At 67.6% G+C, this 113,539-nt stretch carries 102 protein-coding genes and 1 pseudogene (2 of these 103 cut by a window edge); 37 read left to right on the forward strand and 66 right to left on the reverse strand.

Annotation, left to right across the window (positions count from 1 at the left end; all coding sequences use genetic code 11):
- Both DIE08_RS09290 and DIE08_RS09295 read right to left on the reverse strand, forming a co-directional pair.
- Positions 1-476, reverse strand: partial view of a glutathione S-transferase family protein gene (locus DIE08_RS09290; RefSeq protein WP_059608119.1) — the 5' portion only. The gene continues 184 nt to the left of window position 1, outside the view; only the first 476 of its 660 coding nucleotides appear in the window; the start codon lies at positions 474-476; its stop codon lies off the left edge, out of view.
- Positions 477-600: 124 nt separating this feature from the next.
- Positions 601-1,671, reverse strand: coding sequence for a rhodanese-like domain-containing protein (locus DIE08_RS09295; RefSeq protein WP_124901705.1), 1,071 nt, complete (start codon positions 1,669-1,671; stop codon positions 601-603).
- 226 nt (positions 1,672-1,897) lie between these two features.
- Between DIE08_RS09295 and DIE08_RS09300 the strand changes: the two genes are divergently transcribed.
- Both DIE08_RS09300 and DIE08_RS09305 read left to right on the forward strand, forming a co-directional pair.
- Positions 1,898-2,803, forward strand: coding sequence for an HTH-type transcriptional regulator ArgP (locus tag DIE08_RS09300; RefSeq protein WP_059598957.1), 906 nt, complete (start codon positions 1,898-1,900; stop codon positions 2,801-2,803).
- Positions 2,804-2,909: 106 nt separating this feature from the next.
- Entirely contained in the window at positions 2,910-3,122 is a 213-nt protein-coding gene (locus DIE08_RS09305; protein WP_059598956.1) for a DUF1059 domain-containing protein, read from the forward strand.
- Positions 3,123-3,232: 110 nt separating this feature from the next.
- Here the strand turns inward: DIE08_RS09305 and ltaE are convergent, their stop codons facing one another.
- The 3 genes from ltaE to DIE08_RS09320 all read right to left on the reverse strand — a co-directional run bounded on the left by ltaE (position 3,233) and on the right by DIE08_RS09320 (position 5,329).
- On the reverse strand, positions 3,233-4,246 hold the full coding sequence (gene ltaE, locus DIE08_RS09310) for a low-specificity L-threonine aldolase (protein ID WP_124901706.1): 1,014 nt from the start codon (positions 4,244-4,246) through the stop codon (positions 3,233-3,235).
- A gap of 218 nt (positions 4,247-4,464) precedes the next feature.
- On the reverse strand, positions 4,465-4,992 hold the full coding sequence (locus DIE08_RS09315) for a YMGG-like glycine zipper-containing protein (RefSeq protein ID WP_124624412.1): 528 nt from the start codon (positions 4,990-4,992) through the stop codon (positions 4,465-4,467).
- A 13-nt stretch (positions 4,993-5,005) separates the two neighbouring features.
- Positions 5,006-5,329, reverse strand: a complete 324-nt coding sequence (locus DIE08_RS09320) for a hypothetical protein (protein ID WP_124901707.1) — start codon at positions 5,327-5,329, stop codon at positions 5,006-5,008.
- Between the two features lie 491 nt (positions 5,330-5,820).
- Here DIE08_RS09320 and DIE08_RS09325 point away from each other — a divergent pair, with 491 nt between their 5' ends.
- Genes DIE08_RS09325 through DIE08_RS09335 form a run of 3 tightly spaced genes read left to right on the forward strand, consistent with a single transcriptional unit; the run spans position 5,821 to position 8,430 of the window.
- Positions 5,821-7,242, forward strand: coding sequence for a cytochrome ubiquinol oxidase subunit I (locus tag DIE08_RS09325; RefSeq protein ID WP_124901708.1), 1,422 nt, complete (start codon positions 5,821-5,823; stop codon positions 7,240-7,242).
- Positions 7,243-7,271: 29 nt separating this feature from the next.
- Entirely contained in the window at positions 7,272-8,279 is a 1,008-nt protein-coding gene (cydB, locus tag DIE08_RS09330) for a cytochrome d ubiquinol oxidase subunit II (RefSeq protein ID WP_059598951.1), read from the forward strand.
- Complete coding sequence (locus DIE08_RS09335) at positions 8,251-8,430, forward strand: hypothetical protein (RefSeq protein ID WP_059598950.1); 180 nt, start codon at positions 8,251-8,253, stop codon at positions 8,428-8,430. Before cydB ends, DIE08_RS09335 begins: the two co-directional genes overlap by 29 nt.
- A 103-nt stretch (positions 8,431-8,533) precedes the next feature.
- Here DIE08_RS09335 and DIE08_RS09340 read toward each other — a convergent pair whose 3' ends face one another.
- From DIE08_RS09340 to DIE08_RS09365, 6 genes are all read right to left on the reverse strand, one after another.
- Positions 8,534-8,728, reverse strand: a complete 195-nt coding sequence (locus DIE08_RS09340) for a YqaE/Pmp3 family membrane protein (protein WP_044848494.1) — start codon at positions 8,726-8,728, stop codon at positions 8,534-8,536.
- A gap of 63 nt (positions 8,729-8,791) precedes the next feature.
- Positions 8,792-9,262 carry a TIGR00725 family protein gene (locus DIE08_RS09345; protein ID WP_409360394.1) on the reverse strand — a complete coding sequence of 157 codons (471 nt, stop codon included), beginning with the start codon at positions 9,260-9,262 and terminating at the stop codon, positions 8,792-8,794.
- A 70-nt stretch (positions 9,263-9,332) separates the two neighbouring features.
- The gene (locus DIE08_RS09350) at positions 9,333-10,163 is read right to left on the reverse strand and encodes an ABC transporter permease (protein WP_124901710.1); all 831 of its coding nucleotides are present in this window, start codon (positions 10,161-10,163) and stop codon (positions 9,333-9,335) included.
- A 10-nt stretch (positions 10,164-10,173) separates the two neighbouring features.
- Positions 10,174-11,262: an extracellular solute-binding protein gene (locus DIE08_RS09355; protein WP_124901711.1), complete on the reverse strand. Its 1,089-nt coding sequence runs from the start codon at positions 11,260-11,262 to the stop codon at positions 10,174-10,176.
- Between the two features lie 35 nt (positions 11,263-11,297).
- Positions 11,298-12,329, reverse strand: coding sequence for an ABC transporter ATP-binding protein (locus tag DIE08_RS09360; protein WP_124901712.1), 1,032 nt, complete (start codon positions 12,327-12,329; stop codon positions 11,298-11,300).
- A gap of 7 nt (positions 12,330-12,336) precedes the next feature.
- Entirely contained in the window at positions 12,337-13,188 is an 852-nt protein-coding gene (locus DIE08_RS09365; RefSeq protein ID WP_124901713.1) for an ABC transporter permease, read from the reverse strand.
- Positions 13,189-13,350: 162 nt separating this feature from the next.
- Between DIE08_RS09365 and DIE08_RS09370 the strand changes: the two genes are divergently transcribed.
- Positions 13,351-14,247, forward strand: a complete 897-nt coding sequence (locus DIE08_RS09370) for a LysR substrate-binding domain-containing protein (protein ID WP_124901714.1) — start codon at positions 13,351-13,353, stop codon at positions 14,245-14,247.
- A gap of 79 nt (positions 14,248-14,326) precedes the next feature.
- On the opposite strand, the gene DIE08_RS09375 is transcribed toward DIE08_RS09370, so the two are convergent.
- Entirely contained in the window at positions 14,327-16,003 is a 1,677-nt protein-coding gene (locus DIE08_RS09375; protein WP_124901715.1) for an alkaline phosphatase family protein, read from the reverse strand.
- 289 nt (positions 16,004-16,292) lie between these two features.
- Here DIE08_RS09375 and DIE08_RS09380 point away from each other — a divergent pair, with 289 nt between their 5' ends.
- Positions 16,293-16,514: a hypothetical protein gene (locus DIE08_RS09380; RefSeq protein ID WP_059448952.1), complete on the forward strand. Its 222-nt coding sequence runs from the start codon at positions 16,293-16,295 to the stop codon at positions 16,512-16,514.
- A 69-nt stretch (positions 16,515-16,583) separates the two neighbouring features.
- Here the strand turns inward: DIE08_RS09380 and DIE08_RS09385 are convergent, their stop codons facing one another.
- Both DIE08_RS09385 and DIE08_RS09390 read right to left on the reverse strand, forming a co-directional pair.
- On the reverse strand, positions 16,584-20,372 hold the full coding sequence (locus tag DIE08_RS09385; RefSeq protein ID WP_124901716.1) for a DUF748 domain-containing protein: 3,789 nt from the start codon (positions 20,370-20,372) through the stop codon (positions 16,584-16,586).
- A 152-nt stretch (positions 20,373-20,524) separates the two neighbouring features.
- Positions 20,525-21,964 carry a DUF1254 domain-containing protein gene (locus DIE08_RS09390; protein ID WP_059598940.1) on the reverse strand — a complete coding sequence of 480 codons (1,440 nt, stop codon included), beginning with the start codon at positions 21,962-21,964 and terminating at the stop codon, positions 20,525-20,527.
- Positions 21,965-22,343: 379 nt separating this feature from the next.
- Here DIE08_RS09390 and DIE08_RS09395 point away from each other — a divergent pair, with 379 nt between their 5' ends.
- Entirely contained in the window at positions 22,344-25,163 is a 2,820-nt protein-coding gene (locus DIE08_RS09395; RefSeq protein ID WP_124901717.1) for a heavy metal translocating P-type ATPase, read from the forward strand.
- A gap of 168 nt (positions 25,164-25,331) precedes the next feature.
- Here DIE08_RS09395 and DIE08_RS09400 read toward each other — a convergent pair whose 3' ends face one another.
- The 4 genes from DIE08_RS09400 to DIE08_RS09410 all read right to left on the reverse strand — a co-directional run bounded on the left by DIE08_RS09400 (position 25,332) and on the right by DIE08_RS09410 (position 28,520).
- Entirely contained in the window at positions 25,332-25,811 is a 480-nt protein-coding gene (locus DIE08_RS09400; RefSeq protein ID WP_059598939.1) for an N-acetyltransferase, read from the reverse strand.
- Positions 25,812-25,946: 135 nt separating this feature from the next.
- Positions 25,947-26,102 carry a hypothetical protein gene (locus DIE08_RS35580; RefSeq protein WP_170296432.1) on the reverse strand — a complete coding sequence of 52 codons (156 nt, stop codon included), beginning with the start codon at positions 26,100-26,102 and terminating at the stop codon, positions 25,947-25,949.
- Between the two features lie 175 nt (positions 26,103-26,277).
- Positions 26,278-27,717 carry a flagellar hook-length control protein FliK gene (locus DIE08_RS09405; protein WP_124901718.1) on the reverse strand — a complete coding sequence of 480 codons (1,440 nt, stop codon included), beginning with the start codon at positions 27,715-27,717 and terminating at the stop codon, positions 26,278-26,280.
- Between the two features lie 104 nt (positions 27,718-27,821).
- The gene (locus tag DIE08_RS09410) at positions 27,822-28,520 is read right to left on the reverse strand and encodes an MgtC/SapB family protein (RefSeq protein WP_124624448.1); all 699 of its coding nucleotides are present in this window, start codon (positions 28,518-28,520) and stop codon (positions 27,822-27,824) included.
- Between the two features lie 105 nt (positions 28,521-28,625).
- On the opposite strand from DIE08_RS09410, the gene DIE08_RS09415 reads away from it, so the two are divergent.
- The gene (locus DIE08_RS09415; protein ID WP_124901719.1) at positions 28,626-29,735 is read left to right on the forward strand and encodes an AGE family epimerase/isomerase; all 1,110 of its coding nucleotides are present in this window, start codon (positions 28,626-28,628) and stop codon (positions 29,733-29,735) included.
- Here the strand turns inward: DIE08_RS09415 and DIE08_RS09420 are convergent.
- On the reverse strand, positions 29,708-31,336 hold the full coding sequence (locus DIE08_RS09420; protein ID WP_124901720.1) for a methyl-accepting chemotaxis protein: 1,629 nt from the start codon (positions 31,334-31,336) through the stop codon (positions 29,708-29,710). The genes DIE08_RS09415 and DIE08_RS09420 overlap by 28 nt on opposite strands.
- A 271-nt stretch (positions 31,337-31,607) precedes the next feature.
- Here DIE08_RS09420 and DIE08_RS09425 point away from each other — a divergent pair, with 271 nt between their 5' ends.
- Positions 31,608-32,051 (forward strand): PaaI family thioesterase, encoded by a 444-nt coding sequence (locus tag DIE08_RS09425; RefSeq protein ID WP_124901721.1) that lies wholly within the window; start codon positions 31,608-31,610, stop codon positions 32,049-32,051.
- 274 nt (positions 32,052-32,325) lie between these two features.
- Here DIE08_RS09425 and DIE08_RS09430 read toward each other — a convergent pair whose 3' ends face one another.
- The 5 genes from DIE08_RS09430 to prpB all read right to left on the reverse strand — a co-directional run bounded on the left by DIE08_RS09430 (position 32,326) and on the right by prpB (position 39,923).
- Complete coding sequence (locus tag DIE08_RS09430; RefSeq protein WP_124901722.1) at positions 32,326-33,378, reverse strand: CaiB/BaiF CoA-transferase family protein; 1,053 nt, start codon at positions 33,376-33,378, stop codon at positions 32,326-32,328.
- A gap of 470 nt (positions 33,379-33,848) precedes the next feature.
- Positions 33,849-35,039 (reverse strand): 2-methylaconitate cis-trans isomerase PrpF, encoded by a 1,191-nt coding sequence (prpF, locus tag DIE08_RS09435; protein WP_124624462.1) that lies wholly within the window; start codon positions 35,037-35,039, stop codon positions 33,849-33,851.
- Positions 35,040-35,065: 26 nt separating this feature from the next.
- On the reverse strand, positions 35,066-37,660 hold the full coding sequence (acnD, locus tag DIE08_RS09440; RefSeq protein ID WP_124624464.1) for a Fe/S-dependent 2-methylisocitrate dehydratase AcnD: 2,595 nt from the start codon (positions 37,658-37,660) through the stop codon (positions 35,066-35,068).
- Positions 37,661-37,741: 81 nt separating this feature from the next.
- On the reverse strand, positions 37,742-38,914 hold the full coding sequence (gene prpC, locus DIE08_RS35585; RefSeq protein ID WP_185715842.1) for a 2-methylcitrate synthase: 1,173 nt from the start codon (positions 38,912-38,914) through the stop codon (positions 37,742-37,744).
- A gap of 115 nt (positions 38,915-39,029) precedes the next feature.
- Positions 39,030-39,923, reverse strand: coding sequence for a methylisocitrate lyase (prpB, locus tag DIE08_RS09445; protein WP_059598930.1), 894 nt, complete (start codon positions 39,921-39,923; stop codon positions 39,030-39,032).
- A gap of 171 nt (positions 39,924-40,094) precedes the next feature.
- Here prpB and prpR point away from each other — a divergent pair, with 171 nt between their 5' ends.
- Positions 40,095-42,074, forward strand: coding sequence for a propionate catabolism operon regulatory protein PrpR (gene prpR / locus DIE08_RS09450; protein WP_059598929.1), 1,980 nt, complete (start codon positions 40,095-40,097; stop codon positions 42,072-42,074).
- Positions 42,075-42,126: 52 nt separating this feature from the next.
- Here the strand turns inward: prpR and DIE08_RS09455 are convergent, their stop codons facing one another.
- A complete protein-coding gene (locus DIE08_RS09455) occupies positions 42,127-42,774 on the reverse strand; it encodes an ABATE domain-containing protein (RefSeq protein ID WP_124901723.1) in 648 nt (215 codons plus the stop codon).
- Between the two features lie 99 nt (positions 42,775-42,873).
- On the opposite strand from DIE08_RS09455, the gene DIE08_RS09460 reads away from it, so the two are divergent.
- The gene (locus DIE08_RS09460; RefSeq protein ID WP_059508454.1) at positions 42,874-43,257 is read left to right on the forward strand and encodes a VOC family protein; all 384 of its coding nucleotides are present in this window, start codon (positions 42,874-42,876) and stop codon (positions 43,255-43,257) included.
- Positions 43,258-43,456: 199 nt separating this feature from the next.
- Here DIE08_RS09460 and DIE08_RS09465 read toward each other — a convergent pair whose 3' ends face one another.
- The gene (locus DIE08_RS09465) at positions 43,457-44,305 is read right to left on the reverse strand and encodes an ureidoglycolate lyase (protein ID WP_124901724.1); all 849 of its coding nucleotides are present in this window, start codon (positions 44,303-44,305) and stop codon (positions 43,457-43,459) included.
- Positions 44,306-44,971: 666 nt separating this feature from the next.
- Here DIE08_RS09465 and DIE08_RS09475 point away from each other — a divergent pair.
- Both DIE08_RS09475 and DIE08_RS09480 read left to right on the forward strand, forming a co-directional pair.
- A complete protein-coding gene (locus tag DIE08_RS09475) occupies positions 44,972-45,793 on the forward strand; it encodes an IclR family transcriptional regulator (RefSeq protein WP_124901805.1) in 822 nt (273 codons plus the stop codon).
- 251 nt (positions 45,794-46,044) lie between these two features.
- Positions 46,045-46,596 carry a hypothetical protein gene (locus DIE08_RS09480; RefSeq protein WP_059598926.1) on the forward strand — a complete coding sequence of 184 codons (552 nt, stop codon included), beginning with the start codon at positions 46,045-46,047 and terminating at the stop codon, positions 46,594-46,596.
- Positions 46,597-47,279: 683 nt separating this feature from the next.
- Here DIE08_RS09480 and DIE08_RS09485 read toward each other — a convergent pair.
- The 5 genes from DIE08_RS09485 to DIE08_RS09505 form a co-directional block, all read right to left on the reverse strand.
- Positions 47,280-49,637: a GNAT family N-acetyltransferase gene (locus DIE08_RS09485; protein WP_124901725.1), complete on the reverse strand. Its 2,358-nt coding sequence runs from the start codon at positions 49,635-49,637 to the stop codon at positions 47,280-47,282.
- A gap of 572 nt (positions 49,638-50,209) precedes the next feature.
- Positions 50,210-50,506, reverse strand: a complete 297-nt coding sequence (locus tag DIE08_RS09490; protein WP_059467298.1) for an H-NS family nucleoid-associated regulatory protein — start codon at positions 50,504-50,506, stop codon at positions 50,210-50,212.
- A 103-nt stretch (positions 50,507-50,609) separates the two neighbouring features.
- A complete protein-coding gene (locus DIE08_RS36135) occupies positions 50,610-50,894 on the reverse strand; it encodes a hypothetical protein (RefSeq protein ID WP_226115234.1) in 285 nt (94 codons plus the stop codon).
- A gap of 61 nt (positions 50,895-50,955) precedes the next feature.
- Positions 50,956-51,483, reverse strand: a complete 528-nt coding sequence (locus DIE08_RS09500; RefSeq protein ID WP_124901726.1) for a BON domain-containing protein — start codon at positions 51,481-51,483, stop codon at positions 50,956-50,958.
- A 66-nt stretch (positions 51,484-51,549) separates the two neighbouring features.
- Complete coding sequence (locus DIE08_RS09505; RefSeq protein WP_124901727.1) at positions 51,550-53,037, reverse strand: sigma-54-dependent Fis family transcriptional regulator; 1,488 nt, start codon at positions 53,035-53,037, stop codon at positions 51,550-51,552.
- A gap of 326 nt (positions 53,038-53,363) precedes the next feature.
- Here DIE08_RS09505 and DIE08_RS09510 point away from each other — a divergent pair, with 326 nt between their 5' ends.
- Both DIE08_RS09510 and DIE08_RS09515 read left to right on the forward strand, forming a co-directional pair.
- The gene (locus tag DIE08_RS09510; protein WP_059598922.1) at positions 53,364-54,767 is read left to right on the forward strand and encodes a GntP family permease; all 1,404 of its coding nucleotides are present in this window, start codon (positions 53,364-53,366) and stop codon (positions 54,765-54,767) included.
- Between the two features lie 473 nt (positions 54,768-55,240).
- Complete coding sequence (locus tag DIE08_RS09515; protein ID WP_059598962.1) at positions 55,241-55,492, forward strand: DUF4148 domain-containing protein; 252 nt, start codon at positions 55,241-55,243, stop codon at positions 55,490-55,492.
- Between the two features lie 48 nt (positions 55,493-55,540).
- Here DIE08_RS09515 and DIE08_RS09520 read toward each other — a convergent pair whose 3' ends face one another.
- Together DIE08_RS09520 and DIE08_RS09525 are read right to left on the reverse strand one after the other, a co-directional pair.
- Entirely contained in the window at positions 55,541-57,136 is a 1,596-nt protein-coding gene (locus tag DIE08_RS09520; RefSeq protein ID WP_124901728.1) for a thioredoxin family protein, read from the reverse strand.
- 257 nt (positions 57,137-57,393) lie between these two features.
- Entirely contained in the window at positions 57,394-57,894 is a 501-nt protein-coding gene (locus tag DIE08_RS09525; protein WP_124901729.1) for a GNAT family N-acetyltransferase, read from the reverse strand.
- A 585-nt stretch (positions 57,895-58,479) separates the two neighbouring features.
- Between DIE08_RS09525 and DIE08_RS09535 the strand changes: the two genes are divergently transcribed.
- From DIE08_RS09535 to DIE08_RS09550, 3 genes are all read left to right on the forward strand, one after another.
- Positions 58,480-60,789: a phosphocholine-specific phospholipase C gene (locus DIE08_RS09535; protein ID WP_124901731.1), complete on the forward strand. Its 2,310-nt coding sequence runs from the start codon at positions 58,480-58,482 to the stop codon at positions 60,787-60,789.
- Positions 60,790-61,025: 236 nt separating this feature from the next.
- The gene (locus DIE08_RS09540; RefSeq protein ID WP_059598918.1) at positions 61,026-61,295 is read left to right on the forward strand and encodes a hypothetical protein; all 270 of its coding nucleotides are present in this window, start codon (positions 61,026-61,028) and stop codon (positions 61,293-61,295) included.
- 163 nt (positions 61,296-61,458) lie between these two features.
- The gene (locus tag DIE08_RS09550; RefSeq protein ID WP_124624490.1) at positions 61,459-62,451 is read left to right on the forward strand and encodes a DedA family protein/thiosulfate sulfurtransferase GlpE; all 993 of its coding nucleotides are present in this window, start codon (positions 61,459-61,461) and stop codon (positions 62,449-62,451) included.
- Between the two features lie 67 nt (positions 62,452-62,518).
- Here the strand turns inward: DIE08_RS09550 and DIE08_RS09555 are convergent, their stop codons facing one another.
- The 7 genes from DIE08_RS09555 to DIE08_RS09585 all read right to left on the reverse strand — a co-directional run bounded on the left by DIE08_RS09555 (position 62,519) and on the right by DIE08_RS09585 (position 70,403).
- Positions 62,519-63,991 (reverse strand): OprD family porin, encoded by a 1,473-nt coding sequence (locus DIE08_RS09555; RefSeq protein WP_124624493.1) that lies wholly within the window; start codon positions 63,989-63,991, stop codon positions 62,519-62,521.
- Positions 63,992-64,151: 160 nt separating this feature from the next.
- Positions 64,152-65,174 carry an ABC transporter ATP-binding protein gene (locus DIE08_RS09560; protein ID WP_059528798.1) on the reverse strand — a complete coding sequence of 341 codons (1,023 nt, stop codon included), beginning with the start codon at positions 65,172-65,174 and terminating at the stop codon, positions 64,152-64,154.
- A complete protein-coding gene (locus DIE08_RS09565; RefSeq protein WP_124901733.1) occupies positions 65,171-66,163 on the reverse strand; it encodes an ABC transporter ATP-binding protein in 993 nt (330 codons plus the stop codon). Before DIE08_RS09565 ends, DIE08_RS09560 begins: the two co-directional genes overlap by 4 nt.
- Before the next feature lies 1 nt (position 66,164).
- Positions 66,165-67,067, reverse strand: coding sequence for an ABC transporter permease (locus DIE08_RS09570; RefSeq protein WP_059598914.1), 903 nt, complete (start codon positions 67,065-67,067; stop codon positions 66,165-66,167).
- Between the two features lie 13 nt (positions 67,068-67,080).
- On the reverse strand, positions 67,081-68,019 hold the full coding sequence (locus tag DIE08_RS09575) for an ABC transporter permease subunit (RefSeq protein WP_059598913.1): 939 nt from the start codon (positions 68,017-68,019) through the stop codon (positions 67,081-67,083).
- A gap of 11 nt (positions 68,020-68,030) precedes the next feature.
- Complete coding sequence (locus tag DIE08_RS09580) at positions 68,031-69,644, reverse strand: peptide ABC transporter substrate-binding protein (protein WP_124624504.1); 1,614 nt, start codon at positions 69,642-69,644, stop codon at positions 68,031-68,033.
- Between the two features lie 177 nt (positions 69,645-69,821).
- Complete coding sequence (locus DIE08_RS09585) at positions 69,822-70,403, reverse strand: cupin domain-containing protein (RefSeq protein ID WP_059448921.1); 582 nt, start codon at positions 70,401-70,403, stop codon at positions 69,822-69,824.
- 497 nt (positions 70,404-70,900) lie between these two features.
- Between DIE08_RS09585 and DIE08_RS09595 the strand changes: the two genes are divergently transcribed.
- A complete protein-coding gene (locus tag DIE08_RS09595) occupies positions 70,901-72,424 on the forward strand; it encodes a peptide MFS transporter (protein ID WP_059680248.1) in 1,524 nt (507 codons plus the stop codon).
- Between the two features lie 120 nt (positions 72,425-72,544).
- Complete coding sequence (locus tag DIE08_RS09600) at positions 72,545-72,751, forward strand: hypothetical protein (protein ID WP_124901734.1); 207 nt, start codon at positions 72,545-72,547, stop codon at positions 72,749-72,751.
- 70 nt (positions 72,752-72,821) lie between these two features.
- On the opposite strand, the gene DIE08_RS09605 is transcribed toward DIE08_RS09600, so the two are convergent.
- From DIE08_RS09605 to DIE08_RS09615, 3 genes are all read right to left on the reverse strand, one after another.
- Positions 72,822-73,946 (reverse strand): OpgC domain-containing protein, encoded by a 1,125-nt coding sequence (locus DIE08_RS09605; RefSeq protein WP_124624510.1) that lies wholly within the window; start codon positions 73,944-73,946, stop codon positions 72,822-72,824.
- A 387-nt stretch (positions 73,947-74,333) separates the two neighbouring features.
- Positions 74,334-75,233: an EamA family transporter RarD gene (gene rarD, locus DIE08_RS09610; RefSeq protein ID WP_124901735.1), complete on the reverse strand. Its 900-nt coding sequence runs from the start codon at positions 75,231-75,233 to the stop codon at positions 74,334-74,336.
- 12 nt (positions 75,234-75,245) lie between these two features.
- Positions 75,246-75,542 carry an acylphosphatase gene (locus DIE08_RS09615; protein ID WP_012367074.1) on the reverse strand — a complete coding sequence of 99 codons (297 nt, stop codon included), beginning with the start codon at positions 75,540-75,542 and terminating at the stop codon, positions 75,246-75,248.
- A gap of 204 nt (positions 75,543-75,746) precedes the next feature.
- Between DIE08_RS09615 and hpnA the strand changes: the two genes are divergently transcribed.
- Entirely contained in the window at positions 75,747-76,754 is a 1,008-nt protein-coding gene (hpnA, locus tag DIE08_RS09625; RefSeq protein ID WP_124901736.1) for a hopanoid-associated sugar epimerase, read from the forward strand.
- A gap of 108 nt (positions 76,755-76,862) precedes the next feature.
- Positions 76,863-78,248 (forward strand): phage tail protein, encoded by a 1,386-nt coding sequence (locus DIE08_RS09630; protein WP_124901737.1) that lies wholly within the window; start codon positions 76,863-76,865, stop codon positions 78,246-78,248.
- 105 nt (positions 78,249-78,353) lie between these two features.
- On the opposite strand, the gene DIE08_RS09635 is transcribed toward DIE08_RS09630, so the two are convergent.
- On the reverse strand, positions 78,354-79,541 hold the full coding sequence (locus DIE08_RS09635; protein ID WP_059680243.1) for a glycosyltransferase: 1,188 nt from the start codon (positions 79,539-79,541) through the stop codon (positions 78,354-78,356).
- Between the two features lie 418 nt (positions 79,542-79,959).
- Here DIE08_RS09635 and ispH point away from each other — a divergent pair, with 418 nt between their 5' ends.
- Positions 79,960-80,901, forward strand: coding sequence for a 4-hydroxy-3-methylbut-2-enyl diphosphate reductase (gene ispH / locus DIE08_RS09645; protein ID WP_059598904.1), 942 nt, complete (start codon positions 79,960-79,962; stop codon positions 80,899-80,901).
- Positions 80,902-80,913: 12 nt separating this feature from the next.
- Positions 80,914-82,074 carry an adenosyl-hopene transferase HpnH gene (gene hpnH, locus DIE08_RS09650; protein WP_044844979.1) on the forward strand — a complete coding sequence of 387 codons (1,161 nt, stop codon included), beginning with the start codon at positions 80,914-80,916 and terminating at the stop codon, positions 82,072-82,074.
- A 150-nt stretch (positions 82,075-82,224) separates the two neighbouring features.
- On the opposite strand, the gene DIE08_RS09655 is transcribed toward hpnH, so the two are convergent.
- The 4 genes from DIE08_RS09655 to DIE08_RS09670 all read right to left on the reverse strand — a co-directional run bounded on the left by DIE08_RS09655 (position 82,225) and on the right by DIE08_RS09670 (position 83,750).
- The gene (locus DIE08_RS09655) at positions 82,225-82,485 is read right to left on the reverse strand and encodes a hypothetical protein (protein WP_124901738.1); all 261 of its coding nucleotides are present in this window, start codon (positions 82,483-82,485) and stop codon (positions 82,225-82,227) included.
- A gap of 181 nt (positions 82,486-82,666) precedes the next feature.
- A complete protein-coding gene (locus DIE08_RS09660) occupies positions 82,667-83,146 on the reverse strand; it encodes a hypothetical protein (protein ID WP_124901739.1) in 480 nt (159 codons plus the stop codon).
- A complete protein-coding gene (locus DIE08_RS09665; protein ID WP_124901740.1) occupies positions 83,143-83,358 on the reverse strand; it encodes a hypothetical protein in 216 nt (71 codons plus the stop codon). The genes DIE08_RS09660 and DIE08_RS09665 overlap by 4 nt, the downstream gene beginning before the upstream one ends.
- A 14-nt stretch (positions 83,359-83,372) precedes the next feature.
- On the reverse strand, positions 83,373-83,750 hold the full coding sequence (locus DIE08_RS09670; RefSeq protein WP_124624537.1) for a hypothetical protein: 378 nt from the start codon (positions 83,748-83,750) through the stop codon (positions 83,373-83,375).
- A 492-nt stretch (positions 83,751-84,242) separates the two neighbouring features.
- On the opposite strand from DIE08_RS09670, the gene DIE08_RS09675 reads away from it, so the two are divergent.
- Together DIE08_RS09675 and DIE08_RS09680 are read left to right on the forward strand one after the other, a co-directional pair.
- The gene (locus DIE08_RS09675) at positions 84,243-84,596 is read left to right on the forward strand and encodes a DOPA 4,5-dioxygenase family protein (protein ID WP_059680239.1); all 354 of its coding nucleotides are present in this window, start codon (positions 84,243-84,245) and stop codon (positions 84,594-84,596) included.
- A 118-nt stretch (positions 84,597-84,714) separates the two neighbouring features.
- Complete coding sequence (locus tag DIE08_RS09680; protein ID WP_124901741.1) at positions 84,715-85,146, forward strand: nuclear transport factor 2 family protein; 432 nt, start codon at positions 84,715-84,717, stop codon at positions 85,144-85,146.
- A 45-nt stretch (positions 85,147-85,191) separates the two neighbouring features.
- Here the strand turns inward: DIE08_RS09680 and trhA are convergent, their stop codons facing one another.
- The 5 genes from trhA to DIE08_RS09705 all read right to left on the reverse strand — a co-directional run bounded on the left by trhA (position 85,192) and on the right by DIE08_RS09705 (position 90,007).
- A complete protein-coding gene (trhA, locus tag DIE08_RS09685) occupies positions 85,192-85,812 on the reverse strand; it encodes a PAQR family membrane homeostasis protein TrhA (protein WP_059448906.1) in 621 nt (206 codons plus the stop codon).
- Positions 85,813-86,028: 216 nt separating this feature from the next.
- Positions 86,029-86,235: a YbdD/YjiX family protein gene (locus DIE08_RS09690; RefSeq protein WP_059598899.1), complete on the reverse strand. Its 207-nt coding sequence runs from the start codon at positions 86,233-86,235 to the stop codon at positions 86,029-86,031.
- Between the two features lie 12 nt (positions 86,236-86,247).
- On the reverse strand, positions 86,248-88,326 hold the full coding sequence (locus tag DIE08_RS09695; protein WP_124901742.1) for a carbon starvation CstA family protein: 2,079 nt from the start codon (positions 88,324-88,326) through the stop codon (positions 86,248-86,250).
- Between the two features lie 282 nt (positions 88,327-88,608).
- Entirely contained in the window at positions 88,609-89,037 is a 429-nt protein-coding gene (locus DIE08_RS09700; RefSeq protein WP_059598897.1) for a PRC-barrel domain-containing protein, read from the reverse strand.
- Positions 89,038-89,329: 292 nt separating this feature from the next.
- Complete coding sequence (locus tag DIE08_RS09705) at positions 89,330-90,007, reverse strand: response regulator transcription factor (protein WP_311768934.1); 678 nt, start codon at positions 90,005-90,007, stop codon at positions 89,330-89,332.
- Positions 90,008-90,233: 226 nt separating this feature from the next.
- Here DIE08_RS09705 and DIE08_RS36540 point away from each other — a divergent pair, with 226 nt between their 5' ends.
- Both DIE08_RS36540 and DIE08_RS36545 read left to right on the forward strand, forming a co-directional pair.
- Positions 90,234-90,944, forward strand: a complete 711-nt coding sequence (locus DIE08_RS36540) for a hypothetical protein (RefSeq protein WP_148096081.1) — start codon at positions 90,234-90,236, stop codon at positions 90,942-90,944.
- Between the two features lie 109 nt (positions 90,945-91,053).
- Entirely contained in the window at positions 91,054-91,257 is a 204-nt protein-coding gene (locus DIE08_RS36545; protein WP_174906892.1) for a hypothetical protein, read from the forward strand.
- Here DIE08_RS36545 and DIE08_RS09720 read toward each other — a convergent pair.
- The 3 genes from DIE08_RS09720 to DIE08_RS09730 form a co-directional block, all read right to left on the reverse strand.
- A complete protein-coding gene (locus tag DIE08_RS09720; protein WP_124901744.1) occupies positions 91,232-93,610 on the reverse strand; it encodes an ATP-binding protein in 2,379 nt (792 codons plus the stop codon). The two genes, DIE08_RS36545 and DIE08_RS09720, sit on opposite strands and share 26 nt — an antisense overlap.
- 493 nt (positions 93,611-94,103) lie before the next feature.
- Entirely contained in the window at positions 94,104-95,234 is a 1,131-nt protein-coding gene (locus DIE08_RS09725; RefSeq protein ID WP_124901745.1) for a 3-deoxy-7-phosphoheptulonate synthase, read from the reverse strand.
- 165 nt (positions 95,235-95,399) lie between these two features.
- Positions 95,400-96,707, reverse strand: coding sequence for a lipase family protein (locus DIE08_RS09730; RefSeq protein ID WP_124901746.1), 1,308 nt, complete (start codon positions 96,705-96,707; stop codon positions 95,400-95,402).
- 237 nt (positions 96,708-96,944) lie between these two features.
- On the opposite strand from DIE08_RS09730, the pseudogene DIE08_RS09735 reads away from it, so the two are divergent.
- Both DIE08_RS09735 and DIE08_RS09740 read left to right on the forward strand, forming a co-directional pair.
- Positions 96,945-97,208 (forward strand): annotated as a pseudogene (locus tag DIE08_RS09735) (hypothetical protein); the annotation flags it as partial.
- 32 nt (positions 97,209-97,240) lie between these two features.
- A complete protein-coding gene (locus DIE08_RS09740; RefSeq protein WP_124901747.1) occupies positions 97,241-97,663 on the forward strand; it encodes a hypothetical protein in 423 nt (140 codons plus the stop codon).
- An 85-nt stretch (positions 97,664-97,748) separates the two neighbouring features.
- Here DIE08_RS09740 and DIE08_RS09745 read toward each other — a convergent pair whose 3' ends face one another.
- Positions 97,749-98,459 carry a YceH family protein gene (locus tag DIE08_RS09745; protein ID WP_124901748.1) on the reverse strand — a complete coding sequence of 237 codons (711 nt, stop codon included), beginning with the start codon at positions 98,457-98,459 and terminating at the stop codon, positions 97,749-97,751.
- Positions 98,460-98,869: 410 nt separating this feature from the next.
- Here DIE08_RS09745 and DIE08_RS09750 point away from each other — a divergent pair, with 410 nt between their 5' ends.
- Both DIE08_RS09750 and hutC read left to right on the forward strand, forming a co-directional pair.
- Entirely contained in the window at positions 98,870-99,634 is a 765-nt protein-coding gene (locus DIE08_RS09750) for an SDR family oxidoreductase (RefSeq protein ID WP_124901749.1), read from the forward strand.
- 44 nt (positions 99,635-99,678) lie between these two features.
- Positions 99,679-100,416 (forward strand): histidine utilization repressor, encoded by a 738-nt coding sequence (gene hutC, locus DIE08_RS09755; RefSeq protein ID WP_124901750.1) that lies wholly within the window; start codon positions 99,679-99,681, stop codon positions 100,414-100,416.
- A gap of 106 nt (positions 100,417-100,522) precedes the next feature.
- On the opposite strand, the gene DIE08_RS09760 is transcribed toward hutC, so the two are convergent.
- Positions 100,523-101,371 (reverse strand): phytanoyl-CoA dioxygenase family protein, encoded by an 849-nt coding sequence (locus DIE08_RS09760; protein WP_124901751.1) that lies wholly within the window; start codon positions 101,369-101,371, stop codon positions 100,523-100,525.
- Positions 101,372-101,416: 45 nt separating this feature from the next.
- Positions 101,417-102,202 carry an ABC transporter substrate-binding protein gene (locus DIE08_RS09765; protein ID WP_124901752.1) on the reverse strand — a complete coding sequence of 262 codons (786 nt, stop codon included), beginning with the start codon at positions 102,200-102,202 and terminating at the stop codon, positions 101,417-101,419.
- 592 nt (positions 102,203-102,794) lie between these two features.
- On the opposite strand from DIE08_RS09765, the gene DIE08_RS09770 reads away from it, so the two are divergent.
- Positions 102,795-103,661, forward strand: a complete 867-nt coding sequence (locus tag DIE08_RS09770; protein ID WP_124901753.1) for a LysR family transcriptional regulator — start codon at positions 102,795-102,797, stop codon at positions 103,659-103,661.
- A gap of 59 nt (positions 103,662-103,720) precedes the next feature.
- On the opposite strand, the gene DIE08_RS09775 is transcribed toward DIE08_RS09770, so the two are convergent.
- The 3 genes from DIE08_RS09775 to DIE08_RS09785 all read right to left on the reverse strand — a co-directional run bounded on the left by DIE08_RS09775 (position 103,721) and on the right by DIE08_RS09785 (position 106,714).
- Complete coding sequence (locus DIE08_RS09775) at positions 103,721-104,194, reverse strand: nuclear transport factor 2 family protein (protein ID WP_124901754.1); 474 nt, start codon at positions 104,192-104,194, stop codon at positions 103,721-103,723.
- A 67-nt stretch (positions 104,195-104,261) separates the two neighbouring features.
- On the reverse strand, positions 104,262-105,446 hold the full coding sequence (locus tag DIE08_RS09780) for an amidohydrolase family protein (protein ID WP_124901755.1): 1,185 nt from the start codon (positions 105,444-105,446) through the stop codon (positions 104,262-104,264).
- Positions 105,447-105,514: 68 nt separating this feature from the next.
- Positions 105,515-106,714 (reverse strand): amidohydrolase family protein, encoded by a 1,200-nt coding sequence (locus tag DIE08_RS09785; protein ID WP_124901756.1) that lies wholly within the window; start codon positions 106,712-106,714, stop codon positions 105,515-105,517.
- 430 nt (positions 106,715-107,144) lie between these two features.
- Between DIE08_RS09785 and DIE08_RS09790 the strand changes: the two genes are divergently transcribed.
- Both DIE08_RS09790 and DIE08_RS09795 read left to right on the forward strand, forming a co-directional pair.
- Entirely contained in the window at positions 107,145-107,759 is a 615-nt protein-coding gene (locus DIE08_RS09790; protein WP_124901757.1) for a glycine zipper 2TM domain-containing protein, read from the forward strand.
- Positions 107,760-108,238: 479 nt separating this feature from the next.
- On the forward strand, positions 108,239-108,745 hold the full coding sequence (locus DIE08_RS09795) for a GNAT family N-acetyltransferase (RefSeq protein ID WP_124901758.1): 507 nt from the start codon (positions 108,239-108,241) through the stop codon (positions 108,743-108,745).
- Between the two features lie 59 nt (positions 108,746-108,804).
- On the opposite strand, the gene DIE08_RS09800 is transcribed toward DIE08_RS09795, so the two are convergent.
- Entirely contained in the window at positions 108,805-108,984 is a 180-nt protein-coding gene (locus DIE08_RS09800) for a hypothetical protein (RefSeq protein WP_124901759.1), read from the reverse strand.
- Positions 108,985-109,366: 382 nt separating this feature from the next.
- Here DIE08_RS09800 and DIE08_RS09805 point away from each other — a divergent pair, with 382 nt between their 5' ends.
- Positions 109,367-110,725: an aspartate aminotransferase family protein gene (locus DIE08_RS09805; RefSeq protein WP_124901760.1), complete on the forward strand. Its 1,359-nt coding sequence runs from the start codon at positions 109,367-109,369 to the stop codon at positions 110,723-110,725.
- A gap of 57 nt (positions 110,726-110,782) precedes the next feature.
- Here DIE08_RS09805 and DIE08_RS09810 read toward each other — a convergent pair whose 3' ends face one another.
- From DIE08_RS09810 to hydA, 3 genes are all read right to left on the reverse strand, one after another.
- Positions 110,783-112,000, reverse strand: a complete 1,218-nt coding sequence (locus DIE08_RS09810; RefSeq protein WP_260436499.1) for a serine hydrolase — start codon at positions 111,998-112,000, stop codon at positions 110,783-110,785.
- A 71-nt stretch (positions 112,001-112,071) separates the two neighbouring features.
- The gene (locus tag DIE08_RS09815) at positions 112,072-113,268 is read right to left on the reverse strand and encodes a serine hydrolase (RefSeq protein WP_124901762.1); all 1,197 of its coding nucleotides are present in this window, start codon (positions 113,266-113,268) and stop codon (positions 112,072-112,074) included.
- Positions 113,269-113,333: 65 nt separating this feature from the next.
- On the reverse strand, positions 113,334-113,539 hold the 3' portion of the coding sequence (gene hydA, locus DIE08_RS09820) for a dihydropyrimidinase (protein ID WP_124901763.1). The gene runs 1,210 nt beyond the window's last position; the window shows 206 of its 1,416 coding nt (coding positions 1,211-1,416); its start codon lies off the right edge, out of view; it ends in the stop codon at positions 113,334-113,336.

Below are 113,539 nucleotides of genomic sequence, written 5' to 3' on the forward strand. Positions count from 1 at the left end.
AGGCTGAAGCGGTCGCCGGCCGCCCACTCGCGATCGGCCATCGTGCGATCCAGCCACGCATACGACGTTTCGAGCATCGCGCGCGCGTCGGCGACACCCCGCGCATCGCGCTCGTGCGCCGGACGCAGCGCATCGAACACGACCTTCTGCTGCGGCGTCGATACATAGTTGTCGAAGAAGCGATCCATCGTCCGCACTTCCAGCGCCGCGCGCCGGTCGTCGGGCACGAGTCGCACGGGGCCCGGATGGTAGAGGTCGAGGTATTCGACGATGATCGTCGCCTCGATCACGGTGCGGCCCGCGTCGACGAGCACCGGGAAACGCTTCATCGGCCATAGCGCGGCCAGTTCCTGCATCGGCTTCGGATCGTCGTGCGCGAGCACGCGATACGCGAACGGCGTGCCGTTCTCGTACAGCGCGGTCAGCACCTTCTGGCAGTAGGACGAAAAGGGATGGGCGTATAGCGTCGGCGTCATCGCGGGGCTCTCGGGTTTCGGCGCCGCGTCATGCGGCGCCATGTGATCGGATACCTTGACGACGAACGGCGCCTCGCCGATTCGACAGCGGCCCGAACATTTTTTTGTATGCGGTATCGCGCCGTTACGACCGGCCGTCCATCACGACGCGACCTTCGCCGCGCCAGCGCAGCATCCCGCCGCCGAGGTTCGCGACCGCATCGAAACCGGCCTTCAGGAGGATCACCGTCGCCTGCGCGGAGCGGCCGCCGGCACGACACACGGTCACGATCGGCCGGTCGCGCGCGAGCTCGTCGGTGCGCGAGGCCAGTTCGCCGAGCGGAATCGGCGTCGCGCCGGGCAGATGGCCGAGCGGGCCCGAGAATTCGTCCGGCTCGCGCACGTCGACGACCTGCACCTCCGGCAGGTGATCTTCGAGCCACTGCGGATCGATTTCCCAGAACCCGGCGAACGTGTAGACGAGCGGCGCCCAGTCGGCCACCGCGTGCGCGTCGGGTGCGTTCGCAGCCACGCCGCACTGCAGGTTCGCCGGCACCGCGACGTCGATCTGGCGCGGATGCGCGAGCCCGAGATTGCGCATGTAGCCCGCGAAATCGTCCTCGCTGAGATCGCCGCCGAGGCGCGGGTTGAAGCGCCGCTCCTCGCCGACGCTCGTCACCGTCAGCCCGCGATAGTCGTGCGCGGGATACAGCAGGCAGGCGGCCGGCAGCGTGAACAGCCGGCCGTGCACCGCGCGATACAGCGCGCGCGGGTCGCCCTGCTGGAAATCCGTGCGGCCGGTGCCGCGTATCAGCAGGCAGTCGCCGGTGAACGCCATCGATTCGTCGTCGAGCACGAGGCTGATGCAGCCGCTCGTGTGGCCCGGTGTCGCGCGAACGGTGAGGTAGCGCGTGCCGAATGCGCAGCGATCGCCGTCGTTCAGGTAACGGTCGGCGCCCTGCGCGCCGCTCGCGGCCGAAATCGCGATCGCACTGCCGGTGCGCTGCTTCAGCAGCCACGCACCCGTCACGTGATCGGCGTGCACGTGCGTGTCGACGGTCGCGACGAGCCTTAGCCCGAGTTCGTCGAGCAGTGCCGCGTCGCGTCGCACCTGCTCGAACACGGGATCGATCAGCAGCGCTTCGCGCGATGCGCCGTCGGCAAGGAGGTACGTATAGGTCGACGATTGCGGGTCGAAGAGTTGCCGGAAGATCATGGCGAAGTCGCTCCGTCGGCTGGGCGTGCGGGTTGTGCGGATAGTGCGAAGGGTGCCGGTTGCGACACCCGCCGCGCGGGGCGCGCGTTCATACAGGGTAGTGCAAAACGCGCACGCCACCCGCATCGTTGCATGATGTGAGGTGTCATGCCGCGCCCGTAGCGTCGCGCGCGCTGCCTTACACTACCGCCTGTTCTCGTCTTACGTTCACAGGAATTGCGTCGACATGTCGATGACGATCGATCCGAAGCAGGCCGCCGCGCTGCTGGCCGTCGCCGACACCGGCAGCTTCGAGCAGGCCGCCGTGCGCCTGCACGTGACCGCATCCGCCGTCACGCAGCGGGTGCGCGCGCTGGAGGCGAGCCTCGGCACGCCGCTCGTGCTGCGCACGCGTCCGTGCCGGCCGACGGTGGCCGGACAGCGCGTGCTGCAGCACCTGCGCCGCGTCGCGCTGCTGCAGGCCGACCTGCAAAGCACGCTCGCGGCCGAGCGCGAATCGCCGATCTCGGTCACGATCGCGCTGAACTCCGACAGCCTCGGCACCTGGTTCCTGCCCGCACTGACGTCGGTGCTCGCGGGCGAGCGCATCCTGTTCGAGCTGATCGTCGAGGATCAGGATCACACGTTCGCGCTGCTCGAAAGCGGGATGGCCGTCGGTTGCGTGACGACCGAGCCGAAGCCGATGCGCGGCTGCGTCGCGACGCCGCTGGGCACGATGCGCTACCGGCTGCTCGCGGCCGCCGCGTTCGCCGGGCGCTGGTTCCCGCGCGGCCTGAGTCGCACGAGCGCGCGCGTCGCACCGGTCGTCGCGTATTCGCGGCGCGACACGCTGCAGTCCACGTTCCTCAAGGAGAAATTCGGGTTGCCCGAAGGCGCGTATCCGTGCCATTACGTGCCGGGCACGCACGCGCATTTCGCGGCGGTGCGGCACGGGCTCGGCTACGCGATGGTGCCGGAGCCGCTGATCGGCGGCGCGCCGCTCGACGCGCAGGGACTCGTCGATCTCGCGCCCATGCATCCGACCGATATCGCGCTCTACTGGCACGCATGGACCGTGCAGTCGCCGACGATGGCATCGCTGTCCACGCGGGTGGTCGAAGCGGCGCGCCGACTGCTCGCGCCGCTGTCGTGACGAGCGTCGCCGGCACGTCGCCTATACTTTTTTCATCGGCCTCGCGAACGCGCCGCGCGGCCGATCACGCACATCCAGCCGTTCCCTTTCCCGTGAGGAGAACATCATGTCCCGCCGCTATATCGATTGCCGCGAGTTTCCCAGCGCGATGCATTGCTCGGTCGCGATTTCCGCCGACTCCGACAACGAACTCCTGGAGGCCGCCGTGCAGCATGCGGTCTCGGTGCACCAGCACACCGACAGCGCAGAACTTCGCACGCAGCTGAAAGCACTGTTCCGCGACGGCACGCCGCCCGCCGACATGCCCCGGCACGCGTAGTCCACCGGCACGCCAGATATCGACAGACGGGCCACAGCACCGCCCCGTCGCCTCCCCACTCCCGCTTCGCGCCGCGCCTGCGCCCCCGGCGCCGGCCGGCGCATTCCACCTTACGCGCGCCGCTGCGCGAAATACGCGCCAACCGCGTCGATGAAGGTATCGATATCCGCGCGCGACACGTCGCAGTGCGTGACGAAGCGCGACGCGTACAGCATCTGCGTGAGGATCCCGCGTTCCTTCAGCCACGCCTCGAGCGGCGCGCAATCGGCTTCGGGGAATTGCGCGAACACCATGTTCGTCGCATGCGACAGCACCTTCACCGGCTCGATGCGCGCGAGGCCGGCGGCGAGATGCGCGGCGTTCGCGTGATCGTCGGCGAGCCGCTCGACGTTGTGGTCGAGCGCATACAGGCAGGCCGCCGCGAGTATGCCGGACTGCCGCATCCCGCCGCCGAGCACCTTGCGCCAGCGCTGCGCGCGCTCGACCAGCGCGCGATTGCCGACCAGTACCGAACCGACCGGTGCGCCGAGCCCTTTCGAGAAGCAGATCGACACGGTATCGAACGGCGCGCATAGTTCGGCGATCGGGCGGCCCGACGCGACGGCCGCATTGCACACGCGCGCGCCGTCGAGGTGCGTCGCCAGCCCGCGGCTGCGCGCGAACGCGACGACTTCCTGCACATAGCCGTCCGGCAATACCTGGCCGCCGATCGTATTTTCGAGCGCGAGCAGGCGCGTGCGGGCGAAGTGGTTGTCGAGCGGCTTGATCGCCGCGGCGATCTTCGCGAGCGGCAGCGTGCCGTCCGGCGCATTCTCGATCGGCTGCGGCTGGATGCTGCCGAGCACGGCCGCGCCGCCGCCTTCGTACTTGTAGGTGTGGGCGAGCTGGCCGACGATGTATTCGTCGCCGCGTTCGCAATGCGCCATCAGCGCAGCCAGGTTGCTTTGCGTGCCGCTCGGGAAGAACAGGCCGGCCTCCTTGCCGGCCCGCTCGGCCGCGACCGCCTGCAGGCGCAGCACGGTCGGGTCGTCGCCCCATACGTCGTCGCCGACTTCGGCGGCAGTCATTGCGGCCAGCATCGCCTGGCTCGGACGTGTAACGGTATCGCTGCGTAAATCGATCATCTTCGTGCCCTGAGTGAACGCGGACCGGAACCGATGCGCCCGGCCCTGCCGAAACGAGACTCAGAGTGTACGCAATTCGCGCAGCGCCTGCCGATGCATCGCGCCGCCCAAGGAAGCGGCGCTCGATCGCGCGCCACCGCCGCACGATCCCCCCGCGACCGGCACGAAGCGACGCGCCCCGCGCCGGGGCGGGGAGTCCGGCATTCGGGGCGGCATCGTCAATAGCGCGGCGGCGGTGGCTGGACACCCGGCGGCGGCATCGGCGGTGCCGCGCGCTGCGCGCCTCCGACATATCCGCCGCTCATCCCTCCCGGCACCGGCACGCGGTTGCCGGTTGCGTACATGCATTGCAGATACGCGTAGTCGTAGCGGCGCTGGACGTCGTAGGCCGAGCCCTGCGCGGCGCCCGCGCCCACGACGCTGCCCGCGAGCAGCCCGGCACCCGCGCCGACGGCCGCACCGGAGCCGCCGTTGAACGCGGCGCCCGCAGCCGCGCCGAGCGCGGTGCCGACGGCCGCGCTGCCGACCGCGCTCGCGGTGGACGCCTGCCCGGCGCTCACGCCGCCCGATTGCTGGAACGCGTACTGGCGGCAGTTCGCATCGTCGACGCGGAACTGGTCGAACGACTTGCCGGTGCCCGGCAGCGCCATCACGCTGGGCCCGGTCGGCATGTACGCGCACGCGCCGAGCAGGCCGGCCAGCGCCAGCACGGCCGGCACACGCAGCGATCGAATCATGGGGTTCATCGTCGGGCCTCCCTCATTGCGGCCGCGCCGGCACCGATCGCCAGCCCGACTTGCAGGTCTTCACATACGGGTAGTAATGCTTCGACGCGTCGCAGTAGTACCAGACGTCCGCGCCGCCTTGCTGCGGCTGGTCCTTCTCGACGTACTCCGGCGGCGGACCGGGATCGACGGGCACCACGACGACGGGCGGCGGGTAGTAGTACGGCGCCGGAACGACCGGGTAGTAATACGGGTAACCGGGGCCGACGTACACGCCGACCCGGGCGGCATGCGCGACGCCGCCCGTCGCGACGGCCACCGCGGCGACCGCGCCCAGTGCGAGCTTCAATCCATTCACGTCACGTTCTCCGGCAGGACGGTTCGTCGATACGAACCGGACATATCGAACGCTACGCCGTGCGCGATTCGCCAGCCATTACAGGCGCGGGCGCCAATGTTGCGCGACATTACCCATGTAACCGGCCCCGTCAGCCAGGGCCCGCCAGCGGGACTGCACGCGTTACGCGTCAACGCGCCGAAACGGACTGGCCACAGGCGGCGGCGCCACGCAGCACGCCGGTTCGCAACGCGCCGTTCCGATGACGCGACGCGCCATATTGACGCACGTGCGACAGACCGCCACGTCACGATCGCGCACGCGACGACCGGTGTTGTTGATACGAATCAACGATTTATCCCGAAAACGCGCGCGGCGGACTGGACATCTGCGACGAGTTGGCGCATTTCGCGGCGCAATATCGCGGCACATACTCCAGCCAACCCCGATGCCCCGTCGGCCGGGGTCCGCCGGCACCCGCCGGCGGGTATCGTCAGCCTCGGTCAACTGGTATGGACACCGCTTTTTCGGCCCTCGATCTGGCCCGCCTGCAATTCGCGTTCACCGTCTCCTTTCACATCGTCTTCCCGGCGCTGAGCATCGGCCTCGCCAGCTTCATCGCCGTGCTCGAATATCGCTGGCTGAAGACCGGCAAGCAGTACTACAAAACCCTCTGCCTGTTCTGGTCGAAGATCTTCGCGGTCGCGTTCGGGATGGGCGTCGTCTCCGGCGTGGTGATGAGCTATCAGTTCGGCACCAACTGGTCGGGCTTCTCGAGCTTCGCCGGCGCCGTCACCGGCCCGCTGCTGATGTACGAGGTGATGACCGCGTTCTTCCTCGAAGCCGGCTTCCTCGGCATCATGCTGTTCGGCTGGAATCGCGTGAGCCCGCGCGCGCACTTCGGCGCGACGCTGATGGTCGCGATCGGCACGCTGATCTCGACGTTCTGGATCCTCGCGTCGAACAGCTGGATGCAGACGCCGCAAGGCTTCGAGATCGTCGACGGCCGCATCGTGCCGACCAACTGGTTCGCGATCATCTTCAACCCGTCGTTCCCGTACCGCCTGTTCCACATGGCGATCGCCGCGTTCATCGTCGCCGCGCTCGTCGTGGCCGCGACGGGCGCCTGGCACCTGTTGAAGGGGCGCCGCGACAAGGGCGTGAAGAAGATGTTCTCGATGGCGCTGTGGCTGCTGCTGGTGCTCGCGCCGCTGCAGGCCGTGATCGGCGACCAGCACGGCATCAACACGCTGAAGCACCAGCCCGCGAAGATCGCCGCGATCGAAGGGCTGTGGGAAACCGAAAAGGGCGGCACTGCGCTCAACCTGTTCGGCATTCCGGACATGCAGGCGGAGACCACCCGCTACGCGGTGAAGGTGCCGCATCTCGGCAGCCTGATCCTCACGCACAGCTGGGACGGCGAGATCCGCGGGCTCAAGGACTTCCCGCCCGAGGACCGCCCGAACTCGACGGTCGTGTTCTGGAGCTTCCGGATCATGGTCGGCCTCGGCTTCGCGATGATCGGCCTCGCCGCGCTCGCATGGCTGCTGCGCCGCCGCGGCACGCTGTATGAATCGAAGTGGTTCCAGCGCTTCGCGCTCGTGATGGGTCCGACCGGCTTCGTGTCGTTGCTCGCGGGCTGGGTGACGACCGAAGCGGGCCGCCAGCCGTGGGTCGTGTATGGCGTGATGCGCACCGCGCAGGCCGTGTCGCCGCTTTCGGTGCAGCAGGTCAGCCTGTCGATGATGACGTTCGTGATCGTGTACTTCCTCGTGTTCGGCACCGGTGTGTACTACATGCTGAAGCTGATGAAGGCCGGCCCCGCGCTGCCCGACGTCAAGCACGACCCGAAACACGACATGCCCGACACGCGCCCCGATCACACCGCGCGCCGCCCGATGTCGGCCGTCGACGAGCTGATCGAGACCGTCTGAGCCCACCCCATTCGCAAACGAGAAAACCTATGGACGTCACCGTAATCTGGGCCGCGATCATCGCATTGGGGCTCTTCATGTACGTCGTGCTCGACGGCTTCGACCTCGGCATCGGCATCGTCTTCCCGTTCTTCCCGGACGAGAAGGAACGCGACCTGATGATGAACACCGTCGCGCCCGTGTGGGACGGCAACGAGACGTGGCTCGTGCTCGGCGGCGCCGGGCTGTTCGCGGTGTTCCCGGTCGTCTATTCGACGGTGCTGTCGGCGCTGTACCTGCCGCTGATCTTCATGCTGGTGTGCCTCATCTTCCGCGGCGTGTCGTTCGAGATCCGCGCGAAGGCGCGGCGCACGAAGCAGCTGTGGGATCTCGCGTTCATCGGCGGCTCGGCCGGCGCGACGCTGTTCCAGGGGATCGCGCTCGGCGCGTTCCTGCAGGGCATCGACGTGAAGGATGGCGTGTACGCCGGCGGGGCGTTCGACTGGCTCACGCCGTTCAGCCTGCTGACGGGCCTCGGCCTGATCGTCACGTATGCGCTGCTGGGCTGCTGCTGGCTCGTCGCGAAGACGGAAGGCGACCTGCAGCGGCGCCTGCATCGCGTCGTGTGGCCGCTGACCGTCGTGCTGCTCGGCTTCATCGCGGTCGTCAGCCTGTGGACACCGCTACAGGATCCGGCCATCGCGCAGCGCTGGTTCGATTCGGGGCTGTTCTGGCGCCTGCTGCCGGTGCCGTTCCTGGTCGCCGGGTGCGCGGTGTGGATGCGTCGCGCGGTGCGCGACCGGCACGACATGACGCCGTTCGTGCTCGCGCTGGCGCTCGTGCTGCTCGGCTACGTCGGCCTGCTCGTCACGCTGTTCCCGTATGCGATTCCCCAGACGATGACGATCTGGGAAGCGGCGGCACCGCGTTCGAGCCAGACCTTCACGCTGGTCGGCGCAGCGGTTATCCTCCCGATCATCATCGCCTACACGACGATGGGTTACTGGGTATTCCGAGGCAAGGTGCGCCATGAAGACCAGCATTACTACCACCACTGATTCCGCCGCTCGCCAGCCCGACGCGCCGCGGCCACGGATGCGCGGCTGGATGTGGTTCGTCGTGCTGTGGGCGGGCGGCGTGCTCGGCGCCGTCACGCTCGGCTATGCGTTCAAGATCTTCATGAACCTGACGCTGTTCGCGGTGAAGTAAGCTGCGCGGCCGCGTCGATCGAACGACGATCGGAGCGGCCGTTTTCATATCGCCGGCCGATGTTTCCGATTCGCCGGCCTCGCCGGCGCCGCGCGCCTCTCCCCTACCGCCGCTCGCGCAGCGCCGCCTCGATCTTGCGATCGGTCTTGTACTGGCTCAGCGCATACACCGACCAGATCGCGGCCGGCAGCCAGCCGATGATCGTGAGCTGCAGGATCAGGCAGATCACACCGGCGATCGGGCGGCCGATCGTGAAGAACTGGAACCACGGCAGCAAGAGGGCAAGCAGCAGACGCATCGGATTTCCTTTTTCTCATCAATGAGGAACAACGTGCGCGGCCAATATGGCGCGTCATGCCCCTCATTTCAAGCCGACCTGCTCCGAACCGGACAGCCATCGCGCAACGCGCGCGACGAGCAGGCCCGCTTCGTCGAAACGCTCGACGCCCGCCACCTGCGGCGCGTCGCAGATGCCGAACACCGGCTTGCCCCATTGCAGCCCCAGCGCGATTTCCGACAACGTGCCGAGACCGCCGCCGACCGCGATCAGGCACACTGACGCGCGCGCGATCAGCGCGTTGCGCGTAATGCCGAGCCCGGTCGGCAGCGCAACGGTCAGATACGGATTCGCGTCCCGCGCATCATCCTCGGGCAGCAGCCCGATCGCGCATCCACCCGCGGCCCGCGCGCCGCGCGCGGCGGCCTCCATCACGCCCTGCTTGCCGCCGCCGACGATCGCGATGCCCGTCGCCGCGATCCCGTGCGCGATCCGCTCGGCGACGGCGAGCTGCGTGTCCGTCGCGTCGCGCGGCCCGATCACGCCGACCGGCATCCGGTGCGGTTGCGCGCCGCGCTGTCGCTGCGCGAGTTGCGCCAGCGCGGCGCGCGTGTCGTTCGACCATTCAATGACGTCGTTGCCGTGCAAGTCCTTCCCCCAGTGCAAGAACGCAGGTGCAAAGCGCCGTCAGCACGATCGACAGCACGGCGGCCTGCGAGAAATCGGTCTGTCCGTCGGACAGCTTCAGATACATCAGCAGCGGCAGGATGTTGACCTGCGTGCCGGCCAGCGCGAGCGCCGTGCCGTACGTGCCGAGCGCGATCGCACCCACGAGGCACCACGCGGACGCGATCGACGGCCACAGCTCCCGCCACGCGACGTCGAACCACGCGCGCCACGGCCGTGCGCCGAGCGTGAGCGCCGCCTCGAGCGGCCGCCGGTCGAGATTCGCGAGCGCCGGGTAGAGCATCAGCGCGACGCGCGGGATCAGGTAATACGCATAGGCGAACGCGAGCCCCGGCATCGAGTAGATCGCGCCGCCGACCACGGTCGGGTCCGCGCCGAGCGACGCCAGCAGCATCGTCACGAAACCGGCGCGGCCGAACACGAGGATGAAGCCGTACGCAATCACGAGGCCGGAGAAGGCGAGCGGCACGCCGAGCAGCGCGAGCGACCAGCGGCGGCGCGCCGGCGACTGCCCGGCCAGCACGAACGCGACCGGCACGCCAACGGCGACGGACAGCGTGCCGGCGCCGATCGCGAGCGCCAGCGAACGCACGATCGCGTCGGCGACGAGCGGATCGCCGAACACCGCGGCGAAGGCGCGACCGCCGCCTTCGAATGCGGCGCCGACGAGCGCGGCGAGCGGCAGCGCGAAGCACACCGCGAACAGCGCGGCCGCCGGCGCCGCGCCGTAGCGGCGCAGGACGCCATGCCGCATGGACGAAACCCGCATCGCGCGCCCCTTACTTGCCGAGCGTGGCCTGCGACCAGAGCTGGTCGACTTCGGCCTTGTGCGTCGCGGCCTTCGCGACGTCGAGCGGACGCACCTGCGGCGCGTTCGGCAGCTTCGCGGCAACCTCCTGCACGACCGGCGTGCCGGGCACGGCCGGGCGCACGTAGCCCTGCGCGAACAGCGCCTGGCCGACGTCGCTCATCACGAGGTTGAGCCACAATTGCGCGGCGGCCGGATTCGGTCCGTTCTTCACGAGACTCATGGCATACGGCGCCGATACACTGCCGTCCTGCGGGATCACGACTTCGGCCGCATCGCCCATGCCGTCCGTGTACTTGGCCTTGAGCCCGTCGTTCTCGTAGCCGATCAGGATCGGAATCTCGCCCTTGACGAATTTCGCGTAGGGCGTCGTCCCCTCGACGCGCAGCACGTTGCCCGCCTGCTTCAGCTTGCCGAAGAACTCCGCGCCAGGCTTCGGGTTGTCGACGCTGCCGCCGTTCGCATAGGCGGCGGCGAACACGGCGACCTGCCCCTGCCCGGTCGAGCGCGGGTCGAGATAGACGACCGCATTGCGATATTCGGGCTTCAGCAGGTCGGACCAGCGCTGCGGCACGTTCTTCACGAGCTTCTTGTTGACGAGCAACGCGATGTTCAGCGAGTGCACCGCGAACCAGCGGCCGTCGGCCGCGCGAAACACCGTGGGCAGCTTGTCGAAATTGACCGGCTTGAACGGCGCGACGACGTCCTTGGCCGTCGCATCGAGCGCCGACGCCGCGAAGTAGTACGCCGTGTCGGCCTGCGGGCGGCGTCGCGACTTGTCGAGCGCGACGACCGTGGCCGCCGAGCCGATGTCGTTGTACGTGATCTCGACCTTCGGGTAACGCTTGCGGAATTCGGCGAACAGCGACTTCCAGTTCGCCCATTCCGGGCCCGTGTCGAACGACACGACGAGCCCTTCGTCGGCGGCCTTCTCGTACAGCGCATCCTCGCCGGGATACAGCGACGCGGCATGGGCGAGCGCCGGCGCGAAGGTCGCGAACGCGCAGAGCGCCAGCAGGCGGCGGCGCGTCGCATGAAGAAAGTGGCGGCGTGCAGACATCGTGATTCTCCGTTGAATGAATAGGTCGCCCGCGCTCACGCGGCGGGCAGCACGAGCAGGTGGCGCGGCTCGATCGACACGCAGCGCGCGGGCAGTTCGCGCCCTTCGCCGAGCAGTGCGTCGGTCGCGCCGGCCGGCACGAAGTCGAAGCGCTGTGTCGCGCCGAAGTAGCGCACCTCGCCGACGCGGCCATCGATGCGGTTCGCGATGTCCCCGGGTGGATCGGGTTGCAGGTGTTCCGGTCGGATCAGCACGTCGACCGTGTCGCCCGGCCGGTGCGCCCCCGTCTCCGCGCACAGCGTCGTGAACCGCACGTCGACCGCGCCATGTGCGAGCACACGGCCGCGCAGCAGCGTCGAATGGCCGACGAAACGCGCGACCTGTGCGGTCGCAGGACGCTCGTACAGGTCGCGCGGGGTGCCGGCCTGCAGCATGCGTCCGCCGTCGACGATCGCCACGCGATCGGCCATGCTGAGCGCTTCGTCCTGGTCGTGCGTGACGAGCAGCGTCGTCGCGCCGCAGGCGCGCTGCAGCGCGCGGATCTCGTCGCGCAACTGGTGGCGAATGCCGGCGTCGAGCGCCGCGAGCGGCTCGTCGAGCAGCAGCAGCTTCGGTTCGATCACGAGCGCGCGGGCCAGCGCGACGCGCTGCTGCTGCCCCCCGGACAGCAGCGCCGTGCCGCGATCGGCCTGCGCGGCGAGGCCGACACGTTCGAGCATCTCGAGCGCGCGGCGGCGGCGCGGCGCCGCGGCGATGCCGCGCATCTTCAGGCCGTAGGCGACGTTGTCGACGACCGACAGGTTCGGAAACAGCGCGTAGTGCTGAAACACCATCCCGACCTCGCGCTGCCACACCGGCACGCCGGCCATGTCGCGGCCGCCGATCGCGATGCGGCCGCGGTAGCCGTCGAGCAGGCCGGCGGCGAGGCGCAGCAGCGTCGATTTGCCGGAGCCGCTGCGGCCCATCACGGCGAGCAGCTCGCCCTGGGCCGCGGACAGCGTGACCGCGTCGACGCCTTGACGGGCGCCCGGATACTGGAAGCTGACGTTTTCGAAATCGAGACTCATGACGGTTTCACTTCAGGCGTTGCACGGTGAAGACGGAGGCGAGTGTCGCGAGCACGGCGAGGACGAGCAGCACGACGGTCGCCGCGCAGGCCATCCCGGACGCGCCGTAGAACGCCTGCAGCAGCACGATCGGATAGTTGCGGTAACGGAAGCCCGCGATGAGGTTCGAGATCTGGAATTCGCCGATCGACAGCGCCGCGACCATCACCAGGCCGGAGAACAGGCTGTGCCGCAGGTTCGGCAGCACGATCGTGAAGAACTGGCGCAGCGGCGTCGCGCCGAGCGTCGCCGCGCATGCCTCGAGATGCGCGAGGCCAAGGTGGCGCAGGTCGCTCAGCAGCGTCTGCAGCAGGTACGGCAGCGTCAGCACGGCGTGCGCGGCGATCATCAGCGGCAGCGTGCCGAGCCACGGCAGCGCATCGCCGCTGAAGATCGCGATGTAGCCGAACCCGAGCGTCAGCGCCGGAACCGCGATCGGCATCAGCATCACGATGCGCGCCGCGAAGCCACGGCCGGCCAGTGCGCGGTGATGCAGCGCATAGGCGAGCGGCACCGCCAGCACGGCATTGATCGCGCAGCAGGCGAGCGCGACCACGAGGCTCGTGCCGAATGCGCGGGTAAAGCTGCGATTCGCGGCCAGATCGACGAACCAGTGCGACGTGATACCGGTCGGCAGCAGCGTGTTCGTCCACGACTGGCCGACCGAGCCGATCAGCAGCAGCACGATCGGCAGCGCGAGATACAGCCCGAACACCGCGACGAACGCCCGCAGCAGCAGGCGTCCCGCCATCGCGCGCGGCCGTTTGTTACGACGAATCGGAATAGCTTCGGCAAGGGCCGGAGCGGATGGCGGATGCATGGCGAATCTCGCTGACGGACACGGAACGGGTCACGCAACGCCCGCCGGGCCGGGCCGGAACGCGTTGTCATGACGGACGCAGTGTGCGGATCCGACATGGCATCGTCATGAAAAAAACGTACAACGCCCGCATCGATCTGTGCGCGCAAGGAATAGTTCGCCGTGAAGCACCTGTTTCCCAACGTCGCGGAGCTGCACGCGTTCGCGAGTTCCGTGAAGTACCTGAACTTCTCGTATGCGGCGCGCGAGCTCGGCCTGACGCCGAGCGCGGTCAGCCGGCAGATCGCAAATCTCGAGACGCTGTTCGGCGTGAAGCTGTTCGTGCGCGAGGGGCGCAATCTCGCGCTCACGCGCGCCGGGCAGCTTTATCACGCGCGCGTGATCGGCCCGCTGCGCGAGATCGGCAACGCATCGATCGAATTGCTGAGCGCGCGCGAGGACAGCGACCTGCTGACGATCGCAAGCGTGCCGACCTTCACGACGAAGTGGCTGGTGCCGCGCCTCGCGCGCTTTCTGGCCGGCGCGCCGGAGGTCACGCTGAGTTTTCGCCGCCATCTCGCGCACGGCGACGTGTTTCCGTTCGGACTCGACGCAGCAATACGCTATGGCGACGGCGCATGGGAAGGCGTCCGATGCGATTACCTGGACGGCCGCACCTTCGTGCCGGTCTGTTCCGGCGAATTCGCGGCGCGACATGCGCTGCGCACGCCCGCCGACACGGCCGCCGCGCCGCGGCTCGTGCACGAGCAGGCGGAGATCGCGTGGTCCCTCTGGGCGGAGCGCCACCGCGTCGCCGGGATGAACGCGCTCGCGGGGCCGCGCTTCGAACAGTATTCGGTGCTGATCCAGGCCGCGCAGGCCGGGCTCGGGCTCGCGCTCGTGCCGCGCTTCCTGATCGCCGACACGCTCGCGAGCGGCGCGCTCGTCGAACCGTTCGACGCGCCCGTCGACGTCGACGCGCAGGGGCACTACCTGTGCTACGCGCCGGAGCGCCTGGAGACGAGCGCCGCGTTGCGGCGCTTCAGGGAATGGATGCTCGACGAATGCGCGGACCGATGAGCGCGCCCGACATGGCCGGGCACGCCTGGACGGCACGGCGGCGCCCGTAGCACGTCGCCGTACCGCCCCTCACGTTGCGTCAGTGGTCGATGCCGAGCCCCGGCAGCACGTGCGTGTTCTCGGCCACGACCGCGTGCAGCAGCTTCGGATCGGCGCCGAGCAGCCCGAGGATCGTCGGCGCGACCTGCTTCGTGCCGACGAGATCGCTCACGATGCGCGCGCGGTGAAGCCCCGGATACGACACGAGCAGGCCGAGGTGGCTGTCGTCCGGCGCATTGCCGCCGTGCTCCTCGTCCTTCTTCGTGCTCGACGTGTAGATCACGCCCGGATTCGGCTGCACGATGATGTCCGGCGTGCGGCCGTTGGCCGGATCGCCGAATCGTTCGGCCAGCGCCGCGCCGTACAGGATGTACGCCTGCGAGCCGTCCGCGCATATCCCGGGCGCGTTGCAGCCGAGGTTCGCCTTCAGCGTCTGCACCACGGCCGTGCGCTGGCCGCGGTCGCGCAGCCAGATCAGGCCGACGTCGTCGGTCTGCACGAAGCCCGTGCCGACCAGGCCCGAGCCGTCGTTCAGGTTGCCCGTCGTCGTGTTGTTCTGGCCGAAGTTGCCGTTCGGGTCGAGATAGTTGTTTGCTTCGAGCAGCTTCGTCAGCGTGTCGCCATTCTTCACGAGCTTGGTGTGATCAGTCGGCGACTGGCCGTGCTTCGCCGTGACGATCACCGCCGTCGACGTGTACAGGTTGCGCTGCTTCAACTCGTTGACGATGCGGCCGATCGAGTTGTCGACGTACGTGATCGCGTTCGCGACCTGGCCGTTCGGCGTGAAGTTCGCGTCGAGATAGCCGCCGCCCTTCGCGACCGGCGCCTTCTGCGCGACGCTGAGCGTCTGGAAGTTGGCGCCGAACAGCGTCGGCACCGGCGCGTTCTTCGTGCCGGTCGAGTCGCGGCCGTCGATCTGGTTGACCAGCGCCTGCACGTGCAGGTTGTCGAAGCGCGCGGTGTGTGAATAGACGTCGGTGTATGCGGTGTTCGTCGCCGGGTCGATCGAGTTGATCTCGGTGCGCATCAGATCGTCGACGCCCGTGCCCGACGGGCCGTTCAGCCAGTCGTAGCCCCACGCGTGCTTGTCGGCCCACGCGGTGTACGCGTTCGGCACGCCGGCCTTGACGGCCTCGAACACCGTGTTGGTCTTCACGTAGTTGTGCGGATAGACCGGCACGCACTGGCCATTGACCTTCGCATGCGGGATCGCCTGCGGGTTGAACGCGCCGCCGCCGTCGAGGTGCACGAGCGCGCCGCCATTGAACGCATCGATGCCGGTCGTCTCGTCGAACACGACGTTCCAGCCCTGCTTGCCCGAGCAGGTCGTGTCGCTCGGCGCATACAGGTTGCGGTCATACGACACGTCGTAGAACAGGCCGGCCGTCTTCGGCGAGCCGCCCGTCACGAGCGCCGCGAGGCCCGGGAACGAATCCGACAGGCCCGGTGTATAGGCGTTCGCGTACGTGACGCCGTTTTGCGCGAGCACCGCAATGTTCGGACACGTGTTCGCGCCGATGCAGCGCGCGAGGTCCTGTTCGTGCAGGCCGTCGACGCTGATCAGCAGCACGTGCTTCACGACGCGCCGGCCGCGGCCGGCGTCATTACCCTGACCGTTGCCGTCCTGCTGCGCCGCGTAGACACCCGCGCTTGCGAGCGCCAGCGCGCCCGCCAGCATCGCCGCCACCTTCCGCTGCTTACCAAGAAAAGACATCATCACCCCACCTCATCGATTGACGTTGAACTGCGTGACCTGCCAACAGGCGAGCAGAATATGGCCGGATCGTGCGGCGGTCCGATGAAGCGGGGCTTTCTGTTTTCTGTCAAACGTAACCAATCGCAAATGACACGACGCCGTCGCAAAGCAAGGCGACCCGGCGCGCGCCGCGACGTGCGCACCGGGCCGGTGCATCGTGCGCGCCATCGCCCGCCGCGGCATTTTTTTCGCACTTGGCGCATGACTATTGGCGTGTGATAAAGGGTTTTCCCTGACCCGGAGCACGAGTATGTCGACCCTGGAAGCTCTCCGGTTCGTGCTGGACGATGCACGTACCCCCGAAATCATTCGCCACCACGTCGTCGACGCGCTGCAATACGCGCTGCGCAACTACGGACAAGTGTTTACCGCGAAGGAGGTCGAGTGGCTGACGCAGTGGGACGATGCCCGCCTGCCGCTGGCCGCGAGGAAGGAACTGGACAAGCGCGAACCGGCGATCGCCGAGCGCTGAAAGGAAGGCGCGCCGCCGCGCCCGATTGCCGGTCGGGCGCGGCGGCGGCGGATGATGGCGTGACGCGGCTTACTGGAGGCCGAAGTCGACGCGGGTCGTCGCGCCCTTGTCCTCGATGCCCTTCGCATCGAGCTTCGGCGCCACGACGAACATGCGGCTCGAATCGATCTTGCCGTCGAGGTACTGGCGCACGGCCTGCGCGCGCTGCTGCGCGAGCGCGCGCAGCGCGTTGTCATCGGCCGGCGCGTGATCGGCGAGCGCCTTCTTCATGTCCGCATCGGGCAGCGTCTTCTGCAGGCCGATCAGGTTGCGCGGCTTCTTGAAGTCGGCGGCCTTGTATGCACGCGTCAGGTACTTGGTGTACTCGGCCGGTTCGACCTTCACCGACATCGGATCGATGCTCTCGCCCTGGCCGACCACGTCCTTCAGCTTCTGCTGACGCACCAGCCGCTCGACGTACGCGTCGCGCAGCCCCGGCGTGTCCTTCGCCGGATCGACGCGGCCGATCAGGTCCAGCCGGATCGACGGCTTCTCGGTCAGCATCTTCACGACGGTGTCGAGCTTCTTCTGCTGCGCGTCGGTCAGCGCGTACGAGCCCGGCGCGAACTCGACGTACCCGAGATCCTCGCCGCCGCTGCCGCCGAAAGCGTTCGCGAGCAGCGTGAACGGCGACGTCACGGCCTTCGCGATCAGGTTCAGCACCGCGCGCCAGATCAGCCCGCCGACGCTGAACTCCGGATTCGACAGCGAGCCCGACACCGGCAGGTTCACGTCAATCTCGCCGCGCGTGTTCTTCAGGAGCGAGATCGCGAGCTTCACGGGCAGCTTCGTCGCCGTGTCGTTCTCGACGTGATCGCCGAACGTGAGCTGGTCGATGAAGATGTGGTTGTTCGCCTTCAACTGGTCGTTCGCGAGCTCGTAATGCAGGTCGACGTTGAGCTTGCCCTTCGTGATCGGGTAGCCGGCGTACTTCGCCGAGTACGGCGTCAGGTTGGTCAGCTCGATGTCATGCGCGGTCGCGGTGAGGTCGAGCGCCGGCTTGTCGATCAGCGGGTTCACCGAGCCCTTGATCGAGATCGGCCCGTTGCCCGCGAGATTCGCGGCGACGTCGACCGGCGCGGACGTCGTCGAGTCCGTGCCGAACGCGCCGACCGTCCCCTTGATCGCGACCAGGTTCGCCGTGTAGTTCGGCTTGATGAAGTTGTCGGTGTAGGTCACGCGGCCGTTCTGCAGCACGAGCTGGCCGAAATGCATGCGCACCGGATTCTGCGGCGGCGGCGGGGCCTTCACGGCGACCGTCGCCGATGCGGCGGCCGGCGCGGACGCCTGCTGCACGGCCGCGGCCGGCGGCGTCATGCCCGGCGACAGCGGCACAGGTTCGTTCTTGCTCGCGTCGCGCGTGAGCGACTGCGCGGGGCCCGTCTCCTTCGCGACGACGTCCTTCAGGTTCAGCCGCCCCTGCGCATCGAGCAGCACACGGCCGTAGAAGTTCGAGAAGGTCACGCGCGCGGCGTCGACGTCGGTGCCCTTCTCGTCGTAGTTCACCTTCAGGTTCGACAGCGCGAGCGAGCGCCAGCCCGCGAACGGGTCGGACGTCGCCTTGTCGAGCATCCGCACGTCGACCAGCGCGACATCGCCGCGATAGGTCGCGCGCGGCACGTCCTTCACCTGCGCGAACGTCAGGTTGCCCTGCGCGTTGAGCAGCGCGCTCGCGATGGTCGCGTTCAGCGCGCTGCCGAAGTACGGCTCGAACGCAGCCGCGTCGAGGCGGTTGCCGTTGATCTTCAGGCCGAGCTTCAGCGGCTGCGCGGTCACGTCGCCCGACACGTTCACCGAGCCCTTGCGGTTCAGCGTCGCCTTCAGCTGAACCGGCAGCGGCTTCGTCATGTCATCGCTGATCTTCTGCACCGACAGGTCGAGCGGCTTGATCGCGAGCTTCACCGGGCGCGGCGTCGACAGGTCCGTGAAGTTCGCGGACGACTCCTTCACGTTCAGCGCGTCGATCCGGTAATGCCACGACGGCGCGGCCGCCTCGGCCTTGCGCGCGACCGTGCGCTTGGGCACCGCCTTCTGCGCGGGTTCGGCCAGCGCAGCCAGGTCGATCTTGCCGTCCTTCAGGCGCTTCACGTCGAGCGCGAGCCCGGTCGCATCGACGCTCGCGATTTCCGCCGTGCGCGCGGCGACGTCGACCTTCGCGATCTTCGCGCTCGCGTCGGGCAGCACGATCGCGGGCGCCTTCGCGTCCGGCGTCGCGAGCTTGAGCGACTTCAGGCTCACCGTGCTGTCGGCGACCTGCGCGTCGAGCGGCGTCTTGCCCCAGTCGGCCTTCGCGTTGACGCTCGCGCCGAGCGTGCCGTCGAGCACGCGCGCACGGGTCGCCTCGCCGAGATACGGCTGCAGCGCCGGCAACGCGAGCGCGTCGACCGTCAGCTTCGTGTCGGCCTGCTTCGCCGCCAGGCTGAACGCACCTTCGGCCTTCACGTCGCCGCCGCGCGACAGCGACGTCGACAGCGTGTATTTCGCGGGCGTCTTGCCCTGCAGCGTGAAGCCGTCGAGCGTCGCGGCGAGCTTCGTCAGCGACATCGCGGTCGGCGTCGCGGGCACGCGGTCGTCGACGTTGATCGTGCCGCCGTCGATCGCGAAATGACGGATCGTCAGGTCGAGCGGCTGCGCTTCCTTGGCGGCGGCTTCGACCTTCGCGTCGCTCGCGGCGTTGGCGGCAGCGACGGCGGCAGTCGATGCGGCGGCGCCCGATGCGGCCGGCTTGCCCGCGTCGGCCTTCGGCGCGGCGGCCGGCGGGCCGGCCAGCTTCTCGACGTTCAGCACGCCCTGCTTGTCGCGCGCCAGGTCGACGACCGGCTGGTCGAGCCGGATCTCGTCGAAATGCAGCACGTTGCGCAGCGGCTCGAGGCCGGCGGCCGCGACGTGCACGCCGCGCGCGGCGAACAGCGGCGCCGACGCGCGGTCGGTCACCTTCGCGTCGTTGAGATCCACGGTACCCGACACGCGCAGCGACGGCGTGTCGCCGCTCATCACGAAATTCAGCGTGAGGTCGCTGCTCAGCAGGCCGCTCGTGACGATCACCGGCAGCTTCGCCGGCGCGTACGAAATCAGCTTCGGCACGTCGAGCCGGTCGAACTTCAGCGCGACTTCCGACTCACGCGACAGCGCGAACGGCTTCGTCTTGCCGTCGATCGCGATCGGGCTGCCGTCGAATCGCGCGCGCAGCTTCGGCTGCACGAAGATGTCGGTCTTCGACGGCAGCGTCGCGATGAACGGAATGCCGAGCGTCCAGTTGTCGACCACGTGCTTTTCGTTCAGCAGGCGGTCGTCGAAGTCGATCCGCCCGTCGTTGACCTGAATGTTCGATACCGAGAAATGGGTCGGCTTGCTTTCGGGTTTGGACGGCGTCGAGAACTTCTCGATCAGATCGGTGAAGTTGAAGCGCTGCGCGTCGTATCGGACGACATGGAAGCGCGGCGAGTCGACGCGCACTTCGTTGACGATCGGCGCGCCGCGGAACAGCGACGACCACGACGGCCGCACGACGAGCTTGCCGATGTCGATGAAGTCGCCCTGGCCGCCGCGCTCGCCGACGTGCACGCCGTCGGCTTCGAGGTTCAGCGTGTAAGGGTTCAGCGCGATGCGCCGGATGGTGGACGGCCGGCCGAGCTGCTGGCTCAGTTGCTGTTCAGCAATGTGACGAATCAGCGGCGGCGCCGCGAAGAATCCGAGCAGTCCGAATAAAACGAGGAAGATCAGTACGCCGAGGCCGATGCGCCGGGTCCGGCGCGAGCGTGCCACGCCGCCGAGGGCATGAAGGGTCGAGGATTTGGTTTCTTTGTCTGCGCTTGACATGCTTGGATGCCTCGGGAATGGATGCCGGGCCGCGCCGGAAAACCGGCACGGCCGCGCACGCTATCCCGAAAGTATAGGCTCAGGTGGTGACGGAACGACGTTCGGGCGAGGCCGCCGCGCCCGCGCATCGGACAGTGGCGGCGCCCATCGGTTCATTTTCGGACGACGACGGGCGGCATCCACGAGCCGTCGCTCGCCTGCGGCTTCGGTGCGTAGAGTCGCAGCGCGAGCGCGAAATCGGCGCGCGGCGCCGGCAGCCAGTTGGCCGCATGCGTGCCGCCCGGCGACGCCGACACGACCACGTCGATCGAGCCGTCGTGGTTGCGGCGCAAGCGGTCGCGGTCGCCGAGCGAGCGGCGCGCCGAGCCGACGTCGGGCAGCGCGCCATTCGTCGCGTACGGCGTGAGCGTCCAGAACCCGCGCACCGGCGGCAGCGCGCCCGGCGCGAAATGCAGCACGTAGCGGTTTGCGCCGTTCAACGAGTGGCCGTCGCTGTCGACGCGCACGAGCGCGAGCGTCTCGTCGTCGCGCGTCGCGGTGCCGAACTGCGTGTAGGCCGCGTACGCGCGCAGCGCGTAGTCCTGGCCGTACTTGCCGGCCGTGTCGCCGATCCAGCTCCAGCCGTTCGCGCTCAGCAGGTTCGACGGCGGCGTCGCGAGCCGCGCGCGCGCCTCGGCGACGCCGGCCGTCGCGGCGCTCAGGCGATCACCCGTCCACAGCACCGGATAGCCGGCCGTCACGCCGATGTCGCCGAGCAATTCGTTCGCGTGCGCGTCGTCGGCCGGTGCCGGGTTGTCTTGCAGCGCCTGCGCGAAGCGCGTGAAGAACGCCTTCGGGTCGAGCGCGGCCACCTGCTCGGCCGGCGTGCCGCCGCTCGCCGCTTCCAACGGCGCGCTGCCCGCATGGACCGCGACCGACGCGCCACGCGTGCTGCCCGTATAGACGGACAGCGGCACCACGCGGATCGCCCGCTGCAGTTTCTTCACATTCGTGAGGTCGCGCCCGCCGCTCGTCTGCAGCCGCACTTCGAGCCACGCGTTGGCCGACGGCACGTCGATACGCAATGCGCCCTTCGGCAGGGTGCCCTGCCAGTCCTTCGCGGCGAAGGCAATCGTTTGCGATCGCGCGGCGCCGCGAGCGCCACGCGCCGCCACGCTCGACGACGACCACAGCACGTTCGTCCACATGTCGAGCGCGCGGGCATCCCAGTAGCGGCCGCGGGTATCCGGCAGCGTCACGATCACCGGCTCGGCACCGACGTCGAGCCAGCCGGTCGAGTCAAGCGTGTCGACGCCCGGCAGCGGCGGGTTGAGCGCGCCGACGGGCGGCAGCGCCTGCGCGTGACGCAGCGTGTTGAGCGGCGCCTGGCCCGGCTGCGCGCTGTCGCCGCCCGTCGCGGCTTCCTTCGCGACGTCCATCAGCACGAGCGGATACGCGTATATGTAGGAGTCGGCCACTTCGGCGCGCATCCAGCCGGTTTTCCGCTGGATCGCGTCCGGTTGCGACGCGCATCCGGACAGCAGCGCCGCCAGGGCCAGCGACGCGCCTGCAGCGCGACGCAGAGAAATTGATTCTCGTAGGTTTTCAATCATTGATTACTGGCCGAATATCGTTCTTGTCAGTCAACGCCTTGTTCGACTCACGATCGGCGAAAGCAAGGCACCCCAGCGTGCCCGGTCGCCGCTTCGCCGGGCGGGCGCTGATGTCAGGCCGGTATCATAGCGCCTAAGGGCATCCCCCAATATGCCGAATATCGGGTGCAGCGGTAGCCGGGCTGTCGTCAGCCAGGACTTCCATTGATCCGGCCCTTGTCCGGAGCCGCCCGACGCCTGCGCGCGGCAGCATGACGGGCGAGAATGGGTCGCCGTCGGCACGATCCCGTATTGCATCGCCACCCCTTGACCTTCCCATCATGGGAATGTTGATACTGGAGTCAGTCGCGGCACGAACCGCGCTTTTGGGGAATCCAACATGACTGAATCACTCGCCTCCGCCGACATGCAAACGATCGAACTGACCATCGACGGCATGCATTGCGGCGGCTGCACGGGCCGCGTGCAGCGTGCGCTGGCCACCGTGCCGGGCGTCGTCGATGCCGCGGTCGATCTCGACGCGCATGCGGCGACGGTGACCGCGCAGGACACGGTCGAGCCTGCGCAGCTCATCGCCGCGGTCGATGCCGCCGGCTATCGCGCGGCCGTGCGCGAAGCGGCGGTCGAAGCCGTTGCGTCCGCGCACGTCGAGCACGCGACGCACGCGAACGCCCGGCCCGCAACGGCGGCGACGGCACTGCCCGCGCCCGCCGCCAGCATCGAACTCGACATCGACGGCATGACCTGCGCGTCGTGCGTGTCGCGCGTAGAAAAGGCGCTGGCGAAGGTGCCCGGCGTCACGCGCGCGTCCGTCAACCTCGCCACCGAGCGCGCGACCATCGACGCGGCACCGGACGTTTCCGCGTCGCAACTGGCCGAAGCCGTGCGGCAAGCCGGCTACGACGCGACATGGGTCGCCGCGCCGCCGCCGACCGCTTCCCGCGATCTCGAACTCGACATCGGCGGCATGACGTGCGCATCCTGCGCCGGCCGCGTCGAAAAGGCACTGGCCGCCGTGCCTGGCGTCACGCGCGCGTCGGTCAATCTCGCGACCGAACGCGCGTCGGTGCATGGCACCGGTGCGCTCGACGCCACCACGCTGATCGCGGCGGTCACGACGGCCGGTTATCGGGCGTCGCTCGCCGTTGCGCCGGACCCGAGCGCCTCGACCGACGCCGACGCCGACGCCCGCACCGGCGAACCCGCACAAGCCCCCGATGCCCGCAAGCGCCGCGAAGCGATCCGCGAACGCAATCTCGTGATCGGCTCGGCCGTGCTGAGCGTGCCGCTCGTCGTGCCGATGCTCGTCGCGCCGTTCGGCATCGACGCGATGCTGCCCGGCTGGCTGCAGCTCGTGCTCGCGTCGATCGTCCAGTTCGGCTTCGGCGCACGCTTCTACCGCGCCGCCTGGCATGCGGTGAAGGCACGCACCGGCAACATGGACCTGCTCGTCGCGCTCGGCACGTCGGCCGCGTTCGGCCTGAGCCTGTGGATGCTGCTGCGCGACTCCGCGCACCCCGGCCATCTGTATTTCGAGGCATCGGCCGTCATCATCACGCTGGTGCGCTTCGGCAAATGGCTCGAAGCGCGCGCGAAACGCCAGACGACCGAGGCGATCCGCGCGCTGAACGCGCTGCGTCCCGACCGCGCGCGCGTCGTCGAGCACGGCGTCGAACGCGACGTGCCGCTGGCGCAGGTGCGCGTCGGCACGACCGTCAGCATCCGTCCGGGCGAGCGTGTGCCCGTCGACGGCCGGATCGTGTCGGGCCGCTCGCACGTCGACGAATCGCTGATCACCGGCGAAAGCCTGCCGGTGCCGAAGGACGACGGCGATCCGGTCACGGCCGGCTCGATCAACGGCGAAGGCGCGCTCGTCGTGGAAACCACCGCGATCGGCGCGGAGACGACGCTCGCGCGCATCATCCGCCTCGTCGAATCCGCGCAGGCGGAAAAGGCGCCGATCCAGCGGCTCGTCGATCGTGTCAGCGAAGTGTTCGTGCCGGCGATCCTCGGCATCGCCGTGCTGACGCTGGTCGGCTGGCTGATCGCCGGCGCCGGCATCGAAACAGCGATCCTCAACGCGGTCGCGGTGCTCGTTATCGCGTGCCCGTGCGCGCTCGGCCTCGCGACGCCCGCCGCGATCATGGCGGGCACCGGCGTCGCGGCCCGCCATGGCGTCCTGATCAAGGACGCCGAGGCGCTCGAACTCGCGCAGCGCACCACGGTGATCGCGTTCGACAAGACCGGCACGCTGACCGAAGGCAAACCGTCCGTGACGGCATTCGAGGCCGTCGACATCCCACGTGAGCAAGCGCTCGCTCTCGCGGCCGCGGTCCAGCGGCAAAGCGACCACCCGCTCGCTCGCGCCGTCGTCGCCGCGCACGATGCGGACGTCGTGGCCCGCGGCGGCGGCGCGGGTTCGGCCGAGGTCGTCGCGGCCGATGCGCGCGCGGTGGCCGGACGCGGCGTCGAGGCGCGCGTCGGCGGTCAGCTTCTCGCACTCGGCAGCACCCGCTGGCGCGACGAACTCGGCATCGTCGTGCCGCCCGCACTCGACGCGCGTGCCGCGGAACTCGAGCGCGCGGGCAATACGATTTCGTGGCTGATGCGTGCCGACGCGCCGCGCGCGCTGCTCGCGCTGATCGCATTCGGCGACACCGTGAAGCCGGGCGCGCGCGAGGCGGTCGCGGCACTGTCGGCGCGTGGCGTCGCGAGCGTACTCGTCACGGGCGACAACCGCGGCAGCGCGGCTGCCGTCGCGGCGGCACTCGGGATCGGCGAAGTGCATGCGCAGGTGCTGCCCGACGACAAGGCGCGCGTGGTGGCCGAACTGAAGCGCACGCACGGCGGAATCGTCGCGATGGTCGGCGACGGGATCAACGACGCGCCCGCGCTCGCCGCGGCCGACGTCGGCATCGCGATGGCGACCGGCGCCGACGTCGCAATGCATACGGCCGGCGTCACGCTGATGCGCGGCGACCCGGCGCTCGTCGCCGATGCGATCGACATCTCGAAGCGGACGTATCGGAAGATCCAGCAGAACCTGTTCTGGGCCTTCGTCTACAACCTGATCGGCGTGCCGCTCGCGGCGCTCGGCTGGCTGAATCCGGTGATCGCGGGTGCGGCGATGGCGTTCTCCAGCGTCAGCGTCGTGACGAACGCGCTACTGCTGAGGAGATGGAAAGGCCGCGCACGCTGATGCGGGCCACGACGAGCGCCGGGTCATCCGACGGAGGTCCGGCGCTTGTCGTATTGGAAATGGCTTGCCGACCGGCGGGGCGCACATTGCATGCGCTGCGTCGGGACAGATCACCCGAAGAAGGCCGGGAAAACGGCAACGCGCGTCACCGACGCGTGCGTACTGGCCTCAGCTCTGGACGACCGGCTTGATCAGCGTCGTCGTGATCGGCACGAAGCCGCACGCCCGATACAGCGCACGGGCAGCCGTGTTGTGATTGAACACCGACAGCCCGATTTCGGTGACGCCATGACGGCGCGCCTCGGCCTCCAGTGCGTCGAGCGCGCGCATGGCCCAGCCCTGGCGGCGCCGGGTCGGGACGATGTCGAGATCGTAGATGAACAGCGTACGGTTCGGCCCTTCGGGCACGATCGCGTACCAGAGGTCGCCGACCGTGTCGCCGCTGGCGGCGTCGATCAGCTGGACGAGCGTCTGGCCGGAGGTGAGCAGGCCGTCGGGCAGCAGCGTATCGAAGCAGGCGCGGGCGCGGTTCGCCGCGTCGTCGGTCGCGTTCTGCCCGGATGACACGAGATCGCGCGCGTAGCCGTCGATGGCGCGCGTGCGGTATGCGTGGAATTCACCGGCCGTCATCGGCCGCATCTGCAGCATGGCCCGGGGGTCGCGAGGGAAGTCGGACTTCCAGTGTAGCGGGACGGTCGCACCGGCGCGCGATGCGGCGGTGGAAAACGGGCAGGCAGTGGCGGCGAGCGCCGCGCTGAATCAGCGAATCAGCGAATCAGCGAATCAGCGACGGTACAGGACGATCGGCACGAGGCTCGCACGACGCACGCGCTCGGCTTCGGCGTGACGCGCAGCGTACGAATATTCCGCGTCGAGCGGCAGGTGCGGGGAGACGAACAGGTCGTCGATCTTTTGCAGCAGGGCAAGAATGAAGCTCATGTGAGACTCCTGACAGATGGCTCTAGGGTTTTCCCGTAGATGGATGCCATTCTAAGGGTTTTCCCTGAACTCTGCCAGCTCACCGCATCAGTTTGCCGCACCCGCGCCACCGCCGATAGACGGTCCGCCCCGACGCGCCTTGCCGTGCCAGGGTTTGCAGGTAGGGTCGGACGATTTAATGCGCTCGACGCACACGCTTCGCGGCCGCCGCCTCGCGGTTCGCATTGCGCTGCAGCCGGTCGACCTGCGACAGCATCGCTTCGTGGTGTTCCGCGAGCGTCATCAGCGTTGCCTGCTGCGTCGACAGGTCGGCAGCCAGCCGGTCGATCCGCTGCTGCCGGGCGTCAACTTCCTGTTTCAGGTGCGCGATCTGCCGCGTTTGCAGCATCAGCGCGACGAGCCCCGCGAACACGACGACCGTCAGCGCCAGCAGCAGCCGGTTGACGCGCCGCATCTCGCGATCGGCCGCCTGCTTCATGCCGGCCGTCTCGACCTGCAGCGCGGCGAGCCGATCCGACAGCGGGCGCAGTTGCGTGTCGGGGTCGATAGCCGACGCGCTCGACGTGGCAGGTTGCGCACGATCCGCCGACGGCTTCGTCACGAACGACGCCGCGGATGCAACGGGCTGCACGAATGGCGAGACCGGCGCTGCGGCTGCCCGCGCGGCGTCGCGGGCACTCGCGGCAACTGCGGTAATCGTGGGCTGCGCCGGTTCGGCGGTCGCCGACGGCTCGCTTGATGGCGCAGGATGCTGCGCCGAGGTCACTTCCGACTGCGCGTCGACGGCCACCGCTTCCGGCGCGCCGCGCGCCGCTGCCGCTTCGCGTGCGCCTGTGGCCACACGGCGCTTGCCACCGGAAGCTGCGCGACGCCCCTTCGTGGGCTCGCCGGGCGTCCGCGCTACTTCGTCGCGTGTGGCCGGCACGGCGGCGCCTTCGGGCTCACCGCCCGCTTTCACGGGTCGGTCGCCGATGACCGCATCGGCCGCACCTTCCGCCGCCCCTGCATTCGCCGTCGAACGATCGGCGCGCGTTCCGGCCGTGTCGCCGGCTTCCGCCACACTGCCCGTCTTTATCTGGCTGCCGTCGGTTGCCGGCTCGCCGGCTGCAGTCGCGGCGATACCGTCGGACAGCCGCGCCGCGCCGAGCTTCGTTGCATCGGCATCGGCATCGGCAGCGGCAGCGGCAGCGGACGCGCGCACGACATCGGCATCGGCCACATCGCCGTTTGCACGCGTCGGCGCAGACTCCGTCGTTTTCGCAACGTCAGGCGCCGGCTCGACCGCCCCGCCGTCGGCGCCCGACGTACCGAACCCATCCAGCGTCGCCTGCCGGCCGGCGTCATCGCCGTCCGCGACGGCGGCCACCGTGTCGGCACCCGCCGCCCCGTCATCGTGCGAGGCCACCGGCCCGCGCGCGGCTGGCTCGAGCACCGGATCGCCGAACAGGTCGAGCGTGCGTTCGTCCCGCGGCGCATCGCCGCCCGTCGCGTTGCCGGAGCGCGCGGTTGCCCTGGCGGCGGTGTCTGCCGCGGCCGCGATGGAACGCGGACGCGAACGGGCCGACGAGCGGTCGGAGCGGGAACGGGAGCGAGGCAGGGAAACGGATTCGGTCATGGAGTCGGATTACAGGCCCGCGAACGCGGAACCGGATGTCGAACGGAATCAGTGACCGGCCATTGTCGCATGACCGATCGCCGATCCGGCCGATCGGATGCCGTCTATTCGTCGCCCGACAACCCGTTGCCTTCCTCGAATCGCGTGACGCACGACAGCCCGCGCAGCTTGTCGCAGATCGCGCGGTATTCGAGATCCGACACGCGCCCGAGCGCGATGCGCACCTCGTCGTGCTCGCCCGTGTCGTCGGCGCGCTGCACGATGAATTGCTTCACGCGCGCGCTGTCGGGGCCGAGGGCCGCGTGCAGCGAATCGAACGTCAGCGCGCCGCCCACCACCGTCAGCGCGAGCTGACGCCGTTGCCGCACCGTGAAGTAGCGCCGCTCGAGCGGCTTGATGCCGGCCAGGATGATCAGGATGATGATCGTCGCGGAAATCGACGCGACGTACAGTCCGCCGCCCACCGCGAGGCCGATCGCGGCGACCGACCACAGGCTCGCGGCGGTCGTCAGCCCGCGCACGATCTCGCCGCGCAGCAGGATCGAGCCCGCGCCGAGGAAACCGATGCCCGACACCACCTGCGCGGCGATCCGCGACGGATCGAGCACGATGTGGTCGCTGCTGCCCAGCACATCGGCGAAACCGAACGCCGACACGATCATGATGAGCGTCGAGCCGACACAGACCAGCATGTGCGTGCGCAGGCCGGCCGCCCACGAAAGGCGCTCCCGCTCGAAGCCGATGACACTGCCGAGCGCAGCCGCGAGAACCAGCCGCATCACGAGTTCCAGGTTGCCGAGCATCCGATTTCTCTCCTGTTTTGAGGACGGCCGCGCGGAATGGTTTATCCTTGGCCCCGGCCGCGCCGCTCCGCGCCGACTCAATTCGATCCAAGCGCTCAACCCGCCATGTCCGTTCCCGATTCCGCTTCCGCCCAGGCCGCCCGATTGCGCGACCATTTTGCGCACGTCATCCTGCCGATCTGGCAGGGTTCAGGGTTCGACCAGACGCTGCGGCTTCCGTTCGAGGCCGTCGATCCGGCCACCCATGCACCGCTGCCCGTCACCCGTTATCGCGCAATGGCATGCGCGCGACAACTGTTCGTGTTCGCGCAGGCCGGCCACACCGCGCACGCGGCCACGCTGTTCGACTCGCTGTGCAGCCGCTTCCGCGACCCGCGCCACGGCGGCTGGTTCTACAGCGTCGATGCACAAGGCGCGCCGCTCGACACGACCAAGGACCTTTATACGCATGCGTTCGTCGTGTTCGCGTGCGCCGCATGGCATGCCGCGTCGGGCGACACCGCAGCGCGCACGGTCGCCGAGGACACTGCCGCGCTGATCCAGGACCGCTTCGCGCCGCAGTCGGGCGACGCGCTGCTCGACGCCGCGCGTCACGCCGATTTCTCGTCATCGGGCAGCGGCGCGCTGCAGAACCCGCTGATGCACTTGACCGAAGCATGGCTTGCGGCCGCCGATGCATTCGGCGATGCGGCGTTCGACGATGCGCTCCTGCGCACCGCGCAGGCCGTCGAGCGCACGTTCGTCGATACGGCGACCGGCTGCATCGCCGAACTGCCGCTCGGGGCAACCGACAACCGCTTCGAGCCCGGCCATCAGTTCGAATGGTTCTATCTGGTCGATGCGGCCGGCGCGCGTCTCGCGCAAACCGGGCTCCCCGACGCACTCGCGCGCGCGTTCGCGTTCGCCGAGCAGCACGGGATCGATCCGCGCACGGGCGCCGTGTGTGCGGCAGTCGACGCGCAAGGCGCATGCATCGACGGCACGCAACGGATCTGGGCGCAGACCGAATACCTGCGCGCGCTCGCCATGCACGGCGGCACGCCGGCCTCCGCGCCGCTCGCGCAGCAGATCGAGCGCTTCGCCGCGCGCTTCCTGCATCCGCGCGGCTGGTTCGAGTGCAAGACGGCCGACGGGCAGGTGTCGCGCGCCGACATGCCGTCGACGACGCCCTACCACCTTGCGACAGCTTACGCGGCGCTGCCCGCCGTTTCGTAACCGGCGTCGGCAAACGACGACGACGCGCGCTCGTCGCGAAGACCGCGAGCCGCGCGCGCGTCGCCCAGTTCGAACACCGACACCGCCTGCATCAGGTGCGCGGTCTGGTCGTTCAGCGACGCGGCCGCCGCCGCGACTTCCTCCACCAGCGCCGCGTTCTGCTGCGTCAACTGGTCCATCTGCGTGACTGCCTGATTGACCTGCTCGATGCCGACGCTCTGCTCGACCGACGCGGCCGTGATCTCCGACATGGTCTGCACGACCCGCGTGATCGACGCCGATACCGTCCGCATCGCGTCGCCCGCCCGTTCGACGAGTTCCGAGCCGCCGTCGATCTGCGTGACCGACTCCTCGATCAGCGCCTTGATCTCCTTCGCCGATTGCGCGCTGCGCTGCGCGAGCGAGCGCACTTCGCCCGCGACCACCGCGAAGCCGCGCCCCTGCTCGCCGGCCCGCGCGGCCTCGACCGCCGCGTTCAGCGCGAGGATGTTGGTCTGGAACGCGATGCCGTCGATCACCGAGATGATCTCCGCGATGCGCCCGGAGCTTTGGGCGATGGCCCGCATCCGGTCGATCACGCTGTCGACCACGCCGCCGCCGTGACGCGTCGCGTCGAGCGCCGCGTCGGCCAGCGCGCTGGCCGCACGCGCGCTGTCGGTGTTCTGGCGAACGGTCGCGGTCAGTTCCTCCATGCTCGCGGCGGTTTCCTCGAGCGACGCGGCCTGGGTGCCCGTGCGCGCGGACAGGTCCGCGTTGCCGCCGGCGATCTCGCCCGCGCCGAGGTGGATCGCATCGGACGCGTGACGCACGGTGCGCACGGTGTCAGCGATGCTCGCCTGCATCGCGGCAAGGCCGCGCAACATCCGGTCGATCTCGAACACGCCGCCTGCCCGCACGGCTTCGTCGAGCCGGCCCTGCGCGATGCGCTCGAAATGGCGGCCGGCTTCGTCCAGCGGCGCGACCACCGCGCGCCGCGCGGCAGCGTAAATCGCCGCGCTCGCCGCGAGCATCGCCGCCAGCAGCACGATGCCGACCCACTTGAACCACTGAATCCCGCTATCGATCGTGGCGAGCGCGTCGCGGCTCGACGCGGCGCCGTAGTCGGCGAAGCGGTGCAGCTCGGCGAGGTACGCGTCCTGGAAACCCTGTGTCGGCTGGTCGAGGAACGCCTGGATGTTGTCGGCGTCGAGGAACTGCACGAGTTCGCCCAGCGCGCCGCGCAGCGCGCGATAGCGCTCGGCGAGCGCCGCTACGCGCGCACGGTTCGTCGCGTCGACGGCCTGCGCGGCCGTCAGCGCGGAGAACGCCTTGTCCGCTTCGGCAAGCGACGCGCTGGCATGGCGGATGATCTCGTCGGGCTTCGGGCCGCCGCGTACCATCCGCGTGCCCGCGCGCGACAGGTTCACGCGTGCGTCGAGCAGGCGCTCGGTCGCCTGGCTGGCCGCGTCGACCTGCCCGATCGCGACGTTCGACAGATCGTCGACGCCGCTGCGCGTCGATGCGAGCGCCCAGAAGCCGAGTGCCTCGATCGCGAACAGAAAGAGGCAAAACACGGTCAACACGCCGAGCAGACCCGACGCGAGCTTGATTTTTCCGAACATGGGGGAGATTCCTGGAAAGGCGACGATGGAGCAATGCCCCGGCATTAGCGGCATTTCTTCGTCGGACTTTAGGAATGCGGGTGAGAAGCGGCCGGCCGAGACCCGCCAGTCCCGTCGAATCGCCAGCTAACGAGAACAATGTGCGCGTTCGACGCAATAATCGCGTCGCATCGCGCCGGCCATTGTGCGAAATGCGGACGAATTTCCTTGCTTATCCGCAGCCCCCTTCCTAGAGTTCAGCGCAAGCGGACACGCATTGCGAGGGCAGTCGATGACGGACATCACGGACCACGCGCGCGGCGCATTGCGCGCGCAACCGTTCAGCATGCTGCTGGGCACGGAGCTGATGCATATCGGCGACAACGAGGTGTCGCTGTGCCTGCCCGTGCGGGAAGAGCTGCGGCAGCAGCACGGCTTCGTGCACGGCGGCGTGATCGGCTACCTCGCCGACAACGCGCTGACGTTCGCAGGTGCGCTCGTGCTCGGCCCGCGCGTCATCACCGCCGAATACAAAATCAACTACCTCCGGCCCGCCGTGAACGGCACGCTCGTCGCGCGCGCGAAGGTCGTCTACGCGGGACGGCACCAGGCGACCTGCCAGTGTCATGTGTTCGTCATCGACGGCGATCACGAGCGGCTCGTCGCGATCGCGCAAGGCACGATCAATCGCGTCGGCGACGGCAAGATGCCGGATGCGCCGGCGGAAACGGCGTGAATTGTCGCGGACGCAAAGGCCATCGGATTACCTGCCGGCGTCGTCCTGACGATCGCGCCCCGTGCCTGTGATGCGACATCGCAACCACCAGCCGCAGCACGCGCGAAGCGCACCGTCCGGTTCCATCGCTTCATCGCGGCAGCGATAGACGGCGTCGCGATCACGGCGACCGACTGCGACGTCCAGCACGATCACTTCCGCTCGATCCGCCCGGCAAGCCGGGATTCGAACGGGTCGTGTCGAACCGAATCCGCGGATCGACGCTTCGGCCGACCTATTCCGCGGTGTCCGCTTTCAACGGCAGAAACCGCGGCGCCACGCGCACCCGAACGTTACCGCTCGCGTCGGTGCGGTAAATCCCGCGCGCCGCATTGTGCGGATGCTCAACCGCGTCGGCCACGCTCAGCACCGGCGCGAAACACACGTCGGTGCCTTCGAGCAGCGCGCGCCAGTGCGCTGACGGCTGCTGCGCGAACACGTCGGCAAAACGCGCCTTCAGCGCCGGCCAGCGTGCGCGATCGTACTGCGACGCCGGATCGACGTCGGTCAACCCGAGCCGCTCGACCAGCAGCGCGTAGAACGGCGGCTCCAGCGCACCGATCGTCACGCATTCGCCGTCCGCGCAGCGATACACGTCGTAAAACGGCGCATCGTGGAAGAGGCTCGGCTGCGTGCCATCGAGCTGCCCGTTCGCGCGCGCCCACAGCGCGAGCGAGCCGAGCATTGACACGATGTCGACGATCGCGCCGTCGACCACGCGCCCCGGGCCGCCGCCGCGCACGTCGAACAGCGCGCAGATGATCCCGAATGCGAGCCCGAGCGCGCCGCCAGCATCGCCGACGACGGTCGGCGGCACGCCCGGCCGGCCGTCGCGCGGCGCGGACAGCGACAGCAGCCCCGTCAGCGCGACGTAGTTCAGGTCGTGCCCGGCGGCCGTCGCGAGCGGTCCGTCCTGGCCCCAGCCCGTCATCCGTCCGTACACGAGCTTCGGATTGTCGCGTGCGCAATCGTCCGGGCCGAGACCGAGGCGCTCCATCACACCGGGCCGCAGCCCCTCGATCAGCGCGTCGGCCTGCGCGATCAGCGCGAGCGCCGCGTCGCGGCCGGCCGGCGTCTTCAGATCGAGTTCGACGATCGTCTTGCCTTCGCGCAGCAGGTCGCCGTCGCGGCCCTGCAGCGCGTCCGGCGCGCTGGTGCGGCCCGCGGGACGCGCGATCAGCGTGACGCGCGCCCCCATCCCGGCGAGCATCCAGCCCGCGAGCGGGCCGGGGCCGAGGCCTTCGAATTCGACGATGTGGACGCCGGAAAGCGGGACACCAAGCGACATACGATTCTCCTGTCGACCAGCGTTAGCGCTTTAGCGCTTACGCTGGTCCCATGCTTCGCGGTCGACCCGCGTTAGTGCTTTAGCACTTACGCTGGTCCCATGCTTCGCGGTCGACCAGCGTTCGTGCTTTAACACTTACGCTGGTCCCATGCTTCGCGGTCGACCAGCGTTCGTGCTTTGACACTTACGCTGGTCCCATGCTTCGCGGTCGACCAGCGTTAGTGCTTTAGCGCCTACGCCGGCCCCATCCGTTGCGGTCGATCCGCGATGACTCAAGCCAGCGCGCCCCCCCGTGCATCATGACCGCAATGCGCTTCAACGCACCGGCACGGTCACCGATGCGACGCGTTGCGTCGCGAATTGCCGTCATCACACGCGCGCCAAACGAAAAATCCCTGCGCAGCAGGTCCGCTTCGCAGGGATCGGTCCGTTTCAGCACTGCAGGGTTGCACGCGCGAACCGCGACACGCTCAGAACGCATCCCCCGGCACCCGCACCCAGCCTTCCATCAGCACGCGCGCGCTGCGGCTCATGATCGCCTTCGTGACGGTCCATTCGCCATTTTCGAGCCGGGCTTCCGCGCCGACGCGCAGCGTGCCCGATGGATGGCCGAAGCGCACCGCGTTGCGTTCACCGCCGCCCGCCGCCAGGTTGACGAGCGTGCCGGGAATCGCCGCGGCCGTGCCGATCGCGACCGCCGCCGTGCCCATCATCGCGTGGTGCAGCTTGCCCATCGACATCGCCCGCACCAGCAGGTCGACGTCGCCCGCATTCACGCGCTTGCCGCTCGACGCGACGTAATCGGCCGGCTTCGCGACGAACGCGACCTTGGGCGTGTGCTGACGCGTCGCGATCTCGTCGAGCGTGTCGATCAGGCCCATGCGCAGCGCGCCATGCGCGCGGATCGTCTCGAACTTCTCGAGCGCCTTCGCGTCGCCGTTGATCGCGTCCTGCAACTCCGTGCCCGTATAGCCGATCGCCTCGGCCTCGACGAAGATGGTCGGAATCCCCGCGTTGATCATGGTCGCCTTCAGCGTGCCGATGCCCGGCACGACGAGGTCGTCGACGAGGTTGCCGGTCGGGAACATCGAGCCGCCCGAGCCTTCTTCCTCGGCGGCCGGGTCCATGAACTCGAGCTGCACTTCGGCGGCCGGAAACGTGACGCCGTCCAGCTCGAAATCGCCCGTCTCCTGCACCGCGCCGTTCGTGATCGGTACGTGCGCGACGATCGTCTTGCCGATGTTCGCCTGCCAGATACGCACGGTCGCGATGCCGTCGCGCGGCACGCGCGACGCATCGACGAGGCCACCGCTGATCGCGAACGGGCCGACGGCCGCCGACAGGTTGCCGCAGTTGCCGGTCCAGTCGACGAACGCGCGGTCGATCGAGACCTGCCCGAACAGGTAGTCGACGTCGTGACCGGGCCGCGTGCTCTTCGACACGATCACCGTCTTGCTGGTCGACGACGTCGCGCCACCCATCCCGTCGATCTGCTTGCCGTACGGATCGGGGCTGCCGATCACGCGCAGCAGCAGCGCGTCGCGTGCGGCGCCCGGCGCCTGCGCGGCGTCCGGCAGATCCTGAAGCCGGAAGAACACGCCCTTGCTGGTGCCGCCGCGGATGTACGTCGCCGGAATCCTGATTTGAGGAATGTGAGCCATGTTTGCGTTGTCCCTGTGTGACCCGGTCAGGCAGCCTGCGACGATTCGAGGAAGTCCTGCGCGAAACGCTGCAGCACGCCGCCCGCGTCGTAGATCGACACTTCCTCGGCCGTATCGAGCCGGCACGTCACCGGCACCGCGATGCGCTCGCCGTTCTTGCGGTGAATCACGAGCGTGAGATCGGCGCGCGGCGTGCGCTCGCCGATCACGTCGAAGGTCTCGGTGCCGTCGATGCCGAGCGTCGCGCGGTTCGTGCCCGGCTTGAACTCGAGCGGCAACACGCCCATCCCGATCAGGTTCGTGCGGTGGATCCGCTCGAACCCTTCGGCGACGATCGCCTCGACGCCCGCGAGCCGCACACCCTTCGCGGCCCAGTCGCGCGACGAGCCCTGGCCGTAGTCGGCGCCGGCGACGACGATCAGCGGCTGCTTGCGATTCATGTACGTCTCGATCGCTTCCCACATCCGCATGACCTTGCCCTCGGGCTCGACGCGCGCGAGCGAGCCCTTCTTCACCACGCCGTCGACGACCGCCATCTCGTTGACGAGCGTCGGATTCGCGAAGGTCGCGCGCTGTGCGGTCAGGTGGTCTCCCCGGTGCGTCGCGTACGAGTTGAAGTCTTCTTCCGGCAGGCCCATCTTCGCGAGGTATTCGCCGGCCGCGCTGTTCGCCATGATCGCGTTCGACGGCGACAGGTGGTCGGTCGTGATGTTGTCGCCGAGCACCGCGAGCGGGCGCATGCCCTTGAGCGTGCGCTCGCCGGCCAGCGCGCCTTCCCAGTACGGCGGACGGCGGATGTACGTGCTTTGCGGACGCCAGTCGTACAGCGGCGCCGCACGCTCGCCCGCATCCGCGCTGCGCGCGAACATCGGTTCGTAGACCTTGCGGAACTGCTCGGGCTTCACGCTCGATGCGACGATCGCGTCGATCTCCTCGTCGGTCGGCCAGATGTCCTTCAGCGTGACGGGCTTGCCGTCCTGATCGTGGCCGAGCGCGTCCTTCTCGATGTCGAAGCGAATCGTGCCGGCGATGGCATACGCGACGACGAGCGGCGGCGACGCGAGAAACGCCTGCTTCGCATACGGATGGATGCGGCCGTCGAAGTTGCGGTTGCCGGACAGCACGGCCGTCGCGTACAGGTCGCGATCGACGATCTCCTGCTGGATCTTCGGATCGAGCGCGCCCGACATCCCGTTGCAGGTCGTGCACGCGAACGCGACGATGCCGAAGCCGAGCTTCTCGAGTTCCGGCAGCAGGTTCGCTTCTTCCAGATACAGCTCGACCGCCTTCGAGCCCGGCGCGAGCGAGCTCTTCACCCACGGCTTGCGCGTGAGGCCCTTCGCGTTCGCGTTGCGTGCGAGCAGGGCCGCGGCGATCACGTTGCGCGGGTTGCTGGTGTTCGTGCAGCTCGTGATCGCGGCGATGATCACCGCGCCGTCGGGCATCTCGCCCGGCTTCTCTTCCCACTGGCCGGCGATGCCGCGCGCGGCGAGGTCGGATGTCGGCAGCCGCTTGTGCGGGTTCGACGGGCCGGCCATGTTGCGCACCACGCTCGACAGGTCGAACGTCAGCGTGCGCTCGTACTGCGCGCCGTTCAGCGTGTCGGCCCACAGGCCCGCTGCCTTCGCGTAGGTCTCGACGAGCTTGACCTGCTCGTCGCTGCGGCCGGTAAGGCGCAGATAGTCGGTCGTCTGGCCGTCGATGAAGAACATCGCGGCCGTCGCGCCGTATTCGGGCGCCATGTTCGAGATCGTCGCGCGGTCGCCGAGCGTGAGGCTCGCCGCGCCCGCACCGCGGAATTCCAGGTACGCGCCGACCACCTTTTCCTTGCGCAGGAATTCGGTCAGCGCGAGCACGATGTCGGTCGCGGTGATGCCGGGCTGGCGCTTGCCGGTCAGTTCGACGCCGACGATGTCGGGCAGGCGCATCCACGATGCGCGGCCGAGCATCACGTTCTCTGCCTCCAGCCCGCCCACGCCGATCGCGATCACGCCGAGCGCGTCGACGTGCGGCGTGTGGCTGTCGGTGCCGACGCAGGTGTCCGGATACGCCACGCCATCCTGCGCCTGGATCACCGGCGACATCTTCTCCAGGTTGATCTGGTGCATGATGCCGTTGCCCGGCGGGATCACGTCGACGTTCTCGAACGACTGCTTGGTCCATTCGATGAAGTGGAAACGATCCTCGTTGCGGCGATCCTCGATCGCGCGGTTCTTCGCGAACGCGTCCGGATCGAAGCCGCCGCACTCGACGGCGAGCGAGTGGTCGACGATCAGCTGCACGGGCACGACCGGGTTCACCTTCGCCGGGTCGCCGCCGCGCTCGGCGATCGCGTCGCGCAGGCCCGCGAGGTCGACGAGGGCCGTCTGGCCGAGGATGTCGTGGCACACCACGCGCGCCGGGAACCACGGGAAGTCGCGTTCGCGCTTGCGCTCGATGATCTGCTTCAGCGAATCGGCGAGGATTGCCGGATCGCAGCGGCGCACGAGGTTCTCGGCGAGCACGCGCGACGTGTACGGCAGCGTATCGTACGCGCCGGGGGCGATCGCTTCGACCGCGGCACGCGCGTCGAAGAAGTCCAGCGACGTGCCGGGCAGGGGTTTGCGGTAGGCGGTATTCATGATGTGGGGGGATACCTGGGTAGAGCGTTCAGCGCGCGCCGGCCGGCCGCGCTGCGGAGGCCGGCGCGCGCTGCGGGAGTGTCAGCGCTTCTCGATCGGCACGAACTGCAGGTCTTCCGGGCCCGTGTAGTTCGCGCTCGGGCGGATGATCTTATTGTCGATGCGCTGCTCGATGATGTGCGCGCTCCAGCCGGACGTGCGCGAGATCACGAACAGCGGCGTGAACATCGCGGTCGGCACGCCCATCATGTGATACGACACGGCGCTGAACCAGTCGAGGTTCGGGAACATCTTCTTCGCTTCCCACATCACCGACTCGAGGCGCTCGGCGATGCCGTACAGCTTCAGGTCGCCCGCTTCCTTCGACAGCTTGTGCGCGACGCCCTTGATCACCTTGTTGCGCGGATCGGAGATCGTGTAGACCGGATGGCCGAAGCCGATCACGACTTCCTTGTTCTCGACGCGGCGGCGGATATCGGCTTCGGCGTCGTCCGGCGAGCTGTAGCGGCTCTGGATTTCATACGCGACTTCGTTCGCGCCGCCATGCTTCGGCCCGCGCAGCGCACCGATCGCGCCGGTGATCGCCGAATAGATGTCCGAGCCCGTGCCCGCGATCACGCGGCCGGTGAACGTCGATGCGTTGAACTCGTGCTCCGCGTACAGGATCAGCGACGTGTGCATCGCTTCGACCCACGACTTCGACGGCGTCTTGCCGTGCAGCAGGTGCAGGAAGTGGCCGCCGATCGAGTCGTCGTCGGTTTCCGTCTCGATGCGCTTGCCGTTGTGCGAGAAGTGATACCAGTACAGCAGCATCGAGCCGAGCGACGCCATCAGGCGGTCGGCGATGTCGCGCGCGCCCGGCAGGTTGTGATCGTCCTTCTCGGGCAGCACGGTGCCGAGCACCGACACGCCGGTGCGCATCACGTCCATCGGGTGGGCCGATGCCGGGATCTGCTCGAGCGCGGCCTTCAGCGCGTTCGGCAGGCCGCGCAGCGCGCGCAGCTTGGTCTTGTACGCGGCCAGTTCGGTCAGGTTCGGCAGCGTGCCGTGCACGAGCAGGTGCGCGATTTCCTCGAACTCGCACGATTCGGCGACGTCGAGAATGTCGTAGCCGCGGTAGTGAAGGTCGTTGCCGGTCTTGCCGACCGTGCACAGCGCCGTGTTGCCGGCCGTCACGCCCGACAGCGCCACCGACTTCTTCGGCTTGAATGCGCCTGCGGCGGCCGGTGCTGCTGCGTCTTTCGTCTCGCTCATGTTTCGATTCTCCAATGGGTATCGGGGTGTCATGTCGGCCGGGCGCGGCGCGGGTGCGCGCGTTCCGGCTTCATGCAAAGCATTCCGGGAACCGTGTCCCGGCGCGCGGGCCGCGTTACTTCTTGCCCTGCGCGAACAGTTCGTCGAGCTTGCGCTCGTATTCGTGATAGCCGAGGAAGTCGTACAGCTCGGCGCGGGTCTGCATGGTCGGCACCGCAGCCTTCTGCGTGCCGTCGCGACGCAACGTCTCGTAGAAATTCAGCGCGGCCTTGTTCATCGCGCGATAGGCGCCGCAGCAGTACAGCGCGATGTCGACGTTCGCCTCGCGCAACTCGTCGAGCGTGAACAGCGGCGTCGAGCCGAATTCGGTCAGGTTCGCGAGGATCGGCACCTTCACGGCGGCCTTGAAGCGGCGGTAGTCGTCGAGCGTCTTCATCGCTTCCGGGAAGATCATGTCGGCGCCGGCTTCCACGTATGCGATCGCGCGCTCGATCGCGGCGTCGATCCCTTCGGCGGCGGCCGCGTCGGTGCGGGCCATGATCACGAACTGGTCGTCGGTGCGCGCATCGACCGCGGCCTTCACGCGATCGACCATTTCGTCGGTCGGCACGACTTCCTTGCCCGGACGGTGGCCGCAGCGCTTCTGGCCGACCTGGTCCTCGAGGTGGACGGCCGCGACGCCGGCCTTGATGAACGAACGGACCGTGCGCGCGATGTTGAACGCGCCGCCCCAGCCCGTGTCGATGTCGACCAGCAGCGGCAGGTCGGTCGCGTTGGTGATCCGGTTCGCGTCGATCAGCACGTCTTCCATCGTGCTGATGCCGAGATCGGGGATGCCGAGCGAATTCGCGGCGACGCCGCCACCCGACAGGTAGACGGCCTTGAAGCCGACGGCCTGCGCCATCTTGGCTGCATACGCGGTAATCGCGCCGACCACCTGCAGCGGCTGCTCGGCCGCGACTGCCGCGCGGAATTTCGCGCCGGCGCTCTGAAGATGCGTGTTGCTCATGAACGGCCTCCTGAAGGAATGCCCATCAAACAGCAAGGACCGGGCCAGCTCGCGAAACACCGCTAACCCACTGATTCTTAAGCAACCGGAACGTGCGATGAATCGTCCGGTGATTTCAATTCGGCAATTTCATGTTTCAGAAATGAAATCCCGCGCGCATAATCGGTCGCCATGGACCTCTCCTCGACCAAGCCCGTCGGCCCGGCCGACCGCACCGTTCGCCCGCGCATCTGGGCGATGGGCATCAGCCGCCTGCGCGACCTGTTTCGCGAGATCGCCGGCGAATTCGACGAACGTGCCGACGTGCGCATCGTCACGCGCGCGTACGAAGATGCATTGAGCGCGATCGCGGAGGCCGGCACCGCGCGGCCCGACGTGATCGTCGCGGCCGGCTCGAACGGCGGCTTCCTGAAAACGCGTGCGCAGGTGCCGGTCGTGGTCGTGTCGCCGACCGGCTTCGACGTGATGCAGGCGCTCGCGCGCGCACGGCGCGATGCCACGCGGATCGCGCTCGTCAGCGCCGGCGAGACGCCGCCCGAAGTGCGTCGCTTCGTCGCCGCTTACGGCCTCGACGTGCAGTTTGCGTCATATCAGTCCGCGCAGGAAGCGGAAGCCTGCGTGCACGACCTGCACGACCGCGGCATCGAGACGATCGTCGGCCCCGGCCTCGTCACCGATCTCGCGGCGAGCGCCGGCATGGGCGCCGTGTTCCTGTATTCGCACGCGTCGGTGCGCCAGGCGGTCGAGACGGCGCTCGAAGTCGCGTACGCGACGCACGCCGAGGCGTTTCGCCGCCAGCGGCTCGACAACCTGTTGCAGCATCTGCGCGATGGCGTGGTCGCGCTCGATGCGCGCGGTCGCGTCGAAGCCATCAACGAACGGCTCGCGTCGGCGCTCGGGGTCGAACCCGCGGCGGCCGTCGGCCGCGCGCTGGTCGACCTGCGCCCGGAGTTGCGCACACTGCGCGGCGAGGACGGCGACGCGCTTGCGACCGTGCGCGGCGTGCGCTACGTCGTGCATCGCGGGCCGCTCGTCGATCGCGGCGTGACGTCGGGCAGCGTGCTGACGTTCCAGGAATCGCGCGCGGTCGAACGGCTCGACCGCGCGCTGCGTTCGCAGCCGAACACGCAGCAGTTCGCGGCGCGCTACACGCTCGACGACGTGATCGGCGCGTCCGCGCCGATGGCGCGCGTGCGCGATCTCGTGCGGCGATACGCGAAATCCGACGCGACCGTCCTCGTGCTCGGCGAAAGCGGCACCGGCAAGGAGATGATCGCGCAGAGCCTGCACGCGCTGTCCGTGCGGCACAGCTATCCGTTCGTCGCGATCAACTGCGGCGCGTTTCCGGAGGCGCTGCTCGAGAGCGAGCTGTTCGGTTACGAGGAAGGCGCGTTCACCGGCGCGCGGCGCGGCGGCAAGACCGGCCTGTTCGAAGCCGCGCACCGCGGCACGCTGTTTCTCGACGAGATCGGCGAAATGCCGCCGTCGCTGCAGAGCCGGCTGCTGCGCGTGCTGCAGGAGCGCGAGGTGATCCGCCTCGGCTCGACCGAGCCGATCCGCATCGACGTGCGCGTGATCGCCGCGACGCACCGCCCGCTGCTCGCGGCCGTCGAGGACGGCACGTTCCGCGCGGACCTGTATTACCGGCTCAACATCCTGAACATTGGCCTGCCGCCGCTGCGCGAGCGCGCCACCGACATTCCGGCGCTCGCGGCCACGCTGCTCGTGCAGGCCGCGCGGCGCGAGCCGCGGCTGGCCGAACGCGTGCGCGAGGTCGGCGATGCGGTGCGCGTGCTCGACGCGACGCAGGCGACGCTCGCTCGCTACCGATGGCCCGGCAACGTGCGGGAACTGCAGAACGTGGTCGAGCGGATCGCGGTGGAACTGGCCGAGGAAGTCGACGCGCATCCGGGCGCCTCATGCGCGGCGCTCACCCCCGATGCGCTGCAGGCGATCGCGCCCGAGTTGTTCGCCGCGCCGCCGGACTCGACCGACACCGACGACGCGCAGACACTCCACGCGCGCCGCCGCCGCGCCGAAGCCGACGAGATCCGCGCGGTGCTCGACGCGTGCGGCGGCGATCGCGATCGCGCGTGCGCGATGCTCGGCATCAGCAAGACGACGCTGTGGCGGAAGTTGTCGGCGAAATAGGTTCGGGCGAGACAGGTGCGGCAGGTAATGACGCGCCGGACGCGCGCCGCCGTCAATCGGCCTTGTGATAGTGGCGGTAAGCCTTCGCGCGATTCCCGCACGAAGACATCGAGCACCAGCGACGGCTGCCGTTCTTGCTGTCGTCGATGAACAGCCACTGGCATGCGTCGTTCGCGCAGCGCTTGACCTTCGCGAGCCGCGCGCCGCCCAGCAGGTCCGTCGCCGACCACAGCACCGGGCTCAGCAACCTCGCGAGCGTCGCGTCCGCTGCCCCGATCCGCCACGCGTAGCCGCCGTCGATTCGCGCGAGCGCGACGCGCGGCGCCGCTTCCGCCAGAAAACCGCCCAGCAGCGCGAGATCGTCGGCTTGCGGCTCGCGCCGCTCGGCCTGCGCGTGAAAGAGCCGATACAGCGCCTCGCGTAACGCGAGCGCGCTCGCCAGCATCGCCGGCTCGCTCTCCTTCTCCTTCACTTGTCCACGACACACGTCGGCCAGGCCGGCCGGCATGCCCGCCTGCTCGCGGCACCATGTGAACAGGTCATCCAGCGTGCCGAAGGTTTCGGTCGGCGCGTCCGCGCCGCGCCAGTACAGCGTGTTCGCGAAATCGATGCTCAGCGTTTCGGACGGTGCCGGAACCAGGCAGTCCGTCGCGACGGAAGGTTGCGTTTTGCTCATGACGCGATCGTATCTAACCACCATGCCGGTTGACAAGCGGCCGGACGCTTTCTAACATAACCAGCATGGTGGTTAAAGAAGGTTTGCTGCACTGACGTCCCCCTTCAGTTCAAGGAGCCACAGATGATCGATCACCTTTCGTTCGGCGTTGCCCACATCGACCGCAGCCGCGCGTTCTACGACAACACGCTCGGCGCGCTCGGCTACAAGCGGCTGTACAGCGACGACGGATCCCTCGGCTACGGCACCAGCGAACCGGTGCTGTGGTTGCAGCACGCGGCGCGTCCGGTCGTCGCCGATCCCGACTCAGGGTTGCACGTGTCGTTTCGCGCCTCGTCGCCCGTGGAAGTCGACGCGTTCTATCGCGCCGCGCTGCAGCACGGCGGACAGGACAATGGCGGGCCGGGCAAGCGCGAGCACTACGGCCCCGGCTATTACGCGGCGTTCGTCGTCGATCCCGACGGGTATCGGCTCGAAGCCCATTGCGAGCTGGACAACGTCGTCTGATCCGGTTCGCACCGACACGGGTGAACGACAAGGGCCCGATTCCGCAACGCGCGGAATCGGGCCCTTGTCTTTGCTGCATCGATGTCCGGTTCGCGACGGCCACCGCGAGCAATCACGCCAGTGGCCGAGCGGCCGGACGGACGGCGCGGCCGGGTTGCCGTCGATTGCGCCCGCGATCCGGCCCGCGCCGCACACTGGCCTACTGCGCGTCGCGCGTGACCTGCCGTTGCTCGCCCAGCCCCTCGACCCCGAGGCGCACGGTCTGGCCGGCCTTCAGGAACACCGACGATGGCTTGATGCCCATCCCGACGCCCGGCGGCGTACCGGTCGTGATCACGTCGCCCGGTTGCAGCGTCATGCAGGTCGACAGGTAGGCGATCAGTTGCGCGACGGTGAACACCATCGTGCGCGTGTTGCCGTTCTGGTAGCGGTGGCCGTCGATCTCGAGCCACAGGTCGAGGCGCTGCGGATCGGGCACCTCGTCGCGCGTCACGAGCCACGGGCCGATCGGGCCGAACGTATCGAAGCCCTTGCCCTTGTCCCACTGGCCGCCGCGTTCGATCTGCCACTCGCGCTCGGAGACGTCGTTGACGACGCAATAGCCGGCGACGTAATCCAGCGCGCGCGCCTCGTCGACGTCCTTGCACGTCGCGCCGATCACGACGCCCAGCTCGACTTCCCAGTCCGTCTTCACCGAGCCCTTCGGGATGTCGATGCCGTCGTTCGGGCCGCAGATCGAACTCGTCCATTTGCCGAATACCACCGGCTCCTTCGGTACCGGCATGCCGGCTTCGGCCGCGTGATCGGCATAATTCAGACCAATGCCGATGAACTTGCCGACGCGCCCGACGCACGGGCCAATGCGCGGCTCGCCAGGGACGAGCGGCAGCGTGGCCGGATCGATCGCGCGCAGGCGCGCGAGCGCGGCGTCGGACAGCGCGTCGCCAGCAAGATCCGGCACGTGCGCGGACAGGTCGCGAATCCGGCCGTCCGCGTCCAGAATACCGGGCTTTTCCTGGCCCGGCGGGCCATAGCGAAGCAGTTTCATCGTGCTCAACCTCTGTTGTCGAATGTGACAGGATACCGGCCGACGCAGCCGTTGACGGCCACTCGCCGGACTGAATGTCGATCGTCGATGACGCGCGTCGGCGCCGCATCCGGCAGGCCAATCGACACGCGAGGCTCGCGCAGGCGCAGCGATCGCGGCGCCGCACCGGAGTGCGACGCGCATCGAACGGGCGGCCGCCGGTCTGCGCATCGGCGACGACGGCCCGGCATTCGCGACACGTGCCGGCCTGTGCTGTGCCGGCCGGCTTCACGCGCGGCCGCGCCGTCGCTGGCCCGCCGCTCTTTGTACCATCGGCGGCCCGCCGTGAAATGGCGCGCGACGGATACCGACTATTGGTGCGCCCATGGAGGTTGCACCGCAGCATCGGGCCTGCCGAACCGTTCGGCTTTACGCCGAAAGCCGCCGTCCGTCGACACGAAAAGATGAATTGCGAATATTTCTTATGAACCTGTCATCGGGAACGATATGTAATCCGTTCTTGCTGGGTAACGATCGGTAAAAAGACGCTGCATTGCACACTGAACGTTTGTTGTTAAGCTCGCGCGGATGGCAGTCACATCCGCATGCGGCTTCACGAATTCGCGTGCAAAACCGGCCGGCGTGCGTCGCCACCCGATTGGCAATCCCCGGACTTCCTACCCCATGATGCAAACGACCAATAACCCGCTCCCCGGCAGCGACGCACGGGAGTCGATGGGCACAGCCGACCGCTATCGCGCGCCCGCGCTCGACAAGGGTCTCGACATTCTCGAACTCCTGTCGGAACAGAAGGAAGGACTCACCCGCACCGAAATCACGAAGGAACTCGGCCGCAACGCGAGCGAGATCTACCGGATGCTCGAGCGTCTCGTCGCACGCCGCTACGTGATGCGCTCGAGTGGCGGCGACCGTTACACGCTCAGCCTGAAACTGTTCGCGCTCGCGCATCGGCATCCGCCAATGAACCGGCTGATCGCCGAGGCCTTGCCGCTGATGCAGCGCTTTGCCGACGCGGCGGAACAGTCGTGCCACCTGACCGTCTACGATCGCGGCAACCTGCTCGTGATTGCGCAGGTGGACGGCCCCGGCCCATGGGGTGTGTCGGTGCGGCTCGGCTCGCGCGTCGGGCTCGCCGATACGGCGTCGGGGCGCGTGATGCTGTCGTTCCAGGGTGCCGAGCAGCGTGCGCACATGCTGGCCGAGCATCGCAAGGTCAAGGGCGAAACCCCGATGAACGAGCAGGAACTCGCGCAAGCGTGCCAGTCCATCCGCCAGTCCGGTTACGTGCGCCAGGACAGCCGCCAGGCATACGGCGTGACCGACCTGAGCGCGCCGATCCTCGGCCCGGCCGGCCATGCGATCGCGGTGCTGACCTGCCCGTACATGCGCCGGATCGACGCGCATATGGCGCCGTCGGTCGAGGTGGTCGTCGTGGGACTGCGCGATACGGCAGGCCAGTTGTCGATGTACCGCGCGGAGACTTGCTGAACGTTGCGGAACGGTCGACCGCGCTGAAGGTGACAGACCGTTCGGGCGCGGCGGTCGTTCGGTCACACGGCCAGCGGATCGGGCAGGCGGGCGGGCTCGACATCGGCACGCGGTGTGCGACGCGTACCGGCCACGCGGGCTCTCGTACCGACATCCGGCAGACCGTTTCCGGATGCGCGGACGCCGCGCTACGCTAGAATAGCGGCCCTCTCAAAAACGACGACGGCCGGCTGTTGCGGCCGTCGTATCCGATGGATGTCATGGCCAAACTTCTGAACGATCAAGAATTCCAGCGTTTCTCCGAACTTCAGCAGAAGCAGGCGAGCTTCACGATCACGCCCGAGGAAGCGGACGAGCTGCGCGACATCGTCGCGCGCGCGCAGAAGAAGCGCGACGACCGTGCCGAAGCGATGCGCGCGATCGAGAACTACATCGAGCAGTTCGACATCACGCCCGACGAACTCTTCTCGCCCGAGCAGATCGGCGACGCCGCGCGCACCTACGGCCTGATCACGGCCACCAAGAAGGAGCGCACGCTGCCGCCGTCGATCACGTTCAACGGCAAGCCGTACCAATGGACCAAGACGCTTCCGGACGACGTGCGCGGCGCGCTGTTCGATGCATTTACGTCCGGCGAATCGGTCAAGCGCTTCATCGCGATGCCGAAGGACACCGCGCGTTGTGCCCTGACGATCGCCCGCCTCGAGCGCGAAACCGGCGGCGTTTATGCCGACGCGCACCTCGAAGAACTCGCGATTTCGCGTGACCAGGTGAACGACGCAGCGTCGAAACTTGCAGCATAAATGCCATCGCGGGCACGGTTCATGCGTGCCCGCACCGGCGCGGACGCTGGCCGAAACCCGCGCCGCGCCAGACGGAGCACTGCGTCCGCGGGCTCCCGAAAAGTCTCACCAAAGCATCCCGTAAGCGCTCACCAGAGCATCCCGTAAAAGCTCACCTGAAGTTTCCAGAGACGCTCACCAGCCCCTCCCGAACGTCCTCACCGACGCATCCCGCAGATGCTCACCACCCCTTCCCGGAAAGGCTCACCGGGGCATCCCGCAAGGGCTCACCGGCAGCTCCCGCGAAGGCTCATCGGGTGCTTCCGTATCGACTCATCCCATTGCTCCCGGAAAAGCTCACTTTCGGCTCCTGAAAAATCTCACCTTTGGTCCGCTTTCAATGCTGGCGGTGCGCAAGGCGGGCGTCAGTGCGCTCGAATATTGCGCCGGAACCGGCGATACGCCGAGGTCACCAGCATACGCAACCGCCCGCCGCGGACGCGGTAACTCGACGCGATCGCCCTTTCCCGCCGGTCGCGAAGCGAGCGTCGTACCGATCCGCACAGTGAGGCGAAAGAGTCGAACGATCTGCATCCCGAACTACAACCAGTTCGCTCGGTCGCGGCTGCGCATCACCGACATCGCGCGTTCCGTAGCGGCCGCGCACGACACCGCCGAACGTTCAGGCACGCTCGCCCACGCGATTACGGTTGCAGCTTCATCCTGAACCCCACCACGCCGGGCTCCTCCGTCGTCGACACCTCGAAACCGCAGGATTTCGCCAGCGAGATCATCGCGGTGTTCTCGCGCAGCGCCTCGCCGACCATCCACGCGGTGCCGCGCGATCGCGCGTAGTCGATGATACGCGCCATCATCAGCCGCCCGAGCCCCTTGCCCTTCTGATCGGGCCGGACAGCAATCGCGAACTCGGCCGTCTCGTTGTCGGGATCGGCAACCGCGCGCGCCACCGCGAGTGTGTGCGACCGGCCCGATGCGTCGGTGAACGACACGATGAAGGCCATCTCACGGTCGTAGTCGATCTGAGTCATGCGCGCGACTTGCGAATGATCGAAGCTGCGCACGGCACCGAAGAAACGCATCCGCAGATCGTCCGGCGTCATCGCGCCAAGCAGCTCGTTATGCGCTTCTTCGTCTTCCGGACGGATCGGCCGGATCGTCACGGTCTCGCCGCGCCATTCGAGCGTCTGCTCGAGATGGCGCGGATACGGCATGATCGCGAGCCGGCTGCGCCCGGCCGCAAGCGTGATGCGCGGCGCGACCACGTATGCCCGGTCGGACAGCACGCGCAGCGTGACCGACATCGCGACGACCTCGCGCACGTCGCAAACAACTTGCGACAGCGCCGTCAGCGCATCGAGCGTGGGTTCGACGGGCGTGCGGCGCGCATAGGGTGAACGCTCCATCACCGCGCGGGCGAGCACCGTATTCAGCGGTGGCAGCCCGTACACGACGAAAGGCGCCGATACGCCGTCGGTCGGCGGCACGGCATAACGAAACACCGGGCCGAAGTTCGAATCGTCGTACATGTCGACTGTGACGTCGACGACTCTGGTGCCCACCGGCGCATCGGCCGGCTCGCCGTGCACGCCGAAGTGCGACAACCAGCGCAACGCTGCTTCGCCGGCCAGTTCATGCTCGCCGGCCTCGACCATCCGTCTGGCCTCGGCCTGCGCGGACGCAACGCACTCGGCCGGCTGCAGCGGCGTGCCCTCGGGCGTCTGCATCAGCAACTGCCGCCCGAGGTTGTAGTCGACGAGCCGTGCGTATGCGCGCGCAAGCCGCTGCGGTGTGGTGTGCACCGGAATGCCGTTCGCGTGCAGTGCGTCGCGCGTCGCCGCGTCGACCGCACCGAAGAAACACGCGAGGATGCCGCGGTGCGCGTACTGCCGCGATTCGATCAGCGTGCGCGCGACCGCGTCGGCCGGCGCGCTGTGGGACGTCGAATGCACGACGAACAGCGTGCCCGTTTGCGGAAACGGCGCGAGCGCCTTGATGGCGGCGCCGAAATGCTCGGGGCGCGCATCGTCGCCGAGCGTCAGCGGATTGCCGGGCCCGCGGAGATGCGGCAGCGCGGTCGCGACCGCCGACGTTGCCTCGGCCGGCCAGTCGACCAGCACGTCGCGCACCTCCGCGACCGCATCGACCGCGAGTTTCGCGACGCCTGCGTCGCTCGTCACGAGTGTGGCCGCGCCGCGCGCGGTGACGCGCCCGACGCCGAGCGTCTCGATCTCGTCGAGCAGATCGTCGAGTGCATCGACACGCACCATCCCCGCACGCTGGAACGCCGCCGTGTAAAGCGCATCACCGGGATCGGCGCGCCCGGTGCGCAGCGCGAGCACCGGTTTGTTGCGCGCCGCCGCACGCGCTGCCGACATGAACTTGCGCGCGGCACACACGGTGTCGAGCTCGAGCAAGATCGCGCGCGTGCCGGGATCGCTCGCGAGGTAGTCGAGCACATCGCCTGCATCGACGTCGGCCTCGCTACCCAACGCGACGACATGTGAAAAGCCGAGGCCTCGTGCATCGGCCCAGCCGAGTACCGCATTCGTCAGCGCGTTCGATTGCGACACCCAGGCGACGCCACCCGATCGCACCGTATAGGCTGGCGCGCCGAAATGCGCATGCCGCGCGGGCGACAGCACGCCGAGACTGCCGGGCCCGACGATACGGAGCACGAACGGCTTCGCGGCCTTGAGCGTGCGATCGAGCGCGGCGCGGTCGGCGTCGGTGCGCGCCTCACCGACAATCACCGCGACACGCGTGCCGATCTCGCCGAGCTTGCGCACGATGCCGGCCCATGTGGCAGGCGGCGTGCAGATCACGGCGACCGAGGGCGGGGCGGGCAGCCGTTCGACATCGGCCACGACCGAGTACCCGTTCAGCTCGTGATACTTCGGATTGACGGGCCACACGGGCCCCTCGAACGCACCGTCGAGCAGGCGCGCCCACACCATCGCACCAATACTGCCCGCGCGCGACGATGCACCGACGACCGCAACGGACCTGGGCTGGAACAACGCATCGAGATGGCGGACGGTCACATCGGCTCCACACGGTAATGGAAAAACGACCCGACCGGCACACGAGCCGAATGGCCGTGCGCCGGTCGACGCGAACTCCAAGCATAGGCGAACCCGATGCGGCTGCCTATATGCCAAACGGCCGACTGTGCGACGCGCATCAATGCCCGCAACATGAGCCGATCACCGACATCGTTGCACGACGCAACGGGCGAAGGCGACACGATGCGCCCATCCGGTCGCCGTTTCAAAGGTGAGGATTTACAGGAGGCATGGTGAGCAAGTTCGGGAATTGCAGGGCACGCAGTGCAAGTACGCGAGAGGTGATCGCAATCGGCGATACGTCTGCACCGCGAAGATCGAGCATGCCAACGCGCGTATGCCGCGAAATTACGGGGTTGTTTACGGGAATTCACGGCGATATCCGGTCGAATCGCGGCGAATTCGCAAAACGATATCCGTTAATCGCGCGGCATCGGTGTTCAACTCGCGGTTTCGAGTCCTGCTGCGACTGCCCAAAAACAAAACGGTGCGACGGCCGCATGGCCGTTCGCACCGTCAGTCAGCGCACGAAAGGTGAGGATTTTCGGGAGTCAGTCCTTGATCAGGAAACGCGCGCGGTTCTTGCCGAGCCATGCCGGCGCCCGCCCGCGACCACTCCACGTTTCGCCCGTCTTCGGGTTCAGGTACTTCGGCGGCAACGGACGCTTCGGCTTCGCGGCAGCAGCGGCGCCGATCGGTCGAAAACCGAGTTCTTCCGCGGTGATGTCGAATTCCTCGATTTTTGCCCGAATGGCGGCAATCGCATCGGCAATCGCCTTTTCGCGTTCCTTGTCGATCTTTTGCTGAAGTCTTTCGAGCTGCGCTGTCAGTTGCCTGTAGGTCGCCATATGGATGGGACTCCGTGAGTGTTATTCATGAAAAATAGCCGACTCCAAGCGAATAGAAAAGCGTCTCACCCGATTACGGTCTCTTTATCCGATCATGTCGGGATCAATAACCGCTTTTCTTCTTGCATGCGAAGAGAAGATTTCGCATTGCGTCATCGGTCGATTGCTGAAGGACGTCGAATTCACCGTTGCAGATGGCTCGGGCATTGTCCGTGCAATTGCTCCAGTCGCTACCGGTGCACTGCACCTGCGTGGTCGGGCGCCCATCCGAAGTGAACAGTGGCGCCCCGCCGCCGCACCCGCCGAGCCCCGCAACGAGGGCCAACAATCCGGCCCGACGCCAATGCATTCGAGGCCACCGACAGACCGACGCAAGCATGTGTTTCATTGTTCTTTCCGTCAACCGATTTTTTAATGCCGCGAGTATGCCATGCACCGCCGTCAGTCGTTCAGTCAGGCGCCCGGTCGGGCCGTCCGCGCGTCTTGTACGGCACGGCCCGGTGCGGATCGTCGGTGATGCGAACGAACACCTGCTCGACGTCGGGAAGCGCGCCGAGTTCGCGCTCCAGCGCCTGCCGATCGAATGCCGGATCGGCACACCCTTCGACATAGATGAAGCGCCGCTGCACGGTGATCCACAGGCTCGTGCCCTGCAGACGATCGGTGCCCGCGAAATGCGCTTTCGCCGCCTCGGCAATCGGCGCGTCATACATATACGAATTCGGTTTCGTGCAGCGGTGGGCGAGCCAGCAGGTGGTCCCGCGCTCGACGCGGTAATGCGCGTCGTCTTCCATCTCGGCGCGCGTCATCCACGGGCCGAGCGGCAGCGGGCATTCGGCGAAGCCTCGCGACAGTGCGACGAACGGATCGTTGTACCAGTTGCGTCGCACCGCGGGTGTGTCCGCGTCACCCGCCTGTGCGAGCGAGGACGTCACTACCAGTACGGCCAGCCATCCGGCAATTGCGATTCGCTTCATCGTCGTCTCCTGTCGGGCACTTCACCGGTGCCGTTCCTCATGTCCGGGCGCATCCACCGTCGCTTGCTACCGGGCGATCCCGAGCGCCGTCAGTTTCTTGTACAGCGTCGCCCGGCCAATGCCGATGCGCGCGGCCGCTTCGACCACCTTCCCGTCGCATGCCGCAAGCGCGTCGGTCAGAAACTGACGCTCCCACGCGGCCAATGCATCGGTATACGAAACGACCGGCGCACCAGGCGCCCCCGCTGCATCGCCCGCATCCCGGCCGACCGGCGACGGAGCAGCCCGCGTGCCCGCCGGCACGCTATCCGGCACCACGCGCACCGGCCCGAGGAACGGCGCGAGCGCACCCGCGTCGATCACCGAGCGATCCGACAGCATCAGCGCACGCTCGAGCGTGTTGCGCAGCTCGCGTACGTTGCCCGGCCACGGGTACGCGCACAGCATCCGCAGCGCATCGTCGGTCAGTTCGCAGTGCGCAGCGCGACCGTGCTGCGCGGCCAGCTCCTCGAGCGTCGCGTAGACGAGCGCCGCGATGTCGGACGCGCGTTCGCGCAACGGCGGCGCATGAATCGTCAGCACATTGAGCCGGTAATAGAGATCCGCGCGAAAACGGCCGGCCTCGACCAGCGCGGGCAGGTCAGCCGACGTCGCGGCGATGATCCGCACGTCGGCACGCACGATCCGGTTCGAGCCGACCGGTTCGAACTCCTTGTCCTGCAATACGCGCAGCAGCTTGCCCTGCAGCGGCAGCGGCATGTCGCCGATCTCGTCGAGAAACAGCGTGCCGCGATCGGCCAGCTCGAACTTGCCGACGCGTCCCTTGCGATCGGCACCGGTATACGCGCCCGGCGCCGCGCCGAAGAATTCGGTTTCGAGCAGCGTGTCGGGAATCGCGGCCACGTTGACGGTCACGAGCGGCTGGAGCGCGCGCGCCGACGCCGCGTGAATCGCATGCGCGAGCAGTTCCTTGCCGGTGCCCGTCTCGCCGAGCAGCAGCACCGGCGAATCGACCTGTGCGGCGCGCCGCGCCTGCCGCTTGGTTTCGAGGCTTGCGGCGCTCGTGCCGACGAAACTCGCGAACGTGTATTTCGCACGGCGTGCCTGCGCGAGCGAACGCTGCGTCGCGATCAGCTGCTGCTGAAGCTGCGCGTAGCGGGAAAAGATCGGCGTGAGCGTCTTCAACTGGTCGAACAGTGCGAAGCCGATCGCGCCGACCGTCTCGCCCGCCTCGTTCTTCAACGGCAGGCGTGTGACGACGAGCGGCTCGCGGCCCGTCTCCATGATGTCGAGCAGGATCGGCTGTCCGGTCGACACGACCTCACGCATCAGGCTGTTCGGAATCACCGCCTCGCAGTCGAGGCCGACCGCCTGCTGCGGATCGGCGAACCCGAAGCGCGCCGCATAACGCTCGTTCATCCACACGACGCGTGCGTCGCGATCGACGACCACCGTGCCCGCGCTCGAATCCTCGAAAGTCCGAAACAGCGACTCGGCGGCGCGCCGCAGCACATCGCCGTAATTGACGGGCAGGCGGGCCCAGTCGTTCATCATCGTGTCGTTGTCTCCGCGTATGCTTGGCCGGATATCTCCGGAACGAGACGCAGTATCTCATTTCGGAGACATCCCGGAATGCCTTGTCCGGGAAAGCCCTGCCCGATTCAGAGGGCGGTCTTGGCGGCCGAATCGTCTCCCGATGGAGACGATTTATGTAGAATCTTCAGACATTGGCCGGCGCGGGCCCGCCAGCCAGCGCCGGATCCACGTCCGGCGGCGCAATCCGGCCGATGGCACGAAACCTGCACGAACCTGAGCCGGTTCGCGGCGCGTCCCGCGATCGAACAACAACCAAAGCCATTCCAAGCTATTAGGAGACTCCCTTGTCTTTCGTGATCGTCCTTGCCGCGCTGGCGTTCCTGATGTTCGCCGCGTATCGCGGCTACAGCGTGATCCTGTTCGCGCCGATCGCCGCGCTCGGCGCGGTCCTGCTGATCGAACCCGCCGCCGTCGCACCGGTCTTCTCCGGCATCTTCATGGAGAAAATGGTCGGCTTCGTCAAACTGTATTTCCCGGTCTTCATGCTCGGCGCCGTGTTCGGCAAGGTGATCGAACTGTCCGGATTCTCCGAGTCGATCGTCCATGCCGCGATCCGCTACATCGGTCGTTCGCGTGCGAATGCGGTGATCGTCGCGGTGTGCGCGCTGCTCACCTATGGCGGCGTGTCGCTGTTCGTCGTGGTGTTCGCCGTGTATCCGTTCGCGGCCGAACTCTATCGCCAGAGCAATATTCCGAAGCGGCTGATGCCCGGCGCGATCGCGCTCGGTGCGTTCTCGTTCACGATGGATTCGCTGCCCGGCACGCCGCAGATCCAGAACATCATCCCGACCACGTTCTTCAAGACGACCGCCTGGGCCGCACCCGCGCTCGGCACGATCGGCTCGCTGTTCATCATCATCGTCGGCCTCTCGTATCTGGAATGGCGCCGCCGTTCGGCGATGGCGAAGGGCGAAGGCTACGGCACGTCGCTCGTCAACGAGCCGGAGCGCGTCGAAGCGACGGCACTGCCGCATCCGGCGCTGGCGATCCTGCCGCTGATCCTCGTCGGCGCATCGAACTTCACGTTCACGAAACTGATTCCGCAGTGGTACGGCGCCGCGTCGTACACGGTCGCGCCGGACGTGCTGCCCGGCGTGCACACGCCGGTCACGACGTCGATCAAGACCGTCGTCGCGATCTGGTCGGTCGAGGCCGCGCTGCTGCTCGGCATCGTGCTGGTCGTGCTGACCGCATTCAAGCGCGTCAGCGACCGCTTCGCGGCCGGTTCGAAGGCCGCCGTCGGCGGCGCGCTGCTCGCCGCGATGAACACGGCGTCGGAATACGGTTTCGGTGGCGTGATCGCCGCGCTGCCGGGCTTCCTCGTCGTCAGCGACGCGCTGAAGAGCATTCCGAACCCGCTGGTGAACGCGGCTGTGTCGGTCAGCTCGCTCGCCGGCATCACCGGTTCGGCGTCGGGCGGCATGAGCATCGCGCTCGCCGCGATGTCGGACCTGTTCATCAAGGGCGCGCAGGCCGCCAACATTCCGATGGACGTGCTGCACCGGGTCGTCGCGATGGCCAGCGGCGGCATGGACACGCTGCCGCACAACGGCGCGGTCATCACGCTGCTCGCGGTCACGGGCCTCACGCACCGCGAGTCGTATCGCGACATCTTCGCGGTCACCGTGATCAAGACGCTCGCGGTGTTCTTCGTGATCGCCGTGTACTACACGACGGGCCTCGTGTAAGCCCCGCATCGGGCGGCGTTCCGAACGCCGCCGCACCTCGTCCGGCCGCATCGCGGCGGCCGGCGCACCTTCCTTCCTCTGCACGCCAGGGCTGGGCAACCGGCCCGGCATCGTCGAAGCAGGCAGCGCAACGCGGGTCGCGACGCGCCGCACCTTCCCGACACCTCCGCGCGCAAACCGGGGCGGATCGCAGGGGTTCTCATCCGCCGGTTCGTCCCCCGCCCGACCGGAGCCGCTCGGCGCTACCTCGCCGCACGGCCCGGACGGCCCGACGCCCGTCACGCACCGCCATCCGGCACCGTCCACGTCCACGTCCACGTCCACGTCCGCCATCCATTGTTACCAGCGGCAGAACACTGCGTTGGGCGCGACCGCATTTTTCGCGCGCGTGGCCGGGCCTACACTGCTTTCAACCGCCGCCGCTCCGTCGAACGAAGGCCGGCAGCACAGTTGGAAACATGGAGGTCACGATCATGAAGCGCCTGATTCACGCAGTTGCCGTTGCCCTGGCCGTATCCGCGCCGCTCGCCGCGCAAGCGCAGTCGAACCCGCCGCTCACGCGCGCGCAGGTTCACGCCGAAGTGAAGGCGCTCAAGCAGGCCGGCTTCCAGCCGAGCGATTGGTTCTACCCGGCCAGCATCGTTTCCGCCGAAGCGAAGATCGCCCATCAGCAGCGTGCCGGGTATGGCAGCGACCAAGGTGCATCGTCGGAGTCGAGCCACTAATCGCCGTCACGACGCGGCCGTCCCGTCCGGCCGCTTCCGCGCAAGCCATCACGCCTTCACCGGCTCGATCAGTTTCGCGCATGCCGCTGCCTGCGGATCGCCCGCAGGCAACTTCGCGCACACCCCGTCGAACTGCTTCACGACCGACCTGACCGACGCATCGTGCGCGCCGCCGCCGCGCCAGCGATTCAGTTGCGTGACGACCTTGGTCAGCGCGCGCAGGTTCGCCCCATAAAACGCATCCTTGGTCTTGCCGGCCTGCGCGAGCACGCTCGCGGCGATCGCTTCGATCCGCGCCGAATCGTCCGGCGCCAGCGCGACCGCATTCGCGAAATAGGTCGCACCCCAGCGCAGCTTCGTTGCCGGGCCGCTCGCCGAGTCGTACGCCTTCCGGTACCAGTCAAGCGCCGCGGCCTTGTCGCCGCGCGCCTTCGCATTCGCCGCCAGTCCCGACATGAAGTAGTACGGCGTCGCCGAACGCGGCAACTCGGCCTTCAGCAAGACGTCGGATTCGTCGTACAGCCCGGCGTCGGTCAGCGTGTCCGCCGCTTCGCTGACGAGCGCCTGCCGCTCGTACGCGTTCGCGGCGCCCTGCACCGATGCCGCGATCTGCTTGCGTGCGGTATCGACCAGCGCCGGCGCGGCGAGCGGCGCGCCGTCGTGCGCGTCGCCGCGCGCGAGCAGCACGCGGCCGTGCAGCGCCATCAGACGGTCGATTGACGACAGCGTCGTATCGGTCGACAGGCGCGCGAGCGCCGTGTCGTACGCGCCGCGCAGCTTCGTGCGCTGCGCGGCGTCGGCGCCGAGGTACGCGACCACGCGCGCGGGCGCTGCGACGAGCACGTCCGAATCGGCGCGCACCAGCGCCGGCTCGCGCAGCACCGCACGCAGCGCGTCGACGAGCGCCGCCTTGTCGAGCGCGCCGGCCTGCGCGGGATCGTCCGATGCCGCCACCACCGCCGACTTCAGCGCGAACCGCGCGGCGTCCGCCTTCGCGCCGGCCGCACGCGCACGTTGCGACAGCGTCTGCAGCGTCACCGCGACACGGTCGGACGGCACCGGCAGCGCGCCGTCGGTGTCCCAGGAATAGTCGGCCAGCAGATGCCATTCGGCCGGCGTCAGCGCCGCGCCGTTGTTCAGCGCGGTCGCGAGCGTCTGCCGCACCGGATGCGCGGCCGTCATCCCGAGCGACAGCGCCTGCATGTAGCGTTCGAGATCGGCCTCGCCCGGCAGCCGCGTCACTTCGGTGCCGTCCGGGCGGAACAGGATCATCGTCGGATAGCCGTGTACCTTGAAGCGCTCGCCGAGCTTCTGCGCGCTTTCGGTGTCGCCGTCGAGATATACGGGCACGAAGAACGACGAGCGGGTCTTGAACGCCTGCTGGCTGAAGATCGTCGACTTCACCTGGTTGCACGACGGACACCACACGGCGCCCCAGTACAGCAGCAGCGGCTTGCCGGTGCGCTTCGCGAGCGCGAACGCGGCATCGACGTCGCCCTGCTGCCAGGCGATGCCGGGCGGCAGATGCGCGCCGTCGGGCGATGCGTTCGCCGCCGGGGCGCCCGCGGGCGCGGCAGCGGCAAGCGCCGCACTGGCGGCAGCGAACAGGCAGGCGGCGGTGAGATTGCGAAGAGCGGTTTTCATCGAAGCGGGTTCCGTTGAACAAGACGGTTTCAGGGAGATGCCGCGCACGCAACGAGGGCCGTGAAGCGATGACGATGAGGCCGGCCGACATGCAGCGCAGCGCATGTATCGATACGGAAAAGCGAAGCCGGCCGCAGCGACCGGCACATCGTTCGACGATACGACGGGTACAACCGAAGGAAAACGAACGAATTCTCGATTGAATATGACGCGCGGCGTCGCGGCCGCGTGCCGTCACGTCCGCGACGGCCGGTCCTTCACTGCGGCGCCTTGATCCGGGCCATGTGATACACCGACGCATGCACGCCGTCGCGCAACGCGTAATCCGGCGATTCGCCCTCGATGCGGAAACCGTGTTTCTCGTAGAGCGCGATCGCCGCGCGGTTGTCGGTGAACACGGTCAGCTCGAGACGCGTGATGTTCAGCCAGTTCTCCGCGAGATCGATCGCGGCCGCGAGCAGCCGGCCGCCGATGCCGCGCCCGTGACGGGCCGCGTCGACCATCATGCCGAGCGCCGCCGCGTGGCGCCGGCGCGGATTCGGCTCGGGATGCAGGCCGAGATGGCCGACCACCGTGCCGTCGATTTCGGCAACGAGGCTCACGCCGTGCTCGCGCACGTTGTCGAGCCGCTTCTGCCATTTTTCGAACGACGGAAACGGATGCTGCAACGTATTCATGTACACCGCAGGATGCGCGGCAATCTGTCGGATCGCGTCGACGTCGTGCGTCTCGCTGTGCCGGATCGTGATATCGGTCATGGGTGGGCCGGTTCCGAAATGTCGCGCCGAAGGCGCGGACTGCGCAGGCGCGCAGCAACGCATCGAGCTTAGCCGATTTCACGCATTTGAAACACGGGTGTCACGCCGTTGCACGTCAGGTTGTATCCGCAACGAAGCGTGCTCGCGCGATCCCCGCGAATCCGGAAAATTCTGACCGGTCACGCGTGCGGCGATCGGTAATTTCTTACCGTTTTCAGCCTCGCATCGCGCTCGAACTAATCGTTGCGCACGCAACGTCATGTGCGCGACATGCGATGTCATTTCTTCATCACGTCGACGTCATGTCGCCTCCCTAGACTGGGCGCCGCTCCAGCCCGGCACGCCCCGGTCCGGTGTGTGCAGACACCTGCCCCGCGCATCACGAGCACGCGGCGCGCAGGATCGCGACGGCGGCCGCGCCATCCGCGCGACGTCGCGCATCGCGCATCGCACATCGCACATCGCCGCGATACGCGTCCGATGCCCCGAACGCGCACGCATCGCCGATCGTCCCGGGGCGCGACGATGCCCGGTCACCGCCAGACGAACTCGCGAACGCTCCCACCTTCACAGGATCCAAACACCATGACGTCACGCCGCAAATTCCTCCAGCAGACCGCCGGTTCCGGCCTCGCCGCCGCCGCGCTGTCCGCGTTTCCGCCGAGCATCCGCCGCGCGCTCGCCATTCCCGCCTTCCACGAAACGGGGACCATCAAGGACGTCAAGCACGTCGTGTTGCTGATGATGGAGAACCGCGCGTTCGACGGCTACTTCGGCACGTTCAAGGGCGTGCGCGGTTACGGCGACCGCTTCGCGGTGCCGTCGCCGAACGGCCGCGACGTGTTCTACCAGACCTACACGAAAACGACGCCTGCGACCACCTTCACGCCGTACCACCTCGATGCGAGCCAGGGCAACGCGCAGCGCGCGGGCGGCACGCCGCATACGTGGGCCGACGCGCAGGCCGCGTGGGACCACGGCCGGATGAACCGCTGGCCCGACGCGAAGACGCCGCTGTCGATGGGCTATTACGACGCGGCCGAGGTGCCGTTCCAGCGCGCGCTCGCCGACGCGTTCACGCTCTGCGACCACTATCACTGCGGGATGCACACGGGCACCATCGCGAACCGGCTGTTCTTCTGGAGCGGCACCAACGGCCCGAACGGCATCAGCCCGGCCGACGGCAGCCGCGTGAAGGTCGCCGCGCTGAACAACCAGTTCAACGGCGGCAACGACATCGGCCCGTCGAGCCAGGGCTGGACGTGGACGACCTACGCCGACCGGCTGCAGCAGGCCGGCGTGAACTGGAAGGTCTACCAGAGCCTGATCGACAATTTCGGCTGCAACGAGATGATGAGCTTCCGCCACTGGCGCGCGGCCATCGAGCAGATGCCGGCCGCACGCCGGCCCGCGTACGTCGCGTCGACGGACATCACGCAGCCGGTGACGGCGGCCGGCGCGTTCTACGATCCGGCGATCGACGATCCGTTGAGCCCGCTCGCGAAGGGCTTCGGCAACACGATGCCGTACGGCTTTCTCGAAACGTTCCGCGACGACATCCGCAACGGCAAGCTCCCCGAGGTGTCGTGGATCATCCCGCCGTCCGCGTACAGCGAGCACCCGGGGCCGTCGAGCCCCGCTCAGGGCGCGTGGTACGTGCAGGCGGTGCTCGACGCACTGACCGCGAATCCGGACGTGTGGAGCAAGACCGTCCTGCTGATCAACTACGACGAGAACGACGGCTTCTTCGACCACATGCCGTCGCCGGCCGTGCCGTCGCGCAACGCGGACGGCTCGCTCGCGGGCGGCCATACGCTGGCGGCTGCCGATGTCGCCGTCGAGTACCACGACTTCGCGCCGGCCACGTCGAGCCAGCCGGGGGCCGACGGCCGGCCGTACGGGCCGGGCCCGCGCGTGCCGATGTGGGTCGTGTCGCCGTGGAGCCGCGGCGGCTGGGTCAACTCGCAGGTGTTCGACCATACGTCGACGCTGCTTTTCCTCGAGAAGCGCTTCGGCGTCGTCGAGCCGCAGATCAGCGCATATCGCCGCGCGGTGTGCGGCGACCTGACGAGCGCGTTCAACTTCCGCGCGCCGAACGACGAACCGCTGCCGACGCTCGCGGGCCGCACGACGAAAAGCCAGGTCGACGCGCTGAGCACCGCGCAGCAGGCCGCGCCGAAGATCACGCCGCCGGCCACGCCGTCGCCGCCTGCACAGGCCACCGGCGTGCGCCCGTCGCGCGCGTTGCCGTACGAGCTGCATGCGAGCGCGCAGGTCGATGCCGGCAAGGGCACCGTCACGCTGAAGTTCGCGAACACGGGCCGCGCGGCCGCGGTGTTCCACGTCTACGACAAGCTGCATCTCGACCGCGTGCCGCGCCGCTACGTCGTCGAACCAGGCAAGGCGCTGCGCGGCGACTGGGCGGCGCTGGCCGACGACGGCGGCAAATATGACCTGTGGGTGCTCGGCCCGAACGGCTATCACCGCCGCTTCACCGGCGATCTGGCCCGGCTGACCGGCGCACGCACGCCGCATCCGGAAATCCGGGTCGGCTATGCGGGCGCGAGCGGCAACCTGCATCTGCGGCTGCGCAACGACGGCGGCAGCACGGTGCGCTTCACGGTGAAGTCGAACAAGGTGTACGGCCAGTTGTCCGGCCGCGGCGCGACCGACGATCGCGGGCACGGCAACGACACGGGCACGACGTGGACCGTCGCGGTACACGCCGGCGGCCAGTCGGAACTGCACTGGAACCTCGACTCGACCGGCCACTGGTACGACTTCGTCGTCACCGCCGACAGCGACGCGAGCTTCTCGCGCCGCGTGGCCGGCCGCGTCGAAACGGGTCGCCACTCGGTCAGCGACCCGGCGATGGGGTTCGCCGACCGCTTCTGACGGCACCTGCGCCCGCCCGGCCCGAGCACCGGCCGGGCGCCTGGCGCGGCGCGGTCCGATCCGGCTGAAACGCCCGCCCGGCGCGGCTCAAACATCAGAAGGATGGGTGGTGCAGCCCTCATTTCATGTCCACGAAAATGCTCCGTGTTGCGGCCCGTTCGCGTTAAACTTCGTCAAGCTGCATTCAACAACGACATCTTCGCCAATCTGGCACACACGACACGAGGATAGGTTCGATGCGCACTACCGGCTCATCCGGGGCAATGACCCTGCTCACCGAACACGACCCGGCCGACGGCCGCGAACTGCGCTCGCTCAGGCTCGAATCGACCGCCGACGGCAAGAGCGTGCTGCTGATCGAGATCGACGAACGCAAGCCCGGCATTCACCGCGAGGTCCGCTACGAGATCACGCCGGCCGAACTGATCGCCGCGATCCGCTCGCACGGCGCCGAGCTGCCCGGAGAAAACCACGGCGCCGCCTCGCTCGCCCGCTCCTCTTCCTGATGTCCGACGGTGAGCCACGTGCAACGCACTGGCTCACCGTTCTGTCCGCATTTCCCTGCCGCCGTCAGGCGCTTTCCGTCATTCCCCTCCGCCCGGTTGAAAATGGCCGATAATCGGCCAATCCGCGCATCTTCCTCACGCGCTTCCTTTTCGGCCAGCCGTCATGCTCCGTGACCTCGTCGCCCAATACGGGCCGCTTCTCGTCTTCGCCAATGTACTCGCGGCGGCCATCGGCCTGCCCGTGCCCGCGATGCCGACGCTCGTGCTGTTCGGTGCGATGGCCGCGATGCATCCGGCGATGATCGGCTCGCAGCTCTTGACGGTGCTGGCGCTGTCGGTCCTCGGCGCGCTGATCGGCGACACGGCGTGGTACGTCGCCGGGCGGCGCTACGGCGGCACGACGCTCAAGACGATCTGCCGGCTGTCGCTGTCGCGCGATACCTGCGTGAGGAAAACCGAACGCTTCTTCGGCCGCTACGGCGTGCGCGTGCTCGCGGTCGCCCGCTTCATTCCGGGGCTGTCGCTCGTGTCGGTGCCGATGGCCGGCGCGCTCGGCACGCGCTATCGCACGTTCGCCGGCTACGATGCGCTCGGCGCCGCGCTGTGGACGACCGTCGGGCTCGTCGCGGGGCTCGTGTTCTACCGGCAGATCGACTGGCTATTCGCCGGCGCGAGCCGGCTCGGCCGCGCGGTGCTGCTGGTGATCGTCGCGCTGCTGGCCGTCTATGCTGCCGTGCGCTGGATGCGCCGCCGCGCGCTGATCCGCCAGCTCGCGAGCGCGCGGATCGGCGTCGACGAGCTCGACCTGCTGCTGCGCGACGCGGCCGCGCCGGTGGTGCTCGACGTGCGTTCGCCCGAGCACCGCAAGCTCGACCCGTTCACGATTCCTGGTGCGCAATTCGCGGACGAGCGGCACATCGAGGACATCGTTGCGCGCTACCCGTTCTCGCAGAAGTTCGTCGTGTATTGCTCGTGCCCGAACGAAGTGACGGCCGCGCTGATGGCCAAGCGCCTGCTCGATGCAGGCTTCACCGATGCGCTGCCGCTGCGCGGCGGCCTCGACGCCTGGCGCGACACGGGCCGGCAGCTCACGTCGCTGGTGGAAGACATCCCCGCCGCGAACGATCCGGTGGCGGGGTTGCACAAGCCGGCCTGATCGAGCTGATCGCAGGCCGGCCGCGCGAGACGAACAGTTTCGAAGGGGGCGTTGCGCCCCCCTCCGATCAGAACGCGTGCAGCGGCACGTTCACGACCAGGCGGTATTCCTTGTTGGTCGCGTCCGAGTAGTGCGCGGAACCGTTGTGCCACATCGCGATGAACGTGACCTTCGTGTCCTTCAGCTTGCCGCTCTGGAACGTGTACGACGGGATGAAGCCGAACTCGTGGTGACGGCCCTGCACCGGTGCGCCGTTGCTCCAGTAGATGCTCGACTTGCTCGGATCCGCCGCCGCGCCCGCGCTCGCATCCGCGCCCCAGCCCGTCACGCCCCATACCATCGCCTTGAAGCCCGGCAGGCCCGCTTCCTTGCCGTAGAACGTGTAACGCAGCTGCAGCGACTTTTCGTGCGGCGCGTTGTAGTCGACGTCCATCGAGTTGGTCAGGAAGATGCCGTTGGTTTCATTGAGGTAGTCGAAGAACTGGTCGCCGAGCACTTGCTGATAACCGAGCAGCAGTTCGTGCGGACCGTGTTGCGCGGCCAGCGACAGGCTGTACGCGTTGTTGTTGATCTTGCCCTGCAGCGCGTCACCCGTATCGTGCGTCGAGTAAACGTTACCAAAGCCGGTCCACTTGATCGACTTCACATCGCCGATGCTGTGCTTCACCGACGCGTAGTACTGGTGCCACACGTCATCGGCCTGGTTCGCATACAGCGCGACTTCGCCGTTCTCCGAATAGTCCCACGTGCCGCCGACGTAGGTCAGGCGATTGATGCGCGTGCCGCCATACTGCGTCGTGAGGTTGGTGAGCGTCGTGTGGCCGCGCGCATCGGTCTTCGTGAAGCTGCCGGCCTCGAGCATCACGTTCTTGAATTCGTTGCTGACGATCGTCGCGCCGAGAAACGTCGGCGGCAGCGCGCGGTTGTCATGCTGCTCCATGAACGGATTGTCGACGGCCTGCAGACCGTACTTGACCACCGTGTTCGAGATGCGCGCCTTCACGTCGTAGATGCCCGGATAGGCCCACGCGAGCTGGTTCGAACCGCCGCCACCCTTCGCGATGTGCACCATGCTGCCGGCGCCGGCGCCGCCGTCGAGCTTCAGCGCCGCATACAGCGACGCGTCGAAACCGATGCCGATCAGGCCGGTCGTGTAGCCCGACTCGAAGTTCGCCATCGCGCCCTGGACCCACGCGTGACGATGCGGTCCGCCCTTGTTGTCCAGCGTGTCCGCATAGTTGCGGAACAGGAAGTTCAGGTGGCTGTCGGCAATGAAGCCGTTCGACTTCGACTGCGCCGAAGGCTCATCGGGCGGCGTGACGGCCTGGTTCGCCTCGGCGTTGATAATGGCGTTCGGGGTCGTTGCCTGCGCAACCGACGTGCTTGCGCCGGCGGACGGCGCGGCCTGCGCGACCGTCAGCGGTGCGGGGGCCGCGTCGTCGGCGTGCGCGACACCGCTCAGCGATACGCCGGCAAGCGCAGGCAAGCCCCATGCAAGCAGCATCTTCGATGCCGTCCCGATCGTCTTTTGCTTTTTCATCGTCATTCTCGTCTTGTGTTGATGTCGTCCACGCCGGTTGCGATCCGCTTCCAGCCCCCCGGCGAGCCCGGTTAAGGACGCGCCTTTACCCGCGACGCGAAGATCGTTCGCGCCGCACCCTACCCCTGTTGACCTGCCTGGTTATGTTTGCTGCGTCACTTCACGCCGCCACGCCCGCCCGGATGCACGCGACACGCGCCGCCGAGCCGTGCCGCACTTCCGGCAGCGGCACGTCCTGCGCACACGCGTCGATCGCGACCGGGCAGCGCGTGCGAAACGCGCAGCCGGACGGCGGGTTGAGCGGCGACGGCATCTCGCCCGCCAGCAGCATCGGACGGCGAGCACGCTCGCGCGCCGGCTCCGGCGTCGGCGCCGCATCGAGCAGCGCCTTCGTGTACGGGTGCTGCGGCACGCCGTACACGTCATGCCGCGTGCCGAACTCCATCACGCGGCCGAGATACATCACGAGCACGCGCTGGCTGATGGCCTTCACCACCGCCAGGTCGTGCGCGACGAACAGATAGGACAACGACAGTTCGCGTTGCAGATCGCGCAGCAGGTTCACGATCTGCGCCTGGATCGACACGTCGAGTGCCGATACGGGCTCGTCGCAGATCACGAGCTTCGGCTCGCCGATCAACGCGCGCGCGATACCGACGCGCTGGCACTGTCCGCCCGAAAATTCGTGGGGGTAGCGCAGCAGGTGATGCGCGTTCAGGCCGACACGCTCGAGCATCGTGACCACGCGGCGCCGCACTTCGGCGCGGCCAAGGCCGGCGTGGTGCGTGACGAGTGGCTCCGCAACGATCTGTTCGATCGTCATGCGCGGATCGAGCGACGCGAGCGGATCCTGGAAGATCATCTGCACTTCGCGGCGCATCGCGGTGCCGCGCAGGTGATCGGGCGCGACGGCTTCGCCGCGCCAGCGCACCGTGCCGGCCGTCATCGGCACGAGGCCGATCAGCGCCCGCGCGAGCGTCGACTTCCCGCAGCCCGACTCGCCGACGAGCCCGACCGTCTCGCCGCGCTTCACGTCGAACGACACGCCGTCGACCGCGCGCAGCGTGCCCTTGGGCGACCACGGATAGCCGCCGAGCGGCACGCGGAAATGCACCTTCAGATCCTCGACGGACAGCAGCGTGTCGCCCGTCGCGCCGGCATTGCGGCGTTCATCGACGCTCATCGCAGACCTCCCGTCAGATCGGCCAGCGGCCGGTGGCACGCGCGCACCGCGCCCGCGACGCCATAGGTTTCGAGCGCGGGGCGCGCCGCACCGCAGCGCGCCTCCGCATACGTGCAGCGTTTCGCGAACGCGCAGCCGGCCGGTGCGGTGCCAGGCATCGGCGGATTGCCGGGAATCGCGACGAGCGGCGCATCGTCGGCGTCGGTCAGGCGCGGCAGCGCGTTGAGCAGACCGATCGTGTACGGATGCGACGGCGCCGCGAAGATCGATTCGGCCGGCGCGTATTCGACGGTGCGGCCCGCATACATGACCATCACGTCGTCCGCGAGGCCTGCGACCACGCCCATGTCGTGCGTGATCAGCACGATCGCGGTGCCGCGCTCGCGGTTCAGCTCGCGCAGCAGATCGATGATCTGCGCCTGCACGGTCACGTCGAGCGCGGTGGTCGGCTCGTCGGCGATCAGGATTTCCGGCTCTGACAGGAGCGCCATCGCGATCATCACGCGCTGGCGCATGCCGCCGGAGAATTCGTGCGGATACATGCGGATGCGGCGCGCCGCATCCGGAATGCGCACCGACTCGAGCGCCTCGATCGCGCGCCTGGTCGCCTCCTTGCGCGACAGCTTGCGATGCAGTTGCAGCGTCTCGGTCATCTGCCGCTCGATCGTCAGGAACGGATTGAGCGACGTCATCGGATCCTGGAAGATCATCGCGATCCGGTCGCCGCGCACCGCGTTCAGCGCGCGCGTATCCATCTCGAGCAGGTTGTCGCCGCGATAGCGCGCGGCGCCCGTCGTCGTGCCGTTGCCGGCCAGGAGGCCGAGCAGCGCCATCACGGTCTGGCTCTTGCCCGAGCCCGATTCGCCGACGATGCCGAGCGTCTTGCCGGCTTCGAGCGAGAACGACACGCCGCTCACGGCGTCGATCGGCGGCGCGTCCTTGCGCGTGAAGCGCACGCCGAGGTTGTCGACTTCGAGTAATGCAGTCATCTCAGCGATCCTTCGGGTCGAGCGCGTCACGCAGGCCGTCGCCAACGAAGTTCACGCAGTAGAGCGTCACGCACAGCATGACGGCCGGAGCCAGCAGCAGCCACGGCATCGATTCGAGTTTCTGCGCGCCGTCCTGGATCAGCACGCCCCAGCTCGTCATCGGTTCCTGCACGCCGAGGCCCAGGAACGACAGCACCGATTCGGTCAGCACGATGTTCGGCACCGAAACAGTTGCATACACAACGACCACGCCAAGCAGGTTCGGCACGACGTGGCGCACCACGATCGATGCCGGCGACACGCCGATCGCGCGCGCCGCGTCGACGAACTCGCGGTTGCGCAGCGACAGCGTCTGACCGCGCACGACGCGCGCCATGTCGATCCACGAGAACGCGCTGATGGTCAGCACGACCAGCATGAACGAGCGGCCGAACAGGGTCATCATCAGGATCGCGATCAGCAGGTACGGGATCGCGTACATCATGTCGACGACGCGCATCATCGCGGAGTCGACACGGCCGCCCGCAAAACCGGCGGTCGCGCCCCACGCGACGCCGAACAGGCCGGACACCAGCGTGCCGAGCAGGCCGACCTCGATCGACACGCGGCCGCCAATCAGCGTGCGCACGAGCAGGTCGCGGCCGAGCTCGTCGGTGCCGAACCAGTGCTGGTTCGCGAGCGTCGGCGGCAGGCTGATCGCGCCCCAGTCGCTCGCGGCGGGATCGGCGGCGAGCAGCCACGGGCCGACGAAACACGCGAGCGTGATGAGCGCGAGCAGCACGAGGCTGAACACGGCCGCGCGGTTGTGAAGGAAGCGCGCGAACGCGAGCGCGAGCGGCGAGCGCGAACGCGGCGGCGAATCGGTCTGCACGGGCAGGCCGACGACGGGAGTAGTCGGAGTCATCGCGGTGCCTCGCTCAATAACGGATGCGCGGATCGAGCCACGCATACGCGAGGTCGACCAGCAGGTTGAACAGCACCGCGCAGACGGTGGTCAGCACGACGAGGCCGAGCACGAGCGTGTAGTCGCGGTTGATCGCGCCGTTCACGACGAGCTGCCCGAGCCCCGGCAGCGCGAACACCGATTCGGTGACGACGGCCGCCGTGATCGACGTGATGCAGACCGTGCCGAACAGCGACACGACCGGCATCAGCGCGGGCTTGAGCGCGTGGCGCAGCACGATCGTCGAGCCCGGCAGGCCCTTCGCGCGCGCGGTGCGGATGTAGTTGCTCGACAGCGTCTCGATCATCGAGCCGCGCATCACGCGTGCGAGCAGCGACACGTTGATGAAGGTCAGCAGCACGATCGGCAGCAGCCGGTACTGCCAGCCGCCGTCGCCCCAGCCGCCGGCCGGCAGCCAGCCGTTGCCGGCCGACGTCTTCAAGAGGATCGCGAAGATCCACACCAGCACCGGCCCGAGCACGAAGGGCGGCACGACGTTGCCGAAGTTGCCGATCAGCATCACGAAGCGATCGATCACGCTGTCGCGGCGAACGGCCGCGACGGTACCCAGCAGCACGCCGAACACGATCGAGATCGGGATCGACACCCCGCCCACGCCGAGACTCACGGGCAGCGCCTTCTTCACGAGATCGTTCACCGACCAGTCGACGTAACGGAACGACGGGCCGAGATCGCCTTGCAGCAGCGAACCGAGATACAGCAGGTACTGCTTCCACAGCGGCTCGTCGAGGTGGTACTTCGCGTTCAGGTTCGCGAGCGTCGCCGCGGACAGCTGCTTCTCCGTATCGAACGGACCGCCGGGCGTGAAGTGCAGCAGCAGGTAGCAGACGGTGATGACGGCGAGAATCGTCGGCACCGCCCACAACGTGCGTCTCAATGCGTAGGCCAGCATGATCGCTCCGCTCAGTGCTTGATCAGGTACATGTCCTGCGAAGCACGCATGTCGATCACGTTCTTCAGCGAGTAGCCGCCCACGTAGGGCTTCACGAGTCGGTCGGCCGAGTACTGGAACAGCGGCACCATCGGCGTGTCGTTCATTGCCGTGTCGTGCGCCTGCGTGAGCTGCGCGGCGCGCGCCTTGTCGTCGAGCTTCTGGTTGCCGTCGTCGACGAGCGTGTCGACCTGCTTGTTGCAGTAGCCGACGGTGTTCTGCGAGCTGCCGCAACGGATCAGGTCGAAGAAGGTCATCGCGTCGTTGTAGTCGGCGAACCAGCCGTCGCGCGCGATCTGCACCTTGCCGTCATGCCGTTCCTTCATCAGCACCTTGAACTCGACGTTCTCGAGCTTCGTGTTGATGCCGAGCTTCGTCCGCCATTCCGATGCGGTGAACAGCGCGACCTTCTTGTGCAGGTCGTTGGTGTTGTACGTGAGCGTGAACGACAGCGGCTTCGCGTCCGAGTAGCCGGCCTGCTTCAGCAGGTCCTTCGCGGTCGAGATGCGCTTGGCCATCGGCCACGACGCCCACTCCGGCGTGAACGGCTGCACACCCTTCGTGCCGTTCGGCATCAGGCCGTACATCGGCTTCTCGCCCGCCTGCGTGAGCTTCGACGTCAGCACGTCGCGATCGATCACCATCGACAGCGCCTGGCGCACGCGCTTGTCCTTGAGCGCCGCATCGCTGTTGTTCAGGTAGTAGTAATAGGTCGCGAGCTGCAGGCCCGGGCGCAGCTCGCCGCCGAACTGCTTGCTGACCTGCTGGAAGATGCCCGACGGAATCGAGTAGCTGTAGTCGATCTGGCCGGCCTGGTACATGCGCATCGCGGTTTCGTCGCTTTCGATCGGCAGGTACGTGACCTTGTTGATCACGACCTTCGGCGCGTTCCAGTACTTCGCGTCCTTCGAGATCACGATGCGGTTGTTCGGCTGCCAGTCGACGAGCTGGTACGCGCCGTTGCTGACGATGTTGCCCGGGCGCGTCCATGCGTCGCCGAACTTCGCAACCGTGTCCTTGTTCACCGGCGCGAGCGGCACCATCGCGGTCAGTTCGGGGAAGAACGCGACGGGCACGTCGGTCGTCACTTCCAGTGTGTACGGGTCGACCGCGCGCACGCCGAGCGTCGTCGGCGCAGCCTTGCCGGCGATGATGTCCTTCGAGTTCTTCACGAACTCGACGAGGATCGTGTACTTCGAGCCCGTCTTCGGATCGACGAGGCGCTGCCACGCATAGACGAAATCGGCGGCCGTCACCGGCTGGCCGTTGCTCCACTTCGCATCGTGGCGCAGCTTGAAGATCCACGTCTGCGGCGACTTGCGCTCCCACGACTGCGCGACGCCCGGCACGACCTGGCCGGCTGCATCGATGCGGGCGAGGCCTTCGAACAGGTCGAGGCCGATCGTGTTGCCGGTCCACGACTCGATGTGCGCCGGATCGAGCGACTCGACTTCGGCGGGCACCTGGCGCGTCAGGTCCTGTTGAGGAGCGAGCGCGACGTTCGACGGAACGGTCACGGCGTGAGCGGCGGGCGTCGTCAGGGCGAGCGCGGCCAGCACGGCCGACATGGCATGCAAGGATTTCATCGTGGCGGTCTTGAGAAGGTTGTTCGGTGAGCGATGCGCGGCGAACGCCGCGGTTACGCTTGAGACGCTGACGGGTACAGCGGTTGAGGAGGCCCGTGATTCTCGTATTGCATCTTAGTATTCCTTACGTTTCTTTCGACAGGTATTCCGTCTCCGAAACGAAGGAATACCTGTGCGTTAGAACAGCCGCGGCGTACCGACCCAGACCACCACCGACTCGATCTTCGCGGTGTTGACCCAGCTGTGCGGGACCGTCGACTGATAATGCGAACTGTCGCCGGCCTGCAGGACGAACGTCTTGCCTTCCAGCGTCAGCGACACTTCCCCTTCAATCACGTACAGGAACTCCTCTCCTGCATGTGTCGTCACTTCCGACCGCTTCTGCCCCGGCGGCATCCGCACGAGGATCGCCTCGAGCTGACGCCCTTCGGTCACGTTGGTCAGCCTCGCGAACAGGTTCGCCGAATCGGCGAATCCGAAGAAGCGCAACTGATCGCCTCTGCAGACCGAGCGTTCCTCGCTCGGCGTATCCACGAAGTACTGCACCGTCACGCCGAGCGCCTGTGCGATACCGGCCAACGACGTCAGCGACGGCGACGCCAGCCCGCGTTCGACTTGAGACAGAAACGGCTTCGAAATCCCCGCGGCGGTAGCGGTGTCGTCGAGCGTGCGCTTGAGTCGTTGGCGCAACGCGCGGATCTTGCTGCCCAGTGCTGCGGCAGCGTCTGCCGACTGCGAGTTTTCAGTGGGGGGAACCATAGCAGGCCGAAAAGTGGTCGTCAAAAAATGTTTGATGGAAAGTAACTAAGTTAGATCGATTTGGCTTAGTCTTCGGGTTCGCACACGTCTTCGGTGTTGAGCCCGGTGCACTAAACAGGGCACGAGGCGAGCGAAACGACGCGCTATCTTGCCAGACTCGCCCGCTTCACAGGCAAGCTGCAAGCGGCTCTCCGGGAATTTGCGGAGAACGGGCGCGATTCTTACAAATAGATGATGAGACAAATATTCCTGAAAGCTGCTGCCATATCGGGAGTTTCCCTGAGTGGCGCGGACCTGACGCACCGGACCGGCAAACGTTACCATTCGCGCGCCGGTCGGGGTCGTGCACCGCCTTGCCTGGCGGCGTCCGACCCCGGCCCGGGCTAACCGCCCGACTGCTCCATCGCCGACGCAAAGCCTACCCGGCCACAGTGCTCCGGCGCCAGTTCGACCCCAAGGCGACGCGCGATCCGCGCCGTCCGTTTCAAACGAGATTGATGATGCACGCACCTGTTTCACAGACACGATCGTTTACGACGGTCTTCCTTATCGAAATGTGGGAGCGCTTCGGCTACTACGGCATGGCCGCGCTCCTGGTCCTCTTCATGGTCGACCGGCTCGGTTTCACCGACAGCCATGCGAACCTGACCTGGGGCGCGTTCACCGCGCTCGTCTACGCGTCCCCGTCGATCGGCGGCTGGATCGGCGACAAGGTGCTCGGCGCCCGTCGCACGATGATCATCGGCGCGGCCGTGCTGTGCGCCGGCTACCTGATGCTGGCGGTGCCGAACGACGCGCTGGCATACATGTATGCGTCGCTCGGCGTGATCGTCGTCGGCAACGGCCTGTTCAAGGCCAACGCGGCGAACCTTGTGCGCCGCATCTATGAAGGCGACGATGCGCGCATCGACAGCGCGTTCACGATCTACTACATGGCGGTCAACATCGGCTCGACCGTGTCGATGCTCGCGACGCCATGGATCAAGGATCACTGGGGCTGGCACACCGCGTTCGCGGTCTGCTGCGCCGGGATGCTGCTCGCGATCCTGAACTTCATGCTGATGCACCGCACGCTCGCGCACATCGGCTCGCAGCCCGACGACGAGCCGATCCGCTGGAAGCGCCTCGGCGGCGTGGCGGCAGGCGGCGTCGCGCTCGCGCTGATTACGCTGTACGTGCTGCAACACAAGCAGCTCGCGGTCGCGAGCGTGTGGACGGCCGCATTCGCGATCCTCGCGATCTTCGCGTACATGATCGCGAAGTCGGAGCGTTCGGAGCGCGCGGGCCTGATCGCGGCGCTCGTGCTGATCGGCCAGGTGATCCTGTTCTTCATCTTCTACGTGCAGATGTCGACATCGCTGACGCTGTTCGCGCTTCGCAACGTCGATCCGCGCTTCATCCTGTTCGGCACGACGCTGTTCACGTGGAGCGCCGCGCAGTTCCAGGCGCTGAACCCGATCTGGATCATGATGCTGAGCCCGGTGCTCGTGTGGATCTACAACGCGGTGTCGAAGAGCGGCCGTGACCTGCCGGTCGCGGCGAAGTATGCACTCGGCTTCGGCGCCGTGGCTGCCGGCTACCTGGTGTTCACGATCAGCGGCCGCTACGCGGTGGACGGTCGCGTGTCGTCGTGGTTCATGGTGTGGGGCTACGGTCTCTACTCGCTCGGCGAACTGCTGGTGAGCGGGCTCGGCCTCGCGATGATCGCCCGCTACGTGCCGGCGCGCATGAGCGGCTTCATGATGGGCGCGTATTTCGTCGCGACGGGTGTGTCGCAGTATCTGGGCAGCGTCGTCGCGAACTTCGCGCAGATGCCGTCGCACGACCTGCCGGCCACCGAATCGCTGCCGCTCTACCTGTCGCTGTTCGAGAAGCTCGGCTGGCTCGCCGCGATCGGCATGCTGCTCGCACTTCTGCTGCTGCCGATGATGAACCGCCTGTCGCGTCAGCATCAGCGCTGCGCGGAAGAGCGCCGCGAGGAAGAAGCGGTTCAGGCGCAGGCGATGGCCTCGGCGCAGTAAGTACTATCCCTCGGCGTGCGGCCTGCACGCCACATTCTCCCGCCAGCGCGGCCAGCACGTCCTACACTGGTTGCAACGGCGCATCCGCTCCGTCGCGATGCGCACTGGCGGGAGAAGATCATGAAAAGCAAAACGACTCGGCTCTTGAGGATACTGTCGGACATCCGGCACGCGCAGCGCTGCACCGCATTGCGCGCCGCCCGGGCCGCGGCCGAAGCCGACGCGGTGCTCGCGGAGCAGGACGATCCGACGTCCGACGAACGCGACGACGCTGAATCCGACGACGCGACCGCCGTCCCCCGCTCCCGCATCGGCTCACCTCGCTGACCGCACCGACGCCGCGCGGCGCGCTGCGTGCCGCCTCCGTGCTTCCGCGTTGCCCGTACTTCCACGCCGCTCATGCGGCCGCGCCGCGCCAGCGCGCGAACCACGTTCCCGAACCCGCCACGGCCATCATCAGCCCGATCGCGCATGCGTCGGCCGCAAGACCCACGCCGATATGCCGCAGCTCGGCGCCGTTCGCGACCGGATGCAGCAGCGAATCGATGACGAGCGAGATCGCCGCACCCGCGACGAAGCAGATCAGGCCGCGCCGGCCGACCGCGACGACGGGCTGCACGGCCTGCGCGATGCGCGCGATCCAGCCGCGGCGCGCGCAATCGGCCATCAGCCACGCGATCGCGGCGAAGCTCACGATACGCGGCAGCGCGAGATCGCGCTTGAGCACGCCTTCCGGGACCGGCAGCCCTGAGAACAGCTTGTAGCTCGCGCAACCGAGTACGATCGCGCACGCGACGCCGGTCGCCGCGGCACCCCAGCGACCGAGCGCGACACGCCGGTAGAACGGCTGGCAGCGCGCGAGCACGCCGGCGACGAACATCAGTTGCCATGCAAACGGATTGAAGCTCCAGCGGAACCCATCGGTATCCAGCAGCTCGGGGCCGAGCCAGCCGGCCGCGACCCACGACGCCGCGCTGAACGCGACGAGCAGCCACGGATGCCGACGCGCGAACGGCACGATCACCGGCGACGCCAGCGCGAACAGCACGTACATCGGCAGCACCGACGCGAGATACGGCTGGCGCTGGAACGTGAGCAGCTCGGCCGCGCCCGTGAGCGGCGACGCGAGCATCACGCTGACGTCGTCGAGCGCGAGGTTGGGCGCGTCGATCCCGTAATGGTCGAGCACGGCGGACACGACGAGCATCAGCGTCGACGTCGCGAGAAACGCGCGATAGATCTGCATCGCGCGCCGCACGAACCGCTGCTGCGCGGCGCGCGCGCCGTGCCGGTCGGCGATCGCGCCGTATGCGCTCGCGGTAGCGAAGCCGCCGAGGAACACGAACACCTCGGCTGCGTCGCACAGCGCGAATGCGTGGAGTGTCACGCGCGACAGCATGCTCGCGCCAATGTGATCGACGACGATCATCAGCAGCACGATGCCGCGGAAGAAATCGACTTCGATCAGGCGGCCGCCGCGCGCCGGCGGCACCGAGACGGCGGGCGGCAGGCTCAACGACATGGCCGCACCTGCGCGACGCCGGTGCGGCACGCACCGGCGGAGGATTCGGAAGGGAGAAGGCGAACGCGATCAGCGGCGATGCGCGTATGCTCGCATCGCGCCAACCCGGCCGGCCCGGCACGGAGATGACCGTTCATGGAAAAGCCGCATACGAAGAGAAGACGGTCAGGTCAGTCTAGCGGCCGGTCGGGGGATACCCTAAGTAACAAAGTGCAACGGAATCTTCTGTTCGATTACAGGCGTGACGTCGGCGATGCAAAGCTGGCAAGGCCGCCAGCCGGACGTCAGCGCGATGCCAGTTCGACGCCAGCATCGCGAGATTCGACGCAACGAACACACGATGCGCGGCACGTTCGTTGCCGCAGTCGCGCCGCCGAGCGACGGCGCTCAGCCGCGCATGGGCAAGCGCTGCATCAGCATCGCGCTGTGCCACGCGGTCAGCGCGACGGCGGCCCAGATCGGCCCGTACGTCGCGAGCTGCGCGACGCTCAGTGTCTCGCCGAGCAGCAGCAGCGACACCGCGACGAGCAGCACCGGCTCGACGTAGCCGAGGATCCCGAACAGCGCCATCGGCAGCATCCGGCTCGCCTTCAGGTAGCTCGCGAGCGCGAGCGTGCTGAGCACGCCGAGCCCCGGCAGCAGCATGGCCCACAGCAGCGGGTGGCTGGCGACCGGCGTCGCACTTGCCGACACCATCGCGAGCGCGACCGGGCACAGTAGCGCGATCTCGAGCGCGAACGCGGCGAGCGAATCGGCGTTGATCCGGCGACGCAGCACGAAATACGGCGGATAGCCGAGCGCGACGACGAGCGTCGGCCACGCGAACGCGCGCGTCGCCCACACCTCGTGCGCGACGCCGAGCGCCGCGCACGCGACCGCTGCCCATTGCAGCGGATCGAGGCGTTCGTGATAGTAGAAACGGCCGACGAGCACCATCGTCAGCGGCAGCAGGAAATAGCCGAGCGACACTTCGAGCATGCGCCCGTGCAGCGGCGCCCACAGGAACAACCACAGCTGCAGGCCGAGCAGCGCCGCGCTCGCCGGCAGCGCGATCAGCAGGCGCCAGTCGCGCACGCTGCGCCGCACGAGTTCGACGAGCGCCGGCCAGCGGCCGCGCAGCGCGATCAGCGCGAGCGCGCCCGGTGCGGTCCACAATATGCGCCACGCGAAGATGTCGAGCCCCGTGAGCGGCGCGAGCAGTTTCGCGTAGGCGGACATCAGCGCGAACAGCGTCGACGCCAGCACCGACAGCATGATGCCGCGCCCGGCCTCCGGATACCCCGTCATGTTGTTTTCGCCTTACTGCTGCTGGAAGCGCTCGAAACGCTTTTCGATCGGACGCTCCTCGAACGTGACCTCGGTCACGCGTGCGGACGGCGGCCCGTGGCGCAGCCACGCGAGCATCCGGTCGATCTGCGCGCCGGGGCCCTGGATCATCGCCTCGACGCTGCCGTCCTCGAGATTCGCGACCCAGCCGCGCAGCTTCAGCGCGTGCGCCTCGCGCACCGTCGCGTGACGGAAGCCAACGCCCTGCACGACGCCGCGTACCCGCACGTAGTAGGTCTCGATCCGTTCGTCCAGTTCATTACGGCTCATCGCGTCGCCCTCCCGTAGCATTCAAGCCCGGCATTGTAGTCGCGTCGGCCGCTTCGCACACGTGCCCGGCAAGCCGGCCGCACGCGGCGGCCGTCGCCCGTTGCGGCCGCCGTACGGCGCTCGCGTCGCCGGGCGCGCCGACCACGTACAATCTCGCCGACGCACAACCGCCGCGCCGCCCGCGCGCGGCCCTGAAGGAAACGCATGACTGATACCTCCCGCGATCTCGTTCTCGTCACCGGCGCGTCCGGTTTCGTCGGCTCGGCCGTCGCACGCATCGCGCAGCAGAAGGGCTATGCGGTGCGCGTGCTGGTGCGCCCGACCAGCCCGCGCACGAACGTCGCGGATCTCGACGCCGAGATCGTCACCGGCGACATGCGCGACGAGACGTCGATGCGCGCCGCGCTGCGCGGCGTGCGCTACCTGCTGCACGTGGCGGCCGACTACCGGCTGTGGGCGCCGGATCCGGACGAGATCGAGCGCGCGAACCTCGAGGGCGCGGTCGCGACGATGCGCGCCGCGCGTGCCGAAGGCGTCGAGCGGATCGTCTACACGAGCAGCGTCGCGACGCTGAAGGTCACGAGCGCAGGCGATCCGTCCGACGAAAACCGCCCGCTGACCGCCGAGCAGGCGATCGGCGTGTACAAGCGCAGCAAGGTGCTGGCCGAGCGCGCGGTCGAGCAGATGATCGCCGACGAAGGGCTGCCGGCCGTGATCGTCAACCCGTCGACGCCGATCGGCCCGCGCGACGTGAAGCCGACGCCGACCGGCCGCATCATCGTCGAGGCCGCGCTCGGCAAGATTCCCGCGTTCGTCGATACCGGGCTGAACCTCGTGCACGTCGACGACGTCGCGCACGGCCACTTCCTCGCGCTGGAGCGCGGCCGCATCGGCGAGCGCTACATCCTCGGCGGCGAGAATCTGCCGCTGCAGCAGATGCTGACCGACATCGCGCAGATGACGAACCGCAAGGCGCCGACGATCGCGCTGCCGCGCTGGCCGCTCTATCCGCTCGCGGTCGGTGCGGAGGCCGTCGCGAAGTTCACGAAGAAGGAGCCGTTCGTGACCGTCGACGGCTTGCGCATGTCGAAGAACAAGATGTATTTCACGTCCGCGAAGGCCGAACGCGAGCTCGGCTACCGCGCACGTCCGTACCGCGAAGGACTGCGCGATGCACTGGACTGGTTCGCCTCGGCGGGCTACCTGAAGTAACACAAAGCGGCGTGCGTCACGCCGCTTTGCGCACTTTGTTACACGTCGCTGACGGACCGGCACCGGCGCAGCGGTTAAAATCGCGGGTCTTACGCAGAGAAGACACGCATGAACCTGAACGAACAGATCGATTCGCTCAACGCGGGCGTCGATCGGCTCCTCCACGATCACCATGCCGCGCAGCAGGCGGCACGCAGCGCGGAAGCGTTCGCGCGCGCCGCCGCCGCGGAAGCCCAGGCCGCAGCCGAACGTCACGCCGCCGCCGAGACCGAAGCACTGGCCGCCGCGCAGCGCCACACGGCCGCAGCCGCCGACGCAGAGGCCGCGCAGCAGCGCCACGCCGACGCCACCGCCGAGGCCGAAGCCGCCGCCCAACGCCACATCGAATCCGCCGCCCAGGCCGAGGCCGCTGCCCAGCGGCACGCCGAGGCGACCGCGCTGACCGAAGCGCTCGCGCAGCGTCATGCGGATGCCGAAGCCGCGTCGCAGCGTCATGCGGCCGCGATCGCCGAAGCCGAGGCCGCCGCGCAGCGTCATCACGCCGCCGCGACCGAAGCGGATGCAGCCGCGCAACGTCATGCAGCGGCCACCACGGAAGCCGAAGCCGCCGCGAAGCGCCACGCAGCCGCGATCGCCGAGACCGAGGCACTCGCGCAACGTCACACGCAGGCGATCGCCGAGGCCGAGGCGCTCGCGCAACGTCACATGCAGGCGATCGCCGAAGCGGAAGCCGCAGCGCAGCGCCATGTCGAGGCAACCGCCGAAGCACAAGCCGTCACGCTGCGTCACACCGAAGCGATCGCGCAAGCCGACGCGGCCGCGCAACGCCACGCGGCGGCGACTGCCGAGGCCGAGGCCGTCGCGCAACGCCACGCCGAAGCGATCGCACAGGCCGAAGCGGCCGCCGAGCGTCACGCGAAGGCGATCGCCGACGCGGAAGCGCTGGTCGAAGCCGTCGTGAAGGACGCCGCGACGAACGCGGCGGCTGTGGCAGCCACACCGGCCGTCGCGGCTGAAGTCGCCGAACCGGTTGTCGAATCCGCTGTCGAGCCGGTGGCGGACGCAGCCGCGGCAGCGTCCGCCGGGGCCGGCACCGCCGTCGTCGCGCCGGCCGCCGGCGCCGCAATCGAAGTCGCTCCCGCTGCCGAAACAGCGGACGCCGCCGCGGACAAGCCGACGTTGCACGTCGCTCGCCCGTCGCAAAACGAACTGACGCTGACCGTCAACGGCCAGTCGATCACGCTGCACCCGGAGCAGCTCGGCCAACTGATCGAGGAACTCGCGCATGCGCGCGCGTCGATGCAGCCGGAACCGCCGCCGGGCATCCCGGCCGGCTGGCGCTTCGTGACGACGAAGAACCCGATGATGGCCGTGCAGAAGCAATCGAACGGCGACCGCCTGCTGGTCGCGCGCCACACCGGCTACGGCTGGGTGCCGTTCACGTTCTCGCCGGACGTCGTGATCCAGATGTACATGATGCTGACGCAGCGATAAGCACGCGTGGCGACGCCGTAAACGACAAAGCCCGATCGACTCACAACCGATCGGGCTTTTTGCTTTCCGGAATCCGGAGGAACGACCGGCATCCGCCGGCGCCTGTCAGCGCTCCACCGGCGCCTGCACGCGCGCCTTCCACTGGCCGCCCTTGCCGCGCCAGTAGCGCCACGCCGACGCGAACGTCGCGCCGACGTAGAACAGCGCGACGAGCGGCAGCGCTGGCGCCCACAGAGGCGAGCGGCGGTAGTAGCGCAGCATCGGCGCATAGGCGGTGCACATCGACGCCCATGCGAGCCACGCCGGCCAGGCGCGCGCGCCATACGCAAGCGCGGCGACGGGCGGCACGAGGTAGATGATCGTCATGCCGAGCAGCGTGCCGGCGAGCAGCAGCGGTGAATAGTGGAGCTGCGTGAACGCGGTGCGCGCGATCATGTTCCAGATGTCGCGCCAGCTGTCGTACGGACGCAGCGACACGCTGCGATCGGCCAGATCGAGCCGGATCGGATGCCGGCCGCTGCCGCGATGCTTGATCTGCGCGGCAAGGCTGCAGTCGTCGATCAGCGCGCCGCGGATCGATTCGATGCCGCCCGCCTCCTCGAGCGCGCTGCGCTTGACCAGCATGCAGCCGCCCGCGGCGCCGGCCGTCCGGTTGCGCGGATTGTTGATCCACGAGAACGGATAGAGCTTCGCGAAGAAGAACACGAACGCCGGAATCAGCGCCTTTTCCCAGAAAGAGTCGCAGCGCAGCCGTACCATCAGCGATACCAGATCGCGCTGTTCGGCCTGCGCGCGCGTGACGAGCTGGGCGACGGCGTCTGGCGGATGGCCGATGTCGGCATCGGTCAGCAGCAGATAGTCGGCCGGCAACCCGAGCGTGCGCACCGCGGCGATGCCCTGCGACTGCGCCCACACCTTGCCCGACCAGCCGGCCGGCAGCGGCTTCGCGGCCAGCACCGTCAGGCGGTCGGCGCGGTTGATCGCGAGCGCGGCGGCGCGCGCCGCGTCGGCGGTGCCGTCGTCGCTGTGGTCGTCGACGATGATCAGATGAAAGTCGCCCGGATAATCCTGCTCGAGCAGCGACGTCGCCGCGCGGGCGATCACGTCTGCCTCGTTGCGCGCCGGCACGACCGCGACCACGGCCGGCCAGCCGGCCTCGGCCGCGGCGCCGCGCGCCTCGGGCGGCAGCGCCCGCGCGGGGCGCGCGCGCCAGAAGCCCCCACGCGCAACGAGCAGCACGATCCAGATCAGCAGTGACAGGCCGGACACCAGGAACGTAATTGCCAGCATCATCGGCACGCCTCCTGCCGGATGCCGGCGCGAACGGCACCGGATCGTCCGGCCATAATCAGGGTCGGAGTGAAAACACCCATGACCGCATCGGCGGCAGGGCAATATGCGTAAGAATCGACGGTCATCGAATGGCCTTGAAATGAGCGCGACGCCGGGCAGCCGGACAGGCTGCCCGCGAAACCGCGCAGTTTACCGGGTTCCGCGACCGCGAGCGCCGACGCGGCTCTGCGACGAATGCAACACGGCCGATACGGCACCAGAGCAAGGACGGCGCGATAGGGTTAAAATGCGCGATTAATTCGGGGTTCCGGGGCCTGGCCTGGCCGGTTCGTTTCCTGCCTTCATAACATCAAGCCGGGGCGAGCGAGCAGTGCCAGCTCCTCGAACCCCGGCGTCTGTCGTCGGAGTTCGCTCACTTATGCGAGTCATCCTTGCCCAGCCCCGCGGCTTTTGTGCGGGGGTTGTCCGTGCGATCGAGATCGTCGATCGCGCGCTGCAACAGCACGGCGCGCCGGTCTATGTGCGTCATGAGATCGTGCATAACCGGCATGTCGTCGAAAACCTGCGTAATAAAGGGGCACGATTCGTTGAGGAGCTCGACGAGGTGCCGCATGGCGCCGTGGCGATCTTCAGCGCGCACGGTGTCGCCCAGACGGTCGAACGCGACGCCGAAACGCGCGGGCTCGATGTGCTGGACGCCACCTGCCCGCTCGTCACGAAAGTGCACGTGCAGGGCCGCCAGTACGTCGCGGCGGGCCGCCGGCTGATCCTGATCGGCCATGCGGGCCATCCGGAAGTCGAGGGCACGATCGGCCAGATTCCGGCCGAGGTGATCCTCGTGCAGAGCGAGGCAGAAGTCGCTACGCTGACGCTGCCGATCGATACGCCGGTCGCGTACGTCACGCAGACGACGCTGTCGGTCGACGACACGCGCGGCATCATCGAAGCGCTGCAGCGCCGGTTCACCGACATCGTCGGCCCGGACACGCGCGACATCTGCTACGCAACGCAGAACCGCCAGGCCGCCGTGCGCGAGTTGAGCAGCCAGGTCGACGTGCTGCTGGTCGTCGGTGCGACGAACAGCTCGAACTCGAACCGCCTGCGCGAGATCGGCACCGAAAGCGGTGTGCCGAGCTATCTCGTCGCCGACGGCTCGGAAGTGAAGCCCGAATGGTTCGCGGGCGTGCAGACGGTCGGCCTGACCGCCGGCGCGTCGGCGCCCGAGGAAATGGTTGAGGATGTAATCGGCGCGCTGCGCGCGCTGGGGCCCGTCGATGTCACGACGATGACGGGCCGTGAGGAAAAAGTCGAATTCAAGTTGCCGGCGAAGCTTACGCAAGCTGTCGCCCGCGAAGTTTAAGGAGGACAACTCTTGTCTATTCCGCTGCTCCAGCAAGTCCGCGTCGGCGCATACATCATGCGCCAACACCTGTCCGGCAACAAACGCTATCCGCTCGCGCTGATGCTCGAGCCGCTGTTCCGCTGCAACCTCGCCTGTAACGGCTGCGGCAAGATCGACTATCCGGACCCGATCCTGAACCAGCGCCTGTCCGTCGAGGAATGCCTGGAAGCCGTCGACGAATGCGGCGCGCCCATCGTGTCGATCGCCGGCGGCGAGCCGCTGCTCCACAAGGAGATGCCGGAGATCGTCAAGGGCATCATGAAGCGCAAGAAATTCGTGTACCTGTGCACGAACGCGCTGCTGATGGAAAAGAAGATGGACGACTACCAGCCGAATCCGTATTTCGTCTGGTCAGTCCACCTCGACGGCGACAAGGAGATGCACGATCACTCCGTGTCGCAGGACGGCGTGTACGACAAGGCCGTCGCGGCGATCAAGGAAGCGAAGCGTCGCGGCTTCCGCGTGAACATCAACTGCACGCTGTTCAACGATGCGATCCCCGAGCGCGTCGCGAAGTTCTTCGACACGCTGGGTCCGATCGGCGTCGACGGCATCACCGTGTCGCCGGGCTATGCGTACGAGCGCGCGCCGGATCAGCAGCACTTCCTGAACCGCGACAAGACGAAGAACCTGTTCCGCGAAATCCTGAAGCGCGGCGAAGGCGGCAAGCGCTGGTCGTTCAGCCAGTCGTCGCTGTTCCTCGACTTCCTGGCCGGCAACCAGACGTACAAGTGCACGCCGTGGGGCAACCCGGCGCGTACGGTGTTCGGCTGGCAGAAGCCGTGCTATCTGGTCGGCGAAGGTTACGTGAAGACCTTCAAGGAACTGATGGAAGACACGAACTGGGACAACTACGGCGTCGGCAACTACGAGAAGTGCGCGGACTGCATGGTCCACTGCGGCTTCGAAGCCACCGCCGTGATGGACACGATCGCGCATCCGCTGAAGGCGTTCGCCGTGAGCCGCAAGGGCATCAAGACCGAAGGCGCGTTCGCGCCGGACATCTCGATCGCGAAGCAGCGCCCGGCCGAGTACGTGTTCTCGCGCCACGTCGAGATCAAGCTCGAGGAAATCCAGCGCGCCGGCAAGGGCAAGCTGCAGAAGCCGGCGAAGCCGGCAACGGCGGCTTAAGCGCGTATCGCCGCACGGAGGTTCGCGCCTCCGCTGCGGCCCGCATCGAAGAAGCGCCACGGAGTTCGCTCCGTGGCGCTTTTGTTTGTCGGGCGTCGTCGCAAGGCCGCGCGCATTCGTCCGCGCATGAGCATGCGAACGCCCGCACGCCTAGTGTCTCGACTCCGCCGCCGCGATCAGTTGCCACGCGGTCGGCCCGCGATCGAGCAGCGGGTCGGACGGCGGATCGAGATCGTGCCGATGCGCGTCGTCGGACGGCAGCGCTTGCGACTTCGCGATGCCGATCTCGTCGCCGCAGACGGTGCATCGATAGATGCCCGCAACCGTCGTCTCGCTTCCCGGCGGCAGGTTCTCGCTGAATGCGCGGCCGCTTCCGCACGTGAAGTAGCCACCGGTCCTGTATAGCGCCATCGCGCCTCCTGACTGAAACGAATGCATTCGCGGCGACACGCACGATCGCCGCGAACGCGCGGATGGATCGTCATCGACCGAACCCGTTCGGTTCGTGTCGTGACATTGGCCGGCGAGCGGCAGCCCCGGGGACCGGAACACGCATGAAACGCAGCCAGGGTGCCGGCCGCGTTGCCACCGCTCAATGCAGTACGGCCGGTTCCCGCATTCGCGCCGCCGCCTGCGCGACCAGCCCCGGCTGCTCGCTGGATGCGAACGCGCACACGTGGCGCCACAGCTCGGCGAGCCGGTGCCGCGTGAGCGTCGCGACGCACGCGTCGTTCGCCGCGAGCACACGCTCGAGCACCGCGCACTCGTCGTCGTGCAGCGTCCATGCGCCGCTTTGCGCCGCGCGCGCCATGCTCGCGTCGAGCACGCGCTCCGCGTCGACGCACAGGTCGATGCTCGCATCCGGGGATACCGCGTCGTCGAGCGCGAGGAACACCAGGTAGACGCTCGTGCGCAGCCGCATCAGCAACGTTTCGCTGCCGTGCTCGCCGCGCAGCGCGACGAGCGCCATGTGGCATTTCAGCGAGATGTCGCGCACATGCGCGGGCGGCAGCGGCAGCAGCCACTCGCGCGTCAACGGCGGGTGGCGACGGCCTTTTCGAGTGGCCTTCATGATCGGCCCTCGCCTGCCGCGTCGTCGTCCACGTCGAATGCCGGCCACGCGGTGCGGCACGCGACGGCGCCGCGGCTCGCGTCGCGATGGCCGTTCGCGCGGCGTCGCGCGCCGCCGCACACGTCGCCCCGCCGCCGCGTCGCGCACGCCTGGGGCAGCCGGCGCATCGCGGATGCGCGCAACACGTCGGGGAGTCGGTCAAGGCATGCCATGCTCTGCTCCTGCATCAGAACGTGTTCTCGCCCTTCAGGTAGTACGCGGTCTTCACGAAGAACGCCTTCACCGGATGGCCGCTCTGCGCTGCGCTGGCCGCGCGCGCTTCCATCGCGGCCTTCTCCTCGCGCGAACGGTCGGGCACCGGGTACCTCACGCGTTCGAGCGCACGCTGCATCGCGAGCGGATAGTTCTGGTTGCCGGCTGTCGTCGCACGATAGCCGGCGCGCGTCATCTGCCTCAGTTGCACATCGGTTTCGGCACGCGCCGCCGACCAGGTCAAAGGCGCGACGTTCGACTGCCACTCGGTATCGACGGACTGCGCGAAGCTCGCGGCGGGCAGCACGGCAAGCGCGCCGGACAGGACAGCAAGGGAAACAACGGATCGCATCATGGCCTCCAGATGGTTGTTTCCGCATCGATCGTCGTCGATGCGGTGCAATCATCGTATGTCGCGTGACCACGCGCTTGAATAGCCGATTCCGCAATGGATATTTTCAGCACCGACGGACGGGGTGCGATCCACGCGATTCGCCAATGCTGCCTGAGCGGAATTTCTTTATTTCATTCAACTACCTGATCGCGTTTTTGCAGACGAATCGGCGAGGCATGTGAATCGCTTTTGCAGTTTTTGAAATGACGTATTGCAGATGCGATTTCGGCGCAAGCCCTGCCTGGCGCGGCTTTCGGCACGATGCCGCACACGCCGGCACAACCGGGAAACGATTCGACCAATGCACAGGATTCCCTGACACACGACAAATCCACCGCGCCGATTGACCGCTTCGCGACGAGACGTGTCCCGCGAGGACGCGAGATAATTGCGCATCGCGCCGTCAGGCACGGATCTTATCCGTTCCCTATTCTTCTCTCGAGTTCCACCATGGCTGCCATCGACACCACCGCCATCGACAGTTGGCACGCACACGTCTACTTCGACGCCGCGAGCCGCGACGCAGCGTGGGCGTTCCGCCTCGTCGTCGAAGAACGATTCGGCGCGATCATCGAGCTCGGCCGCTTTCACGAGCGTCTCGTCGGCCCGCATCCGGCCTGGTCCTACCAGATCGCGTTCGACGCCGCGCAGTTCGACACCATCGTGCCGTGGCTCGTGCTGAATCACGGTGCGCTCGACGTCTTCCTGCATCCGAATACCGGCGACGATCTGCGCGACCACCGCGACAGCGCGGTGTGGATCGGCAAGTCGCATGACCTGAATCTCGGCGCGCTGGCCGGCTGACGGGCGGCACGCGGTCGCGTCCGGCATACGCGACATCCACGTTTCGGCCTGGGCTGAAACGTCCGGCGGCACGGCGTCGATACAGTGGCTCCCTTACCAACGTTTGCCGGAAGCCGCCATGACACAAGCCGACACCGATGCGCAACGCGTCCATCAAGACTGGCACGTCGCCGTCGTCGCGCGCGACCTCGACGCATTGATGTCGCTGTACGCGGACGACGCGATACTCGAAACGCCGCTGATCGTCGTCACGCTGCCCGATCACGGCTCCGGCGTGCTGCGCGGCAAGGCCGCGATCGGCGCGTTCTTCGCGGCGGGCCTGCGCAATCCCGGGAACAAGCTCGGACGCTGGTATCGAACCGGGCTGTTCTTCTCGAACGGCCGGCAACTCACGTGGGAATATCCGCGCGAAACGCCGGAAGGCGATCAGGTCGATCTCGTCGAGGTGATGGATCTGCGCGACGGGCTGATCGCGCATCACCGCGTCTACTGGGGGTGGGTCGGGTTCATGGCGCTGCGCGGCGCGGCACAGGCGGCCGAGCACGCATGACACGCGCCGTGCCGCCCGCGTTCACGTTCACGTTCACGCTCACGCTCACGCGACATACATCGCGACGCTGACGAACTGGCACAGGCTGCCGGCCAGCACGAAAAGATGCCAGATACCGTGCCCGTGGCGGATGCGTTCGTCGTTGATGAAGAAGTAGATCCCCGCGCTGTAGATGACGCCGCCGGCCACGAGCCATGCGGCACCCACCGGCGGCAGCGCATGAATCAGCGGGCGGATCGCGACGAGCGCGAGCCAGCCCATCAGCACGTACAGCACCATCGACACGATGCGCGTGCGCCGTCCGAGCGTGAGTTCCTGCGCGATCCCGAATGCGGCGAGCCCCCAGCTGACACCGAACAGCGACCAGCCCCACGGGCCGCGCAGCGTGACGAGCGTGAACGGAGTGTAGCTGCCCGCAATCAGCAAATAGATGGCCGAATGGTCGCACTTCTGCAGGATCGCCTTCAGGCGCGGGTTGCGCACGCTGTGATACGCCGTCGAAATCCCGTAGAGCAGGATCAGCATCGCACCGTACACGCTGAAGCTCACGATCTTGTAGGGATCGCGGTCGAGCGCGCCCATCGTCACCAGCGCGACCAGCCCTGCCACCGACAACACCGCGCCGACGAGATGGGAAATGCTGTTGAAACGCTCACCGACATGCACGACGGGTTCTCCTGCGCGGATTCTTCGGGGAAAAAATGATGCCTCATATGATACCGGCGCCCGGACTTTGCCGCGCTGAACGACGTCAAACGCCGCCGTGACGCGCGCCTCGCGCGTACCGCACCGGCCCGCCAAAGAAAAAGCGCCGCGAATGCCTTCGCGGCGCTTCCCGGTCCGTCACCGGACCGCCTCACGGGCCGGCTGCGCCGGCTCAATTCAGCAGCACTTCCCTGCCCCCGACCCGTACCGCGCATTCTGACGCTCGCGGAAGAACGCCTCGTACGTCATCGGTTCGCGGTCCGGATGGGTTTCGCGCATGTGCGCGACATAGGTGTCGTAGTCGGGCAGGCCGACCATCAGCCGCAACGCCTGCCCGAGGTAACGCCCCGCACTGCGCAGGTCGCTGCCGAGATCGGTGAACATCGCGGCCTCCCGTTATCGTCCGCTGCCGAGCGCCTGCGCGGCCGGCATCGCTTCGTACGGCGTCTCGCGCACGGTCGGCTTCGACTCGCGACGCGCGCGCAGCACGGCGAGCAGGCCGTACCCCGCGATCGCCACGACGACGAAGATGAACAGGCCGGCCAGCGCCGCATCGATGTAGTCGTTGAAGATGATCCGCTGCATCTGCGCGATCGACTTCGCCGGCGCGAGCACCTTGCCTTCGTCCACCGCCGCCTGCAACTTCGCCGCGTGCGCGAGGAAGCTGACCTTCGGGTTCGAATCGAAGATCTTCTGCCAGCCGGCCGTCAGCGTGCAGATCAAGAGCCATGCGGTCGGCACGATCGTCACCCATGCGTAGCGCTCGCGCTTCATCTTGAACAGCACGACGGTGCCGAGCACCAGCGCGATCGCGGCGAGCATCTGGTTCGAGATCCCGAACAACGGCCACAGCGTGTTGATGCCGCCGAGCGGATCGACCACGCCCTGATACAGGAAATAGCCCCACGCGGCCACGCACAGCGCGGTGGCGACGAGGTTCGCGGGCAGCGACTCGGTGCGCTTGAGCGCCGGGTGGAACGTGCCGAGCAGGTCCTGCAGCATGAAGCGGCCCGCGCGCGTGCCGGCGTCGACGGCCGTCAGGATGAACAGCGCCTCGAACAGGATCGCGAAGTGATACCAGAACGCCATCATCGCTTCGCCGCCGATCACCTGGTGCAGGATGTGCGCCATGCCGACGGCCAGCGTCGGTGCGCCGCCCGCGCGCGCGATGATCGTCGTTTCGCCGACGGCCTTCGCGGTCTGCGTCAGCATGTCGGGCGTCAGCACGAAGCCCCATTGCGTGACCGTGTTCGCGACAGCTTCGGGCGTCGAGCCGAGCACGGCGGCCGGCGCGTTCATCGCGAAGTAGATGCCCGGCTCGATCACGCACGCGGCCACCAGCGCCATGATCGCGACGAACGATTCCATCAGCATCGCGCCGTAACCGATGAAGCGCGCGTTGGTTTCGTTGTCGATCAGCTTCGGCGTCGTGCCCGACGAGATCAGCGCGTGGAAGCCCGACACCGCGCCGCATGCGATCGTGATGAACAGGAACGGGAACAGGTTGCCCGACCACACGGGGCCCGTGCCGTCGACGAACTTCGTCAGCGCGGGCATCTTCAGTTCCGGCGCGACGACCAGGATGCCGATCGCGAGGCCGAGGATCGTACCGATCTTCAGGAACGTCGACAGGTAGTCGCGCGGCGCGAGCAGCAGCCACACCGGCAGCACCGATGCGACGAAGCCGTAGCCGATCAGGATCCACGTAAGCTGCGTGCCGCTGAACGTGAACCATGCGGCGAGCGCCGGCGAATCGTGCACGGTCTGGCCGAACGCGATCGACGCCATCAGCAGCACGAAGCCGATGATCGACACTTCGCCGATGCGGCCCGGACGGATGTAGCGCGTGTAGACGCCCATGAACAGCGCGATCGGAATCGTCGCGGCGACGGTGAACGTGCCCCACGGCGAATTCGTCAGCGCCTTCACGACGATCAGCGCGAGCACCGCGAGGATGATCACCATGATCAGGAATGCGCCGAACAGCGCGATCACGCCGGGCACCGTGCCGAGCTCCATCTTGACGAGGTCGCCGAGCGAGCGGCCGTCGCGGCGCGTCGAGATGAACAGCACGATGAAGTCCTGCACCGCGCCGGCGAACACGACGCCGGCCAGGATCCACAGCATGCCGGGCGTGTAGCCCATCTGCGCGGCGAGCACCGGTCCGACGAGCGGCCCGGCGCCGGCGATCGCGGCGAAGTGATGGCCGAACAGCACGTACTTGTTGGTCGGCACGTAGTCGAGGCCGTCGTTGTGCCGGACGGCCGGCGTCATCCGCAGCCCGTCGAGCTGCATGACCTTGCTGGCGATGAAACGGCTGTAGAAGCGATATGCGATCAGATATACGCAGACTGCGGCGATCACGATCCAGAGCGCGCTGACGCGTTCGCCGTGCGCAAGTGCGATCGTCCCGAACGCGAACGCGCCGAGCAGCGCGACCGCAGTCCAGAGCAGGGTACTGGAAGCCCGATTCATGGCGTCTCCTGGTCTCCAATGTGTTTTTGAGTGGATCCGGCGAGGCGCCGGACCCGCGTGACGTCGATGCGTCGTGCCGCGTCTCGCGGAAGACACGGCGGTGGGCCGTAGTATTCCGCGCGACGGGGGAGCCTTACAAGCGCACAACTACGTATGCGTGGCTACGTAGAATTACGTAGCCGTGGGGCGAGAACTCGGGTTGAGGCCGTGATTGACCGACGCGCGACCGAACACACCCCGCGGTTGGCCATGCCCGGCGCATTGCGCGCCGGGCCGTATGCATCAGTGCTTGTCGTCGAGCTTCTTCGGCTTCGGCGGCGACGGCACCTTCGCGTACTGGAACGCCGGCGTCGCCTTCAGCGCGGCCTTCGTCGCGCCCGGCAGGTAGATGTTGCCATTGCGCACGTCGAGCGATGCGATCGGCACCGCGACGTCATGGGCCGCGACGCCCAGGAAACCGCCAGCCGACACGATCGCGGCCGACACCGAGCCGTCAGGCGCGACGATCAGGTCGCGCACCGTGCCGACTTTCTGGTTCTGGTCGTTGTACACGGCCTTGCCGAGCACGCTCTTCTTCACGCTCCAGCCTTCGAGCAGCGCCTGCGATTGCTCGACGGTGACGCTGAGTGGCTGGGCGCCCGCGATCTGCGCATGAACGTTGATGCTCGATACGAGAACGGCGGCTGCGACGATTGTCTTGGTGAAAGCCATGCTGATTGCACTCCGGTGAGGTTGTAGTTGGTGCCGGGAGCGAAGCGGCGCAGGTGCGGTGGTGAATCGGTGAGCACCCCGCGCTTCGTCGATGCAGCAGCGGCCGGCCGCGCCGCCGCTGCGTGTGCGCGCAACGGGCCCGGACGGGCGCGTCGGGTAACGCAACACGGGTCATGGTAGCGCCAGTCGAGAAGTGCTGCCATCAGGCTGCATTACACAGCGGCGTGCGGAAATGAACGAAGATCAATGTCGGCGTAGAAAATGCCGAGCGAGATTCGGAATCAGACGACGTTCACTGCTTCTCGAGCAGCTTGCGGGACGCGAACAATTCGGCATCGCTGCGGATGCCGAGCTTGCGATATGCCGATTGCTTTTGCGCGCTGATCGTCTTGCGGCTGCGGGAAAATTTCAATGCGATATCGGATACCGACATGCCCGCCAAATAACAGCGCAGCACCTCGTGCTCGCGCGGGCTCAGGCGCAGGTCGGCGGATGATTCCGATTCGGCTGCCGGTGCGTCTTCGCTGACCGCCGGTTTCGGTGCCGCCACACTCTGGACAGGCGTCGCACTCGCCATCACCCTGCCTGCCAATTCGGTGCTGATATACGAGCGTCCCTCTGCAACCACACGGATTGCATGTACCAGTTCGCGAAGATTTTCGCTCTTGCCGAAGAAACCGAGCGCGCCTGCGCGCATGGTCATGTTGACGGTTGCGGGCGTATCGCTGCTCGACGTCATCAGGATCCTGCAATCCGGGAAGCGCGTACTCACCAGCTTGACGAGATTGAGGCCGTCGATTTCGTCTGGGCCCAGCGTGTAGTCGAGCAGCACGACGTCCGCGTGATTCGACTCGAGCCAGCTGATCAGGTCGCGCGACCTCGCAAAGCTCGCCGCCACTTCGATGCCGGTCCTCTCCGTCAAATAACTGGCGATCCCGTGCTGAACGACGGCATGGTCGTCCAGGATCACGACGCGGATCGGTTGGAGCTCTGGTCTCATTGCTACCCCTTTTCTTTCTGGCGATACGGCCATCAACGGTTGGCGCATTCTTGCCATCGCAAACCGGAGCGGATTATTCGAATTAGCTTACCGGCTTTCTGGATAATTTTTAACCCCGCCAGCTAAACAGCCTATGTGCGAACAGTCGTGGCGGGCACCATGCAATCTGATTCGGCATTCGCGGTAGCGACAGCATGTGGAACGGCCCGCGCGCCCCGTCTCCGCTACCGGAACGGCGTATGTCGCCGGGTGCTGGCGCGACCCGCAACGAATCGCCGAGACCTTGGCGCTCGCGTCGTCGAAAGGCACTGTTGACGCCGTTGCTCTCGTCCGCACCGCGTTGCGTCGACGCAACAGACCATCTGTGATGACGCCCTCGCTCTGCGCATTTCTCACGCCACTGCATCGCCTGATACAGATCATCCCACGTGCAAAGTTGACGCCTGAGGAGAAAGCATGGATCGCCGCGCATCCGGTCGTGCACACCTATGCCGACACGCATTGGCGTCCGTTCGAATTTCGCAAACGCGGGAAGGTCGTTGGCGTCGTGCCGTCATGTCTCGGTACGATTTCGCGAATCGGCGGACTGCGCTTCGAGTATGTCGACAACGTATCATGGGCCAATTCATACCAGGCTCTCATGTCGGCGAAGAGCGACATGGCGCCGGGCGCGTCAAGAAGCGCCGACATCTCGCAATACCGCAGCGGCACCATTTGCCAGCCTGCCGTACTTCGTCGACACATTGGTCGTGGCCACACCGGAACGCTTGACTCCCTTTCCAGCAACGCGATCCGCACGCTGATCGTACGATCGGGTCGCCGCTCGAGCTGCTGCAGCGCTCGCAATTGCCACCGAAACAGGCTGGCCGTGCGGATGCGGCGGTTGCTGCTTCGGAATCGCTGCTGATGCTGCTCGACGACGTCCTCGAATATTCACGTCTCGAGTCTCGAAACGTGACGCTCGCGCCCGAGTCTGACGGCACATCCACGCATGGACGTAGCGCAGCGCCGACATAGTGCGCTGGCGCGTCGACGAGAAAAACCTGAGCCTGGCGCTCCAACTCGCGTGCCAGACCGAGCTGCGCGTGCTGATCGATCCGGTGCGCACGCGGCAGATCGTGCTGAACCTGCTTGTCAACGCCATCAAGTCCACGTCCGCCGGCTCGCCACCGCGTGAACGGCAGTGGACTGGGTCTATTGATCTGTCGCGAACGGGTTGACTTGATGAACGCCGTGGAGTTCGCGAAGCCGCGTTTCGGCTTGCAACGCGACATCCGCGATATCGCCCAGTTTGGTCAGATGCGATGCCCCCGCAATCCGGTGCGCGGCCCGTGCGGCTGCGGCGAAATCGCGCGATAGCAATCCGTTGACAAGGGCATCGAGATCCTTCGCCACTTCGCGGTCATAGACCGCACTGAGATCGGCGGCATGCGGCGCCGCCGGTTTCGTCTCGGCATACGCTGGGCACCACGTTGCGATCAACTCCCGCAATGTTTCGAGCCGCAGCGGCTTGCCCAGCACGCCGTCCATGCCGCTGTCGAAGCAGCGCTCGCGATGCGCGTCGCCGGACACCGCCGAAATCGCGATGATCGGAACATGTCTGGCTTCGCGTGCCGACTCATCCTGACGGATCATCTTCGCGAGCGCATAACCGTCGAAGTCCGGCAGATCGCCATCGAGCAGCACGAGGTCGACACGGCCGTGCGCCAGTTGACGCAGCGCGTCCTCGCCGGTGCCGGCGACGATGCCGACGCAGCCGAGCTCGTCGCATTGCTGCTGCAGCGCCAACTGCACGGTTTCGTGATCGTCGACAATCAGGATGCGCGGCGAGTCGGGATGAGCGTGTCCAGGCTGTGCGTCGACCGGCACGGGCATCGATGCGGCAGGCCGCACCGGCAACGGCTCGTCCACTGCCGTGACGGGCAATCGCACCGTCATCGTCGTTTCGACGTGCGGCAGGCTTTGGACGGTGATCGTGCCATGCATCAAAGCGACCAGTTCACGGCAGATCGCGAGGCCAAGCCCGCTGCCGTTGACGTCCTGGTGAAGCGAGGCAGGCCCCTGCCAGTATGCGTCGAAGATGTGTTCGAGCCGCTCAGGCGCAATGCCGATGCCGGTATCGCGCACTTCGAGGGTCAGCGTGCCATTTTGCCCGTGGCGGCTCGACACATACTCGACGCGCAGCGTCACCGAGCCTGCGGATGTGAACTTGATTGCGTTGACGAGCAGATTCAGCACGATCTGGCGCACACGGACCGGATCGATTGAAACACGCACCGCCGGCGGACAAGCAAAGTCGAGCACCAGCTCCACCATCTTCTCGTCGGCGCGCCAGCGCACCATGTCGACCGTATGTCGCGCCCACGACTCAAGCTCGACTGCCTGCGTGGCAAGCTGGACCTTGCGCGATTCGAGACGAGAATATTCGAGGATATCGTCGAGCAGCGTCAGAAGCGTCTCGGATGCCGAAATCGCGGCATCCGCGCGATTCGCCTGTTGCTCGGTCAACCGGGAGCGCTGCAGCAATTCCAGTGACGACAGGATCGTGTGCATCGGCGTGCGGATTTCGTGACTGACGAACGCGAGAAACGTCGCCTTGTCGCGCTCGCTGCGGATCGCGGCCACCCGCGACTTCCACGACAGGAATGCGAGCATCGCGAACGCCAGCAGCGCGGCGACAATCGCGACCACCTGGGGCGCCCGGTAATGCAGGATCGAACGGATCGTCGGCTTGCCGTAATCGGCCATCTCGACCCAGTCGCGGGTGAGCTCCGCCGTCTTGCTCACGGGAATGGCCGCGAGAGACTTGTCGATGATCGATGCGAGGATCGGCAGGTCTGCCCGCGTGAGCATCGCCAGCGATACGGGGCGGTCTGCAAGCATCCCCGACATGTAAAGCTGCCCGGGAAACTGCCGCTGCACGATCGGCAGAACCGTGACGTCGACGCCGAGCGCGGCATCGGCCTCGCCGTTGGCAACCGCGGCGAGCGCGAGTTCCTCGGTGTCGAACGTAAGCACGTCGAGCATCACGCCGCTGTTGCGCGTGAAATACTCGACCGCGCCTCGCCCCTTGATCGCGACGCGCCGGCCTTCGAGCCGCTTCAGGTTGAAGATCATCGCGGAGTCGTTGCGCGTGACGGCGGTCAGCCGCCCGACCAGGTAGGGCGCACTGACGAGCGCACCGGTGCCGGCGCGGTCCGGCACCAGTTCGCGCCACACGCCCGGCAGCAGATCGACCTTGTGCGCCGCAAGCGCAGCGTACGCGTGACCCCATTCCGTGCCCGGCACTGTCTCGAACGTCAGCCCGGTCATTTTCGAGATTGCGTTCAGGTACCCCGCGACAAGGCCTGCATGGTTGCCGTTGCGCATGTATTCGATCGGATGCCAGTTCGCCTCGACTGCGATATTGACAACCGGGTGCGCGCGCATCCACTGCAGCTCCTCGTCAGTGAAAGTGGGCTTCCAGCAGGCGGTCGCGCCGTTCGCAGGGAGCGACGAGGCAACGAGCAAAAGGAACATTGCGCGCAGGAGCAGGCGCGGTGCGGTGCGATACGCGATAGGACGTCCTTCCATGTACGATGGGGCGGCCGGAGCAGGTGCATCGGAGACCATGCACGGCATGCGCCGTCGGTTGAGGTTTGCAGATGTGTCGACTCTATCCGACGATTCGCAAATCAACCGTCCATCCAATCCTATTTCAGACAGATCCCTTAAGAATTGGCCTAAATTTTGCCGGCGGCAATCGGGTTCGTATCAGCAGGATCGCCCACAGCGCGGCCGCACGCGGCACGGCGGCTCGGGCACACGCGCCTGGCAATTTGCACCGCGCCGGTGAGCGGTCGGCGCAACGGTCACGGCACGACTGGACGTATGTCTCGCCAGCGTCGCCGCGATTCAAGTAGTTCGGATGGATACCGCCGATATGCGACGTGCCGCGGGCAGAACACGCGCGAGCGAGGTTTCCGCGTGGCGCGGCACACGGGAAAAATGAAACAACTTGCTCGGCACCCGTCTTCGTCGATGGGCCAACTATGACGGCGGCGGGCCTCAACCCGCCGCCGTGACCTCACGCATTGCGCGAATACACGCGCCGATGCCGCACCGCTTCCGCCAGCACGTCCAGCACCGGCTCCGTCTGCGTCCAGCTCAAACATGCATCCGTAATCGACACGCCATACTGCAACGGCACGCCGGGCTTCAGATCCTGACGCCCGGCCTCGAGATGACTCTCCACCATCACGCCGACGATCCGGTGCTCGCCCTGCGACAGTTGCCGCGCAAGATCCTGCGCGACTTCGATCTGCCGCTCATGCGACTTGTTCGAGTTCGCGTGCGAGCAATCGACCATCACCTGCTCGCGCAACCCGCTCTTGCGCAGCACCGCGCAGCTCGCCTCGACGTGCTCCGCATCGTAGTTCGGCCCGTTCTTGCCACCGCGCAGGATCACGTGCGCGTCGTCGTTGCCGCGCGTCTCGAAGATCGCGGCCATGCCCATCTTCGTCATCCCCATGAACGCGTGGCTCGCGCGCGCGGCGACGATCGCGTCCGACGCGACCTGCACGCCGCCGTCGGTGCCGTTCTTGAAGCCGATCGGGCAGCTGAGCCCCGACGCGAGCTGGCGATGACTCTGGCTCTCGGTCGTGCGCGCGCCGATCGCGCCCCACGCGATCAGGTCGGCGATGTACTGCGGGCTCAGCAGGTCGAGGAATTCGGTCGACGCGGGGAGGCCGAGCGCGTTGATGTCGAGCAGCAGTTGCCGCGCCGCGCGCAGCCCTTCGTTGATGCGGAAGCTGCCGTCCAGGCGCGGATCGTTGATGTAGCCCTTCCAGCCGACGGTCGTGCGCGGCTTCTCGAAGTACACGCGCATCGTGATCAGCAGGTCCTCCTTCAGCGCATCGGCGGCGGCCTTCAGGCGACGTGCGTAGTCGAGCGCCTGGTCGTGGTCGTGGATCGAGCACGGGCCGACGACGAGCAGCAGCCGGTCGTCGCGGCCGTGCAGGATGTCGCCGATCGCGCGGCGCGTGTCCTCGACGAGCGTCTGCGTGGCGGCCGGCACCGGCAGTTCATCCTGCAGCAGCGCGGGCGAGATCAGCGGGCGCACGGCGCCGATGCGGACGTCGTCGATGCGCGTGGTGTCCTGCGTCGCGTCGGCGCTGCCTACCTCGCGATCGTGGGAAGGATTGTCGAGGTTCTGCATGGGGATTCTCCGGGGACGTCTGGAATGATGTGCAGGCTCGATTATGGCACTCGCGCGTGGCGGCAGCGAGGCGCGGCGGGGGACGGCGACCGGCGTCAAGGCGCCGGATGAAAAAAGGCGATCCGCGAAGGATCGCCCGGCGATTGATGTCGATGCGCGTGGCGGCTAGTGCAGCGTCTCGGGCGCGAGCGAATTGCTCGGCAACAATGCCGTCAGCGCGCAATTGCTCGGCGCGGCCTTGCCGCCGAAGCGGTCGTAGAGCCAGGGCAGCATCCCGGCCACCCAAGGCGCGATCGCGCCCGCATGTTCGAGCGGATATTCGGTGTACACGACCGGTGCGCCGCTGGCACAGAATTTCTGCGCCAGCGCGCGTACATCGTACGCGAGCATCACGCCGTCGCCCACCTGGCTGCCGAAGGTGCCGTCGAGCACGCCGGCCGTGCCCTGACCGATATACATCGGAATCGTCGGCGACGCGGCCAGCCCGGCATTCACCTTGTTCGCGTAGGTCACGTACGCCGGAATGCTGTTGATGTCGTTCGCGTATCGCGGCTTGAACAGCGTCGCCCAATGCAGCCCCGTATACTTCGGCAGGATATAGGCGAGCGACTGGTTCTGGATGTCGTTGAACACGGCAACGCCGCTGTCGCTCAGATACGGCGTCAGATCGAAGCCGAAGCCGCGCGACAGCCCGGCGAGCGCAGCCGCCGCGACGCCGCCCCAGACGATGCTGCCGTCGACGTAGCGCAGGTTGTGCGCGGGATCGACCAGCACGCCGCCCTCGGCCGCGCCGACGAGTTGCTTGTTGATGTCCGGCGCATAGCTCGGCGCGAGTTGCGCGGCCCAGTTCGTCGCAATCGCACCGCCGGAATAGCCGATCATCGCGACCTTGCTGGTCGGCGCGAGGCCCGTCGACGGTGTGTTGAGCGCCGCGCGGATCGAATCGAGCGTCGTCATCCCGTATTCGGGGCCGGCGGCGAAGTCCGCCGTCTGGCCTTCCGTATCGGGCACGATCACGTTGTAGCCGAGCAGCAGCAGCGTCGACAGCGGGATCGATTCCGCGCTGTAGAGCAAGGTGCCGACGTTGATGACCTTCGTGACGTCGCGATCGCCGGCGATCACCTGCGACGGTTCGTCGTAAGGATTCAGCGAGTCGTAGGCCGACTGGTACGAGATCGCCCGGCCGTTGCTGACCGGGCTCCGGATCACCGACGTCACGTTGACGACCGGCCGGTTCTGCGCGTCGCTGGTGCGATACAGCAACTGCTTGGCGGTCAACGCCGTCGGCATTCCGGCCACGTGATAGGTGACGGTTCGCGTGTTGAGCACCGTGCCGGGTGCAATCGATTTCAACGGCGTGGCGCCCGTGTACGTGTAGAACGGGTTCGTCACGGTGGCCGCGCCGGCGTGAACCGACGACGTGGTGACGGCCAGCACGGCGGCCGCGATCGTCATCAAACGTTTGGAGAACATCGAAGTTGCCCCTGGGGATAACCTGCTTTTCATCGAGGAAGTTCGCTGTGTTGCGACTTGTCCGGATTGCGGCGTCAAGACGGGTTTCTGGCCATCGTCTGTCTCCTTTGAGTGAATTGTCCGTTCTATTTTCGATATGTAATTTAGTAGGACTGCGAACCGGATGAATTGAAGCACAGCGAGAACGGAATTGATGCGGATTTCCCTTTGTTTGAAGGTAAACGCCTAAACTCCATCGCGACGATCGAAGCCGGCGGTCCCGACGAAGTCGCGGTCACCAACGCGTTCAAGACATGGTTCTTCGCGCGGTTCGACGCCGACGACGAAGGCGTGCCGGCGGAAGACGGTTTGCACGGTATCGTTCACTATCTGTCCGAACCGGCGCGCACGGAGCAGGGATGCCGCGTGAACGCGGATCTCGGTCCGGCGCCGGAGGCGGCCGTCGAGGATCTGCTGTTCCGGCTCGTCGACGCGGGCGCGACGCGGATCACCGTCGGCTGAATCGCCGTTCCATCCACGACTCACACGCAAACATGAAAAAGACACTTGCCGCGTTGCTGCTGTGCATCGCATTGCCTGCGTCGGCCGAAGTCAGCATCGAGGTGCTGTGCTTCAGGACGACCGGCGACAAACCCGTGCGCTTCGAGTTGCGCACGTATTACGACGACGTGGCGAAGTGGCAAGGTGGTGTCGTCCGCTACGCGAAATCGAAGGCGGCGATTCCGCTGCTGTTCAAGCACGTGGATCAGGAAGAACTCGCGGAAGGCCGCCCGTACCAGTTCACGACGACGTGGTGGGAAATGGTCGACGGCAAGATCAACGGTGAATACGAAATGATGAGCCAGGGTGCGATCGTCTATTCGATGACGTACACCAATGCGCGCACCGGCAAGAAGACCGACTTCGCGTGGGCGCAGGACGTCGATGCGTCCGAGAAGACGGGGTGCCGCTGGTAGCGCGGATTCGAGCGGTGCCGGGAGGCGCGTTCGTCACCCGGCGCGCCCTCGGCCGCGCCGGTGTCGAGTTGGCTCGGGCGGGCGGTCAGCCGGCGTCGCCTGGGGTGTCGACGTCGATCCCGAGTTCGGTCGCCATGCGCTGAACGAGCGCGTTCAGCCGCGCCACCTCATCCGCAAGCCGCTTCTGTTCGGCCTTCAGCGCCTCGAACTCGGACGGCGGAACGGAGTCCGCGCCGGCGCCCGCATCCGAACCGGCGAATTCGGCGATGTTCACCTCGCCGCACATCAGGTGCATCCAGCGATTCTCGCGCGCACCGGGCGCGCGCGGCAGCCGGATGACGAGCGGCTGCGCACGCGCCGCGAGTTCGTCGAGGAACGCCTCGACCGACGAGATGTCCGCGAAGCCATGCAGGCGTGCGCTGTTCAGGCGCAGTTCGGCGGCCGTCTGCGGGCCGCGCAGCAGCAGGATCGTCAGCAGCGCGATCGCCTGACTCGGAATCCCGAGCACACGGTTCATGTTGTGCTCGAAACGCGGCACGCGGCTGCTGCTCCCTTCCATCACGAGGCTCAGATGCTTGAGCCCGTCGAGCGCGGTCGTGACTTCGTCCTCGCTGACGTTCATCACCGGCGAGCGCGCGGTTTTCTGGTTGCAGCCCGAGGTCAGCGCATTCAGCGAGAGCGGATAGGTGTCGGGCACGGTGTGCTGCTTCTCGACGAGCACCCCGAGAATGCGGGCCTCGAGAGGCGTAAGTTCGCGCAGGGCGCGTGGCGTGGGCATGTCCGGCGTGGTGTTCATGGATGCGTCGCAGCGTGCAGCAAGTGAAGGGAAACGGTCGCGCCCCGTCCGGCGTCGCGAACGGGCGAGCCATATGATAGCTCGCGACGTGGGGCCCGGCGCCACTCGCGGCCATGGCGTGCGGACTTGCCGCAGCCCGCTTTCGTCCAACGTATCGGCCACGCGGCGGTGCGCGGCGGCGCATGCGTTCGACGTCGCGAATCCACGCACCGCGCCTGCGCGCGGCGTCGCCCCGCGTTTGCGCGTCGCGCGGGCCGGCGGTACGATACGCGTTCACTTGGGGATGCGGTGCCGCACGCGGCCGATTTCGCACGCCACGCCAGCACCGCGCATCGCCCGTCCCGCCCGCCGTGCCGCCGCGCATGCGCGCCACGCGTCGACACGGTTCATCCGTTCACTCCTTCACCGCCATGACTGCATCCATCTCAGCGCCGCCCGTGCGCGCCATCGTCACCGGACACACGCGCGGCCTCGGCGCGTCGCTCGCCGAACAATTGCTGCAGGAAGGCATTGCCGTGCTCGGTGTGTCGCGCAGCCGTCATCCGTCGCTCGCCGCGCAGGCCGGCGGCCGTTTCGCCGAAATCGAGCTCGACCTGTCGGACACGTCGGCCATCGCGACGTGGCTCGCCGGCGACACGCTGCGCCGCTTCGTCGACGGCGCGTCGATCGTGCTGCTCTTCAACAACGCGGGCATCGTCGATCCGATCGGCCCGCTCGACGCGCAGGATCCGGCGCTCGTCGCGCGCGCGGTCGGCGTGAACGTCGCGGCGCCGCTGATGCTGTCGGCCGCGCTCGTACAGGCGGCAGCGGCACCGACCGAATGCCGGATCCTGCACGTGTCGAGCGGCGCCGCGCGCAACGCGTATGCGGGCTGGAGCGTCTACTGCGCAACCAAGGCGGCGCTCGATCATCACGCGCGCGCCGTCGCGCTCGACGCGAACCGCGCGCTGCGGATCTGCAGCGTCGCGCCGGGCGTCGTCGATACGGGCATGCAGGCGACGATCCGCTCGACCAGCGAAGCGAACTTCCCGATGCGCGAGAAATTCGACCAGTTGAAGTCGAGCGGCGCGCTGTCGACGCCCGAAGCGGCCGCGCGGCAATTGATCGGCCATGCACTGAGCGACGCGTTCGGTTCGGCGCCGACGGCCGACGTTCGCGAACTGTCCGCGACCTGATCCGGGATAGAATTTCGCGGTTGCCTTTCCCCGAGGATCCCCCGATGGTCACGAAGACCACCGCACCGTTCCAGCAGATCAAGACGCTTGTCCGCCAGCAGGTCGAAGCAGGCGACTGGCGCCCGGGGGACCGCATTCCGTCCGAACTCGATCTTGCCGCGCAGTTCGGCGTCGCGCGCATGACGGTCAACCGCGCGCTGCGCGAGCTGACCGAGGAAGGCGTGCTGAAGCGCATCGCGGGCGTCGGCACCTTCGTCGCCGAGGTGAAGCCGCAGTCGAACTTGCTGATGATCGCGCATATCCGCGACGAGATCCGCGCGCGCGGCCACGAGTACCGCTGCCGCGTGCTCAGCCAGTCGCGCGAGCCTGCATCATTCGACGTCGCGGCCGCGTTCGGGCTCGCGGTCAACACGCCGGTCTTTCACGTGGTGTGCGTGCACGAGGAAAACGGCCGCCCGATCCAGCTCGAGGATCGCTACGTGAACCCGGCCGCCGCGCCCGAATTCATCGACCAGGATTTCCAGGCCGAGCCGCCGTCCGAATACCTGTTCAACAACGTGTCGCACTACGAACTGGAGATCGAGCACGTGGTCGACGCGTCGCTGCCGACCGGCGAACAGGCGCGGCTGCTCGACATGCGCGCCGACGAGCCGTGCCTCACGCTCACGCGCCGCACCTGGACGAACGGACTGCCAGTCACGTTCGTGCACTTCCTGCATCCGGGCAACCGCTACCGGCTCGGCTCGCGCTTCAAGCCGGGCGCCGGGCGGCACCAGACCTGAACCTTCGCCGACGCTCGAAAACGGCCACGCGCGGCGGCCGCTTCATCGCAAAACGGACGCCGCACGCGTGAGCTCACCTGATGGCGTCGCGCTGCGCCGCTTACGCTCAGATCACCCCGACCTGCCCCGCGCCGCGCGACCACACGACCGGAAACAGCGCATGCTCGAGCGGCGCGCCGTCCGGCAGTTCGTCCGCGAGCCCCGGGAAATCGGGCGACGTCTTCCAGCGGCGCGGCGCGTGACGGATGTCGTCGCCGACGAAGCGGATCGAGAACGCGCGCCGGCGATTCTGCGTGCCGCCCGACGCATGCAGTGTGAGCATCCGGAAGCACACCATGTCGCCCGGCTCGAGCGCCCAATGGCGGATCGGGAACGCCGCGCGGTCGGCTTCGATGTCGGGCAGGTCGGCGAGGCTGCCTTCCGGGAACCACTTCGCTTCCTTGTCCATGAACGTGCGCGGCATCAGCCACGGCCCCTGGTGCGAACCCGCGATGAATTCCAGCGTCGATTCGAGCGGCACCGGATCGACCGGAATCCACATGCTGACGTTGTCGTCGCCTTCGATGTTGTAGTACGGCTGGTCCTGGTGCCACGGCGTGCGCTGCCGCGTGCCGGGCTCCTTCACGAGCAGGTGGTCGTGATGCAGCCGCACCGTCTGCGTGCCCATCAGCGCCGCGGCCACCGACGGCGCGGGCGAGCGCACGATGAAGTCGCGGTACGCGTCGTTGTGCTGCCAGTTGCAGAAGTCCTCGAAGAACCAGCCCGGGTCGTCGGGCCGGCTCGCGACCTTCGCGCGCGCGCTGGGCTGCGCGAGGTTCGCGTCGATGCCGGCACGCAGCGCGGCCACTTCGTCGGGCGAGAAGATGCCCTTGATGCAGACCGCGCCTTCCTCACGGAAGGCGGCGATCAGCTCGGGCGTCACGGCTTGCGCGACGCGCTCCTGGATACTCGTCATGGTTTGCCTGTCGATGGAATGAATCACGGAGTCACGGTGCGACGCTCACTGCTTCGCGCCGTAGATGTCGAAGTCGAAGTATTTCGCGGCGATCTTCTGGTACGTGCCGTTCGCGCGGATCGCGACGATCGCGTCGTTCAGCCGCTTCTTCATCTCGGCGTCGCCCTTGCGCACGCCCATCGCGACGCCGTACCCGGTGATGCGCACGTCGGTCACGTCGGGGCCCGCGAACGCATAACCCTTGCCGCGCGGCGTCTTCAGGAACGAGTAGCCGGCCTGCGTCTTGTCCTGGAAGGTCGCGTCGAGGCGGCCGTTCACCAGATCCTGATACACCTGGTCCTGGTTCTGGTACGACACGATCGTCACGCCCTTGGTCGCCCATTCGGCCTTCGCGTACGCCTCCTGCGTCGTGCCCTGGTCGATCCCGATGCGCTTGCCGGCGAGCGACGCGGCGGTCGGCAGCAGCTTCGAACCGGCCGGCGCGACGAGCGCACCCGGTGACGCGTACAGCTTGTTCGAGAAGTCGATTTGCTTGAGTCGCTCGTCGGTGGCCGTCATCGCGGACATGATCACGTCGAACTTGCGCGCGCGCAGCGCCGGAATCATCCCGTCGAAGCCCTGCTCGACCCACACGCATTTCGCGCGCAACTGCTCGCAGATCGCGTTGCGCAGGTCGATGTCGAAACCGGCGAGCGAGCCGTCGGGCTGCTTCGCCTCGAACGGCGGATAGGTGGGATCGATGCCCCAGCGGATCGTCGCCGTGTCCTGCGCGAACGCGACGAGCGGCGCGAACGCCAGCGCGGAAACGACGAGCTTTGCAGTGCGGTTCATGGTGTGTCCTTGTGGTCTCGACGCGGCGGGCGAGCGCCGGGCGTCCGTTGGGGAGCGTCGTGCCGGCAGGCCCGGCGCGGTGCGCGAAAGACTGGGACTTCGATGAAACTGCGATGCAGTCTAGACCGCTCAATTTTGGAGCGCAAGCCGAGCGAATGAACGTGGAGCCCACGGGCGGGAATTGCGTGGAGAATTCGCGCTGAAAGAGCGATGTAACATGCAAAATATAAGAATTTACCGGAAATTCGCGAGCGTTCACGCGTTTACCCGGTAATGCGCACAGTCGGCGGAGGGTGTATTCGATTGAATATCCACAAGCCGGGACGATCGGGAATCACCACTCGCGATTTACCCGGTCCAGGTTCTGACCTATACCGCATTGATGCTACGGTCGAACCGATTCATGTGATCGGCGTTCATGCCCGCGCGTGCCGCCTCCACATGATTGCCGTGCACCGCGATCGGCCGCGCCGCGCGGCAGCGCCTCCGGCGCCGGGTCCGGCGAAACCGCGATTGCCCACGGGCTCGGGCCATGTTAAAAGTCGTCGCATGTATTTGTAAATGAAATGCTCGACGCCGGAAAAGTGTAGAAATGAATAGACCTTTGTTCGACCTCGACCTGTTGCGCGCGCTCGTGATGGTCGCCGACTGCGGCAGCTTCACGACCGCGTCCGCGCGCCTGCATTCAACGCAATCGACGGTCAGCCAGAAGGTGCGGCGCCTGGAGGAGATCGCCGGGCATCGCCTGCTCGACCGCGGCACGCGCGACGTGCGGCCGACCGACGCCGGCGTGACGGTGCTCAGCTACGCCCGGCGCATGATCGCGCTGAACGACGAGATGCTGGAAGCGCTGTCGGGCGCGACCGTCGCGCTGACGATCCGGCTCGGCGTGCCCGACGATTTCGCGGCGGGCCGCACGACCCATGCGCTCGCCGCCTTCAAGCGCGATCATCCGCAGGTGAAGCTCGAGGTGATGTGCGGGTTGAGCCGCGACATCTCCGCGGCCTACGATCGCGGCGAGCTCGATCTGGTGCTGATCAAGCAACGGCGCGACAGCCGAGAGGCGGTGGTGCGCTGGCCGGAGAAGCTGCGCTGGATCGACAGCGCACAACATCCGACGATCGAGCTCGATCCGGTGCCGATCGTCGTGTTCCCGCCACGCGGGCTCTATCGCGACGACATGATCAAGGCGATCGAGGAACGCGGCCGCCGCTGGCGGATCAGCTTCACGACGTCGAGCCTGAGCGGCATCCAGGCGGCCGTCGCGGACGGGCTCGGCATCAGCGTGCTGCCCGCGCGCGTGGTGACCGACGACCACGTGGTGCTGACCGAGCAACACGGCGGCTTCGCGCCGATCGAGAACATGGACATCGCGATCCTGCATCGGCCGACGGCCGATCCGATGGTCAGCGAACTGACGAAGGCGCTCGCGGCGATGCTGGAGCAGGAGGAGGAATGAGCGCGGCGATGCCGGTCCGCATCAGCCGAGCAACCGCGTGACCGGGGAATGCACGCGCGTCAGAACATCGTGTTTCCGTTCGCCGCCTGCTCCGGCACCGGCTGGTTCACGTCCCAGTGCTCGACGATCTTGCCATGCTCCAGCCGGAAGATGTCCATGATCGCGCTGCCGCGCGTGCCGGGTTCGCGCACCGCGTGCACGTGCAGGATCACGTAGTCGCCGTCGACGAACGAGCGCTCGATCTCGCTGTGCGACTGCGGATATTTGTCACGCAGGAATGCAATGAATTGGCGAAAGCCGTCGCGGCCGTCGGCCGCGTTCGGGTTGTGCTGCACGTAACGATCGCCGACGTACGCGAGCGCGGCGTCCGCATCTTTCTCGTTCAGGCCTTTTTCGTAGAAGGCGAGCACCGTCCGCCGGTTGGCTTCCTGCTGCGCGTCGGTCGGGCCGGCCGCCACCGCATGCGCGGCGCTCGCGGCGACCAGAGCCGCCGTCATCCATCGTGCGGCCCGTGCCGCTGTCGTGCGTCGCATCGTCGTCTCCCGGGAAATCCGGCTGAAAACCGGATCATACCGGGGTGACGCTGCGCTTACGCTTCACTCAGACCAGCGCGCCGTTGCGCGCGACGATCTTCCCCGACGACACGACAAGCCGCCGCGTCGGCCGCGCGACGACGGCCTCGGCGACCGTCAGCGCATCGACGAGCACAACGTCCGCACGCTTGCCCACCTCCAGACCGTAGTCGGCGAAGCCGCAACCGCGTGCCGCGCCGTGCGTCACGCAATCGAGCGCGACTTCGAGTGCGTCGTCACGGCGGAAATCGTTGCGCATGCCGATCAGCATCGCGCGTTCGAGCATGTCGGGCGACCCGTACGGCGTCCACGTATCGCGCACACCGTCGTTGCCGCCGATCACGGTCACGCCGGCCGCACGGCACGCGGCGACCGGCGGCACCGGCACCGCGGCCGGCGCGGTCGTGACGATCGCGACGCCGAGTTCGGCCATCCGCGCGAGCAGCGCGTCGCGCTCGCGTTCGGTGATATCGCCGAGACAGAACCCGTGACTGATCGTGACCTTGCCCTGCATGCCAAGCGCGGCAGTGCGCTGCAGGATGAGGTCGAGCGAGTACGCGCCCATCGACCCGCGCTCGTGCAGGTGCAGGTCGAGCCCGCGACCGTGACGCTCGGCGATCCCGAACAGCACGTCCACCGCCTCGACCGGATCGCCTTCGATCGCGCACGGATCGAGGCCGCCGAGCAGATCGGCACCGGCGGCGAGGGCTTCGGACAACAGCGCATCGGTGCCCGGCCGCTTCAGCACGCCCGACTGCGGAAACGCGACGATCTGGATCTCCACCTGGCCGCGCAGCGTCTCGCGCGTCGCGAGCACGCCGTGCAGATGCCGCAGCCCGGCTTCGGTATCGATGTCGACGTGCGTTCGGATGCGCGTCGTGCCGGCCGCGAGGAACGCGCGCGACAGCGCGAGCGACGCGGCGCCTGCATCGTGGCCGCTCGTCGCGCGGTAGTTGCGTTCGTTCTCGATGCGGTCGACCAGGCGCGGCCCCACCGCGTTGCGATACCACGGCATTCCCCAGTGGGTCTTGTCGAGGTGCGTGTGGCCTTCGACGAGGCCGGGCAGCGCGAGCGCGCGCGCACCGTCCTCGATCGCGCAGCCGGCGGGTGCGTCGAGTGACGGGCCGACGCGCGCGATGCGCTCGCCTTCGATCAGGATGTCGAGCGCTTCGTCTGCATGCGTGCGGACGTTGCGGATCAGCAGGTTCGTCATGTCGGTTCCTGTGTGGTCGGTCAGTGCAGAGCCTTCACGATGCACGCACCGCGACGGCGGTCAGGTCGTTATCGCGTGAAACGTTGTGCCGGCGCGAACGGCGCACCGGTATCGCTTTCGCCGCGGCGGAACACCCAGCGTTCGGCCGGCACGCCGGCGACGGCGGCCGCCGCATTCGGCGCGCGCACCGCGACGAAGCTCGCGTCGCAGCCAACCGCGATGCCGTAGTCGGCCTTGCCGATCGCGCGCGCGCCGGCATGCGTCGCCATGTCGAGCGCGATGGCGAGCGCTTCGTCGGTGTAGAAACCCGAGCGGTAGCCGACCATCATCGCGCGCTGCAGCATGTCGCCGTTGCCGTACGGCCACCACGCATCGCGAATGTTGTCGTTGCCGGCGAACACGTGCACGCCCGCGTCGCGCAGCTGCCGCACCGGCGGGAATGCGCAGTCGCCCGGCGCATTGGTCAGGATCGACACGCCGGCGCCGGCGAGTGCCGCGGCCGCACGCGCGACCTCGCCATGATCGACCTGGCCGAGCGCATACGCGTGGCTCACGTTCACGCGGCCACCGAGGCCCGCCGCGCGCGTGCGCGCCGCGATCCGCAACAGTTGCGCGATGCCGGTCTCGCCCGGTTCGTGCAGGTGGATGTCGATCTTCGCGCCGCGCTTCTCGGCGATGCCGAACACGATGTCGAGTTGGCCGTCCGCGTCGCCGTCGAGCGTCGTCGGGTCGATCCCGCCGACCACGTCGGCGCCCTCGCGCACGGCCGCCTCGAGGATCTCGGCGGTGCCCGGGCACGTCACCACGCCGGCCTGCGGGAACGCAACCAGTTCGATGTCGACGACCCCGCGCCATTGTTCGCGCGCGGCCATCACGGCCTGCAGGTTCGACAGGCCGGTCGTCGCGTCGACGTCGACGTGGCTGCGCATCGCGATCGTGCCGAACGCGGCGGCCTGCGCGATCAGCGCATTCGCGCGCTCGACGATCGGCGGAGCGGCCGCGAGCTGGCGCTTCTCGACCGCGAGCCGCTCGCGCAGCGAGCCGACCGGTTCGTGCGGCACCCAGCGGTCGCCGACGAAGCTCTTGTCGAGATGGATGTGGCCGTCGACGAAGCCGGGCAGCACGACGCGCCCGCCGAGGTCGATCGTTTCCGCGCCGGGCGCGGCGGTGCAATCGGCCCCGATCGCGACGAAGCGGCCGTCATGGACGGCGAGGTTGACGGGCTGGCCGCCGGCATCGACGGCGTTGGTGAAGAAGCGATCGGTCATGACTCGGAACGTGTGGGGCGGTCGCTGCGCGACGCCGGCTCGGATGGCCGAAAGGACCGCGGCCGGCACGGCCCGGCCGTTGGCAGGGAATGCGGTCACGATATCGGACGCGATGGCCAGTGGCCAATTAAATGTCGCGATGCCGCGCATTCGATTTCGCGATATACGGACGGGCCGCCCCGTCGCGCCTGGCGCGGCGATCGGGTGCGATCGCCGGGACGGTGCCCGCATTGCCGACAAGCGTGCATCGGCACGGTCGCGGCCGGGCGTAGCGCGGCGCCGCGCCCGGCCGCGATTTGCGCGGCAACAGACTTTACACGTTGTTACCCGGCCGCACCGGACGCGCATCCGCCCTTTCCTTATACTCACGCCGAGTTCGCCACCCGTCCGGGAATTCGTCGGCGAACACGTTGCCGATGCAGGAAACATCATGATGCGCATGCCTTCCACGAAGACCGTTCTGTTCGCCTCGCTCGTCGCCGTGGCGGCGCTTCCGCTGACCGCCTGTGTCGCGCCGGGCTACTACGGCGCGCAACCGGGCTATCCGCAGCAACAGTACGCGACGCCCGGTTACGCGCAGCCCGCGTATTCGCAACCCGGCTACGTGCAGTCGCAGCAGCCGGCATATCCGAGCCAGGCCCCGCAGTACGACCAATACGGCAACCCGCAGCCTTACGCCGGGCAATACGGCAACGGCTACGGCACGCAATACGGCACCGTCACGAACATCCAGCCGGTCAGCGGCTCGATCGGCGCGTCGGGCGTCGCCGGCACCGTCGTCGGTGCGCTGGTCGGCGGCCTGGTGGGCAACCAGTTCGGCCGCGGCCACGGCCGCGATGCTGCCACCGTGATCGGCGCGCTCGGCGGCGCCGTCGCCGGCAACCAGATCGGCCAGCAGATGGGCGCGGCCCAACCGCCGAGCAGCTACCGGATCGACGTGCAGGTCAGCGACGGCTCGACGCGCTCGTTCGACGTGCAGTCGCCAGGCAACCTGCGCCCGGGCGATCGCGTCCAGATCAACGGCAATCAGCTGTCGCGTTATTGATTTGGGTCGCGTGCACCTGAGCTGATCGGGTGCATCGCGGACACCTCACGTCGCGTCCGCATTTCGCGCGTCCGACGCCGTGCGCCGCTTCGGCGCAACGCACGGGCGCGCATTGCTTCATCCCCGCTCCTTCCATCAGCGCGGCACGCTTGTCGCGTACGGCACTGCGCCGTCACGCGCCTCACGTCGCGCACCGGCCGCGGTCGGGCTCGCATCGAACGCTGCGGCCGACATGTCCGCATCCGGTTCGTTTCCGCTCGCATCCCTTCGACGCCGAGTGCGCGATTGCCCGCAGGCATCGCGAACGCTCATTCATTCTCCACGCGTCATCTCCAGCGCCCTTCGCGCATCGGCGCCCTTCATCACGCGTGCCGATCGGGCAAACGAGTGCGTGCGTTTCCGCTTAGCATTGTCGACGCCCTGCCGCGCATTGCGCCGCAGATTCCGATATCACGGCACACCAACGACAATCCCGACCGATGATCACGATCCGCCTGCTCGACGCCGCCGACGCGGCGCAATTCCAGTCCGTCCGCCTCCGCGCGGTCGACACGTCGCCGACCTCGTTCCTGCCGACCCGCGACGAAGAAGCACGCGTCCCGCTCGATGAATTCGCGACGCGCATCACCCCAACCCACGAGCGCGCCGTGTTCGGCGCGTTCGACGACGCAACGCTCGTCGGCATCACGGGCGTGCGCCGCGATGCGCGTGCCAAGGTCGCGCACAAGGCGACGATCTGGGGCGTGTTCGTCGACCCCGCGTATCGCGGGCGCGGCATCGCGCAATCGCTGCTCGACAACGCGACCGCGCACGCAGCGCAAGCGTGGCAGTGCATGCAACTGGTCCTGTGCGTGAATGAAATCAACGGCGCCGCGGAACGGGTGTACGCGTCGCGGGGGTTCGTCCGGTTCGGCACGGAACCGCGTTCGCTGTTCGTCGACGGCCGCTTCTACGACGAACACCACATGGTCAAGACGCTGGCATGACGCGTCGCGTTCGCGCGCCCTTGACCGGTCGCACGCGAACGCCTCTCCACGCCGTTACGTCATCGCTTGTCGGTGATCGTCGTGTTGACAGCCTGCCCGGCGATCGTCACGTTCGTCAGGTCAACCGCCGCGTTGGGCACGGTGCCGGCAGCAAATGCTCGTGTGGCCGCGAACAGTCCGCCGAGCACAGCACCGCCTGCGGGTGTGCCGGTCCAGCCGATGAAATCGCGGCGCGACACCTCTGCTGCGGCGAAGGTGATCGGACGGGCGAAGGCGAACGGCAGCGGTTTGCGGCCGTGGGCATTCCTTCAATGGTTGGGGTATCGACACGCAGGCGGCGGACCTCCATTCATACGTCGTCGCACCACCAGGCAAAGCCTCGCCGTGATCGAAATCGAGGATGCATCTGTCGCTTACCTCATTTCAAAGCTGCCTTCGCCGGAATGTGTGCGCACACTCACTTCTCAGTGACGGAGAAAAGACATATGTCGTCGTATCTTTATGCGCAGAAACTCGATGTCTGATGGATACGCGGTCAGGCCCGAATCGACCGCGCGCATGGAATATGACAAGCTCTCGGAGGCATCACCCGTCCATGCAAACCCGTCACAGGAGCCTCAATTGCAGACCCGCCACGGAGTCGACCTCATCCGCGCCCGCGCGCTGTTCGATCGCGAGCGCCGTGCATTCACCGAAGCCATGCCGATCTCCCGCGCGTTGTCCGCGGAAGCGTCCGAGCATTTGCTGTTCGGCGTGCCGTTGCACTGGATGCAGGACTGGTCGACGCCGTTCTCGCTGGTCGTGAAGGAGGCGCGCGGCGCGACGTTCACCGACGTCGACGGTCATCGCTACGCGGACTTCTGTCTCGGCGACACCGGCGCGATGTTCGGCCATGCGCCCGAGCCGGTCGCGCGCGCACTTGCCGAACAGGCGACGCGCGGCTACACGACGATGCTGCCGAGCGAGGACGCCGCGTGGGTCTCGCGAGAACTCGCGCGCCGCTTCAAGCTACCCGTCTGGCAATTCGCGTTGAGCGCGAGCGACGCGAACCGCTTCGTGCTGCGCTGGGCGCGCGCGGCCACCGGCCGCAACACGATCGTCGTGTTCAACGGCTGCTATCACGGCACGGTCGACGACGTGTTCGTCGACCTCGTGGACGGCCGCCCGGTGCAGCGCGACAGCCTGCTCGGGCAGTCCTACGATCTGCTCGCGAACACGCGCGTCGTCGAGTTCAACGATCTCGACGCGCTCGAAGCGGCGCTGAAGGACGGCAACGTCGCGTGCGTGCTCGCCGAGCCGGCGATGACGAACATCGGGATGGTGCTGCCCGATCCGGGCTTCTGGGAGGCCGCACGCGAACTGACGCGCCGCTACGGCACTCTGCTCGTGATCGACGAAACGCACACGATCAGCAGCGGCCCCGGCGGCTACGCGGCCGCGCACGGTCTCGAACCGGACGCGCTGGTGGTCGGCAAGCCGATCGCGGGCGGCGTGCCGTGCGCGGTCTACGGGTTCAGCGCCGAATTCGCGGAGCGCGCGAAAGAGGCGAAGCTGAACGCGCCGCCCGGCCATTCCGGGATCGGCACGACGCTCACCGCGAACATGCTGGCCATGCACGCGATGCGCGCGACGCTCGCCGAAGTCGCGACCGATGCCGCGTATGCGCAGATGTTCGAACTGGCCGCGCGGCTCGCGACCGGGCTCGAACGGGTGATCGCGAAACACGGGCTGCCATGGTGCGTGACGCGCATCGGCGCGCGCACCGAGTTCCAGTTCACACCCGTGCCGCCGCGCAACGGCACGATTGCGGGCGAACAGCTCGACAGCGAGCTCGAGCACATCGTGCATCTGTACCTGCTGAACCGCGGCGTGCTCATCACGCCGTTCCACAACATGATGCTCGTATGCCCGCAGACGACGACCGACGACGTCGATACGCTCGTCGCGCGGTTCGACGCATGCCTGGGCGAACTGGCGTGACGTGATGCGGCGGCCGTTCGGCTCGCCCGCAGCGGCAAGCCGAACGCACGCCCGGCGCTACTTCGGCAAATCCGTCGGATCGACCTGCGTGCCGGGCACGCCTGCGGTGCGCGCGCTCGCTGCAAGCTCGTCGCGCAGCGCCGCACGCGGATCGCCGCCGCCGACACGCTGCCCCGACGCGGCGGCGCCATCGAGCGCCGGCAGGATGTAGCCGTTCACCATCCGCCGGAACCGCTTCACGTTCTCCGCGTCGCGCAGGCCGCCGTCCACCGGCAGCACGCCGGTCATCACGATCACCGTGTTGCGCTTCGGCAGCACCGTGATGAATTGCCCCTTGAAGCCCATCGCGTCGAATTCGGGCTCGCGCTCGACGATGTTGTTGATCCACCAGTAGTAGCCGAAATGCGGCGACACGCGCGGCGACGTCATCTGCGCGATCCACGCCTGCGGCACGACCTGGCGCCCCTGCCAGCGCCCGCCGTCGAGCACGAGCATGCCGATCTTCGCCATGTCGACCGCGCGCAGCCGCAGCCCCCAGCCGGCCGATACGAGCCCCGTGCGGTCCGCGCGCTCCCATGCGGCGCGCTTCATGTCGAGCGGGCCGAACAGGTGCGCCTGCGCATAGCGCTCGACGGGCTCGCCGGCCGCCGCGCTCAACATCGCCGATGCGAGGATCGGATTCACGTCGGTGTACTCGAACGCGGCGCCGGGCGCCACCTTCGGCGCGGCCGACGCGGCGAGCTTCAGCCGGTCCGGCGCGGTGTAGTAGATCGGATCGTCCTTCGGGCTGAAGTCGTAATGCAGGCCGCTCGACATCGACAGCACGTGCTTCAGCTCGATGCCGCGCTTGTCCGCGAGCGCGTCGCCGAGATCGGGGCGCCACGCGGCGAGCCGCGCGGCCACCGGCTCGTCGAGATGCACGGCACCGCGATCGACCAGGATGCCCGCGACGAGCGACGTCACGGCCTTCGTCACCGAATACAGCTCGTAGGTCGAATCGCGCGACGCGTTCGCACCGTAGCGCTCGAAGATCAGCTTGCCGTCCTTCACGACGAGCAGGCTGTACACGTCGAGCTTCTGCTCGCGGATCCAGCGCGACAGCTCGACGAGCTTGCGCGAATCCACGCCGACGTCTTCCGGCGCAGCCGCCGCGATGCCGGTTTCATGCAGCGGCGGCAGCGCATCGGCCGCGTGCGCCACGGATAGCACCGGCGCCGACGCCAGCGCGCCGCCGCCGATCAGCAGCGCCGCAACCCGCGCGAGCAGCCGTCGCATGAAAGGCGCCGCCGGGCGCCGCCCATCGCGACGCCACATGGACAAACGGTCAATGAAATTTGTAATCCTCATCAAATCTCCGGCGCATCGTTGAACGCGGCGGCGGTCCCGGGCACGCCTTTCGTGCGACGGCTGCGCGCGAGTTCGTCGCGCAGCGCCTGCGTGGTTTCCGCGCGCTCGACCGGCGGCTGCGCGGGCGCAAGCGCCGGCAGGATGTAGTCGCCGACCATCCGCCGATACAGGTTCAGATAGGTCGCGTCGCGCAAGCCGCCGTCGGTCGGCAGCAGGCTCGTCATCACGATGACCGCACGCTGCGCGGGCAGCACCGTGATGAACTGCCCCTTGAAGCCCATCGCGCCGAATTCCGGCGTGCCGTGTTCGACGACGTGGCTGATCCAGCAGTAATAGCCGTAGTCGGCCGCGGCCGGCGACGGCGTGGTCATCTGCCGGACCCAGCCGGCCGGCACGACCTGCTTGCCGTTCCAGCGGCCGTTGTCGAGCAGCAGCATGCCGATCTTCGCCATGTCGACGGCGCGCAGCCGCAGGCCCCAGCCGCCCGCCACCGCGCCGGTGCCGTCGGCGCCGCTCCAGCGGTAATGCGCGAAGCCGAGCGGCTCGAACAGCCGCTTGCGCGCGAAGTCGTCCTCGCGCTCCCGCGCGGCGATCGACACGGCCGTGCCGACCAGCACCGGGTTCACGTCGATGTAGTCGAAATGCGTGCCGGGCGGCTGCGCGGCCCGGCTCGTCACCGCGACGCGCAACCGGTCGGGCGCGTCGTAGTACAGCGGATCGGTGCCTTCGCGCGTCGTGTAGCGCAAGCCGCTCGACATCGACATCAGATGCCGCAGCTCGATGTCCTGCTTGTCCGCGAGTTCGCTCGCGAGATCGAGCCGCGCGGCCGCGATCAGCGGCGCGACCTTGGTCGACGGGTCGAGCTTGCCCTCGCCGTCAAGGATGCCGGCGAGCAGCGCGGTGATCGTCTTCGTCACCGAATACAGCTCGTAGTTGTTGTCGCGCGTGAGGCCGTCACCGTAGCGCTCGAACACGATCTTGCCGTCCTTCACGACGACGAGGCTGCGCACGTCCATCCGGTCGCGGCGCAGCCATTCGGACATCCGCACGAGCGGCGCAGAATCGACGCCGGCCGCTTCGGGCACGACGCTCGGCAGGTCCTGCGGCCCGCCGCCCGCGGCCAGCGCCGGGCCGCCGCACGACCCGGCGACGATCGCGGCGGCCGCGATGCCGCGCATTGCGTGGGAAATGCTCATGCTTGCTCCTGTGGAAATGCGCATCCGCCGTTGCCGGCGGAGCGGCACATCAAATTGCCGTGAAGTCAGTCGAGACACGGTTTGCCGGCCGGCAGGAACTGCCCGCGCCCCGGCTCTGCGGCGAGCAGCCGGCCATCCTCGACGAGCAGTTCGCCGCGCGACAGGCAATGACGCGGCCAGCCCGTCACCTCGATCCCTTCATAAGGCGTGTAGTCGACAGCATGATGCAGCGACGCATTCGCGATCCGCACGCGCTTGTCCGGGTCCCACA

Source organism: Burkholderia sp. Bp9004 (assembly GCF_003858025.1).
Classification (GTDB): domain Bacteria; phylum Pseudomonadota; class Gammaproteobacteria; order Burkholderiales; family Burkholderiaceae; genus Burkholderia; species Burkholderia diffusa.

Coding starts and splice junctions, on each gene's coding strand:
- DIE08_RS09295 (WP_124901705.1), bottom strand. CDS start 1,671: ATGATCTTCCGGCAACTCTTCGACCCGCAATCGTCGACCTATACGTAC.
- DIE08_RS09300 (WP_059598957.1), top strand. CDS start 1,898: ATGTCGATGACGATCGATCCGAAGCAGGCCGCCGCGCTGCTGGCCGTC.
- DIE08_RS09305 (WP_059598956.1), top strand. CDS start 2,910: ATGTCCCGCCGCTATATCGATTGCCGCGAGTTTCCCAGCGCGATGCAT.
- ltaE (WP_124901706.1), bottom strand. CDS start 4,246: ATGATCGATTTACGCAGCGATACCGTTACACGTCCGAGCCAGGCGATG.
- DIE08_RS09315 (WP_124624412.1), bottom strand. CDS start 4,992: ATGAACCCCATGATTCGATCGCTGCGTGTGCCGGCCGTGCTGGCGCTG.
- DIE08_RS09325 (WP_124901708.1), top strand. CDS start 5,821: ATGGACACCGCTTTTTCGGCCCTCGATCTGGCCCGCCTGCAATTCGCG.
- cydB (WP_059598951.1), top strand. CDS start 7,272: ATGGACGTCACCGTAATCTGGGCCGCGATCATCGCATTGGGGCTCTTC.
- DIE08_RS09335 (WP_059598950.1), top strand. CDS start 8,251: ATGAAGACCAGCATTACTACCACCACTGATTCCGCCGCTCGCCAGCCC.
- DIE08_RS09340 (WP_044848494.1), bottom strand. CDS start 8,728: ATGCGTCTGCTGCTTGCCCTCTTGCTGCCGTGGTTCCAGTTCTTCACG.
- DIE08_RS09345 (WP_409360394.1), bottom strand. CDS start 9,262: ATGCCGGTCGGCGTGATCGGGCCGCGCGACGCGACGGACACGCAGCTC.
- DIE08_RS09350 (WP_124901710.1), bottom strand. CDS start 10,163: ATGCGGGTTTCGTCCATGCGGCATGGCGTCCTGCGCCGCTACGGCGCG.
- DIE08_RS09355 (WP_124901711.1), bottom strand. CDS start 11,262: ATGTCTGCACGCCGCCACTTTCTTCATGCGACGCGCCGCCGCCTGCTG.
- DIE08_RS09360 (WP_124901712.1), bottom strand. CDS start 12,329: ATGAGTCTCGATTTCGAAAACGTCAGCTTCCAGTATCCGGGCGCCCGT.
- DIE08_RS09365 (WP_124901713.1), bottom strand. CDS start 13,188: ATGCATCCGCCATCCGCTCCGGCCCTTGCCGAAGCTATTCCGATTCGT.
- DIE08_RS09375 (WP_124901715.1), bottom strand. CDS start 16,003: ATGATGTCTTTTCTTGGTAAGCAGCGGAAGGTGGCGGCGATGCTGGCG.
- DIE08_RS09380 (WP_059448952.1), top strand. CDS start 16,293: ATGTCGACCCTGGAAGCTCTCCGGTTCGTGCTGGACGATGCACGTACC.
- DIE08_RS09385 (WP_124901716.1), bottom strand. CDS start 20,372: ATGTCAAGCGCAGACAAAGAAACCAAATCCTCGACCCTTCATGCCCTC.
- DIE08_RS09390 (WP_059598940.1), bottom strand. CDS start 21,964: ATGATTGAAAACCTACGAGAATCAATTTCTCTGCGTCGCGCTGCAGGC.
- DIE08_RS09395 (WP_124901717.1), top strand. CDS start 22,344: ATGACTGAATCACTCGCCTCCGCCGACATGCAAACGATCGAACTGACC.
- DIE08_RS09400 (WP_059598939.1), bottom strand. CDS start 25,811: ATGCTGCAGATGCGGCCGATGACGGCCGGTGAATTCCACGCATACCGC.
- DIE08_RS35580 (WP_170296432.1), bottom strand. CDS start 26,102: ATGAGCTTCATTCTTGCCCTGCTGCAAAAGATCGACGACCTGTTCGTC.
- DIE08_RS09405 (WP_124901718.1), bottom strand. CDS start 27,717: ATGACCGAATCCGTTTCCCTGCCTCGCTCCCGTTCCCGCTCCGACCGC.
- DIE08_RS09410 (WP_124624448.1), bottom strand. CDS start 28,520: ATGCTCGGCAACCTGGAACTCGTGATGCGGCTGGTTCTCGCGGCTGCG.
- DIE08_RS09415 (WP_124901719.1), top strand. CDS start 28,626: ATGTCCGTTCCCGATTCCGCTTCCGCCCAGGCCGCCCGATTGCGCGAC.
- DIE08_RS09420 (WP_124901720.1), bottom strand. CDS start 31,336: ATGTTCGGAAAAATCAAGCTCGCGTCGGGTCTGCTCGGCGTGTTGACC.
- DIE08_RS09425 (WP_124901721.1), top strand. CDS start 31,608: ATGACGGACATCACGGACCACGCGCGCGGCGCATTGCGCGCGCAACCG.
- DIE08_RS09430 (WP_124901722.1), bottom strand. CDS start 33,378: ATGTCGCTTGGTGTCCCGCTTTCCGGCGTCCACATCGTCGAATTCGAA.
- prpF (WP_124624462.1), bottom strand. CDS start 35,039: ATGGCTCACATTCCTCAAATCAGGATTCCGGCGACGTACATCCGCGGC.
- acnD (WP_124624464.1), bottom strand. CDS start 37,660: ATGAATACCGCCTACCGCAAACCCCTGCCCGGCACGTCGCTGGACTTC.
- prpC (WP_185715842.1), bottom strand. CDS start 38,914: ATGAGCGAGACGAAAGACGCAGCAGCACCGGCCGCCGCAGGCGCATTC.
- prpB (WP_059598930.1), bottom strand. CDS start 39,923: ATGAGCAACACGCATCTTCAGAGCGCCGGCGCGAAATTCCGCGCGGCA.
- prpR (WP_059598929.1), top strand. CDS start 40,095: ATGGACCTCTCCTCGACCAAGCCCGTCGGCCCGGCCGACCGCACCGTT.
- DIE08_RS09455 (WP_124901723.1), bottom strand. CDS start 42,774: ATGGTGGTTAGATACGATCGCGTCATGAGCAAAACGCAACCTTCCGTC.
- DIE08_RS09460 (WP_059508454.1), top strand. CDS start 42,874: ATGATCGATCACCTTTCGTTCGGCGTTGCCCACATCGACCGCAGCCGC.
- DIE08_RS09465 (WP_124901724.1), bottom strand. CDS start 44,305: ATGAAACTGCTTCGCTATGGCCCGCCGGGCCAGGAAAAGCCCGGTATT.
- DIE08_RS09475 (WP_124901805.1), top strand. CDS start 44,972: ATGCAAACGACCAATAACCCGCTCCCCGGCAGCGACGCACGGGAGTCG.
- DIE08_RS09480 (WP_059598926.1), top strand. CDS start 46,045: ATGGATGTCATGGCCAAACTTCTGAACGATCAAGAATTCCAGCGTTTC.
- DIE08_RS09490 (WP_059467298.1), bottom strand. CDS start 50,506: ATGGCGACCTACAGGCAACTGACAGCGCAGCTCGAAAGACTTCAGCAA.
- DIE08_RS36135 (WP_226115234.1), bottom strand. CDS start 50,894: ATGAAACACATGCTTGCGTCGGTCTGTCGGTGGCCTCGAATGCATTGG.
- DIE08_RS09500 (WP_124901726.1), bottom strand. CDS start 51,483: ATGAAGCGAATCGCAATTGCCGGATGGCTGGCCGTACTGGTAGTGACG.
- DIE08_RS09505 (WP_124901727.1), bottom strand. CDS start 53,037: ATGATGAACGACTGGGCCCGCCTGCCCGTCAATTACGGCGATGTGCTG.
- DIE08_RS09515 (WP_059598962.1), top strand. CDS start 55,241: ATGAAGCGCCTGATTCACGCAGTTGCCGTTGCCCTGGCCGTATCCGCG.
- DIE08_RS09520 (WP_124901728.1), bottom strand. CDS start 57,136: ATGAAAACCGCTCTTCGCAATCTCACCGCCGCCTGCCTGTTCGCTGCC.
- DIE08_RS09525 (WP_124901729.1), bottom strand. CDS start 57,894: ATGACCGATATCACGATCCGGCACAGCGAGACGCACGACGTCGACGCG.
- DIE08_RS09535 (WP_124901731.1), top strand. CDS start 58,480: ATGACGTCACGCCGCAAATTCCTCCAGCAGACCGCCGGTTCCGGCCTC.
- DIE08_RS09540 (WP_059598918.1), top strand. CDS start 61,026: ATGCGCACTACCGGCTCATCCGGGGCAATGACCCTGCTCACCGAACAC.
- DIE08_RS09550 (WP_124624490.1), top strand. CDS start 61,459: ATGCTCCGTGACCTCGTCGCCCAATACGGGCCGCTTCTCGTCTTCGCC.
- DIE08_RS09555 (WP_124624493.1), bottom strand. CDS start 63,991: ATGAAAAAGCAAAAGACGATCGGGACGGCATCGAAGATGCTGCTTGCA.
- DIE08_RS09560 (WP_059528798.1), bottom strand. CDS start 65,174: ATGAGCGTCGATGAACGCCGCAATGCCGGCGCGACGGGCGACACGCTG.
- DIE08_RS09565 (WP_124901733.1), bottom strand. CDS start 66,163: ATGACTGCATTACTCGAAGTCGACAACCTCGGCGTGCGCTTCACGCGC.
- DIE08_RS09570 (WP_059598914.1), bottom strand. CDS start 67,067: ATGACTCCGACTACTCCCGTCGTCGGCCTGCCCGTGCAGACCGATTCG.
- DIE08_RS09575 (WP_059598913.1), bottom strand. CDS start 68,019: ATGCTGGCCTACGCATTGAGACGCACGTTGTGGGCGGTGCCGACGATT.
- DIE08_RS09580 (WP_124624504.1), bottom strand. CDS start 69,644: ATGAAATCCTTGCATGCCATGTCGGCCGTGCTGGCCGCGCTCGCCCTG.
- DIE08_RS09585 (WP_059448921.1), bottom strand. CDS start 70,403: ATGGTTCCCCCCACTGAAAACTCGCAGTCGGCAGACGCTGCCGCAGCA.
- DIE08_RS09595 (WP_059680248.1), top strand. CDS start 70,901: ATGATGCACGCACCTGTTTCACAGACACGATCGTTTACGACGGTCTTC.
- DIE08_RS09600 (WP_124901734.1), top strand. CDS start 72,545: ATGAAAAGCAAAACGACTCGGCTCTTGAGGATACTGTCGGACATCCGG.
- DIE08_RS09605 (WP_124624510.1), bottom strand. CDS start 73,946: ATGTCGTTGAGCCTGCCGCCCGCCGTCTCGGTGCCGCCGGCGCGCGGC.
- rarD (WP_124901735.1), bottom strand. CDS start 75,233: ATGACGGGGTATCCGGAGGCCGGGCGCGGCATCATGCTGTCGGTGCTG.
- DIE08_RS09615 (WP_012367074.1), bottom strand. CDS start 75,542: ATGAGCCGTAATGAACTGGACGAACGGATCGAGACCTACTACGTGCGG.
- hpnA (WP_124901736.1), top strand. CDS start 75,747: ATGACTGATACCTCCCGCGATCTCGTTCTCGTCACCGGCGCGTCCGGT.
- DIE08_RS09630 (WP_124901737.1), top strand. CDS start 76,863: ATGAACCTGAACGAACAGATCGATTCGCTCAACGCGGGCGTCGATCGG.
- DIE08_RS09635 (WP_059680243.1), bottom strand. CDS start 79,541: ATGATGCTGGCAATTACGTTCCTGGTGTCCGGCCTGTCACTGCTGATC.
- ispH (WP_059598904.1), top strand. CDS start 79,960: ATGCGAGTCATCCTTGCCCAGCCCCGCGGCTTTTGTGCGGGGGTTGTC.
- DIE08_RS09655 (WP_124901738.1), bottom strand. CDS start 82,485: ATGGCGCTATACAGGACCGGTGGCTACTTCACGTGCGGAAGCGGCCGC.
- DIE08_RS09660 (WP_124901739.1), bottom strand. CDS start 83,146: ATGAAGGCCACTCGAAAAGGCCGTCGCCACCCGCCGTTGACGCGCGAG.
- DIE08_RS09665 (WP_124901740.1), bottom strand. CDS start 83,358: ATGGCATGCCTTGACCGACTCCCCGACGTGTTGCGCGCATCCGCGATG.
- DIE08_RS09670 (WP_124624537.1), bottom strand. CDS start 83,750: ATGCGATCCGTTGTTTCCCTTGCTGTCCTGTCCGGCGCGCTTGCCGTG.
- DIE08_RS09675 (WP_059680239.1), top strand. CDS start 84,243: ATGGCTGCCATCGACACCACCGCCATCGACAGTTGGCACGCACACGTC.
- DIE08_RS09680 (WP_124901741.1), top strand. CDS start 84,715: ATGACACAAGCCGACACCGATGCGCAACGCGTCCATCAAGACTGGCAC.
- DIE08_RS09690 (WP_059598899.1), bottom strand. CDS start 86,235: ATGTTCACCGATCTCGGCAGCGACCTGCGCAGTGCGGGGCGTTACCTC.
- DIE08_RS09695 (WP_124901742.1), bottom strand. CDS start 88,326: ATGAATCGGGCTTCCAGTACCCTGCTCTGGACTGCGGTCGCGCTGCTC.
- DIE08_RS09700 (WP_059598897.1), bottom strand. CDS start 89,037: ATGGCTTTCACCAAGACAATCGTCGCAGCCGCCGTTCTCGTATCGAGC.
- DIE08_RS09720 (WP_124901744.1), bottom strand. CDS start 93,610: ATGGAAGGACGTCCTATCGCGTATCGCACCGCACCGCGCCTGCTCCTG.
- DIE08_RS09725 (WP_124901745.1), bottom strand. CDS start 95,234: ATGCAGAACCTCGACAATCCTTCCCACGATCGCGAGGTAGGCAGCGCC.
- DIE08_RS09730 (WP_124901746.1), bottom strand. CDS start 96,707: ATGTTCTCCAAACGTTTGATGACGATCGCGGCCGCCGTGCTGGCCGTC.
- DIE08_RS09740 (WP_124901747.1), top strand. CDS start 97,241: ATGAAAAAGACACTTGCCGCGTTGCTGCTGTGCATCGCATTGCCTGCG.
- DIE08_RS09745 (WP_124901748.1), bottom strand. CDS start 98,459: ATGAACACCACGCCGGACATGCCCACGCCACGCGCCCTGCGCGAACTT.
- DIE08_RS09750 (WP_124901749.1), top strand. CDS start 98,870: ATGACTGCATCCATCTCAGCGCCGCCCGTGCGCGCCATCGTCACCGGA.
- hutC (WP_124901750.1), top strand. CDS start 99,679: ATGGTCACGAAGACCACCGCACCGTTCCAGCAGATCAAGACGCTTGTC.
- DIE08_RS09760 (WP_124901751.1), bottom strand. CDS start 101,371: ATGACGAGTATCCAGGAGCGCGTCGCGCAAGCCGTGACGCCCGAGCTG.
- DIE08_RS09765 (WP_124901752.1), bottom strand. CDS start 102,202: ATGAACCGCACTGCAAAGCTCGTCGTTTCCGCGCTGGCGTTCGCGCCG.
- DIE08_RS09770 (WP_124901753.1), top strand. CDS start 102,795: ATGAATAGACCTTTGTTCGACCTCGACCTGTTGCGCGCGCTCGTGATG.
- DIE08_RS09775 (WP_124901754.1), bottom strand. CDS start 104,194: ATGCGACGCACGACAGCGGCACGGGCCGCACGATGGATGACGGCGGCT.
- DIE08_RS09780 (WP_124901755.1), bottom strand. CDS start 105,446: ATGACGAACCTGCTGATCCGCAACGTCCGCACGCATGCAGACGAAGCG.
- DIE08_RS09785 (WP_124901756.1), bottom strand. CDS start 106,714: ATGACCGATCGCTTCTTCACCAACGCCGTCGATGCCGGCGGCCAGCCC.
- DIE08_RS09790 (WP_124901757.1), top strand. CDS start 107,145: ATGATGCGCATGCCTTCCACGAAGACCGTTCTGTTCGCCTCGCTCGTC.
- DIE08_RS09795 (WP_124901758.1), top strand. CDS start 108,239: ATGATCACGATCCGCCTGCTCGACGCCGCCGACGCGGCGCAATTCCAG.
- DIE08_RS09810 (WP_260436499.1), bottom strand. CDS start 112,000: ATGCGACGGCTGCTCGCGCGGGTTGCGGCGCTGCTGATCGGCGGCGGC.
- DIE08_RS09815 (WP_124901762.1), bottom strand. CDS start 113,268: ATGAGCATTTCCCACGCAATGCGCGGCATCGCGGCCGCCGCGATCGTC.